This window comes from Streptomyces sp. NPDC096311, assembly GCF_044763085.1.
In the GTDB taxonomy this organism is placed as follows: domain Bacteria; phylum Actinomycetota; class Actinomycetes; order Streptomycetales; family Streptomycetaceae; genus Streptomyces.
In genome coordinates this window covers 1-114,256 of record NZ_JBIWFN010000005.1, presented here as the reverse complement: position 1 = coordinate 114,256, position 114,256 = coordinate 1, and the positions used below count along the sequence as shown (strand labels likewise).

The following is a 114,256-nucleotide window of genomic DNA, read 5'->3' as shown; positions in this document are numbered from 1 at the left end:
GTGCCGTTGCTGCTCGGAACGACCCGTGACGAGCACAATCTCTTCGCCGCGATGGGGTGGGGACACGGCACCGGGCAGGTGACGCCGTTGCGTGAACGACTTGAACAGGTGCTCATCGATCCGGAACCAGCAGTGGTCGAGGAACTCATCGCCGTCTACCAGGAGCTCGCGCGCTCCGACGGCCTGGACTGGAACCCCGATGACGCGGCCTGGAACATCCTCCGCACCGACCTCGACTGGCGCGGCCCGCAGCGAGACCTCGCAGCGTTCCACGCCGACATCGGAGCACCCGTGTACCGCTACGAGTTCGCCTTCCGCACACCCGTGGACGGCGGTGTGCTCGGCGCGGCCCACGCGTTGGACATCCCCTTCGTCTTCGGCAACCTCGACCAGCCCGGCATGGCAGCCCGCACGGGTGACGACGTGGCGAGCCCCGCGCGCCGAAAGGTCGCGGCGCAGTGCACCCAGGCATGGGGCTCGTTCGTCCGCGACGGCCGTCCGGAGTCGCAGCACCTGCCGCAGTGGCCGCGGTACGAACGGGATCGCCAGGAGATCATGGTGCTCGGATCGGAGCCGATGGTCGTCACCGACCCGCATGTCCAGCGGCTCGATGTCTGGAAAAAGCTCGCCACCATCCCTCCGCTGTCGTCGTGAGAGCAGAACAGCAAGAGACGTGAAGCAAGGTGACTGGCGCGAAGGTGGGCTCGTTCACCGGCGCCGGTCCTGGCCGGGCCTTCTCGTTCGAGAGCCGGCCGACGTCTGCTCAGGCCGCTGCGTCTGATGCGGGCTCGTGCGGGTCCGCGGCCCACGAGGCGAGGAAGCGCAGGCCCTCATGGGAAGTGCTGCCGGGCTCCGCAGTCCAGACCACGAGTTGCTGCTCGGGATCGGTGGTGCAAGTCAGGCTGTCCCAGTCGAGGGTGAGATCTCCGGCGAGCGGGTGACGCAGTGTCTTGGTGCCAACCCGCAGGGCGGCGACGTGGTGGGCGGCCCACCACTGCCGGAAGTGGTCGTCAACCACGGACAACTCGCCCACGAGTGCGGCCAGTCGTGGGTCGCCGGGGCATTTGGCGGCTTCCATGCGCAGTTGGGCGACGCAGGTACGGGCGATGGTCTCCCAATCCGGATACAGCGTGCGCATGGCGGGGTCGGTGAAAAGGAGCCGGACGTAGTTCCGCTTCTTTTCCGGAATCCCGGAGAAATCGGCGACCAGTGCGGCAGCCAGGGAATTCCACGCCAGGATGTCCATGTGGCGGCCGAGAACGATCGCCGGTGTGGCGGTGAGTTCGTCCAGGAGTCGCCGCAGCTGCGGCCGGACCTTCTGCGCCGCGCGCCGACGGGGCTGGGCGTCGTCCTTTCCGGCCAGCTCGAACAGGTAGTCATGCTGGTCGTCATCGAGATGCAGGACGCGGACCAACGTGGCGAGCACGGGCGCCGACGCCTGGATTCTGCCCTGCTCCAGGCGCGTGTAGTAGTCCGTGCTGATCGCTGCCAACTGGGCGACCTCGTCCCGCCGCAGACCGGGTACCCGCCGCGGCGCGCCGGTGTCCGGCAGTCCGACGGTACGGGGACTCAATTCGGCCCGGCGGGCTTTGAGGAACTCACCCAGCTCATCCAAATGTACTTTGCTGCTCATGACAGCCAGTGTCCCAGTAGATTTCCGCTTTGTGAGGGGGAGAATTCTCTCCCAGGATCCGTTCTTCCCGGGAAGGGGAATGCCCCGGTTGAAACTCAGCTGTATTGGATCTTTACCGGGGCGAGGGACGAAGATCGCGCCGACCGGCGAGGCGCCGCGAACAACGGACGCGGGCTCGTCAGTTGGCAGTGCCCGACGCCGACTCCCCGTCTTGGGCCGCGGCCCAAGAGGACAGGAAGCGCAGACTCTCATGGGTCGGTGTGCCAGGCTCTGCGGTCCAGATCACGAGTTCCTGGTCGACGTCGGTGCTGCACGCGAGAGTGTCCCAGTCGAGGACGAGTTCGCCGGCGATCGGGTGGTTGAACGCCTTGGTCCCCCTGCTGCGTCCTGCCACATGATGACCTCCCCACCACTTCCGGAAGTTCGCGTCCTGCACTGACAGCTCGCCGACAAGGGCGCTCAGCCGCGGATCGTCGGGGTATTTGGCGGCCTGCATGCGCAGATGAGCGACGCAGGTGCGGGCGACGCCCTCCCAGTCCGTATAGAGGGCCTTCATATGCGGATCGGTGAAAAGAATATGGATGTAGTTCCGCTTCTTTTCCGGAACCTGCGCGAAATCGGTGAGCAAGGCGGCGGCCTGTGGATTCCACGCGAGAATATCCATTCGGCGCCCCAGAACCACTCCGGGAGTCACTGTCAGGTCATCGAGCAGTCGACGCAACTGCGGTTGCACTTTCTGCGCGGCACGTCGGCGCGGTCGTCCGGCCTCGCGGCCGGCCAGCTCATACAGGTAGTCCCGCTGATCGTCGCCGAGGTGGAGGACGCGGGCGAGGGCGGCCAGCACCGACGCGGAAGGCTGGATGCGGCCCTGCTCCAAGCGGGTGTAGTAGTCGGTGCTGATGGCTGCGAGCAGAGCGACCTCCTCTCGGCGGAGTCCGGCCACGCGCCGCGGCCCGTCGGTGCCGGGCAGACCGACCGTACGGGGGCTCAGCTCGGCACGCCGCGCCTTGAGGAATTCTCCCAACTCGTTGAGATGCGCGTTGCTGGTCATGCTCGCCAGTCTGGCACCGTTCGCCGGACGGCTGGGGGGGAGAGTTTTCTCCCTGGATGAATCCTTCCCAGGATGGAATTCTCCCCTTTGCGGGCCCGCGCGATGGTGGCAAGGTCGGTGACGTGGCCGGCGAACAGGACCGGTCACCGGAAAGCATTATCCCGAATGCTGGCTGGACACCCCACCCTAACGGCAGGGATGTCATTCCGGAAGTCACCGATATTCCGTGTTCCGCACGGAGGAGGCGAGAAAGACGTGAGGACGGATGTCACGTTCCTCAGCAACGGCCTGACGCTGGCCGGTCACCTCTACACGGCCGACAGCCATAACGGCCGACCACTCCCCGCGATCGTGGTCCTGCACCCCTGGGGCGGGGTGAAAGAACAGACGGCCGGCCTCTACGCACGGCTGCTGGCCGAGCAGGGCTTCGCCGCTCTCGCCTTCGACGCAGCACATCAGGGCGAGAGCGAGGGCCAGCCCCGGTTCCTGGAGAACCCCTTCCAGCGCGCTGAGGACATCAAGAGCGCCGTCAGCTGGCTGACCACTCGTCAGGGCATCGTCGACCCGGATCGTATCGGTGCTCTCGGCATCTGCACCGGCGGAGGACACGTGCCGTACACCGCCGAGACCGACCACCGGATCAAGGCCATCGCCACTGTCAGCGCGGTCGACATCGGCAGCCTGCTGCGCGACGGACTGGGGCGCACCCAGGACCCCGCGCTCTTCCGGAACATGGTCGCCCAGTCGGGACGCCTGCGTACCGAAGAGGCCCAGGGCAAGCCCGCGCACCTCGTCCACATCCTGCCTGAGGAAGTCGAGGACACCACGCCCGTCCATGCCCGCGAAGGCCACGAGTACTACCGCACCCCGCGCGGTGCGCACCCCCGCTCGGAGAACGCCTGGGTCCTGCGCAGCGTCGACCAGATCGCCCAGTACGACTCCTTCGCCACGATCCAGAACCTCGCGCCGCGCCCGCTGCTGATGATCGCGGGCACCGAGGCGGCCACGGCCTACTTCAGCCGCGCCGCCGTCGAGCAGGCCGCCGAGCCGAAGGAGCTGTTCTGGATCGATGGCGCCACCCACTTCGACCTGTACGACAAGCCCGAGTACGTCACCCCCGCCCTCGCCAGGCTGACCTCGTTCTTCGTCGAACACTTGAACGCGCCCTTGAACGCGCGCCTGGCGGCCTGAAACCGAACACGCAAGGAGCACCACCCATGGCTGAAGACAAGGCCGCCGCCCCGCAGGAACTCGCCCAGTTCGCGCCCAAGCTCGTGGAGCTGACCGACAAGGTCCTGTTCGGCGACGTGTGGGAGCGCCCGGGCCTGTCCCCCCGCGACCGCAGCCTGGTCACCGTCACCACTCTGGCGGCCCTCTACCGCACCGAGCAGCTCGGCTTCCACCTCCGAAGGGCGCTGGAGAACGGGCTGACCCAGGACGAGCTGGTCGAGGCCATCACCCACCTGGCTTTCTACGCCGGCTGGCCCAACGCCATGACCGCGGTCAACCAGCTCAAGGCCATCGTCGAGGAGTCCGGCCAGACCGGCTGACGCCTTCCGAGAACGCCCGCAGAGCACTTCATGACCCACCTCGCCATGTGGGAGGCCCTCGGCGAGGGCGAAGGTCCCGAGACCGAATGGGGCGACCTCGTCACCGACGAGGAATACGGCAGCCGGTAGACCGTCGTCGCCCCGTACCGCTGCCGCAGGACCAACGCGGCAGCTCACCACGAGAAGAGAGAAACACCATGGAACTGCTGAAGCAGCCACCGACCATGAAGCTGCCCGCCGACTGGTTCACCGGCGACGCCTACGCCGACGTCATCTACCGCGGCGAGGAGCCCTCCCGGGCCCGGGCCAACATGGTCCGGTTCACGCCCGGCGCCCGCACCGCCTGGCACTCGCACGGCCTGGGCCAGACCCTCTACATCGTCGAGGGCATCGCCCTGATCCAGGCCCGCGGCGGGCAGATCCTCGAGGCCCACCCCGGCGACGTCGTCTACACCCCGCCGGGCGAGGAGCACTGGCACGGTGCCGCGCCCGACCAGTTCATGATCCACCTCGCGTTGTGGGAGACCGACGACGTCGAGTGGCTCGAACACGTCACAGACGCCGACTACACCGGCCCGCGCGTCAGCACCCGCACGCGCCCCTGACACCTGGTGAGCCGATGGCTCCGCGGGAAGTCGCAGGAGCCGCCGGACCTCCACCTTCCACCCTCACGAAACGATCTGAGAAAGCATCATGCGCGCAACAATGATCCACAAGCCCGGTGACATCCGGGTGGAGAACCTCCCCGACCCGAAGATCGTCAGCCCGACCGACGCGATCATCCGCACCGTCGCCACCTGTGTGTGCGGCTCGGACCTGTGGGACTACCGCGGCATCAACCCGGTCGACCAGCCCCACCCGATCGGCCACGAGTACGTCGGCGTCGTCGAAGAGGTCGGCAGCGAAGTCACCGGCGTCAAGACGGGGCAGTTCGTCATCGGCTCGTTCTTCGCGTCCGACAACACCTGCCCGCACTGCCAGGCCGGATACACGACGTCCTGCCAGCACCGTGAGTTCATCAACGGCTGCCAGGCCGAGTACGTCCGTATCCCGCTGGCCGACGGCACCCTGGTCGCCACCCCGGAGCAGCCGGCCGAGGAGTTCATCCCCAGCCTCCTGACCCTGTCCGACGTCATGGGCACCGGCTGGTACGCCGCCGCGGCCGCCGAGGTCAAGCCCGGCTCCACCGCTGTCGTCGTCGGCGACGGCGCGGTCGGCCTGTCCGGCGTCATCGCCGCCAAGGAGCTCGGCGCCGAGCGCATCATCGCGATGAGCCGGCACGAGTCGCGCCAGAAGCTCGCCCTCGAGTTCGGCGCGACCGACATCGTCACCGAGCGCGGCGAGGAAGGCATCGCCCGCGTGAAGGAACTGACCGGCGGCGTCGGCGCCGACTCGGTGCTCGAGTGCGTCGGCACCCAGGAGTCGATGACGCAGGCCCTGCGCTCCACCCGCCCCGGCGGCAACGTCGGCTTCGTCGGCGTCCCGCACGGCGTGGAGATCCCGGGCGAGGAGCTGTTCTTCTCGCACGTCGGTCTGCGTGGCGGCCCGGCTCCGGTGCGCTCCTACCTGCCCGACCTCATCGGCCGGGTCTTCGACGGCCGCATCAACCCGGGCAAGGTCTTCGACCTGACCCTTCCCCTCGACGAGGTCGCCGAGGGTTACCGCGCCATGGACGAACGCCGCGCCATCAAGACGCTACTGCGTCCGTGACCTAGTCCCGCCTCCCACGGGACCGGCCGCGGGCCTGACAGCCCGCGGCCGGCCTTCGGAGCCACAAGCAATGCCCACACCTCCCCATTCACCACCTCCGCCTCTGGAGACACCGTCCATGTCCGCCCCGCTCGCCGCGCCCAGACAGACCGCCGACTCGACCACCCAGCCGGGCGGCTCAGCCACCGCCGCTCTGGCTGCCGCCGTTCTCGGCTTCTTCGTCATCACTCTCGACGCCTCCGTAGTCAACGTCGCCCTGCCCGACATCAGAAGCGATCTCGGTGGCGGCATGACGGGCCTGCAGTGGGTAATGGACGGCTACACCCTCATATTCGCCGCGTCGCTGCTGTCCGCCGGATCCCTGAGCGACCGCATCGGCGCCCGCCGCGCCTTCGGGATGGGGCTGGCGGTGTTCGTAGCCTCCTCGGCGGCTTGTGGGCTCGCGCCGAACCTGGCCGCGCTTGTCGTGGCTCGCATGGTCCAGGGTGCCGGCGCGGCCATGATGATGCCTTCCTCCCTCACACTGATCCGCGAGGCGTATGCCGACCCGGTCAAGCGCGGCCGGGCGATCGCGATGTGGAGCATCGGAGGCGCGGTGGCCGCCGCGGCCGGACCAGTGGCGGGCGGAGCCCTGAACCTCCTCAGCTGGCGGATGATCTTCTTCATCAACCTGCCGGTCGGCCTGGCCGCACTGCTCCTGGTGGCCCGCGTGGCGCGCTCGCCGCGCCGTGAGGTGCCGTTCGACTGGACGGGACAGGTCGCGGCCGTGCTGACCATGGGTGCGCTCACCTTCGGGGTGATCGAGGCCGGAGCCGACGGCCTCGGCGCGCCCAAGGTGCTCATGTCTCTCGCCGTCACGGTGGGGGCGCTGGCCGTGTTCCTCGTGGCTCAGGCGCGGGGAAAGCACCCGATGGTTCCGCTGGACCTGTTCCGCTCCCGCAACGTGCTGATCTCTGCGGGAACCGGCTTCGCGTTCATCGGTGGGTTCCAGGGCATGGTCTTCGTCTTCAGCCTTTACTACCAGGAGCAGCGGGGCCTTTCCTCGTTCTCCACCGGCCTCGCCTTCGTACCGATGACCGTCCTGTCCGGCTTCGTGGGCGTGCTGGCCGCCCGGCTGGCGGAGAGGTTCGGGCCACGGGTGCCCGTCGTCGGCGGCATGTTCCTGATGGGCGCGGGCATGACGGTGCTCGCCGTCATCCCTGCGTCCACCCCCGTCTGGCTGCTGGCAATCCTGATGATCCCCGTCGGGATCACCGGCCCGCTCGCCATCGCCCCGACCACTGCTGTGCTGCTGGAGAGCGTTCCCGCCCACCAATCCGGCATAGCCAGCGGCGTGTTCAACACCAGCCGCCAGCTCGGCGGCGCCTTGGCCGTGGCCGTCTTCGGCGCCCTGCTCGCAGGCCACGCCCAGATCCTGCACGGCCTGCGCGAAAGCCTGGTCATCGCCGCGGTGGTGGCCTTCCTCAGCGCGGCCGCGAACCTGCGGCTCCAGCCGCCCAAGCGGCTGTGACGAGCCCCCGACTCTCTCCCCCCTCACTCGCGAAGGAGACACGGCGATGACGACATGGTCGAGCGACGAACTCAACAGGATTGAAGCGGCAGACGAGTTGGAGATGGCACCACGACGGAGCGACGGCACTCTCCGCAAGCCCGTGCCGATCTGGGTCGTGCGTGAAGGCGACGACCTCTACGTTCGCTCCTACCGCGGCCCCGACGGCTCCTGGTGGCGCACCGCCCGGTCAAGCCACGAGGGCCGTGTCCGCTCCGGCGGCGTCGACAAGGACGTGGCCTTCACCGAGGAGACCGACGCGAGCGTCAACGACCGGATCGACGCGGCATACCGTGCCAAGTACGGGCGATTCGGCGGGGCGTACGTCAATCCCATGGTGGCCGCTCGGCCGACGACGCTGAAGCTCGTACCCCGATGAACAAGGCCCACGTGTCAGCCGCCGACGACCACACCAACAACACCCCAGAGAGATCACGGCGCACATGAGAATCCGACTGACCGCCGGAGACACCGTCCTCAACGCAACTCTCGACGACAATGCGACGGCGCGCGACTTCGCCTCGCTGCTGCCGCTGAGGCTGCAGATGAACGACCTGTTCAAGCGTGAGAAGTACGGTCACCTGCCCCGGTCTCTCGCCGCGGGTGGAAAGCCGCAGTCCAGCTACGAGATCGGCAACATCGGCTACTGGTCACCCGGTCCCGACGTCGCCATCTTCTATGACCACGACGGCCAGTCCGTCCCCGCCCCCGGCATCGTCATCCTCGGCGAGATCGACTCGGGGACCGATGTCTTCAAGGAGTACGACGGCACGGTCGACGTCACCATTGAGGCCGTCGGCTGAGACCCAGCCGGAAACCACCGAGATCGTCAACCAGCGAGAGGAGGGGGACCATGTTCCGGGTCTTCGTCATCGGGGCGACCGGCGGCGTCGGCTCCCGCCTCGCCGCACAACTCATCGAACGGGGCGACCAGGTGGTGGGCCTTCACCGCCGTCCGGAGCAGGCGCATGCCCTGGAATCCGACGGAATGGAGCCGGTTCTCGGCGACTTGACGTCGCTCGGCGTCGACACTCTTGCCGCCTGTCTGGAAGGTGCCGACGCGGTTGTCTTCACCGCGGGCGCGAGCGGAGCCGGCCCGCGGCAGGCGGACGCCGTCGACGGGCAGGGCGTGGAAATCGCGGCAACCGCCGCAGCGACGGCGGGAGTCCGCCGGTTCCTCCTCGTGTCCGCCTTCCCGGACGCCTGGCGCGACCGGCGCATGCCGCCGAATTTCGAGCACTACATGAAGGTCAAGCGTCAGGCCGACGTCCTCCTCGCGGCCACCGACCTCGACTGGGTGATCGTCCGCCCCGGCACCCTCACCAACGACCCCGGCACGGGACACATCCGAATCGGCGTGGCAATCCCGTACGGCGATGTCCCCCGCGACGACGTCGCCGCCGTACTGACCGAACTGGTGCACCAGCCGCAGGTGAACCGCATCATCCTCGAACTCACGGAGGGCGAAGTCCCGATCCGCGAGGCGCTCGACACCCTGGAGAAGTCATGACCACCATCGCCATCATCGGAGCCGGCCCCGGCCTCGGCGCCGCTGTCGCACGACGCTTCGGCCGCGAGGGCTACGACGTCGCCCTGATAGCCCGCGACCAGGAACGCCTCGACGCCCTCGCCGCCGAACTCGCCGACGAGGGCCTGATCGCACGGGGCTTCGCCGCGGACGTACGCGACCCGAAGTCCCTCAGCGCCGCCCTGGACGCGGCGACCGCAACCTTGGGCCCGATCGAGGTCCTGCAGTACAGCCCCGTACCGCACAAGGACTTCATGCGGCCGGTCCTGGAGACCACCGCCGACGACCTTGCGGGTCCGCTGGAGTTCTCCGTCTACGGCCCCGTCACCGCCGTACAGCAGGTACTCCCCGGCATGCGCGAACTGGGCCGCGGCACCGTCCTGTTCATCAACGGTGGCTCCGCCGTGATGCCCCACCCCGATCGTGCGGGCACGTCGATCGCCTTCGCAGCGGAAAGCGCCTACGGCCACCTGCTGCACGACACGCTCGCCGACGAGGGCATCCACGTGTCGCAGCTGATCATCCCTGGCGCGATCATTCCGGGACACCACAAGAAGGACCCCGCCGTGCTCGCGGACACCCTGTGGGCCCTGCACCAGGACCGCCACGGCTACCGGCACTACGCCGACGACCTCGACTCCTGACCCGACCCCGCCCCACTACAGCGCCCTTGCCGTAGCCCTCAGTTCAGGAGAAACACCGTGCTCGGTCTCGAACTCGTCGTGGTCCTGGGCGTGGCCGTGCTGGTGGGCAACGTCCTTGGACAGCGCTTCGGTGTCGCCCCGCCCGTCGTGCTGCTCATCGTCGGCATCCTGCTGGGGTTCATCCCCTCGGTGCGCCAGGCACAACTGCCGCCGGAGGTGGTGCTGCTGCTCTTCCTGCCGGTGTTGTTGTACTGCGAGAGCCTGACCACTTCGCTGCGGGAGATCCGCAGCAACCTGCGCGGCATCGTGCTGCTGAGCACGGTGCTGGTCATCCTCACGGCCTGGGCCGTCGCGGTGGCGGGGCACGCCCTGGGACTGCCCTGGGGACCGGCCTGGGTGCTCGGCGCGGCCGTGGCCCCCACCGACGCGACCGCTGTCGGGGTCCTGGCCCGCATCCTGCCACGCCGCCAGGTCACCATCCTGCGCGCCGAGAGCCTCGTCAACGACGGCACGGCCCTGGTCGTCTACGGACTCGCCGTCGGCATCACGGTCGGCGAAGAGCACCTCACCCTTCCGCACGTCGGTGCACTGTTCCTGCTCGCGTACGGCGGTGGGGCCGCGGTCGGAGTAGCGGTCGCGTGGGTCAACATGAACCTGCGGCGGCGGCTGGAGGATCCGCTGCTGGGGAACCTCGTCATGATCCTGGCGCCCTTCACCGCTTATTTGATCGCCGAGTTGATCGAGGCCTCGGGCGTCCTCGCGGTTGTCGTGAGCGGCCTGATCATGACCCAGGTCGCCCCGCGCATCATCCGGGCCGAACACCGACGGCAGGCACTGGCGTTCTGGCCACTGGCCACGTTCATCATCAACGGCGCCCTGTTCGTCCTGGTGGGAGTGGAACTGCAGTACGCAGTCCGCGACTTGGGCCGCTCCGACCTCCAGGACGCGCTGGTTGCGGTCGGCGTCGTCTGCGCGGTGCTCGTCGCCGTGCGCTTCGCGTTCCTGTTCTGCTCCGCCTATCTGATTCGCGCCATCGACCAGCGTCCGCAGCAGCGACAGCTCCGGATCAGCCACCGGCTCCGGGTGGTCAGCGGTCTGGCCGGCTTCCGGGGCGCCGTGTCCCTCGCCGTGGCCCTCTCGGTGCCGCAGACCCTCGACTCCGGCGAGCCGTTCCCCGACCGCAACTTCATCGTCTTCGTCACCTCCGGCGTCATTCTCGTGACACTGGTCGTCCAGGGACTCCTGTTGCCGGGCGCGGTGCGTTGGGCCCGCCTGCCCCGCGACACATCGGTCGACGAGGAACAGTTCCTCGCCGAGACCGCTGCCACCGAAGAGGCGATCAAGGCCATGCCGCAGCTCGCCGCCGACCTCGACGCCGATCCCAAAGTCGTCGAGTGGCTGCGCCAGGAGTACGAGGCGCACCTGGCGACCGTACGAGCCAGGGGAGTGGGTGCCGACGACGACCCGGCCCTGCGCCACAACCAGCACTACACCGCGCTCCGCCTGGCCCTCATCGCCCACAAACGCGCCACCGTCGTCCGGCTCCGCGACGAACGCGACATCGACGACACCGTGCTGCGCCGACTGCAGGCCGCCCTCGACATCGAAGAAGTACGGCTGTCCGGGCGCGAGCAGGTCGAGTGAACTGCGATCAGGTTCGTGAGCCCCCCATGCACACCCGCGAGAAGGGACCCACCCCCATGACCTCTCCCAAGCCCCCGGGCTTCATCGACGTCCACGCCCACTTCGTCACCGATTCCTATGTCCGGCAGGCGACGGCAGCCGACCACAGCCACCCGGACGGCATGGCCACCTGGCCTTCCTGGTCAGTTGACGCACACCTGGACCTGATGGACCGTCACAACATCGAGATGACGATGCTGTCCATGTCATCCCCGGGTGTGCACTTCGGCGACGACGCGGCCGCCCGCCGCCTCGCCCGCGAGGTCAACGAATACGCCGCCCGGCTGGCCGACGAGCACGCGGGCCGCTTCGGCTCCTTCGCGTCTCTCCCCCTGCCGGACGTAGCGGCAAGCCTCGACGAGATCGCGTACGCATTCGACGAACTCGGCGCGGACGGCGTGGCGTTGATGACGCACACCCACGGCGTGTACCTGGGCGACAAGCGCCTCGAACCCGTCTTCGCGGAACTGGACCGCCGCCGGGCCGTCGTCTTCCTCCACCCCACATCACCAGTGTGCTGGGAACAGTCGGCGCTCGGCAGACCGCGCCCCATGGTGGAGTACATCTTCGACACGGCCCGCACCGTCACGGACCTGCTGATGTCAGGCGTCCTGGAACGTCATCCCGGCCTGGAGGTGATCGTCCCGCACTGCGGCGGCGTACTGCCCGTACTCGCCGACCGCATCAACGAGTTCATGCACCTGTTCCTGCCCGCTGAGGACTCCGACACTCCCGACGCAGTGGAACAACTGCGCCGCCTCCACTACGACATGGCCGGTACGGCCTTCCCGCGCCAGATCCCCGCCCTGCTCGGACTCGTCGAGCCCGACCGCCTTCTGTTCGGCAGCGACTACTGCTGGACGCCGCCCCCGGTCGCCGACGCGCATATCGCCGCGATCGACGCCGCGGAGACGCCTGCCGAGGGGGCCACCTGGCGGTCTCTGACCACGGCCAACGCGCAACGACTGTTCCCATGCCTCGCCCGCTGACCGACCGCCGGCCACGCAGGCGCGGATCACAAGAATACGTAAGGAGTGGACGAGTTCTTCACGGACTAGCCTCAGCGAGGCGGTCCGAACAACACCCTTCCGGTACACGTCACTTGAAAGCCTCCACATCCTGGGGGCTCGCGCTGCTGGTTGGGGCCGGCCCTGGCTTTCGACTTCCGTCTGCTGGGAATCGGTCGGCGCGTTCTGCCCGTGACCACCGCAGCGCGGCACCTGCTGCCGCTGTCGCGATTGGGGTTCGCTGTCGCGGCCCTGTCCGGTGCGGCGATGTTCGTTTCCGGCGCCACGTCGGTCGGCAACAGCGGTGCGGCGCCCTGGAAGCTCGGGCTGATCGTCGTGGCGGGTATCAGCATCGCCGTCTTCCACAAGGGCGTGTATAGAACCGTCGACCATTGGGACCTCGGTACCGGCGCACCAGTCCGGGCGCGGGCAGCCGCGACGGTCTCGGCGCTGACGTGGACCGGCGTGATCGTCTCTGGTCGCCTGCTCGCCTATACCTGACCTGCTCGAACGCGATCTCTCCCCGAGGTTTCGGCAGCGGCCGTGTGAACGCTCGGATGCCGTCGAGCCACGTCAGCCAACTGGCCGTCTCCAGCCGAGAGGCACACCGGCCCGCCCGCTTCGACGGGCATGCGGGGAACTCGCTCAGGATCATACGTCTGACCAGCTGATCTTCAGCGCGATAGCCGCTGGTCAGCGCATCTGGTGAGCGCATTCACATTCGAACCGAGTCGGCAGTCGTGCGTATCGATGTCTATAGTGACACTCAGTCTCACCTACGGGAGTGTGAATCATGAGTGATCTTGTGTTGCGAGGCCGCACGGTTGTCGTCACTGGGGCGAGTTCGGGGATCGGTGCCGCCGCGGCCCGCCGTTTCACGGAGCTGGGAGCTACCGTGGCTGTGATCGGCCGATCGCCGCAGAAGACTGCCGCTGTCGCCAAGACGATCGGTGCCGAGTCCCACGTCGTGGACTTCAGCCAGCTGGACGACGTCCGGCGACTCGCTGAAGAACTGCTCACCCGCTATCCGCGGATCGATGTACTGGCCAACAACGCAGGTGGCATCTTCGCCAGCCGCAAGGAGAGCACGGACGGTCACGAGATGACTTTCCAGGTCAACTACCTGGCTCCGTTTCTGCTGACGAACCTGCTGTTGGACCGACTCGCGCAGACCCCGGGTGGGGCCCGGGTGGTGAACACGGCCAGCATGGACTACCGCAAGGGAAACCTGGACCTGGACGACCTGGACACCACCCGAAACCGCTATCGCTGGCGGAGCGTGTACTCGACGTCCAAGCTCGCCACTGTGATCTTCACCAGGGAACTTGCCCGCCGCCAGCAGGGAACAGGGGTGACCGCGTCGGCCTTCCATCCCGGCGTCGTTGCCAGCGATGTCGGCCGGGACAGCGCCATCAACGGGGCGCTCATGCGATCTTGGCTGGGCAAGGCGCTGCTTTCCACTCCCGAGCAGGGCGCGGAGCCGCTGGTCCACCTGGCCACCACCCCGGACCCCGTCACGATCGACGGCGCGTACTTCCACCGCCTCGACCGCGAGGAACCCAAGAACACGCAGGCCACCGATCCCGCCCTGGCCCTCCGTCTGTGGGAACGCTCGGCTCTGCTGACTGGCCTGTCTGCCACAAACCGCGGCTGACCGCGCCGCTCACATATCCGTAGCACTCTCGTCAGCACCTGACGGCGCTACCCCTCATCGTCGACGACAGACAAGGACGCCGGCATGGCGATTCTGGGAACCCTGCTGAAGAACCGGCGCGCCGGCCAAGCCAACCTGGCCTGGAATCTCCCGGCCCTGGCCGGGCCCGACACGCTCGACCTTCACAGCCCCGATTTCGCACACGACAGCACCGTGCCAACTCGCCACGCCGGTCGCCGTGCCGGCGGCCAGAACATCTCCCCGGCTCTGACGTGGACCGGCGCCCCTCAGGGCACCGCTCAACTCCTGCTGGTGATCGAGGACGTCGACACCCCCACCCGGAGCCCCTTCGTACACTGCGTGGCCCTGCTCGAGCCCGAACTCGTCAGTCTGCCCGCCGGGGCATTGAACGCGGGCAGCACCGCACAGGGAGTGCGGTTGCTGCGCTCTGGAATGGGGCGTGGCTACATGGGTCCCGAGCCGATCAAGGGCCACGGTGTGCACCGGTACGTCTTCCAACTGTTTGCGCTACGTGCCGCCCTTGCCTCGGCTGAGGGCGGTGCCGCTCTTGACAAGGCCAAACCTCGGGCCGTGCTCTCTGCGGTGAGCGGCCCCCCTCTGTCCCGAGGTCGCCTCGACGGCCTCTACTCCCGCTGACACGGCAGGAAGAACGGCACTTTCAGACGGAGGAGGTGTCAGCCCGAGGTGATGACGGGCTCACCGCAGTAGGCCCGGGTGATGCCCAGCGAGTCCTCGAAGACGCGGTAGTCGGTGATCAGACCGTCGACGACGGTGAAGCGCAGGACGAGTTCGCTTTCAAGCACCTGCCCCGAGGGATGAAACCGGGAGGCGTAACGCCCCGGAACGAACACCCGCCCATCGGCCTCGGTCATCGTCTGCAGCTCGAACTCGAGCGGCTCGACGGCCTCGAAGAACGCCGCGAGGGACTGCCGGATCTCCTCCGGTCCAATGCGACGTCCGGCCCAGGGTGTCATGGCCTGATCTCCCGGAATGGTCCAGATGGCGCCTGGCGCGAAATAGGACAGAATCCGGTCCATGTCACGCGCACCGAATGCCTCGAAGTAGGCATTCACAGCGGCGATGTGGCCAGTGGCCATGACGGGTCCTTTCGTCGGCATTCCACTCAGCTTCGAGGAGGCATTAACTCCGGCGATCGACTACTTGAGGATCTCCATCGGATGCTATTTCCAGCCTGCCACCCCCTCGAGGGATCACGGGAATTCCCCCATGCCCGGCTGCCCCAGCCACTGTGGCACACACCACAAGGCCAGAAAATGGGAGTGATTCTTCCAGGGAAGGATCCTTCCCTGGAAGAATCACTCCCCGTCACAACGCGAGCTGCCGGTGCAATCCTGAGCGGTATGACCCCCCATCCCCTTTTCGAGGAGCACCACAGCATGCCCGCGTCGCCCGACCCCATCGTCGCCATTGCATTCCACTCCGGCTATGGCCATACCGCTGTCCTCGCCGAGGCCGTGGCACGTGGCGCCGCTGAGGCCGGCGCCGAGGTGGTGTCGATAGCCGTGGACACCATCACCGACGAGCAGTGGGCGCAGCTCGACGGCGCGGACGCGATCATCTTCGGCGCCCCCACCTACATGGGCACCGCTTCCGCTGCTTTCCACGCCTTCGCCGAGGAAAGCAGCAAGCGCTGGTTCCCTCAGGCCTGGGTCGACAAGCTCGCCGCCGGCTTCACCAACTCCGGTGCCAAGAACGGCGACAAGTCCTCCACGCTCGGCTACTTCGCCACCATGGCGGCACAGCATGGGATGCACTGGATCAGCCTCGGCCTGCAGCCGGGCTGGGCATCCACCACCGGCAGCGAGGACGACCTCAACCGCCTCGGCTACTTCGCCGGCGCCGGCGCCCAGACCCACACCGACGCCGGTCCCGAGGCAGTCCACAAGTCCGACATCGCCACCGCCGAGCACCTGGGCGCCCGCGTCGCCCGCCAGGCCGCGATCTTCGTCGCCGGCCGCAGCGCTCTCGCCGCCTGACCTGCGAATCTCCGCACTGTCAAGCATTTCCCACTTCCGACCAACCGGACGCACCTTCACCCGCCCCGATCTCTGAGGAGCACAACATGTCCGACTCTCCGAACATCGCTCTCGCCCGCAGGCTGTACGACTCCAAGGGCGACCCCGCCGTCTCCCAGGAGATCATGGCCCCCGACATCGTCTGGGACGTGACCCCCGGTTTCCCGAACGGCGGTGTCTACAACGGCCTCGACAGCGTGGGCGGCGACTTCTTCCGCCGGGTCTTCGAGGTGTTCGAGTCGTTCTACGCCGAGGGAGAGCAGTTCTTCGAGGACGCCGACAACCACGTGTTCGTACTCGGCCACTACCACGGTGTGTCGAAGAAGGGAAAGACCGCCAAGGTGCGGTTCATCCACCTCTGGACCGTCCGCGACGGCAAGCTCGCCCACATGCAGCAAGCCGCCGACAGCCACATCGCGCAGCTGGCCCTCGAGGACTGACAAGGACCGGCCGTCCCCGCTGCCGGCACACGTCGTCAGCGGGGGCGAGCCGGGCCCCAGGGTGACGGGGAGCGCAGCCCGGGTTCTGACGGCAGATGGGAAACAACCAGAATTCCATTCCGAGAAGACAACATCCAGGGAGAAAACTCTCCCCCTCTCAGGGAGGGCGTTCATGCAAAACTGGAAGTTATGACGCGCGACCCGCACCTGAACGAACTGGGGGAATTCCTCAAGGCCCGGCGAGGAGACCTCAGCCCCAGTGTCCTCGGCCTACCGGAGACGGGGCAGATTCGCAAGGTTCCGGGCCTCCGCCGCGAGGAAGTCGCCCTGCTGGCCTCGATCAGCACCGACTACTACATGCGGCTCGAGCAGGGCCGTCTCCAGCCGTCCACGCCTGTCCTCACCGCGATCGCCGACGCTCTCCGCCTGGACGACGATCAGCGCGCCTATCTCTTCGGACTCGCCGGCAAGGAAGTCCACCAGCGTGCCGGGCAGTCCGCCCCGCAGAGGGTCCAGCCGCAATTGCAGCGCCTGCTCGACAACCTCCTCACACCCGCATTCGTCATCGGGCGCCGTACCCAGGTTGTTGCGTGGAACGCGATGGGCGCCGCGCTGATCACCGACTTCGGGCAAATCCCCGAGGATCAGAGGACCTTCATCCGGCTGTTGATCAACGACCCGGCCATGCGCGTCCTCTACGCGGACTGGGAGGACGTGACCCGCCTGGCCATCGCCCAACTACGAATGGACAGTGCACGCAATCCGGGCGACCCGCTGCTCGCCGCGCTCGTCGGCGAACTGTCCGCCCAGGATGCCCAGTTCCGGCAGTGGTGGGCCGCGCATGACGTGGCCAGCCGGGGCATGGGGACCAAGCATCTGCGTCACCCCGTCGTTGGTGACCTCATCCTCGACTGGGACACCCTCGCCTACGCCACCGACCCCGAACAGCACATCATCGTTTGGACCGCCGAACCCGGCACGTCATCCGACGACGGCCTGCGCCTGTTGGCTTCTCTGGCCACCGGCACCAGCCGATCGGCGGCCGGCAGCATCAGCTGAAGAAACGACGCCGAGGGCGGCCCGCCGGCGTCAACTCACGGGCAACACCCCGGCACGGCCACCCACGGCCGGCCGGGTTCTCCGCATGCCGGCATGCTGCCCTTTGGGTAGGGGGTCTTTTCCCTAGGAAGGAACTTTCCCCTTTTACCCAGGTTGCCGGTCCAGCATCTTGGAACTTGACCATGTTGATGGTCAGCAATTCCCTGCGGTTCAGCCGCAGAAGGGGAAATCTGCACGCTGCGCCTCTGATTTCAAAAAGCGCGCGAGCTGTCTGCAGAACGCAAGTCCACAAGGAGATGTTCGATGGCGAAGATTCTGTTCATCGTGACCGCAGCCGACCGCTGGACGCTGGCCGACGGCACCGAGCAGCCGACCGGCTACTGGGCCGAGGAGGCGATCGGGCCCTATCAGGTGTTCAAGGAGGCCGACTACGAGATCGTGGCCGCGACGCCGGGCGGTGTGCCGCCGACCGTCGACGCTCTGAGCCTTACCGCCGACTTCAACGGCGGCCCCGAAGGCGCCCAGCAGATGCAAGACGCGGTGCGTGACGCGACCGAGCTGGCAAACCCGCTCCGGCTGGAGGAGGTTCGGCTGGACGACTATGACGCCGTCTTCGTCCCGGGCGGCTGGGGCCCGATGGAGGACCTGTCCGTCGACCGCGAGGCCGGGCGCCTGATGGCCGAGAGGCTGGCCTCGGGCAAGCCTCTGGCCCTGGTGTGTCACGGCCCCGCAGCGCTGCTCACCACCGCCGACGCAGACGGGAAGTCGCCGTTCGCGGGCTACACCTTGACCAGCCTCACGAACGCCGAGGAGATCGCCAACGGCCTGGCGGAGAAGGCCAAGTGGCTGCTCGAAGACCGCCTCCTCGAGCTCGGCGTGGACTACCGCGTCGGCGAGCCATGGGCCCCGCACGTCGAGGTCGACCGCAACCTCTACACCGGCCAGAACCCCAACTCTGCGGTTCCGCTCGCCCAGGAAGTCCTGAAGGCCCTGAGCTGAGTCTGCCGTTGGCGCGAGACCTCGGCGGTCCGGGGCACCGGACCCCAGACCGCCGAGGTCAGGAGCTGCAGGCGAGGCTTCGGCCGTCGCGTACCGCCCCAGGGGCGAGATCGTGGGAGAACTCCATGCCTTGGGCGGTTACGTTCAATGAGTACGGTGATGGCGAGTTTCGGCAGCTCGTCGACGTGGATCAGCCGGTTCCCGGCGCCGAGCTCGCCGGGATCGTCGCCGAAGCAGGCAAGAACGCCGCCGAGTTCGCGGTAGGCGACGAGGGCATCGGCTTCACCCGTTCGTCTACGCCATGAAGGCGCCGTTTCATCCCGAAACCGATGGACGAGACGGGCCGGACACGCCAGCCGCTTGCGGCGTGCGTTCAGGTACCCGTAGCCGCATTGGACTTCCGCCATGGAGCGGCAGGATCGGCAAGGTTGTCCAAGATCAGCTCACACCAGGTCACCGCCGCGTTGACGGTCAGCCGGGCATGACGAACCCCGAGTACATCGCGGACCTCGAACGCATCATGACCGACATGAGCTACGGCCTCGTCGGCAGGTTCTCCGTCGGGGCGATCGCCGTCACCGACATCCTTCCCGCCCTCGAACGCGTCGTCTTCCGCATGACCACCGACAACGCGCGCCCCGCTGCCGGCGCCCTCGCGCACCGTCGCGCCGCACCCGACCCGGACTGAACCCGGGATGGCCAGGCATCCCGGGCCGCGGTGCGGCCTGTCAGCTGTTTCGCTTGGGGCTGACGCCGGATGTCCAGTTGTCACCCATGTGCTCCCGCTCGCCGGTCACGGTGACGGCGTCGAGCCGCGCCATGTCGTCGGCGGTCAGTACCAGGTTGGCTGCCTGGGCGTTCTGTTCGAGGTAGGCGATGCGTCGAGTGCCGGGGATCGGGACGACGTCGGGCGCCTTGGCGAGCAGCCACGCCAGTGATACCTGTCCGGGCGTGATCTCGTGGGCTGCCGCGATGTCCCGTACGACGTCGAGGGTGGTGAGGTTCTTGTCCAGCGTGCCTTCGGCGTACTGGGGCATGGTGCGTCGCCAGTCATTTTCGGGAAGGTCGTCGCGGGAGGTGATGGTGCCGGTCAGCGCGCCGCGGCCGAGCGGGCTGTAGGGCACGATGCTGATGCCCAGCTCCTGGGCCAGCGGGAAAATCTCGGTTTCGATGTCACGCGCCCACAGCGACCATTCGGTCTCCAGTGCCGTGATGGGGTGCACGATGTGGGCCCGGCGGATCGTGTCGGGGGCTGCCTCGGACAGTCCAAGGCAGCGGACCTTGCCCTCGGAGACGAGTTCGGCCATGGCGCCGACGGTCTCCTCGATCGGCAGGCCGGGGTCGACACGGTGCAGGTAGTACAGGTCGATGTGGTCGGTCTTCAGGAGCGTGAGGGAGCGCTCGATGCGCTTGCGCATGTAGGCGGGAGTGCCGTTCATGACGGGGGGATTCCCGTCCATCGGCGGAACGACGATGCCGAACTTGGTGGCGAGGACAACCGATTCGCGGCGCCCGGTCAGCGCACGGCCAAGTATCTGCTCACTGTCTCCGTAGAGATCGGCGGTGTCGAGCAGGGTGACACCGAGATCCAGCGCCCGGCCGATCAGGGCCTCGGGTGAGTCGGTGTAGGCGGCCGCCTGGCGGTCGGCCGTCGCGTAGCCCATGGCGCCGAAGCCCACGGCTCCGACCGTGAGGCGGCCGCCGAGAGCGCGGCTGGGAATGCTCATTTCTGTGTCCTTCGTCGATGGTGGTACCGCCGGGGCGGCCGTACCGCCGGGCGGTTCTTCAGGTGATCTTCAAGACCGGCCCTGGGGTGATGCCGTTCTCGTTGAAGGAGTCGACGGCTACCCAGTAGTCGTGGCCCGCGTTGAGGCTGCGCAGATCGAGAGCGCTCTGCTCGTACAGCAGCCAGCTGTGGTAGAGCTTGTCGGCCGCGATGCCGTAGCGGACGTTGTAGCCGTGAGCGCTCTCGCTGGGGTCCCATTCGATGCGGGCGGTGAGGTCGTCGACGCGCGCCGCCCGCGGGGTGATGGCCGCCGGGGCCGCCCCGTGACCGGTGCCGAAGACGCGGAGTCCGCTGACCGAGAAGGGTCCGTCGAAGGGCATCCGGCCCGCGGTGACCCGCACGAAACGGGCTCGCCGTGCGGGCTTGAGTGTGACAAGAGCGTGCGGGGCGTCCTCGCCCGAACCCCGGTTGTCCGAGACCGTGTGCCATTCCTGGCCGTCCGCCGAGAACTCGATAAGGACCTCGGTGGGCTGCGGGTCCCGGTAGATGGCCCGCCATGCTCCGCCGGTGTCCTCGACGTCGTCGCGCTCGGGTGCGTGGCGCGCCACGTCATGGTCGGCGAGGTTGAGTTGGATCGCCGCTACGGTGCGTGCCTCGCCGAGATCGGTCTGCAGCCACTCTCCGGGCTGCGCGGCTCCCGCCGTCCACCAGGTGCGGATGTCCTCGTTCATCGCGAGTTCGGGTCCGTGGCCCTCGGCGGACGACGACGCGGTCGTCGCTGCACGGAAGGACTGCAGCATCCACCCGGTGGAGGTCTCCGTCCACGGGTCAACGCGGCGGTCGGGTACGCGCATCGGGTAGTCCCCGAAGTTCTGGTTGCAGAAGAGAACGCCGTCGGCGTCGATGCCGGCAGGGAAGAGGCCGACGCGCCGCTCGAACTCGTGGTGCACCGAAATACGCATGGTGGCCGTGTGCCACCAATTGCCGTGCTCGTCCTGGAAGGTGCTGCCGTGGCCCGCGCCGGTGGCGAAGCCGCCGGGTTTAGACGAGAACGGGCTGTTGGGCGCGTAGGTGAACGGCCCGAGTGGCGACGGTCCCGTGTAGTACCCGTTCGCGTAGGTGTTCCACTCCGTGCCCGGTGCGGCGTACTGCAAGTAGTACGTTCCGTCGTGCCGCGTCATCCAGGCGCCCTCGACGAACGGGGAGTCACCGAGGTACTGGGCGATGATCCTCGCCCGCTCTGTGGTGGGCTCGGCCTTGACGTGGTTCTCGCCGATCCGCTCCCAGCCGTGCCGGTCGGGGGCGCCACTGATGAGGGGCACCGGTTCACCGGCCTTCTCCAGGGTCGCCGGGTCGAGGCGGACGCCGGTGATGGGCTCCTTGTTCGAGCAGCCCCAATAGAGGTAGAGGGCACCGTCGTCGTCCTGGAAGAAGTTCGGGTCCCAGAACGGGAATCCCTCGCTCACTCTGGTGAAGTCGTCCACGAGGGGGTCCTCGCTGCGGAAGACCGGGCTGTCCGACAATCGCGACGCCGCGAAGTAGAGGGCGCCGTCGATCTCCCGCACATGCGGGGCGTAGTCGAGCACGGGCAGCGTCGGGGTTGCGTGGTACTCCCAGGTGAGCAGGTCGGTCGAGTGCCAGAAGCCGGCCGACATCGAGGCGAAGAGATAGAACCGGCCTTGGTACCGGACGATGGCGGGATCGGCCGCTTCGCGGTGCACGGTCCGCTCCGCGCCCATCGGGCGCACGTCCTGATAGCGGTAGGGGATGTCCAGGGGATTGCAGATGACTGTTGCTGTACGGGGGCTGGAGTCAGCGAGCATGAGTGTGTTCTCCGGCAACTCAGGCATCTCAGGTCAACGATCCGGGGCTGTCGACCAGCGACAGGAGCCAGTCGCCGTCGAGCGCGCCGCCACTCAGGTTGAGGATCTGGTTCATCGGCAGCGAGGCCACCATGCGCATCTCGTCGCTGTCGTCGTCGGGCTCCGGTCCGCCCTGCGCGACGAGCGGCAGCAGGCGCTCACGGAGCGGTGGTCCCGCTACGGGGTGTGCGAGCCATTCGCCGACATCCGACGCCAGGGAGAGCGGCGGCCGGATGCCGTCGCCGTCAAGGTGGACACACTGTTCACGGAGCACCGTGGAGGCGTTCTCCGCGATCTGAACGGTGTACGCGCCGCCCGGGACGACCCACCGCGCATGCGAGAGATCCCAGTACGCGAACGTCCGCCGGTCCAGGGCCAGTTGGACGGTCCTGGTCTGTGCGGGTTCGAGGTGGACCTTGGCGAACGCCGCGAGTGTGCGCTGCGGGCGCCGGACGGGGCCGGCGTCCGTGGAGACGTAGACCTGCACCACGTACTTTCCGGCCCGGGTGCCGGTGTTGGTGACCGTGACGGCCGCGGATGCCTCGGCCGGTCCGTCGACCTCGACACGGACCTTGGACACGTCGAAGCCGGTGTAGCTCAAGCCGTATCCGAACGGGTAGCGGACCGGGGCGCCGACCGTCTCGTAGTGGCGGTAGCCGACCATCACACCCTCGCCGTAGCGGACGTGCTCCTGCTCTCCGGGGAACGTCAGGTAGCTCGGATTGTCCTGGAGGCGGTGCGGGATGGTCTCCGCGAGCCGACCGGACGGATTGGCAACGCCGAACAGGAGATCAGCGATCGCCGCTCCACCGCCCTGGCCCAGGAGGAACCCTTCCAGGATCGCGTCGACGTCGTCGTGCCACTCTTCGAGCGAGACCACCCCTCCGTTGGCGAGTACGACCACGGTCCGTGGAGAGGCCGCAGCAACCTTCTGGATCAACTCAACCTGTGTGGGCGGGAGTTCGAGACGCGTTCGGTCGCGGCCCTCGGTCTCCTCCGCCTCCGGGTTGCCCGCGAAGACGACGACCACTTCAGCCTCGGTCGCAGCGCGCACTGCCGCCTCGCGTAGAGCTCTGGCATCCGCGCCGTGGGTATCGAAGCCCTGCAGATATGTGACCTTGACGCCGCGTGTGGCCGCGTGGCTCTCGATGCACTCCAGCGGGATGTCGATGTGGGCTGCGTTCACGTGAGAGCTGCCGCCGCCCTGATAGCGGGGCGCGGTCGCGAACTCCCCGACCACGAGGAGGGATGACGGCCGCTCCAGCGGGAGGGTGCCGTGCTCGTTCTTCAGCAGGACCGCGCATTCGGTCGCGAGCTCACGAGCCAACTCGTGGTGCGCGTCGAGGTCCACCGTGGTCGGCCGGCGGCCGGCTGCTGCATCGCCGAGCGCGAGCACGCGCTCGGCGGCACGGTCCACTGCGGACTCCTCGACACGACCGGCGCGGACGGCTTCGACAACCGACTGCGTCGCGTGATGTCCAGGTCCCGGCATGGACAGGTCCAGGCCCGCGTTCAGTGCCGCGGGACGCGTGCGCACGGCACCCCAGTCGGAGATCACGGCGCCGGTGTAGCCCCATTCGTCTCGCAGTACCTGGGTGAGCAACCAGTGGTTCTCGGATGCCTGAACACCGTTGACCTTGTTGTACGCGCACATGACGGTGGCCGGCTCGGCCTCGGTGACCACGTGTTCGAAGGCTGCCAGATAGATCTCCCGCAGTGTGCGTTCGTCGACGTCGGCGCTGATGACCATGCGCTCGGTCTCCTGGTCGTTGGCCGCGAAGTGCTTCAGCGACGCCCCGACACCACCGTCCTGGAGGGCCCGTACGTACGCGGTGGCCAGCACCCCGGAGAGCCACGGGTCCTCCGAGTAGTACTCGAAGTTCCGGCCGCCGAGCGGGGACCGCTTGATGTTCACGCCGGGCCCCAGCAGGACGTCCACTCCCAGTGCGCGGGCCTCCTGGGCGAGAGCGGCGCCGATCCTTGCGGCCACTTCCTCGCTCCAGCTCGAACCGACGGCGACCGCGGGTGGGAAGCACGTCGCCGGTTCGCTGTGGTGCAGTCCCAGGTGATCGGTGCCGTGCTTCTGGAGGCGCACCCCGTGTGGACCGTCGGCGAGCACGATCGCCTCAATTCCCGCATCGGGGACGGCGGCGGTGGACCAGAAGCCGCCGCCGGTCAGCAGGGACGCCTTCTGTTCGAGGGAGAGGGCGTCCAAGTCGGCTTTCGCCATGGGTATTCCTTCTGTACGGGACCGGGCGTGGCCCGGCGAGGGTGGTGACGTGTGGTGAGCTGGATGTCGCGGAGGGCATGCAGTGCTGCGCGCTTGTCCGGGGCGGCTTTGGGGGCTGACGTGCGGGACGCTGGAGGCCGCCGATGGAGCCGATCGGGATCGGCACGAGCACAGGGAGTGCATCGAGGACGGGGCCGGCCCACTCCTTTGCAGCCGGCCCACGCGGCACGGTCAGGAGGTCGCCGCTTGGCCCACCTCGGCTTCGTCGAGCCGCTTGACCTTGGGTATCAGCAGGATGAGGAGACCGCCCAGGACGACGCAGCCGGCCATCAGCCAGAACCCGTTCGCGAAGCCGCCGTCGCTGTAGAACTGGGTGCCCTTCATGACCATGCCGCCCTTGGCCATGACCACGAAGGTGACCTGGAGGACGATCGCCTGGACGACGCCCTGCACCATGCTCTGAGCCCCGTTGGCCAGCGCCTGCTCCTCGGGCGGAACCGCCGCGATGATCATGATCGGCACGATGGCGGCCGTCATGCCCGTGCCCACGCCTGCCACGAGCCCCATGACGATGATCTCAGACACCGAGTGGTGGAGATGGGAGCCGAGGGCGAAGCCGGCGGCGGCGAAGAACGCCGCAGCGCTCAGCAGGAGACGGGGCTCGATCCGGCGGGCCAGGATCCCGGTCACGACGGACACCACGATGATCAGGACGCTCATGGGGCTGGTGTAGATCGCGTTGTCCGTCGCCGACCAGCCCAGGCCCGCCGACATGCCGGGGATCTTCGGCATCAAAGCGAGCAGCTGCATGACCGTGCCCACCGAGTAGACCGCCGCCGCGACCACCGCCGTGGCGACCAGTACCGACCAGACCTTGCGCCGCTTGAGCATCGGGAGCGGGAACAGCGGGTTGGCGACACGGCTTTCGACGACCGCGAACGCGATCAGCGCGAGCACGCCCGCACCGATGTAGGTGAAGATCTTGCCGCTGGTCCAGCCCCACGCGGCGCCCTGCCCGATGGCGTACACGATGGCGGTGAGGCCACCCCCGAGCAGCACTCCGCCCAGCCAGTCCATGCGGACCCGCGCCTCGCGGACGGGGCTCTCGGGGACGACGGTGATCAGCAGGATCAGGCTGAGCACCGTGGCGATCGCCATGAACCACAGAGCGCCGCGGAAGCCGAAGTCGTCGATGACCCACCCGGTGAGGAACGGTCCACCGAGGCCCACCAGGCCGAGTCCGCCTCCCATGAGTCCGCTGGCAGGACCGACCAGGTGGCGGGGGAACACGTCGCGCGCGATCGAGTAGGAGAGCGCCGCGATCGGTACGTAGAGCCCAGCTATGCCCCGACCCACGAGCAGCGTCGCGTAGTTCGGTGCGAGGGCGGCGATGGCGTCGCCTGCGAGCCCGAGCACGGAGATGACGATCATCACGCGCCTCTTGCCGTACATGCCGGCGGCCTTCACCACGAAGGGCATGACGAACGTACCGATCAGGACGCCCATCAGGCCGAACCAGGCGATCTGCGTCGTATGGAAGTGGATCGCGATCGCGGACTGCGCGTTGCCGGCCAGCAGGCTCACGATCGGGAGGATCTGTGCGGTCCACACCAGGGCGAGGAGGGTGAACGTGTGCCGGACGCCGAACCGGATCTTGGCGTTCGGTTCTGGGGTACTCGCGGGGCTGGCCAGTTTCTGGGACATGTGCGGCCCTTCAAGTAGGTGGTGCCGGAAGGTGCGGGGTTCGCCGGAACGGGCATGCGCGGGGCTGCGCATGCCGTGACGGGCGTACGGGTTGGAGCTCTGTCGGCCTCGAGAAGCGCGATGAGGGGGCCGGGGTCCAGGCGGCCTCCGGACACGGGGACATGGCGGCCGATCAAAAGCAGCGCGGTCCGGGAGCCGGGCCGGTCGTGGTGGTGCGGATTTCCGCAGAGGCGCCGTTGATCCGGTTGTGGGCGGCCATCGCCGTCCGCACCCCGGCGGTGGTGACGTGCTTTCAGCAGCCGGGCGTTCGACGGCCCGCGTCTCCCCTGCTCTGTGCGTCGACCGCAGAGTGGTCTTCTCCGCCGAGGAGGGAGCCGTGACGGCTCGCTGCATGTCCAGCGCGTTGCCCGCGGCCGGGCGATGGACCGGTGTGGTGACTGAAAACAGCGATCGCCATGTTTGGCTCCCGACACATCGTTGTGGTTCAGGTATCGCGCGGCGGCAGGCTGGAGCTTGTTAACGCGCGTCAGGAGCAAAGCAGAGGCTGTTAACGCGCGTCAATAGCGATGTGAACTGTAGGTGTCACGCGTTAATGGGGCTACACTGACCGTGACATCGACGAAACGGAGGCAGCGGTGATCGCTACCAGTCAGGACGTCGCCGACAGGGCGGGCGTCTCGCGATCCACCGTCAGTCAGATCCTGAACGGCCGCGGGGACCAGTTCGCGGCGGAGACCCGGGAACGGGTGCGTCAAGCTGTCGCCGAGCTCGGATACGAGCCCTCCGCCGCAGGGCGCGCGCTGGCCAAGGGGTCGAGTGACATCGTGATCGCGCTCATTCCCGACACGACCTTCGGCGGGAATCTTCAGGACATCTACGGTTCACTGACCGACGAGTTGTCGAGGCGGGGGCTCACCCTGGTCCTGCGGCTCTCGACACAGTCCGAGGCGTCCCTGGACCGCCTGGTCGTCGGGATGAAGCCACGAGCGATCATGTCCCTCACCCGGTTTTCCGCAGCCGACCGAGGGCTGCTCGAGCGCCGAGGCGTCGAGGCGATCGATCCGCACAGCACGTCACACCCGGACTCCAACGCCGAGATCGGCAGGCTGCAGGCCCGCCACCTGCTCGACCGGGGCTATCGGCGTCTCGCCTACGCCCACCTGCACGATGAGCGCAGCGACACCTTCGGGGGCGCTCGCGAGCGGGAGTTCGTCGCCGAGTGCCACACGCACGGCGCCGACGCACCTCGGATCCTCACGCTGGGGATCAACGCCGAGGACGCCGTGTCCGCGCTGGACCAGCTCGGCGAGCCGGGCTTCGCCGTCGCCTGCTACAACGACGACGTGGCCACCGCCCTGCTGCACGCCGCATCACTCCGAGGATGGCGTGTGCCGCAGGACTTGGCGCTGATCGGCGTGGACCACACCCCCCTCTCCCGCCTGACCACGCCGCCGCTCACGACGTTGGAGTACGACACCTCCCTGGTGACCGAGGCGATCATCCAGTCGCTCCTCTCCCGCCTGGACAAGGAGGGATCCAGCACCGCGCGCACCGAGGTTCGTTTCCGGCTGATCGCAGGCGGAACCACCTGATCTCGCCCGGCTCGCCGCCGGCCGGCCCGTAGAGGCCGGTGGCGGTGCAGAGGCGAGACGGTGATCCGTGCCCGTCGCCTCGTGGCCGGGACACGGCAGGAGAGAAACGGCGCTCCATACGGGCGCCACGTTTGCAGAGGCGAAATTTCTACGCCGAAACCCCATGGCCACTCACCGTGCGGCCGCCCAGACGCGTCGCGTCCCGCGGGAGGGGACCGCGTGCACACCCCTGGGCGGCTGCGAGCCGACTACACATGGAGACCGTATGATCCGCACGTCCTTCGACGACGGCTGGCACGTCCGGCCGAAGGTCAACCCCTTCGCCGAACTGTCCGGCCACATGGTCCCCTTCCGTCCGGTGACCGTGCCCCATGACGCGCTGATCGAGCAACAGCGCGCTGCCCCGGACGGTGCGGCCACGATGGAGGGCGCCGCGGGCGCGTACCACCCCAGTGGCGTCTTCGAGTACCGCAAGACGTTTGCCGTGCCCGAGGAGTACCGGGGCAAGCGGATCTTCGTCGAGTTCGAGGGCGTGTACCGCGACGCGACCGTGCACATCAACGGCGCCTACGCGGGTCAACGCCCGTACGGCTACTCGCACTTCCGTATCGACGCCGACCGCTTCCTGCGCTTCGGCGAGGACAACGAGATCCGGGTCGAGGCCCGCGCGCACCGTGACTCGCGCTGGTACACAGGAGCGGGAATCTACCGTCCCGCCTGGCTGCTCGTCGGGGACGTGGCCCGTATCGCACCCGACGGCGTCCGCGTCACCACCTCCGACATCGACGGCTCGCGCGCCATCACCGAAGTGGTGACGGACGTGGTCAACGACTCGATCGAGGTACGTACGCTCGATGTCGTCACCGAGATACGGGACGCAGCCGGGACCGTCGTCGCGAGCGACCTGTCGAAGGTGACGGTGCTGCCCGGTGAGCCGGCGACCGTCCGCCAGCGCCTGTACATACCCTCGCCGACCCTGTGGAGCCCCGCATCCCCGAGCCTCTACGACTGCCACGTGGCCTTGAAGGACGTGGACGCGGAGCAGGTCACCTTCGGTATCCGTTCGCTCCAACTCGACCCGGAGCAGGGGCTGCGGCTCAACGGCGAGAGCGTGAAGCTGCGCGGCGCCTGCGTCCACCACGACAACGGAGTCCTCGGCGCCGCCACGTACGCGCGCGCCGAGGAGAGGCGGGTGGAAATCCTCAAGAAGGCCGGGTTCAATGCGATCCGGATCTCCCACCAGCCAATGAGCCGGGCGATGCTCGACGCCTGCGACCGCCTCGGCATGCTCGTCGTGGACGAGGCGTTCGACATGTGGACGTCCGGCAAGAGCGAGTTCGACTACAGCCTCAGTTTCCCCGAGTGGTGGGAGCGCGACGTCGAGGCGATGGTCGCCAAGGACGTCAACCACCCCAGCGTCATCATGTACTCGATCGGCAACGAGATACCCGAGACCGGCTCGCCCTTCGGCGCGGTGTGGGGACGCAGGCTCGCCGAGAAGGTCCGCTCCCTGGACCCCACGCGTTACGTCACCAACGCCGTCAACGGCATGCTCGCCGTCATGTCGGAGCTGGGCGCCCTTCAGGAACAGGCCGCTCGGGACGGCGCCGGCATCAACACCCTGATGGCGGACGCGGGCGACGCGATGAACGCGATCAGTACCTCCGAGCTGGTCAGCGAGCGCACCGCCGAGTCCTTCGCCGTACTCGACGTGGCCGGCATGAACTACGCCGAGGCCCGCTACGCGGCGGACCGCGAGCTGTTCCCGAACCGGATCATCCTCGGCACCGAGACCTTCCCCACCCGTATCGCCGGCAACTGGCGCCTGGTGCAAGAACACGGCCATGTCATCGGCGACTTCACCTGGACCGGCTGGGACTACCTGGGCGAGGTCGGCATCGGCCGGCCCCAGTACGTCACCGAAAGCGGGCCGGCGCAGGCACACAACGCGCCGTACCCGTACCTCGTTGCAGGCTGCGGCGACATCGACATCACCGGGCATCGCAGGCCCGCCTCCTACTACCGGGAGATCATCTTCGGCCTGCGGGCCGAGCCGTACATCGCGGTACGCCGACCCGAGCACCACGGTAGGACCTGGGCCGGATCGCCATGGGCCTGGAGCGACACCGTCGCCTCCTGGACCTGGCCCGGCTTCGAGGGCGAACCGGTCACGGTCGAGGTCTACGGCGATGCGGACGAGGTCGAGCTCATCGGGAACGGAAACTCCTTCGGGCGGCGGCCCGTTGGCGCAGAGCACCGTTTCCGCACCGAGTTCGAGATCGTGTACGTACCCGGGGACCTGGTCGCCGTCGCCTACCGGGACGGCGCCGAGACCGGCCGCACCACCCTGCGCTGCGCCACCGGGCCCGTGCAGCTCAGGGCAGAGACCGACCGCCAGACCATTCGGGCGGCAGGCGGCGACCTGGCCTACGTCACTCTGACCCTCACCGACGCGCAGGGCACCTGCCACACCGGCGCCGACCGGCCGGTCACCGTCGAGGTGTCCGGAGCCGGGGAACTGGTCGGCCTGGGCAGCGCCGCCCCGTCGACCGAGGAGCGGTTCGACAGTACGGAACGCCGTACGTACGAGGGGCGCGCGCTCGCCGTCCTGCGGCCCACCACCGTCGGAAAGATCCGGCTCACCGCCACCGCGCAGGGCTGCGATCCGGTGGACGTCGTCGTCACGGTCGAGCAGCAGCCGCACGACCACCGCCACCAGGAGCAGTGACCATGATCAACCGCGAATCCCTCGTCCGCCGCCACACCGTCGAGATCACCCGCCCCGACCCGGCCCACGTCCTGACCGTCGGTAACGGAGACTTCGCCTACAGCGCCGACATCACCGGCATGCAGACCTTCGTCTCCTACCACGACCAGGCCGCGGCCCTGACCGGGCAGCGCCTCACCATCCACAACGCGACGCTGTCGAACTGGGGTTGGCACTCGATGCCCAACCCCGACGGGTTCGTTCTCGACGACGCGATGTCGACGTATCAGACGGCACGTGGGCCGGTTCGATACCCGGACAAGTTCGACATCGCCTCGATGATGGGCGGCGAGGTGGCCGAAGACATGCGCGCCGGAGCCTGGCTGCACATGAACCCGCACCGGATCGACCTCGGCCGCGTCGGACTGAGGCTGCGCCCCGCCCTCGGTGCCGATCCGGAGACCGGCCCCGAGGCGCTCACCGACCCCCGCCAGCGACTCGACCTGTGGTCGGGCACGATCCACAGCAGCTTCGCCTACGCCGGTGCGGACGTGCGGGTCACCACGGTCGCCCACCCCCAGCACGCACGGGTCGCCTTCAGGATCGAATCGGAGCTGTTGGCGAGTGGCCTCGCGGATGTCGTCCTGCGGTTCCCCTACGCCAGCGACGGCTTCTGCCAGACCTCCGACTGGACCGCGCCGGACCGACACCACTCGACCCTGGAAGGGCTGGGAGAAGGAACTGCCCGGATACGGCGGGTGCTGGACGACACGAAGTACGACGTACGCCTCGACTGGACCGGCGACGGCTCACTGGACGTTGCGTCGGAGCCGCACGCATTCGAGCTGACCGGTTCGGGGACCGTGCTGGAACTCGTGGTCGCCTTCGCCCCGGACGAGGACCTGGCAGGCGGCACCTTCACGTTCGTGGCCGACGCGGCCGCGGCGTGGTGGCGCGACTTCTGGACCTCTGGGGCGGCCATCGACTTCACGGGCAGCACCGATCCACGGGCGGCAGAGCTGGAGCGCCGCATCGTGCTGTCGCAGTACCAGACCGCCGTGAACAACTCCGGCTCCGTCCCGCCCCAGGAGACGGGGCTCGTCGCCAACTCCTGGTACGGCAAGTTCCACCTGGAGATGCACTGGTGGCACGCGGCCCACTTCGCCGCCTGGGGCCGCCCCGAACTACTCATCCCCAGCCTGGAGTGGTACCTGTCCACTCTCGACACCGCGCGCGAGACCGCCCTGCGGCAGAGCTACGAGGGCGCCCGCTGGCCCAAGCAGGTCGGCCCGGACGGCCGGGAGAGCCCGTCGGACATCGGCTCCCTGCTGGTATGGCAGCAACCCCACCCCCTCTACCTCCTCGAACTGGCCCACCGGAGCCTGCCGAAGGAGCAGCGGCCCGAACTGGTCACCCGCTTCGCCGAACTCGTCGAGGAAACAGCACGGTTCATGGTCTCCTTCGTGGAGGAACGCTCCGGCACCTACCACCTGCCCGCACCCGTGATGCCCGCGCAGGAGTTCTACGACGCGAAGACCACCGAGGACCCCACCTTCGAACTCGCCTACTGGTGGTGGGGCCTGGAGATCGCCCAGTCCTGGCGCGAGCGCCTCGGCCTGGAGCGCGACAAGAAGTGGCAGCACGTCCAGGACAACCTGGCCACGCCGCACCAGGACCCGGACCGCGGTACGTACACGGCGATCGCGACCGAGCCCTACCTCCGCCGTGACGACCACCCCTCGATGCTCTGCGCCCTCGGTGTCGTCCCCGCGGGCCCGCTCGTCGACGCGGGAGTGATGGAGGCGACGCTGCTCGACGTCCTTGCCGACTGGGAGTGGGAGTCCGCCTGGGGCTGGGACTTCCCGGTCCTGGCGATGACCGCCACCCGCGTCGGACGTCCCGACCTCGCCGTGGACGCCCTGCTCATGGACACCGCAAAGAACACCTACTCGGCAGTCGGCCACAACCCGCAGCTCGGCAGCGCTCTACCCCTCTACAACCCGGCCAACGGCGGCCTGCTCGCCGCCGTGTCCCTCATGGCGGCCGGCTGGGACGCCACCGGCACCGGCAATCCGGACAGCCGGGACCTTCCCGGCTTCCCACACGACGGCAGCTGGCAGGTCCGCCACGAAGGCTTCACCCTCTGGCCCTGACAGAGCCGACCGCCCGCTGACGCACAAGACGACCTGCCCATGATCTTGGAGGAAACCCGATGAGCCGCGACCCCGACCTTCGCCACGACTTCCTGTGGGGTGCGTCCACCTCGCCGCACCAGATCGAGGGGAACAACCTCAACAGCGACTGGTGGCGCACCGAGCACATGGCCGTAGGCCGCCTGGAACGCAGCGGAGACGCGTGCGACAGCTACCACCGCTACGAGGAGGACATGCGACTCCTCGCCGAAGCCGGACTGAACGCCTACCGGTTCGGCATCGAGTGGGCGCGCATCGAGCCGGAGCCGGGCGAGTTCTCGCGTGCCGAGCTCGCCCACTACCGCCGCATGATCGACACCGCGCGCGGCCTCGGCCTCGAACCGGTCGTGACCCTCCATCACTTCTCCGGCCCCCGCTGGTTCGCCGACGAGGGCGGATGGACGAGCCCGACCGCGGTCGACAGGTTCACCCGGTACGTGGAGCACGCCTGCACGATCCTCCACGACGTCAACTGGATCTGCACCATCAACGAACCGAACATCCTGGCCATGATGAGCGGCATGGCCAGGGCGATGGCCGAGGGCGCCGAGCTCAACCTCGGCGCGGACATCCGCATGCCCGCCCCGGACCAGGGCATCGGCGAGACCCTCGTACGGGCGCACCGCGCCGCCGTGGGCGTCGTACGGGATCACACCTCGGCGAAGGTCGGCTGGACCGTGGCCCAGCAGTCCCTGGTGCCCGCGCCCGGCAGCGAGAAGATCTACGACGACCTGCGGTGGGCCTGGGAGGACCTCTACCACCACGGGGCGCGCGGCGACGACTTTCTGGGCGTGCAGTCGTACACCAGCCAGACGGTGAACGAGAACGGCATCATCCCCGTGCCCGAGAGCCCCGACAACACCCAGACCGGCTGGGCCTACCGGCCCGACGCCCTCGGCATCGCCCTGCGTCACGCCTGGGAAGCCACCGAAGGAATCCCACTGCTCGTCACCGAGAACGGCATCGCCACCGCCGACGACACCCGCCGGATCGCCTACACGACCGAGGCGCTGAGGCACCTGTACGGGGCCGTCGCCGAGGGCATCGACGTCCGCGGATACCTGCACTGGTCGGCACTGGACAACTTCGAATGGGGCAACTGGGCGCCGACGTTCGGACTGATAGCCGTCGACCGTGACACGTTCGCGCGCACGCCCAAGCCGAGTCTGGCCTGGCTGGGCGGCGTCGCCCGCAAGGGTGGTGCCCTGGAGGCGGGGGCCTGAGTCCGTTGTGGCCGACAACGCCAGCGGCCACCATGCCGACCATCCACCGACACGTGATCAGTCGGCGCCCAGGTTGCCCCGCTCAGACATGGACGGCGAAGAGAACCGCCGCGAACACGGCCGAGACGGTCCTGCGCATGCTGGCCTCCCCCCGGACGAGGCCCACGAGGTCGCCCGGCACCCGCTCCCCGAGCAAGGCCCGTTCGTCGGAGCTAAGTATTGAGGAGTGAGCGCCCGTAGCCCTCAGGGAGTTCGCAGGACCAGGTGTGGGTTCCTGGCGCGGACCGGGTCCGCGGTCCTCCCAGGGGCAGGTCCACCTCGGCGGGTACGGGCGTGACCCGGTCGACGGTCATCGTGCCGTCGGCAATGCGCCAGGCGAGGTAGATCTCGCCCTGCCCAGTGATGTGCCGTACGGCGGCGTGCGTGAGGTCGGGGGCGACGGCCGGGGCGACGCGGATGCGGCCGTAGCCGGGTGCCAGCATGCGCAGCCCCGCCACGTCGGTGTGCAGCCAGTGCGTCGCGGCGCCGAACGCGGAGTGGTTGAAGGACGTCATCGCGTCCGGGTGCATGGTGCCGTCGGCCCAGCGCGTCCCACCGTTCCCAGATCGTGGCGGCGCCCATGGTCACCGGATAGAGGAAGGACGGGCAGTCCGTCTGCAACAGCAGCCGGTACGCCTCCCCCACATGGCCCGGTCATGCTCAACGCGGGCAGCACGTACGGGGTGCCCGCGAAGCCCGTGGTGATGGTGAATCCGGCGTCGGTGAACAGAGCGACCAGGCGGTCGCCCGCGTGCTGCTCCTGCTCTTGGTCGAGCAGGCCGAAGCACAGGGCCAGTGCATAGGCGGTGGCGCTCTCGCAGGTGACCCGGCCGTTCGCAGTGACGAACTCGGCACGGAACGCGGCCCTGGTACGTGCCGCCAGCGCGGTGAAGTACCCCTCGTCGGCAGGACGTTCGAGGCGCGCGGTCTCGGCCATCTCCTGCGCGGTGCGCGCGAAGTACGCGGCACCGACCAGGTGCTTGTCGGTGCAGCCCGCGCTCGGATCGTCGCCGGGGGCCGGCGGGTCGAGCCAGTCGCCACGCTGGAGGCCGTCCCGCCACAGGCCCCGGGCGTCGAGGAGCTTCTCGATCTCGCGGACGTAAGCGGCCATTGAGGGGTAGGCGCGGCGCAGGATCTCAGGGTCGCCGTACTCCTGGTACACCGCCTAAGGCAGTCGGACCGCGACGTCCGTCCATACGCCGGCAGGCGGCGCGGCCGTACCCCTGACGTGCGGCACGGAGCGGCACGCGACCTGCTCGGCGGCAACGTCGTCGAGCCAGGAGCCGAGCACCCCGCGGACGTCGTAGAGGAAGGCAGCGGTGGGGCCGAACGCGTTGATGTCGCCGGTCCAGCCGAGGCGCTCGTCACGCTGGGGGCAGTCCGAAGGGTGCCCGACGAAGTTGCCGACCATGGAGCGCACCGTGTTGGCGTGCCATTGGTCGAGACGTGTGTCCGAGCAGGTGAACCAGCCCGTGCGGGGCATGTCGCTGTGCACCGTCACCGCTGTCACCTGGTCGAAGGGGCCGTCAATCTCGGCGTAGCGGAAGCCGTAAAAGGTGAACCGCGGTTCCCAGGTGGTCGTGCCCCCGGCGTGGAAGTAGCGGTCGGTGGCCTTCGCGGTGCGCAGGGAGCGGGTGTCCAGCTCGCCGTCGGTGAGGATCTCGGCGTGCCGCACGGTCACGCATGTCCCCGGCCCACCGGTGACCGAGAGGCGCACCCAGCCCGTGATGTTGTGGCCGAAGTCGACGACGGTCTTCCCCGTCGGGCTCGTGGTCGTCGCGACGGGTGTGAGTTCCTGGGTGCGGCGGACGGGTTCGGCGGTGCGGGGGACCAGGACGGCCGGGTCCCAGTCGAAGAGCTCGGCCGGCTGCCAGGAATCGGCCGCGGGGAACCCTGGCCGGGACCAGCCGCGCGGTTCGAGGCGGGCGTCGTAGGTCTCGCCGTCGTACAGGCTGTGGGCGAGGACGGCGCCGGTGGCACAGGTGAACGACTCGTCCGTGCCGATCACCTGGACGCGGTGTTCGTAGTGGAGGTCGAGCTGCAGGAAGAGGGCGGGCCGGTCGGTGCAGTGGAAGCGGTTGGCGTGCTCGCGGGTGGTGCCCGGCTGTACGTGCTCGATGCGGCCGGCCGCCCAGCCTTCGCCGAGGATCACGCCAAGAGCGTTGGCCCCCGGGGTGATCAGGTCGGTGACATCGTGCGTGCTGACCGGCAGCCGGTGCCGGTATGAGGTCCAGCCCGGGCAGAGCACCTCGTCGCCGACCCGGCGGCCGTTCAGGTATGGCTCGGCGATGCCGAGGGCGGTGACGTGGAGCAGCGCCCGCTCGGGGAGTTCGGCGACGGTGAAGTCGCGGCGCAGGTAGGAGGCGGCTGCGTCCGGCTGGGGGTGGTGTCCGGGAGTGACGAAACGGGCCTGGTACGGCATCGGGACTCCATGAGGCGGCGTGCGTGAGCGCGGATCGGAGCGGCGGGGCGGGCTGCCACACCGCCCCGCCGGTGTGGGAAGCCGCGCTCAGCGCTCCGGGGCGGTGATCGTGAGCCGCCACTGCCAGGTGTACTCCTGCGCGCTGGGACGGAATTCGCAGCGCGTGTCGGGGCCGAGGCGGCCGGTGCCGACTCCACGGTGGGCGATGTCAAGGTGGACCACCGTCCGCGTGCTCCGCGGCAGCTTCCACCAGTGGTCGACGGCCTCCAGCTCGGCGGTGGTGGGCCGGCCGACGACCATGTGGAGTGGGGCGTGGGAGGTGCGCACCGTGCCTGGCGGACCGGTCAGTTCCAGGGCCGAGACCTCCCCTCGGCCGCCGTTCTCCGACGGCACGATGTACCGCACCGGCAGGTAGTCGATGGAGCTGTCCCACACTCCCAGGAGAGCTGAGGCGCGGCGGTCGGGGTAGTTCTCCCAGGGGCCGAGCCCGGTGTAGCGAGCGTGCTCGAAGCCGGGCGCGAGGGTGAACTCCATGCCGACGCGGAGACCGTCCGTCGTGCCCTCGGGCAGTATGACGTGCTCGCTCAGCACCCAGTCGGCGTCGCCGATCGCATGGACGGTGCGCTCGTGTACGACGTCCTCGCCCCGGGCGGTGCGATACCGGATGCGGCCGTCGGCGACATCGACGGGGGCCTCATCGCCTCCGTGAAGCATGAGGGTCGACTCCGAAAGCTGGCAGGTCGATTGGATAGGGCATTGGGGTAGGCCGAACTGATTGCAGGGAGTCATGAGACGTCGCCTGTGATCGGCTGACTCGTTGGCCGGCGTGGGCAGATACGCCCCCACCGTCGGGGCTCCGTCTGACTGGCGGATCTCCGGGCTCTGCCTGCCCGAATCTCCCGCCACCGCGGGTCTCCCGGACATCGGCCCGGTCCCTGCGCTTCGGCGCAGCTGGGTCGTCGAACCTCTCGTCATGGATCTGGGAGCCCGTTCTTCGCGGACGTCGCCCACGGCGCCGAACAGGTCGCACGCGGGAGCGACCTGATGCTCCTGGTGTGGAACAGCGCACCGCAGCCCGCGGAGCCGATCGGCCATCTTGCCGTCCTGGCCTGGACGCGCGTCCGCGGCGTGCCGATGTTCCCTGCGGACGCACACCCTCATCGCCGGATGGACGGGATCGATGGGGGCGGATCGGACCCATCGGATGGGGTCCGTGCCGACCGGCGGCTCATCAGCGGAAGGCGAAGTGCTCGGCGTGTAGGTGGTGCCGGGGGACGCCCTTGCGGTGGAGGGCACGAGTGAGGTTTTCGACCATGGAAGCGGGGCCGCAGAGGAAGACGTGGGTGTCGGGAGTGATTGGTCCGGCCACGGCTTGGATCCTGTCCGCGGTCAGGCGGCCGTGGTTGCGGCTGAACGTCGGGTGGAGCCGGAGTTCAGGGCGGCGTTCTGCGGTTGCGGCGAGTTCTGGGAGGAACGGCGCGTCATCGGCCGTAGGGGCGCAGTAGAAGAGGTCGATACGGGGCAGCGTTTCGCAGGGGTGGGTGAGCCAGCCGAGGAAGGGTGCGATGCCGATGCCCGCAGCGATCCAGATCTGGCGGGGTCCGCCGAGGGTGTGGTCGAACATGCCGTAGGGGCCCTTGAGGGTTGCGGGGAGCCCTTCGCGTACGTCCGTGTAGAGCTTGCCTGTGCCGCGGCCCAGGGCACGGATGGTCAGGCGCACCGAGCCATCGGCCTGCGTTCCCGCGACGCTGAAGGGGTGTTCGTGCCAGCCACCGACCCGCAGGTAGACGAACTGACCACCCGTCACGGGGAGCGCCGTCCTGCTGGTGGGCGTGAGGGTGAGGTCGAGGATGCCGGGTGTGGGCCGCTCAACGCGGTGAATGGAGTAGTCGGCCCGGGGTTCCCTGTGCCGCAGCACCAGTTCGTCGTAGCCGTAGGCGATCATGCCGATGGTGGCCATCGTGACGTAGATCCCCAGGAGGGGTGTGGATCCGCCGATGATGAGATCGAGGAACCAGCCGTGGAAGAGCGCGGACAGGAGCAGCAAGCCTGTGAGGCGGTGCAGGAACAGCCAGCGCTCGTAGGGCAGCCGGAGGATGCGGCCGACCTGGCCGAGTGAGATGACGACGAGCAGGAGCAGGCCGATGGCGGAGACAGCGCCAAGGACGTGCCCCATCCCCACCGACGCCGTGTGGTCGTAGCCGTATTGGCTCCCGTCGAAGCCGGAGAAAAAGTGGAGGAGCAGATGGGGGATGAGCAGGAGCATGGACCATACGGCGTACTGCTTGTGCTGACGGTACATGCGGTCCAGGCCGCCGAACCACTGCTCCAGCCACATAAGGCGGGTGGCCAGCACCAGGGTGCAGGACATCAGGTACACGGACAGGACGCCGGCGAACTCGCCGACGAAATAGACAGTACTGAGACCCTCGGGCCTGAGCCAGTCCCAGGCCAGGTAGAGCACGACGGCACCGGCCGTGACCGTCAGAGGTCCGACGTGCCGTTTCTTCAGACGCGCGTCCAAGGGAGCACGCGCGATCCGGACAGCGTAGATCGCTATCACGATCAGAACGGGCATCGTCTACTCCTCGGGGGTCAGCAGCATGGCGCAAGGAGCACTGACGAAGGCCGGGCCTACCGTGCGCTCGCGGCCTGAGCGCCCTTGCGTACAGGTGGCTGGGGTTCCTGCCACCCCCAATATTGGCTACAACGTAGCCTTTTCTTTCGGTCACAGTCAAGCAAGGTGCACCCGGAAACCCGTCATCAACCTCGGGGTCCACCCCTTCCCTGCAGGACACACCCCTCACCAGCGAGCCCCCGAGGCCCACCACGGGAGCCGGGAACCGGGGCCACCGCCGCACTGATGCAACGACGGGCCACACGGTGCGCCGCCGAGCCACCACTGCCCGGCAGTCCAGAGACGAGAGCCCGACATCAAGCCTGGAGCGTGCCGCGCCAGGAAGCGCAAGGGGTGCCCCAGCACGCTCATGCGTCGCCAGGGGACACATGGCAACCTCCCCGCCATATGGCTACGATGTAGCCGATTAGATCACTGGGCAGACCGGGTCGAGCGGGCGGGTGCGCCACTCGTTCATCGAGTCCAGGGCCTGTCGGTGATGGTGGAGATGGTCTCCTTGGAGGTCACCCCCGCGCCGTCAGCGAGAGGACCATCTCGTCCAGCGCACCGGTCCACCGCGCATGCTTGGGCCGACCTCACTCATCACCTTCTTCGTGCGATAACCGTTGCGCCCGTTGCCGCCCGAGCGCGCACCACGGCCACCCACGCGCTCGGCCTCGGCGGCCAGACGCTCCTCCATCTCGGCCTCCAGAGCGGCCTGCACCAGGTACTGAGTGATCGCCGGCAACAGGCCGTCCTCCCCGACCAGCTGCAGCCGGCCCTCACGGACCTTGTCCTGCGCCAGCAGCGTCAACGCGTCCAGCAGGTCCAGACTCAGTCCATCCACGGTCTTCGACATCCTCTTCACGCCCGCACCGTCGGCGGCTGCCTCGCCGGGCACAAGCGACACGTCGCCAACCGTCTCGAGAGAGTGAGGCTTCTGGATTGTCATCAGGTGTCCCTTCTGGTGAAGTTCGCCCAATACGTGACACTCCCCGACCTCGACGGCGACGAGGCCGCCTCCGATCTGGCCGAGATGGTCCTGCGCACGCTCGACCCTCCCGCGGACGATGCGCACGAGGTCCCCCGGCGCCCGCTGCCCGGCCTCGACTGACCGTCAAGGCTCCTCTGACCCACGCAAAACGGCTCGGACCTGGAGCGCAGCGACCTGTGCTGGTACGCCGGCGGCGACGAGGAACACTGTCGCAGCTGCCTCACCGGTGGGATCCGCCCAGGTGTACCCCGTGTTCTCCTCGGCGAGGGCCAGCATCAGTGCTTCCAGCGCCTCGGCGAGGACAGGCGCGGGGACATGGCTCGCGAACACGCCTTCATACTGGCCACGTCGTAGGGCCGCGACGGCCTCTTCGCGGGCCGGTTCCAAAGTGGCGCGGATCGCCTCCTCCTCTCCCAGAGGGCGGCGCCCCAAGGAGATGAGCATGCGGTACTGGTCCCCCACCGCCCATGCCGCCAGAACCATCCGTGCCATGGCCTCCAGCGGATCAGCACCCGGGATACGGGCTGCGGCGAACGCCTGTTGAAGCGCTTGGCCTGCTTCCTGCGTCAGCTCGGCTATCAGCGCTTGCCGACTGGAGAAGTGTCCGTAGAGGGTGCGCCGCGCGACGCCGGCCGCCAGAGCGATGCTGTCGAGACTCGCGTCGGGGTCGTCCCGCAGTTTCTGCCGAGCGGTCGCGAGAATGCGTCGGTGGTTCGAACGAGCAATCCTGCGCTGCGGAGTGCGGCCCAGGGTATCGGTCCTCTGCATGGTTCCATCTCCACCAGTTCGGCTGCCGGAAAACCGTGGGCGCCGGTGCTCCCTCAAGCACCGGCGCCCACTCACCCCTGCCCGAGGTGGCTCGTTGTCCTGCTGACAGGTGTCAGGGGACGAGGATGAGGCGGATCGGGTCGCCGATCTTGTTCTCAAGACGGTTGACCGCGTCGGCGGCGTCGACAAGCGGGATGTGGTCCGTGATCGAGGGGGCAAGGTCGAGGCGGCCGGCCGCAGCCAGCTGGACCAGCTCCGAGACGGACTCGGGGAAGCCGCCGTAGTGGCCGCGCACCTGCTTCTGCAGGTAGTTGAAGGTCAGGCCCTCGGTGATGGTGAGCGGCCTGGGGCTGATGCCGACCAGGATCAGGGAGCCGCCCAGGCCGAGCACGGAGGCGGCCTGCTCGCGGACGGCGGGCACGCCGGCGCAGTCGAAGGCGAAGTCCAGGCCCTTCCCGGCGGTGGCCGCGCGGACCTGGTCGGCGAAGTCCGGGGCGGCTGGGTCCAAGGCGTAGTCCGCGCCGAAGGCCAGAGCACGCTCGCGGGCGCTGGGCAGCGGGTCGACGGCGATGATCGGCGCGGCGCCGACCAGGCGGGCGAGGCGCACGTTGTGCGCGCCGACTCCGCCCACGCCCCAGACGCCGACGGACTGGGCAGGACGGACGCCGGCAGTGGAGACGACGGCGGCGTAGGGGGTGGAAACCGCGTCGGGGATGATGGCGGCCTGGTCGAAGGGGAGGCTGTCGGGGATGGGGATGAGGGTGTCCTCGCGGGCGACGGTGTACTGAGCCCAGCCGCCGTCGTAGTCGATGCCGGCGGTCCGCATCTGGGTGCAAGGGCGGTGGCGTACGCAGCCGGCGCACTGACCGCAGGTCTTGCCGGCCTCCAGGGTGACGCGGGTGCCGACGGGCAGGCCGCGCTTGAGGTCGGGGCCGAGCGTATGGATCACCCCGGACATCTCGTGGCCGACGGTGATCACGTCGGAGGTGGCGAACAGCGGGACAAGTGAGCCGTCGATGAGGTGGACGTCGGAGAGGCAGACGCCGGCGGCCTTGACCTCGATGAGGACCTCGCCCGGGCCGGGCACGGGGACGGGGACCTCCTCCACGGCGAACTTCTTGCTGTCCAGGTGGAAGCGTCCGGCGAGCATTGTGTCCATGGGGATCCGCTTTCTGTGAGCGGCACTCGTGTCGGTTCGGGCCGATGGGTGCCGTGTGGTGTCTGGGGGGCTTGTGGTGGCCGAGAGGCGTGCGGAGTGAAGGGGGCAAGCGGCCGCACGCCTCCCGGCGTCGGGGGGCACACGCCTTCCGGCGTGCGACGGTCAGGCGAAGACGTCCTGCTGGTAGCGCTCGTCGGCTTCGAGGTGGGCGAGCCACTGCTGGGCGGTCTCGTCGTCGCTGCCGGTCCGCTCGCGGTAGATCGCGGCGAGGGCCTCGCGGACAGCGGGTGCCATGCGGCGGCCGTCACCGCAGACATAGATGTACGCGCCGTCTTCGATGGCCTGCCACACCGTGTCGGCAGCGCCCGCTATGGCGTTCTGCACGAACCGGGCCGGGTGGCCGGTCACCGCGGAGTAGGCGGTGTGGACCTGGGCGATCCCGGCCTGCTCCCAGTCCTGCATCTCCTGGCGGTAGAAGTAGTCGTGCTCCGGGTGGCGGCAGCCGACGAAGACCTGGGACAGGCCGACCTGCGTGCCGTTCTCGTGCTGCCAGGCCCGCTCCTCCAGGAAGCCGCGCAGCGGTGCGATGCCGGTGCCGGGACCGATGAGGATCAGCGGCGTGGCGGGGTCGGCCGGCGGGGCGAACGTCGGGGAGGGCACGCGGACGTAGCCGTACACGACGTCCCCGGGCTCGAGGCCCGCGATGTAGGAGGAGCAGGTGCCGCGGTACTGGCCGTCGCCGGACAGAGCCGGGCCCTCCAGCAGTCCGACGGTCAGGCGCACGTGGCGCGGGTTGCCCAGGGGGGCGGAGGAGATGGAGTAGAAGCGGGGACGGATCGGCCCCATCATCTCCAGGAACACCGCCAGCGGCAGCTCGACTGCCGGGAAGCGCTCCAGCAGGCCCAGGACCGAGATGCGCTTGCCGAGGACCTCCTTCTGGTAGCGCTCCTCGGCCTCCTCGGTGTCGGCCGTGTAGGCCTGGAGCTGTGGCCGGGTCCACGGGCACTGGGTGTACTCGGTGAGCGCCTGGATCTGGGAGCGGGTGGCCACGTCCTGCAGCTCCAGGAACTCGGTGAGCAGCAGGCCGGCGGTGACCGGGGTGCCTACCGGCAGGTGGGTGCGGCCACCGGCCGGCTGTTCCAGGCGCAGGGCCTGGTCGCGGTCGACGCCGAGGCGGGTGAGGGCGCGGTCGACCAGGTCCGACTCGTTCTTGGCGAAGACGGCCAGGTGGTTGCCGGTGTCGTAGGTGACACCCTCCGGGAGTTCGACGGTGATGGACTTCGCGGACGGGCGCGGCGGCTCGATGCTGAAGTCCCACAGGCCGGTCGCGTCGGCCACGAGCTCCTCGTTGGCCACCACCGTGAGGGGGTAGGCCTGCTCGGAGACGATGGCGGGGCGCACGTCCGCCTCGGTGAGCAGCTGGACCTGGTAGCGCGGGCCGCTCGCCTGGGAGGTGTCGGCGGCGTACTCCTCGGCCAGGGTGGTCCACAGGGTGTTCATCCAGCGGGTGGCCATGCCGTCGAAGTCACCGGCGGCGTCCGCGATGCCCCGCTCGATGACGGGGGTCGCGCCAGCGGCCAGCAGGCCTTCCTCGATCCGCTTCGGGAAGGCCTGGAAAGTGGCCACCCACTGCGTGTTGCCTGCGCCCAGCAGGGCGAACCGCACATTCGACAGTGAGCCCTCGGGCAGTCCGGCGGCGAGCAGGTCGTCGAAGCGCTGGGCGTTGTCGGGGGCCTTGCCGTTGTAGCTGGCGGCCACGACGGCGAGCAGGCCCTCGGTGGGCAGGTTGTCGCCCAGTTCGTCCAGGCTGATGAGGGTGGTGCCGAAGCCGGAGCGCTCACCGCGGTCGGCGATGGTGCGCGCCAGGTCCTCGCACGAGCCCAGGCTGGAGCCGTAGGCGACGGTGAGGTTCACCCCGACGCCGCTGACCGCGGCCTGCGCCTGCGTGTCGTCGCTCTGCAGGTCCGCGGTGCCGAAGACGGTCCGCTGGTGCTCCTGACGACGGCGGACGATCAGTTCGAAGTTGCCGGGCTTGCGCGTCAGCGCCTCCCGCACGTCCATCTTGTAGTCGGCCGTGTCGGCGAACCTGAACTTCTGCAGCACCAGCGCCAGGGCAAGGCGGGCCTCGGTGAGCGCGAACTGCCGGCCGATGCAGGCACGCAGGCCGTTGCCGAACGGCTTGTACGCGTGCGGGTGCTGCTTGGCTCGGTTCTCCGGCAGCCACCGGTCGATGTCGAACTCCTCCGGCCGTTCCCACGCCTTGGGGTGGGTGTGCAGCGGGCCCTCAAGGATGTTGACCCGCATTCCCTTCTTCAGCTCGTAGCGGCCGCCGATGACGGTGTCCTCCAGCGGGGCCTTGCCGAACGCCGGGATGGGAGCCCACAGACGCAGGGTCTCGTCCAGGATCCGCGGGATGACGTCCAGCTGCATGATCGTGTCGTAGTCCGGGACGGTGTCGCCGGGCAGCAGGCGGTCCACCTCGGCGTAGGCCTGGGCCAGCACGTGCGGGTTGCGCATCAGCGAGTACGTGGCGAACGACAGCAGGCCGCTGGTGGTCTCGTGACCGGCGATCAGGAACGTCAGCACTTGGTCGCGGACGTTGTCGTCGGCCAGCAGCTTGCCGGTGTCCGGGTCGATGGCCTCAAGCATCAGACCCAGCAGGTCTTCCTCACTGGTGCCGTTCCCCTCGCGGCGCTCCTTGATCACGCTCTCGACCAGGTTCTGCATCTGCCGGATGTTGGCGCGGTACTTCTTGTCGTCCGCCTTGCGCAGCTTGGTCATCATCGGCAGCTCCTGGGAGCGCCGAAGCGACTCGATCAGCGACTCCAGCAGCGCGTTGAGGAACGGGTGCAGCTCCTCCTTGTCGAAGGACCGGAACCGGTAGCCGAACCCCGACAAGGCGATGGTGTCCAGCGTCAGGCGGGTGTAGTCGTCGGTGATCTGGACCGGCTGACCCTCCCGGCGCTCCCACTTGCCCACCAGGTTCTGGGCGATCTCCAGCATCTGCCCGTAGTAAGCCTTCATGGCCCGCTGGCTGAACGCCGGCAGCAGGACACGGTGCGCCATGCCCCATTCCTCTTCGTGCTGGTGGGCCGTGAACAAGCCCGCGCCGGCGAAGTCCCGGACGTGGTGCAGCGGCGTCTTGTCGATCTGCTTGAAGAAGCGCGTCTCGTCGGAAACCTCGGCTACCAGGTCCGGGTCGTAGACGAAGACCTGCTCGATACCGGCGATGTCCATGCCGTAGATGCCCTCGGGGAACTGCTTGGACAGCTCGCCGAAGTACTCCACCGGGTTGGTGGCGGGGATCTGCGGCGTGTGGCCGAGGAGGGGGATCCCGCGCGGGGACCGGATGGGGCGAAGGTCGTTCGCGGAGTACGTGGTCATGGCTTGCTCCTTTGTGTGGAGAAGGGGAAGGGCAAGGGCGCCGGTCGATGCCGCGCTGCACGATAGAACCATACGTCGTATGGAATTGAAACCATACGCCGTACGAAAAGCAGATCGCAAGCCCGAGGGTGCGAGCGAGTGACGCGGTGAAGTTCGGTTTCATACGATGTACGGAACTGATACCGTACGGGGTATGGAAAAAGTGAGGCGTCCCCCGCGGGGAACAAGGAAGAGAGACGTGCCTCTGACCGAGGCCGGGATCTACGCTGCCGCGCTGCGACTCATTGACACGGAAGGGGTCGAGGCGCTCACCATGCGCAAACTCGCCACCGCGCTCGATGCGAACCCGATGTCGCTGTACCACCACGTGCCGAACAAGGAAGCCGTGCTGCGCGGCGTGACAAGAACGGTCGGCGCCCAGTTCCGCACCGTGACACTGGAGAACGCCCCCTGGCAGGAGCGCACCCGTCTGCTCGCCACGGATTTCCGGACGCTGGCGCATCGTCACCCCAAGCTGCTGACCTACTCGTTCAGCCACCAGCCGGACTTCATCCAGCCCGACGACCCGTTCTGGAGTGCGCTCACCGCGACCGTGGCGGCTGCCGGCGTGCCACAGTCAGAGGTCCCGGAGATCGCCGCGCTGATAGTCGCCGTCGTCATCGGTGTCCTCACCGCCGAACTCAACGGCTCGCTCCACCAGTGGTCGAACCTCAAGCCCCCCGGCCCTGATGCCGGCGAAGACCGGCCGACGGACGCAGGCCCTGACCCGACGGATGCAGGCACTGCAGGCCCTGATCAGGACCGCATGTTCCGCCTTGCGATGGACACCCTGATCACGGGCCTGGAAAGCCGGTTCACCGCCCGTGACAGCCAGGACGTCGGCCACCGATGAGTCCGTGGTCCTGAAGCGTTGCGGCCTGGGGGCTCGTCCGCGGCCGGGCGAGCGCAGGTTGCCGCGCCAGGGAGGAACCCCGTCTCGGGGAAGGCCGTTTCGATGCGGGCGCCGCCGGTCTCGGTGTGCTGCGGCTGGGGCGAGCGACCGATCTGTGGCCCAAGCCGGCGCCAGGCGTTCTCCACGCGATGGCCGTGCCCAGGCTGGTACTGCCGCCGCGGACCGAGTCGACTTGATGGTGTCACCGTCGGCGGATCCCCATGCGCGCCCCGCGGGCACAGGCTGCCCTTCGCTGACAGTGCCGCGTCCGCGCCCTGGCCGGCGCGGTGTTCGATACGGTTGTGAGCAATGGAGTGGGGCTGGCCACCGCGGCCGGCACCAAAAGCACCGCGGTCGCGGTGTATGTGACAGCCTTCTTGGCCGCTGCTCACAAACTCGCCTGCCAGGTCATCCGGATCAGCCCTCAGGGCAACGATGTCTTCACGTTCGTCGACGGCGGCTGCGCCTTCTTTCCGCAGCGCTTCGCCGACATCTCCGGCCACCTCGCGCTCACCCTTGCCGTAGGGCTCGCTCGCATTCCGGGCGACGACCCTGCCCACACCTCGGCTGGCCGAGCTGCGGACGCAGCTATCGCCGAGTCCTGGCGCACACTGTCGCTGTCGGCTGCGCGCCCGGACTGCTCGTCGCCAACGTGATCGCCGACCGTCGAACTGTGGACCGCGCCGAGAGCGCCCTGGCGGAGGTGGCCGCATTCCGAGCGGCCGCCGCGCTGTTGACGCACCGACTGTCCACCGCCGCCCTCACCGGCCTCGTCCGTGTCCGCTGCCGACTGGCGTGCGCCTTGGCGGAGTTGCGCCAAGCCGCCGAGGTGACATCCGGCAAACGGCGGCACCGCGCCCTGTCGAAAAGCGCATTGCCGCCGCCGCGCACGAGAGCCGGTGGATGCTGACCCTCAAGGCCGCATCATTGGTCGCGGGTCACCTGTCAGCGCAAGGGCGAGTCGGCGGTGGGCGTCAGCACGGTCTCGGCGACGCCCACGATCTGGCTGAGGTCGAAGCCCTCCATGTCGGCGCGGAATTCGGGGCTGGCCAGGTAAGCCTGAAGCCGCTCCTGCACGTCGTCGGCGTCCCCGTAGGAGACGAGGGCGTACAGCTGGGGCGCCTCACTGCCGGGAGCCGCAGGCACCGTCCAGACGCCGTGCGTGGTGATCTGGTGTTTCGCCATACCGGGAATGTGCTTGGCCCAGATGTTCTCGTAGGCGGCGAGCGCCTCAGGGCTGCACAGGGTGTAGACACGAAGCTGGTACTGGGACATGAACACTCGTTCCTTTTCTGTCTGAGCATGGATAGTTCGGTGGTCAGCTTTGCGAGAGCAGGCACGCCAGCTCGACGTCCCAGTCGATGTGTCCGGACTCGGTGCCCCGTGGCACCAGAGCCTCCGTGCTCTCCAGGAAGGTCCTGACGTCCTGCACGGGAACCTCGAGCAAGGCGGTGCCCGCGCGAGATGCGAGAACGATGTACATCGCTTGGTCACCGCGGCCGACGGCCGACCAGATCCGGACGTCCCCGTCGCCTGCGGAACCCTTCAGGCCATCAGCCAGAAGATCTCGCCCCAGGACCCATTCGACTGGCTCGTCACTGTGGGTGAAGAAGACGGCATGGACGACATAGGGATCAGCGGGCTCGTAGCGCAGACGCATACACAGGGGCAGCGAGTAGGCGCGCGAGACGACGAGCTGCGCGGTCACCCCCTGGGCCACGGTCCTCAAAGACTTCATGGGCATTCACTCCAAGGCACCCTGCCTTGGAGTCGCCCGTCGCGGGGCCGGCAGGGAAGGGACAGCGAAGGAAGAGGCGTTTCAGCGGGACCCGGGGCGCCGGAGGGCGGGACGGACCGCACGATTCGCGGCGTCGCGGCAGCTGGGCGGCGCACGGCTGCGGCGCACGGTGGGTGTCCGCCGGCAGATGTGAGAGAGACAGGCCCCACTCAATCCGCCGCCTGGTCGGCGGCCAGGGGGCCGTTGATGCTCGACCAGCGGTCGCATACCTGCCGCCGACAACCATCAGGGCGAGGGGCACAGCTGCGGCCCCTGGATAGGAGTGGCACCTCTCTCACCGGTCACCGTGATTCCGGTCGCGGTGTCCCGGCCGGGGACGGCCGACGCAAAGGACACAGCGACAGCAATCCGCTTCGTAAGTTCATGATCTTTCCTTCCGGTTGATGCGATCTGCAACCAACGGCTGTTGGCAGGCGATGTGATGCGCCTGGGGCTGCCCGATCTCACCTTTCCATACATCGTATGGAATCACCCGCTAGTAGTACCATACGACGTATGGAAATGTCGAGGCGGCGAAGGTAAGGCCATCGACCGTGAGCTGGACAGCGTCCTCGCCCTCTACACCGACGGCCTGATTGAGCGGGGCGTGGACGGCATCGACGATGGCTGCGACGCTGACCGATGCGATCGTCCCGTCCGCCGCCCGGGCCGCTCGCTGGACGAGACCGGTCGTGCGCTCCTCGTCGGTTCGGTGGACGAAGTCTCGCGTGACGACGCGACCTGCTGCCGGCACGCACCCGCGCCGTACTGGCCGAGGACACCGCTCGCCGGGAGATACCGGCCGATCCGGCAGCCGTCTCCCAGGCACGGGAATGGGCGACCCGCCAACTCGCCAGGTGGGGGGCTCGCCGCGACGGGCGTCGCGGCCCGCTCCGAGCCGGTCATGGCTCGATCAGCGCCGCGCTGAGCGCGTCGAGCATGGCGGTGCGAAAGGCGGTCATCGCGGGTGCCTTGCCGTCGAGCAGGGCGTCCGCGCCGTGGTACATGCCCGGTTCGACGCGCAGTTCGCACGCGGTCCCTGCCTCGCGCAGGCGACGCGCGTACTCGATGTCTTCGGGGCAGAACAGGTCGAGGTCACCGACGCCTATCCAGGCAGGAGGGAGTCCAGTGAGATCGGCACGCCGTGCGGCGGCGATGTAGGGGCGGTCGTCCCGTTCCTGCGGTGGCCGGCCGAGGTACGCGTTCCACGCGAACCGGTTGGATGCCGGTGTCCAGGTGTAGACGCTGCTTCCATGGGGATCGAGACGCAGGACGGTGCGGTCGTCGAGCATCGGGTACTCCAGCAGCTGGAAACGGACCGGCACTCCGGTGTCGTGGGCGCGCTGGACGACGGTGGCGGCCAGCCCGCCGCCGGCGCTCTCCCCTCCGACTACGATGAGTTCGGGATCGACCCCGAGATCGGTGGCGTTGTCGTGCAGCCAGCGCAGTGCGCGATAGCAGTCGTCGTGTGCGGCAGGGAAGGGGTTTTCCGGTGCGAGACGGTAGTCGACGCCGACCACGAGCACCCCGAGTTCTGCGGCGATACGGCTGCACCACGCGTTCTCCTGCCGTGCGGCGCCGAGCACTGTTCCTCCGCCATGGATCCACAGCAAAGCCCCGCCCGGCTTATGACGGCCGGCTGTCTGGTAGGTCAGCAGGTTCACGCCAGGGTTGGTAGCCGTGGCGGGGACGGTGCATCGCTCGACCCGCACGCCGGGCCTGATCGTGGCACCGGTCAGGGGTACCGCTTGGCGCGCGATGGCACGGACGGCGGCATTGCCGAAGTTCAGCGGGACGTAGAGCGCGGGATGACGCAGCTCGGACGGAACCACGGCCAGAGCACGGTGGCGTGCGGTGATCACCATGGCTCCTTTGAGAGCCACCACGGCACCCAGGACACCAAGGGCACGGCGGAGTGTCATGAGCTGACACCTTCCTTCCGAAAGGATGGACTCACTGCGGACGTGTGCAGTGGTCCGGTGGGCTGCCGGCCGGCCTGCGCGGTGGGGATGTCAGGCAGAGGGCGGCGGCAGATTTCGTGGGTCTCGTCGGCGGACAGGCCGAACATGCGCAGCAGTTCCTCGACGACGTGATCGGTTGCTTCGGCGTCGTCGCGCTCTGGGTGATCGTGCAGAAACTGACCAAGACAGAGCACGGCGCCGACCACGATGACAAGGGCAAGCTCGGTGTCGTGCGTGTTGAACCGACTTACGCGCACTGCGGCCTCGATGTCACGACGAACGCGGGTGGCGATGCCTCGGTCCGAGCCGAACATGTCCAGCCCGCTCCTGAGGAGAACCTTGCTCAGCTCAGCTCAGCTCAGGACAGCGCCGGTGCCGTCGTCCGATCATTCGGAGGTGCTGCGCGAACATGTGTGCCGGGTCGGGCAGTTCCGTCGTCAGTTCGTCGAGCAGGCCCCCGTACACGTCGAGTGCGCCTTCGATCGCGGCCTCGTAGAGCTGTTCTTTGGTCTGGAAGTGGTTGTAGAACGACCCCGTCCCCACATCAGCGGCCTGCGTGATTTGCAGGATCGCGACGTTTGTCCTCCCCGTCGCGACGAATGCCTGGGCAGCCCGGACGAGCGCGGTGCGGGTACGCATCTTGCGCAGCTCCTGGCGGTTCGGCGAATCCCCGGACTGATGGGCCATACCTGCCCCCCCTCCCTCGATCCGCAGTAACACGACATTCGAACGATCCGAGCGGACATACCGGCGGTTGCCGTCCAGGCGTGCTCGAATTCCGCGGGGTGGTTCAGCGACGCGCTTTGCCTGGTGCCTGATTGCCGCCCGGGTGGGTGGCCCACGGGGCGGCCAGTGCGGTGCGTGCGAAGCTCAGCAGGAACATCGCGTAGTCCGGGAGTTCCTCCCGGAACGCCCGCCGCACCGCGGCGTCGCTTGTCCCATGAGGTACCGGCAACTCCATGCCAGAAGAGGCAGGGCGATCGCGACGATCGCGTCACTGAAGAAGACCAGCCGCTCGTTGTCGGCCTTGGCGCCGCCGTTGGTGGTCTCGCCCGACTCGGTCATGTCTCTTTCCTGGTGTTGTCGTGTGGGTTCCTGGATCGCGCGTCGGAAAGGAGGCCTCTGCGGCGCCGGAGGACCGAGGCCGACCTGCCGATCGACGCTGCCTCCAGTCCCGCCATGACGTGTGCGAGTGAGTCAGTCGCGTTGTGTGCCGTAGGCGGACGGCAGCCCGTCCGCCTCGCCGCGCGGCATGACACCGGGGCGACTGCGCTGGGTCACATCGGCGTGAACGCATTTGCCGCAGCGACGAAGGAGGCCTCCCAGTCGGCCGTGATGATGCTGCCGATGTATCCGTCGGGCCGGATCAGGATCAGCGCGTCGCCCTCGACGCCGTAGATGCGGGTCAGTTGGCCGGTGTCGTCGGTGATGTAGTCATTGTCGATTCCGCGCCCACCGCGGACGGCGTAGCGGCGCAGTTCGGCACCCGCGGCCGGCCATGGCAGGTCGGACAGGGCGGCGGTGGCGGCGGGGCCGAAGGCCAGCAGGGTGAAGTGCGGTCCTTGGTAGATGTCGAAGAGGCGCTTGGTGCCGGGACCGGTGCACGGCGCGTCCGGTGCACGGTCGCCCACGTGCAGGGTCTTGGTCGCCGGAGCGGCGGCGGGGGCGAGCGGGCCGCCATGGTAGGTAAGGCCGAGCTGGCGCTCCTCGTCTCCGCGCTTCAGGCCTGCGACACGGTGCTTGCTCAGGCTCTTGTACAGCTCGCTGGACTTGCCGAGGACGCCTGCCGCGATCGGGAGCCGTTCGGCCTCGTAGCTGTCGAGCAGACTGTCCGGCGCGCCGGCGATGGCCTGGCCGAGCTTCCAGCCCAGGTTGTAGGCGTCCTGCACACCGGTGTTGAGGCCCTGCGCGCCGGCCGGGGTGTGCACATGGGCGGCGTCGCCCGCGAGGAAGACCCGACCCTGGCGATAGTGCTCAACGAGCCGGACGTTGGGCCGGAACACCGATGTCCAGGTGATGTCGCGGAGCTTGAGGCCGGTGAGCCCGTGGAACTTTTCGGCCAGGGCCCCGTGGTCGAGGCTCGGTATGTCGCCCGGCTTCAGCCGGATCATCACCTGGAACTGGTCGGAGTGCGGCAGCGGGCATGCTCCGGCGGACGCGCGGGGCCACATGTGCCACCGGTCGCGGGACAGGCCGTCGATCACGCCGTCGATGATGAGGGTCTTGTCGGAGTCGTCGGTCTCCCCGACGAAGCCGAGGCCCGTGGCCACGCGGACAGCGCTCGCACCGCCGTCGGCGCCGACGAGATACTTGCTGCGCACCCGCTCGCCGGTGGAGAGCGTAGACGTGACGCCGTCGGCGCCCTGTTCGAAGCCTTCCAGGGCGACCCCGTAATCGATGGCCAGTCCGAGGCGTTCGAGCAGGCGGTGCAGGATGGCGTCGGTGCGGTGCTGCGGCAGCAGCAGGATGTTCGGGTGGGGGACGTCCGGGGTCGGCTTGTTCCGCTGCTGCATCTTCCAGGGCGCGGTCACAGGCCCGAGGTGGAGTCCCGCCAGAGGGTAGGGGCCGCCCTCCGCCAGCGCCTCGCGCAGTACGCCGAAGTCCTCGAGGACTTCCTGGGTGCGGGGCTGGATGCCCTTGGCGCGGGAACCCTCGAAGGCGTGCGGCGCCTTGTTGACGATGCGGACGCGAAGGCCGCGCCGCAGCAGGTCGGCCGCAAGAGTGGAGCCGGTCGGGCCGGCGCCGGCGACGAGGACGTCGATGTCGTGGGGTGCTGTCATGGTGATCGACCTCAATCGATTCTCTAGAGGTGAACGTCAGGCGGCCGCACTGTGCTGTGGGGATGCTCGAACTGGACCATCTGTCCGTGCTTGGCGGCACGTGGCAGTCGACCGGATGGAGCAGTTCCCGACGACCACCTTCTATAGATATTGGCTACGACGTAGCCGATATTTTTTGGCTACATCGTAGCCATTTATAGGGGGTGAGGCAACCCAGGCGTGAGGCGTTGGCGGGCAGCCCGTTCCAGGCCGTCGAGGAGCAGGTTCAGGCCGAACCCGAATTCCTCGTGGGGTGGTACGGAAGTCAGCTCGTCAGCGACCGCTGTCGTAGCCGGATAGGTGGCCGGGTCGAGTGAGCGGTAGTAGTCCCGCAACCGCACCTGATCCTCCGGGCCTGGCGTTCCGGGGCTGTGCTGCTGGATGGCAAAGCCGATCACGTAGTGACCGATGGCTGTGAACGCACGGGCGGCAAGGGGGACCGGGAATCCGTGGCTCAGGAGCAACCCGCCGAGCCATTCCCTGGCGCGGAGACCGCCCGGGCCGACAGGGACCCGGGCCGCGAGGATGGGCAGGGCGTGGGGGTGCCGGCACAGGACGTCGTAGAAGGCATGCGCGGCAACAACCACGGCTTCCCGCCAGGACATGCCTTCCACCTCCTCGGGCAACGCGGACCTCGCTCATGACCCTCTCCGCCACCAGGGTGAGGAGTTCGTCCTTGCTGTGGAAGCGGCGATAGAGCGTCGCCGTGCTGGATCCGAGGGCCTCGGCGAGGGTGCGCAGGGTCAGCGCCTGGATCCCGATGTCGTCAACGAGCTTCAGAGCCGCGTCGACGATCCGGCCGACGTCCGCCTGCGGGCGCCCGCCTTGATCCGTAAAGGCGAGCGCCCGGCTCGCCCACCAGGCGGAACTGCCCGGAACGGGCCGGACCTCCGAGGTCACGCAGCAGCCCCCTTCAAGATGGGCTCCTGGACCTGAGCATCCAGGATCATGGTTGTGGCGGCGGTCAGGGTGCCGTGAGGAATCACGTGCAGAGGCGGCTTTGCGGGAGGGCGCCAGGGGCGTCGTTCACGAGCCCGCCGGCAGCCCGTCTCTGACGACTGTGCGCTGCCCGCCGAGGTCGATCGCGCCGTCGTCGGTAGCCACGGTGACTTCGACGATGTCACCGTGCTTGAGGTACTTCGGATTCCTGGCCTGGCCCGTGAGGAAGAGCCTCCACTTGATGCGCTGGGGCAGCAGGGAAGCAAGGAGGTGCACCGCCTTCGGCGGAGCACTGATGGCCGTGCCGACGGGTGTGCCGGTCAGAACGAGGTCGCCGGGGTCGAGGTGCTGGAACCGGGTCAGGCCCTGTAGTGCCTCGCCGGGCTGATAGATCATGTCGGCGGCGGTCATGTTCTGCCGCAGTTCGCCGTTGACCCACAGCTTGAGGCGCAGGTCGGTGAAGCGCCTGAACTCGTCGGCGTCAAGCAGCACCAGGGCGGGGCCGACGGGTGTGAAGGTCGGGTAGGACTTGGCCTCGTAGAACTGCGTCCGGGACAGCTGGATGTCGCGGGCCGAGACATCGTTGGTCACAACGAGGCCGACGGCGTAGTCGGAGAGGTTGTCCTCGGTGACCTTCGTGCCCACCGGCATCTCCCGGCCGATGACCAGACCGATCTCTGCCTCATAGTCGAGCAGCCGGACATGCTCGGGCCGGATCACGTCGTCGAATGGGCCGCTGATCGAACCCGATGCCTTCCGGAAGAACGTCAGCGGCACGGTGTCTGGGGTGCCGTTGGTGTCCCTGACGTGCGAGACGAAGTTCGTCATCTGGGCGATGACGCGGCCTGGCCCGGTGACCGGCGAGACCAGCGCCAGGTCTGCGGCGTCGATACTGCCGCTGCTGGAGGCGGCCGCCTCGACCGCCTTGCGGTCGGCAAGGAGCTCAGCGGTAGTGGCGGCATGCGTGTCCACTCTGGCGGCGCCCGTGGAGGTGAGCACCCACCAGGCATCGGCGGTACGAAGAACGGAGGTGCTCATGACGCGGCTGCTTTCAACAGACCACGAAGGCTGTGACGATCGAACTCGTTGCCCTCGCGCAGCCCGCTGACCATCGCGCGCAGTTCCCGCAGGGATTCCCGGCCGGGCTTGACGCCAAGAAAGTCCTTGCTGGGCGGCGGTCCCCACTGGGACAGGTTCGATACGGCGAAGACTCCCCACCCGGGTTCGAGTGTGCAGTCGAACAAGTCACCGTCGCTGAAGTGCTCGACGAGGAACCCGTCGGGGTCACGCCAGTAGTCGAAGATCTGGCTGCCGTCGATGTGCCGGCCGATTCCCCAGGAGCGCTGGTAGCCCTGTTCGAGCAGGTACTGGCCGCCGGCGGCCAGGGAGTCGAGGTCGGAGACCTGGTACGCGGAGTGCATGTACTTGTTCGTCGGACCCAGGTTCATCGCCACAGTGTGGTGGTCGGTGGGAGTGCTGCCACGCTCACAGCGCATGAAGGCCATGACCGGCCCGCGCTCGCGCTGCTCGGGGAAGTACTGGAAATCGCTGACGATCATGCCCAGGTGCTCCAGATACCAGTCGAGAGCCCCCCGGAACCTCGTCGACTGCAGGACGACGTGCCCGATCCGCTGCACCTTCACCGGTTCCTTCGCCGCTCGCTGGCCGGCATTCACCCGCGTGACGGCATGCCCGAAATTGAACTCCAGCGGCTTCTGACCGGGAAGTTCGGGCAGCTCGTGCGTACCCGACACGACCCGCACCCCGAAACCGCTCGGGTCCGTCAGATCGACGCTGATGCCACCCAGGCTCTCCGGCAGCTTCGTGACCTTCCGCCCGGTTGCCTCAGCGAGCCGCAGGACGTCCTTGTCGTCGGCGGCCCGGAAAGCCGATCCGACGAACCGTGACCGCGGTCCGCGGCGGATGACCACACATGGCGACCCCGGATCGGTACCCCGCAACAGCAGTTCGTCCGCCGTGCGCAGCGACACGGTGAAACCGAAGGAACGGGCGAACAACTCGGCGCGCTTGAGGTTGGGCTTCTCGAACTCGGCCCAGGCCACGTCGCGCACCTTGACGATCGGATCACTCGCCCGCCCGGGGTGCTCACCCCTCAGCGCGCCCTGCTCGCTGTGCAGATCCTGGTGCGGATCACGCTGATCGCTCATGGGAACTCCCTTCCACCTTCTTGATTCAAACATCAGATTCGATGACATTTCGGGAGGGCGTGAGGCCCCGACCGGACAGGCACCGGCAGGCGTTCACGCCAACCTCGCCAGAGCCTCAAGCCCGGACGAGCGGGGGGAAATCCACGCCCGGTCCGAGAGGCGATCGCCGCACGACAGCGCCAGGCGACCGCCTCGGTTTCCGTTGCGCCAGAGACGCCATTACGGATACAGTGTACTCGAAAGTATCGGCTGCTGGTCCGGGACGGGCCGCTTCCCGGCGCCGAGCTCTCTTCCCCACGGCGCCGGGTCCCGGCTCACGGTCAACCGGTGCGCCGACGGGGAGGCCCGCTTCGCGTTGCCGCAGCTCGCCGGACAGCCGCCTGGCGCACCCCCTTTGCGTCAGGCCGAGCAGGAGGAGCTTCAGGAATGCCCGCACAGCAAGAGGTCACCGAAGGGCGCTCGGCCCCGGTCGTGACCCTGGCGTTCGTCGGAAGCCGCGCGGAGACGGAGGAGGCCACGTCGAGACTCTCGGTCGAATCCCAGGCCGGGCTGCGTCAGTTCTCGTTGGAGCGCATGACCGGCTACGGCGTCGACTACGCCGATGCCGTCGAGCTGCGTGCCCGTGTGATCGAAGGGCAGGACTGGCACTCGGCCGCCACAGAACTCGCGGACGTGTGCGTGCGCCGCGCCGAGAGCGCCCCGGGTGACGCCGGGAGGCACACCCGGATCGGGTACCTGCGCCGTGCGTCCGCCCTGCTGCGCATGAGCCAGATGATGATGCTGTCCGACACCGCGGAGCGCCGGGCGATCTTCGCGCGGGCCGCAGAACTCTACGCGCAGGCCGCGGAAGCGAGTGGTGACCGCGAGCACGTCACGATCGAGACCGGCCACGGCCCGTTGGTGGGATGGCTGGTCCCCGCGGTCGACTCCGCGGTCGGCTCTGCCGTCGTCATCGGCGGCGTCGAAGGCTGGGCCATGGATTTCGACAGCCTCGGCGAGGCCCTCGCGGCACGGGGCATCGACGCACTGCTGCTCGACGGCCCAGGACAGGGTGAAACGCGGCTTGCGCACGAGCACTACCTCACAGCGCAGTGGCGCGACGCGTACGCCCGAGCCGTCGACTTCCTCGACGAGCGCTCTCCGGGCCGCCCGATCGGCTTCGTCGGCAACAGCATGGGCGGTAGCGTCGCCTTGGCCGTCGCGGCACAGGACACCCGGATCAGGGCGTGCGTCGACAACGGTGGCGTCCACGCCCCGTGGCTGGTGCCGCCGACCATGGGGACCTTCTTCTCGAAGATGGTCGCCGCCTGCGGAACCGGGGACGCGGACCGGGCGGTGGACGTCTGGAAGACCGTCACCCCGCTCGCCGACGGGCCCAACACCGGATATCCGTTGCTGGTCGTGCAGGGCGGCGAGGATCCCATGGTCTCGATGGACCTCGCGCAGGTCCTTCTGCACGGCGCACCCACCCACGACAAGCGGATGGTCGTCTTCACCGACGGCAACCACTGCGTCTACAACCACAAGCACGACCGTGACGCGCTCATCGCCGACTGGCTGACCGCGCGCCTGCGCGGCCTGCCGAACCCCGAGATCGCGAACTGAGAGGAAGACCCCGTGCAGATCATCGACGCACAGATCCACCTCTGGGCCGGCGAGAGCGCACCCCCGCACCACTGGCGCGCACCGTACACCGTTGACTCAGCCCTGCGTGACATGGACGAGGCCGGTGTGGACCGCGCTGTCAACTGCCCGGCGATCTGGGACGCCGACGCGAACGACTACGCCGTAGAGACGGCGAAACACCACCCCGATCGGTTCGCGACCCTCGGCTGGTTCCCCCTCGACGAGACTGCGGACGAGTCCCTCGTCGGCGCCTGGCTGGACAAACCCGGCATGCTGGGCCTGCGCTTCATGCTGGCGGCGCCGGAGATGGCCGACCACCTCGCATCGGGCGACCTCGACTGGCTGTGGGCGGCCGCCGACCAGCGAGGGATCCCCGTGGGGCTCATGGTGCTGCCCCCGTACCTGGCCGCCGTCGGAGACGTCGCCGCCCGATACCCGAACATGCGCTTGCTGGTCGACCACCTCGCGGTCAACCCCTTCGAGAAACTGCCCGACGCCGCCGCGCATCTCGATGCCCTGCTCTCTCTCGCCCGCCACCCCAACATCGGGATGAAGGCGACGGCCGTACCGAGCATGGCGACGGACGCATACCCGTTCACCAGTACGCACAGAGTGCTGCGTCAGGTCTTCGACGCGTACGGCGCCGAGCGGATGTTCTGGGGTACCGACATCACCCGCCTCCACTGCTCGTGGCGCGAGGCGGTGACGATGTTCACCGAGGAACTGCCCTGGCTGCGAGGCCGCGACCTGGAGCTGGTGATGGGCCGCGCCGTGGCCGACTGGATCGGCTGGCACTGATCAGCAGCGCGGTCTGCGACGGCGCCACATAGTCGTTGTTCCGGGGGGAATGTGGGGAACGGACGTCCCTCCGGGACAACTTTCGTTGGCGACGGAGCACACACCCTGCCCGATTCGGCGCCCCACGACGTCTTCAGGCCTCTGCCTGGAGTTGCCTCTGCCCTTCCAGCCCGTCGAGGAGCAGGTCCAGGCCGAATCGGAACTCCTCGTGCAGCGGTACGGACGTCAGCTCGTCGGCCGCCGCGGTGGTGGCCGGATAGGCAACAGGGTCAAGGGACTTGTAGTAGTCCCGAAGCTGCAACTGGTCCTCGGGGCGCGGTGTCCCGGGGCCGTACTGCTGGATGGCGAAGCCGATCACGTAGTGACCGATGGCCGTGAAGGCACGAGCGGCCAGGCCTATCGGGAACCCGTGCCCGGTGAAGAGTGTGACGAGCCGTTCCCTGCCCCGCAGGGCATTGGGGCCGACGGGGACCTGGGCCGCCAGCAAGGACAGCGCGTTGGGATGCCGACACAGCGTGCCGTAGAGCGCCTCCGCCGCGGCACTCACGGCTTCCCTCCAGGAGAGGCCGTCCAACTCCTCTGCCGGGATACGGACTTCGCCCAGGATTCTGTCGGCGACCAGAGCGAGGAGTTCGTCCTTGCCGTTGAAGTGCCGGTAGAGCGTCGCCGTGCCCGAATTCAGAGTGTCGGCGAGCATCCGCAGGGTCAGTGCCTGGATGCCGACCTCGTCGATGAGCTTCAGGGCCGTGTCCACGATCCGCCCGACATCCATGGGAGGACGTCCCCGCCGGTACGCGGGGGGCGGCGTCCGACTCGCCCACCAGGCAGGACTTCCCGGAACAGGCTGGACCTCCGAAGCCATGAATCGCTCACTCTTTCGGTCGGATTCTGCTGAGGACACGCGTCCCTGAAAGGGACTTTCGGTCTTATCGTATCCGTTTTCGGTGGTGGTGCGGGGCACCCCCGAACGGGGCACGGTCAGTCGGCGGCCCGAGGCGGCTGTACCAGGTCAGTCTGGTAGGCGATGACGACGAGCTGGGCGCGGTCGCGTGCATCGAGTTTGGCCATGGCGCATTGGATATGGGTGCGTACGGTCACCGGGCTGATCGCGAACAGGTCGGCGATCTCGTCGTTGGACATGCCATCGGCTGCGAGGGCCATGACCTCGCGCTCGCGGGTGGTGAGATGGGCCAGGCGCTGTGGCGTCACCGGGCGGTCGTGCGAGGTGCGGATGGTGAGGAAGCGGGTGATGAGGGAGCGGGTAGCCCCGCGTGAGAGGAGCGCCTGACCGGAGGCGACGGTGCGGATGCCGGTGAAGAGTTCGTCGACGGTGGCGTCCTTGCCGAGGAAGCCGTTCGCTCCGGCGTGCAGGGCCCGGGCGACGTATTCCTCGGTCTCATAGGTGGTGAGAACGAGGACCCGGGTGGCGGACAGCTCCGGGTCCTGGCAGATCGCGGCTATGGCGGTCAGGCCGTCCGCGCCTGGCATACGGATGTCCATGAGGACGACGTCGGGGTGGTGGGCGTGCGCGAGTTCCACCGCTTCCCTGCCGTCGGAGGCTTCGCCGACCACCTCCATGTCGTCGCAGGAGTCGATCAGAGTCCGGAAGGTGGCCCGCATCAGCGCCTGGTCGTCAGCGAGCAGGACACGGATCGTCATGGAGTTCGCTCCTTACGGGCGTGGGGATGCAGCGGCAGGACGGTGGTGACCTGGAAACCGCCTGCGGGCCGGGGGCCTGCCCGTAGTTCGCCGCCGACGGAGTGGGCGCGTTCCGTCATGCCGATGAGGCCGAACCCGCGGCCTTTGGCGGACTGGGGAGTTGCGGGGGTGAGGGCAGCTGTGTCGTTGGTGATCGTGATGGTCAGGCTGGCTTTGGAGTAGGCGAGTTGTATGTGCGCGGCCCAGGCTGTCGGGGAGCGGGCCGCCCCGTCGTCATACTTCGGATAGAAACATCACTACTGATGAGGCAGTGCAGAGTTGGCCTGCAGGCCCTCTCCGGTACGACAGCTCTCGCCCGTCCCGGTCGGCACCGGCCCGTCCCGCCCACCCCCGGAGGCGCCAGTAGGCCTCGCGTCAGCAGCGAGCGGGTTGATGCGCCGACAGAACGCGGGCCTGCGGCGGTGTACGCCGTTTCGAGTACTGCAGTAGCTGCCTACACGCGGACTCGACGACCGAAAGGCTTCTCGCCGAAGCCTCTTCCGCCGCCCACGGGGACAATTCTGACAACAATGTAACCATAACAATAGTGCGCTTCACCGGGGAGGAGAGCGCGGCAGCGGAGGGGCCGAGCGGCGGCCATCAGGAGTCACCTGTCCGGGGTGGCGGGATCGCCGGACCCGCCGACCCACCCGCCGCGCCTGAATCCGCACACGAGCTCCACGGAAGCCAACAAGACCCCTCTTGACGAGCATCCGCGATAACGGATACGTTGTAGCCGTTAAATCCGCCCGATCTGAAGCACACACTCCCGGTTCACAGGCACGACTTCGTGCACATGGCGACCGAGGCCCCGGCGCATATCACCACTCCGGCAAAGACCCCACTGGCAAGGAGCTTCGACATGTCCGCGAAGAGTCACCGTCTCCCCGGTGGGGAGGGTGCGGAATGAGCCGCACGTTACTGCGCGGGGCGCAGGTGATCACCATGGCGCCCGGCCGACCCGACGTGGAACGCATCGACATCCTCGTCGACAACGACCGCATCGCCGACATGGGCGATCGCCTGGACGGGCACGCCGCCGAAACCGTCGACTTCGCCGGGCGCATCATCATCCCCGGCCTGGTCAACGCGCACATGCACACCTGGCAGACCGGGCTGCGCGCTGTGGGCTCCGACTGGACCCTGCTGCAATACCTCACCCACCTGCACGGTGGTATCGCCCAGCACTACAGCCCCGACGACATGCTCATCGGCAATCTCGCCGGAGCCCTGAACCAGATCAACTGCGGCACCACCACGATCGGTGACTGGTGTCACAACAGCCTGACGCCCGAGCATGCCGACGTCGAGGGGATCAAGACCAGGCTGCTGGAATCGGGCGAACGGCTCCTCCGCGTGCTGGACGCGCCCGGTACCGCCCAGTCCTGAAACGGGTGCCAAGTGCTTGTTCACGATCTGCAATTCCAGCGTCGCAGGGTGAGAGCGCTCGCCCGGGGAGTGGACACATGAGCGTGCACGTTTCCCATACCCGCCGACCCGAGATACCTGCGAAGCCGCGGAGCCGCGGGCGCCAGCGCCGATGGTCGGTACCGCGCGCCGCCGCGTTCTGGCTGGTGGCCCTTGCCTTCGCCGTGACGATGCTGGGCACGACCCTGCCAACGCCGCTCTACACGTTCTACCAGCACCGGCTCGGCTTCTCGTCCCTGATGAGCACGGTGATCTTCGCCGCCTACGCGGTCGGAGTCCTGCTCGCGCTGGTCCTGTTCGGACGGGTGTCGGATGCCATCGGACGGCGGCTGACCCTGCTACCGGGGCTTGCCTTTGCGGCGCTCAGTGCGGGTGTGTTCCTGGTCGCCGACAATCTGACGCTCCTGCTCGTGGGACGGGTGCTCTCCGGCCTGTCCGCGGGCATCTTCACCGGCACGGCGACCGCCACCTTGGCCGACCTGGCAAAGGAGGGCGCAAGCGAGCGCGCCACCCTGGTGGCCACCGTGGCGAACATGGGCGGGCTGGGTGCGGGGCCACTGCTGGCCGGCCTCCTCGCGCAGCTGGCCCCGGCCCCTGTGAAGCTTCCGTTCATCGTTCACCTGGCAATGCTCGCCCTGGTCGCCGTCGGGGTTTGGCTGATGCCCGAACCCGTGGCGGTCATGGGGCGCCCGCGCCTGCGGATCGCGCGTCCAAGCGTGCCGGAGCCGATGCGAGGCACCTTCGTGCGGTCGGGGACCGCAGGATTCGCAGGGTTCGCGGTGATGGGCTTGTTCACCGCGGTCGCGCCGTCGTTCCTGGGCCGGTTGCTCGGGCTGCCCAGTCCGGCGTTGGCCGGCGCCGTGGTCTGCACCCTGTTCGTCGCCTCGGCGCTCGGGCAGATCACGCTCGTACCTCGGCTCGGCCGTGCCGCACTGCCCGCCGGGTGTGCCGTGCTCATCGTGGGCATGGCCCTGCTGGCGACGGGACTGGCCGCCCGGTCGCTGGTGCTGCTCCTCGCCGCCGCCGTGGTCGCCGGACTCGGACAGGGCGTGAGCTTTCGGGCGGGGCTGGCCGCGATCAACGCCGAAGCTCCCAGCGGACAGCGCGCCGAAGTGGCCTCGACCTTCTTCCTCGTGCTCTACGTGGCGATATCCCTGCCCGTCATCGGCGAGGGGCTGGCCGCGCAGGCGGTGGGACTACGGACAGCCGGAATCGGCTTCAGCCTGGCCGTCGCCCTGCTGGCCGCGAGCGCCTTGGTCGCCCTGCTTCGGGCCGGGCGGGACGGTGCCGCGTCCGCGGAGCTTCGAATACCGGCACGCCCCCGACGGATTCCACGGTAGAGCGGTCCCCCGCATCGACCCTGTCTCGGCGGGGACCGCCACCCGCCAAGGGCTCCCCCGGCATCACACCCCGCCGGGAATCACCCCGCGAGCTGCGCTCGATGGTCAACGCGCTGCTCGAGGACAACAAAAACGAACTCGTCCCGAACCGCCTTCCCGGCCTGTTGAAAGTAGCGAGAACATGAGCATCTCCGTCCTCCGTACCGCCGATGCCTGGTGGGTCCTCACCCCCACGGGCGCCGCCCAGGTGGACACCACTGCCACCACCACCGCGCAACTGCTCGCCGACCGGCAGGCAGTCGCCGCTGCCGCGAAGAGCGTCGGCACCGTCGCCGTCACCGACCTCGCACTGATCTCGCCCGTCACAGACTCCGCCCGAGTCGTCGCGCAGATGACGAACTCCATCTCGCACGTCAAGGACACCGGCGGAAATCCGGAAACCGCACCGATGGCGTTCTTCCGCAAGGCGTCGGGCTCGATCAGCGGCCCCTTCGACGACGTGATCCGGCCCAGCCACGTGCAATTCCTCGACTACGAGGTTGAGATCGGGCTCGTCATCGGCAGGGAGATACCGGTCGGCACACAGATCACCGAGGACAACCTCTCCGACTACATCGCCGGCCTGGTGGTCACCAACGACGTCTCGGCACGCGATGTCCAGCTGCGCCACGCTCAGTGCTACGAGGCCAAGTCCTACCCGACCTTCACGCCCGTCGGCCCCGCGCTGGTGCTGCTCGACGCGGACGAGCTCAAGCGGTTCCCCGACCTGCGGCTGAAGCTGTGGGTCAACGGCGAACTCCGGCAGAACGCGACGGTGGCCGCCGACATGATCTACCAGCCCCTCGACGCACTCCGAGGCCTGGCACGCTTCCAGCGGCTCGGCCCCGGTGACCTCGTGCTGACCGGGACACCCGTCGGAACGGCCATCAGCGCACCCCCGAAGCCGGTCCAGGCCATCGCCTCCCTGCTGCCGGAGGACACCAAGTTGAAGCTCTTCTTCCAAGGCCAGTCCCGGAATCCGAAGTACCTCAAGCACGGTGACGTCATCGAGGCCACGGTGGCCACAGACGACGGCGAGATCGACCTTGGCCGGCAGCGCATGGTCGTAAGGGACGCCCCCCGATGAGCCACGCCCCGGCCCTCGCCGCAGCACCCCGCCCTGGCCCACCCGGCGATCACCGTACCGCCGAGGCCGCGCAGTGGGGCGCAGTGGCATGAGCCGGTGAGCCGGACTCCCGGCCGGCATCCACCCGCCCACCCACCTGCCCGCGCGGCTCACCAGCATCGTGGCGCCCCTCCACGTCACCGTCCTGGTGGCGCCCTCGGCCAGCGAGGCCACCACCAGGACGGTTCTGAGCCGCTGCTATCGCAGAGAAAGGCAGGCCACCCAACATGAACGTCGTATCCATCGTCCTCGCCGTGCTGCTCGCGGTGTTCTTCCTCGCCCTGGGCGCGGCCAAGGTCCTGGCACTGCCGAAGACGCGCCAAATGGCCGCGGAGAGCGGGTTCTCCACCACGGCCTACAGGGCGCTCGGCGTACTCGAGGCCGCCGCGGCAGCCGGCCTGCTCCTTGGCCTGTCCGTGCCACTTCTGGGCAGTCTCGCCGACGCCGGGTTGCTGCTCTTGATGGCCGGTGCCCTCATCCTCCACCTGCGTAACGGTGACGGGCCGCAGAAGATCGCACCAGCGGCCATCACGACACTGCTCATCGCTGCGTACCTCGCCACCCACCTGGCAGCAACGTAAATCAGTTTCGTCCTCATCACAAACCCGATCAGACCATCCCGGAAGAGACCATGCGTACGGTCCGTCGCCCCGGGAATCCTGCCGCCGTCCGCGGGACGCTGGCACTCGACGTATCCTCCACCGTGCTGAGACTGCACGACTACTCCCACCGGCGGGACCTCGAAGAGGCCATGCGCTGCGGCCAGGGGGACATCAGGGTCGGCCCACGGCCCGACCCGTGGGAAGGGCCCCTCGTCTCCCTGGGATACGAGGAGATGATGACCGGCTCAGCCGAATACCCCGCGGGAACGGCGGCAGGTCCAGCCGAACTGGCCGCTGCCGACTGGGTGCTCTACGAGCAAGAACAGGGCATGAGCGAAGTGGTGGACCGCTTGGCGGGGCACGTCGGGTTCACCCCGCGTGCCGTCGCACGCACGGGCCAGGTGTCGGCGGCGCTCCTGTTCGCGGTCGAAGGGATCGGCGTGACGGTGGCGCCGGAGAACGCGGTGCCACTGCGCTGGTCGAGGCACGCCCGGCGGATCGGGCCCGGCTATTTCCGCGAGCTGGTGGTGTTCAGCAGGAAGCTCCCCTCCCAACTGGCCCAGCGTTACCGGGACATGCTCACCTCTTTGGAGTTGCCGCTCACCGCGGAGCAGGATCTGCCTCACGGAGCGCTCCGCTTCTAGGGTCCGTCTTCAAACGGATCTGGCCCAGAGCAGGATTGAGGCCAGGCAGACCGATGCTTCGTACGGCGGCATTCCTGAAGAACGATGTCCAGGGGCCGGTTCTGCCACTCGGCCAGCCTCTCGACGATCTTGTCTGTGCTGGTGGAACTGGTCTGCCGGGAGGCCGGCCCCGCGCATCTCCGCCGGACGGCCATGCCGGATCGTGCCTGTCATAGCCGAGGTGATCGATGATCCCGCCCTCCAGAGCGGACTCCAGCAGCCGCTTCGTCAACTGCCGAGTAGCCCACCTTCACCCATCAACCGCATCTCCTCGGCCGGGGCCCGGCTCGCCAACCTCGCTGAGCCGACTTGTGGATGGCGCCGGGCCCATAGCCGGCCAGCCGTTCCGCGGGCCCGTCCCAGCCGCTGTGGCCGTCTGAGTGATAGGCCGGCCCTCCTTCTCGGTGGCTCCCGCGACCGACCCCATCCGAACGTGCTGCGCCCATTAGTAAGAGGAGCCGCACGTGAGGTACGGAGGATCCCGGTCAGGCAGCGGAAGGACTCCGCTGGAGACGAGACTGAGCCCGAACCCCGTGGACAGCGGCCCGACCGGCCATGCGGCCAGGCGTTGCCGACACTGCCGGCAACGCCTGCCGAAGCGTCAGCCGGTCGGAGAGTCAGTACCGCTGAGCGATACCGTGGCCGTTCATTGCTGTCAGTCGGCGATCAGGACGGGGCGGGGGCCTGCGGGAGCCGTCCATGCTTCGCTGACCTGGGAGAGCGGGTGGGCCTGGGCGTCCACCTGCACCTTGCCGTCGGCGATGAGCTGTACGTAGGCGGCGACCTGGGTGAAGTAGCGGCGCATGTCGAACGAGCCGATGCCGCTGCCACTGAGGCGGAAGGGGCGGCTGCGCAGCAGCGAGGCGGGTACCGCGGCCTCTTCACCGGCCGCGCCGCCGATCTCCACGTAGCTGGTGGCGCCCGCGCCGGGAACGTTCGCCAGCGCCTGGAAGGCGGCCTCGGCCACGCTGCCCCACAGGAAGTCCAGAACGAGGTCAGGCGCCTTGCCACCGAGGGCCGCACCGATGGCCGCCGCGTCCCCACCCTTGTTGCCGACGATTTCGACGGTCTCGGCACCGAGCCCGGCCACGCGCTTGAGGTCGTCCACGCCGCGGCCCACGCCGATCACGCGCCGCACGCCGAGCGCTCGGGCGTTCTGTACAGCGAGGCCGCCGGCCGCCCCGGTCACCCCGAGGATCACCACCGTGTCCGGCGTGCCATGCTGCTCCGCGTGGGTGGTGAGCGGCATCCAGGACGACATGCCCGGGTTCACTCCCGCCGCCACGGCCACAGGATCGGCCCCCTCCGGGAGCGGCAGGGCCATGGTGACCGCCATCCGCTCGGCGAACGTACCCCAGGGCTCCTCGACGTCTCCGGTGTACACCAACGTGCCGTCGGCCCTGCGGGCCACCGCGTCCACGCCCGGAACCAGCGGGAACCGCCCGGTGCTGCTGTAATGCCCGCCAGACGCCTTGGAACGCACAACGGGGTGGATAGCTGTTGCGACCAAGTGGACGATCTGCTGGCCTTCGCCGGCCTCGGGATCGCGGAAATCCCGGTACTCGGGCACAGCACCACCCGCCGTCGCCACGACTGCTGCCTTCATCGCTGTTCTCCTTGACTCGGAAACCCACACCGTGTTCCCGCACGACTACGAACCGCGACCCGGACGCCAGGGGTCGGCAACGGCGGTCGAGGCGGGAGACTTTTGCGGATACATCGTATCCGTAAAAGTCGATGCCGACCACCCCGCCGACCCGCATCACCCAGCAGAACCCCTCGATCCCAGCCCTACATGCTCACGCCCTCCAAAAGCCCAGGGGGCAAGCCGTGGAACAACTCCAGGGACGCCCCCAGCACCGCCCTTCGAGGACAGTCATCGGCACAGCGGGGTTGGCCCCACGCCGCGTAAGTCTCACCGCGCCACGGTCGCGATGTCGGGCGGCCTTCGGCCGGGCATGAGCAAGCTTGAATGATTGAATCGTCAGAACTGCGAATGCCGTCCAGCCGGGCGGCTCCAGGTCGCATGACCAAGGGCCGGAGTGAACGGCGCCACGTGAGAAGGAGGCCCCGATCATGCTCGCCCCATGGGTCCGAGAACTCACTCCGCGCGACCGTCACGCGGTGACCCGTTCGGTCCTGCCACAGGCCAAGGTCGCGGAGTTCGCGACGCGCATAGGCGTCGGCCCGTGCGGCTGGGCCGTAGAGCTCGGCCGGGCCATGGCAGAGCACATCACCGACGAGGTGCCCTACCTGGCCATCGACGGAATTGTGCAGGAGCTGCACAAGGGATGCGAGGCCGTGGCGCTCGGCACGGTGGCGGCACTCCACGACGAACAGGACCTCGTCGTTGCCGACGTGCCCGAGGTGCTGCTGGGACCGGCCGAGGTGGTGAGTCGCGGCGTGGGCGTCTAGCACATGCTGCGCGCCATCCGCGTCGGCCACGCCTTCGCCACCCGTGAGCTGTGGGACGTCTGCGAACAGTTGCCGGACGACGAGCGACGATTCGCCGCAGTGCGGCGTGCATCGGAACTCACGCTCGGGACCGTCGCCGACCTGTCGGCCGCCATGGCCCGCGAATTCGGTCAGGTACAGCAGACATCGCTGGCCAGTGCCAACGCTGCCCGGATGGAGGTCGTACGGGGCATTCTCTACGGCGACGCCATTTCCGTGGAACACGCTTCGCGTGTCCTCGGATACGACCTGACGAGGCATCACGTGGCTTTCGTCGCCTGGGCCGACGACTTGGCGGAGGCGGGGGCGACCGAGTTGGAGGGTGCCGTCGTGGAGCTGCTGGGGGCGGCGGGCTGCACAGCGAGCTTGGTGTTGCCGGTTGGTGATCGAAGAGTCTGGGGGTGGCGGTCCGGCGTCCACCGGCCCTGCCTGCCACCGGCACACACCAGCCGTGCCCCGGGGTCCGGGTCGCCGCAGGGTTGGCCGCATCGTCGCTCGATGGGTTCAGGGAGAGCCACAACCAGGCGTTGGAGGCCGCCCGGGTCGGCATGATGTCCGCAGGCCGCCGCTGGCTGTTCGACTACGGTGAGCTCAACGTAGTGGCCCTGCTCAGCTACCGGATCGACCAGGCCCGCGAGTTCGTCCGGCGTGAACTCGGGGCACTGGCGGGGTCCGAGGAGTCCATCGTCACCGTCCGGACCACCCTCAAGTGCTACCTGGACGTGGAGCGCAGCCTCAACACCGCCGCCGAGCGCCTGCACGTCGCCCGCAACACGGTCGCCTACCGGGTTCAGCGGGCGGAGGAGCTGCGCGGGGAGGGCATCCACGTCCGGCGGATGCAGCTCCAGGCGGCCCTCACCCTGGTCGAGGAGCTGGGCGAGACGGTCCTGCCTGGAACGTACGCGACACGCTGAGACCGGCAGGACGGCCCCGCCTCACAGCCGGACTTGGGACTGGAGTACAAACCGCGCACGCGCACTTGCACCGCAGCCCAAGCCGCTTGCCCGTGCCGGGAGGCTTCATGGAGAGCGTTCGTTTCGCCGCCTCGACGCCGCTGCCGCGCCGCTCCGGGGCTTTCACCAGGAGCCTTGCATGCCGACCACCGCACCCCCGCCCCGCCTGCCGGCCGAGGTACTCGCCTCCCTCGAGCGGCGTGTTCTGTGGCTCTCGGTTGCGATGGTCGATCACGCCAACAACGTCCGCGGCAACCCTTCCGGCCTGAAGGTCGGAGGACATCAGGCGTCGAACGCGTCGATGGTCTCGATCATGGCCTCGCTGTGGTTCCAGCGCCTCCGGCCGCAGGACCGGGTATCGGTCAAGCCGCACGCGTCCCCGGTACTGCACGCGATCGAGTACCTCCTCGGCGAGCTCGGCACCAAGTACCTCACGACACTGCGCGAGTTCGGCGGCCTGCAGAGTTATCCCAGCCGCACGAAAGACCCCGACCCGGCCGACTACTCGACCGGCTCGGTCGGGATCGGTGCCACCGCGCCGGTCTGCGCCGCCTGTCCGCAGTACTCCACCACGACCTGCGCCAGGACGTGCGCCGCGCCTGCCAGACCATCATGCGGGCCCACAAGGCAATGCCGGACGACGGACCGACCCTCCCCTCGGCGATCCAGGTGGTCACGCCGCTCAACCTGCCGCCCGGTGTTTCTCCCATGCCGTTCCTGGGGTGACACTGCGCGTGGTGTCGCGGTAGGTCCGCAGTATCGCTAGCCAGTAGATCACCGGGGGCCCCGCTTCCGGACCTGGACGAGGACGCTGTACGCACCCTCACCACTCACGCTGTCGTCGGCGGCCTGTTCATCCAGCGGGAGATCCACGGCGACTCCGTGGATCTCGTGACGATGTTCGAGCTGTATACACAGCTGATCCACGACGCGGCCGCCCGCATGGCAGCGAGGAGCGCAGGCAGACCCTGACGTCATACGCCTCCCGAAACGCCCTCCACGTCCAGCAAGGCCGCTCCCGGGAAGAAGTCCGGTGCCTCCAGGGCACACTCGGCCCAAACCGTCTTGCCAGGTCGAGCATGGCGTGTTCCCCAGTTTGCGGCGAGTTGCGCGACGAGGAACAGACCTCGCCCGCCCTCGTCGAAGACACGGGCGCGGCGCAGATGCGGGGTCGTGCTGCCGGCATCCGTGACCTCGCACATGAGGGTGCGGTCGTGGATGAGACGCAGCTGGATGGGAGGCCGGCCGTAGCGGATGGCATTGGTGACCAGTTCGCTGACGACCAGTTCGGTGGTGAAGTCGAGGTACTCCAGCCCCCAGGCGGTCAGCTGCTCGGAGACGCTCGCTCGGGCCCGGGGCACCGCCGCCGGTTCGGCGTCCACGTCCCAGGTGGCGACCTGACCGTCTCCGAGGGTGTGGGCGCGGGCCAGCAGGAGTGCCACGTCGTCATGCGGTCGGTTGGCGGGGAGCAGCGCTGCGAGGACAGTGTCGCAGGTCGCCTCCAGTGAGGCAGCAGGCTGCGCGAGGGCGTCGCGCAGCCCGGTGAGGCCGACGTCCACGTCCCGGTCGAGAGCCTCGATCAGGCCGTCGGTGTAGAGGGCGATGAGACTGCCCTCGGGCAGGTCGACCTCCGCCGCCTCGAACGGCAGGCCGCCGAGGCCGAGGGGCGGACCGGCAGGCAGATCGAGGACATCGACGGCTCCGTCCCGCGTCACCACGACGGGCAACACGTGCCCCGCGCGGGCGAGAGTACAGCGGCCGACAACGGGGTCGTACACGGCGTACAGGCAGGTCGCACCGATGTCCCCCGCGGATTCGGTGTCCGCGTCGGCAGAGGCTGCGGAAGCGTCGGAGGAGGCTTCGGCACTCAGGCGGATGACGACATCGTCCAGGTGCGTGAGGAGTTCGTCCGGCGGCAGGTCGATGTCGGCGAGGGTACGAACAGCGGTCCGCAGCCGGCCCATGGTGGCGGCGGCGTGGATACCGTGGCCGACCACGTCCCCGACCACCAGGGCGACCCGGGCACCGGACAGCGGAATGACGTCGTACCAGTCGCCTCCCACACCGAGCTGGGTGGCAGCGGGCAGGTAGCGGCAGGCGACCTCTACGGCGGACTGCGCGGGCGTGCTCCGCGGGAGCAGGCTGCGCTGGAGGGTGAGGGCGGTGGCACGTGCGTGCGTGTAGCGGCGGGCGTTGTCGACGGCTACCGCAGCCCTGGCCGCGGTCTCCTGGGCGAGGAGCAGGTCCTCGTCGTCGTACGGGTCGGGGGCGCGGTGGCGGAAGAACTGAGCGACACCCAACGTGGTGCCACGGGCGCGTAGCGGCACCAGCAGCGCCGACGTGGACGGGGCGAGGTGGTGGCGTGACGGCCGACCGGTGGCCAGGGTACGGGACGGTGGTGATCCGTCCGGAAAGCTGTGAAGTTGCCGCGGCGGGATCGACGAAGCCCAGGATGCCCCAGCCGGACGGCTCGCCTCGGCGTGACCCACCGGCCGCTGGGCGATCCTGCGGACCTCGAGCGTGCCCTCCGACCGCTGGGCGATCCTGCGGACCTCGAGCGTGCCCTCCGACCGGGCGTCGTCGAGAACGGAGTCGAGGAGGTCGACGGTGACGGCGTCTGCCAGGTGCTCGATGGCCAGGTCGGCCAGCTCCTGGGCGGTGCGGGTGACGTCCAGGGTCGTGCCGACGCGCAGACTGGCCTCGTTCACTACCGACAGCCGCCACTGCACCCGCCGGTCGCGCTCCTCCTGGAAGGCCAGAATGCCCAGCTCCGACGCGCGGTCCACGTACTCGGTCACCAGCGCGATCAGCTTCCGCGATGCCGCGCTGACCAGCCTGGCATCGGTTGAGAGCAGGGACATCTCGTCGATCAGCCGGTCGAGAACCCGGCCCTGTGCGAGCCGGAAGGCCCGGAGTATCACAGTGACCGGCCTCCCACGCTGAGCCAGCCAACGTGCACGCTCCACGTCGGCGACGGGCGGTTCGATCCGGCTCGGCTCGATGCCGTGCTCGACGCCGAAGAGGATGGCGGCGATGTGCTCGGCGACGTTCTCCTCTGTCCTCCGTGCGATGTCCGGCTCGTCCCACAGCTCCGGCACCTCGCGCCGCAGGCAGCGCTCCACGTCGTGGATCAGCTCGTCCGCTCTCGGGCCGATCTCAAGCGCGGCACGGGACATGAGGCTGTCCGCGGTGAGGTCCACACCGTCGACGGTACGCCCTCCGGGCGGCCCGTGACGCTCTCGGCCGGCTGCGTCCGGCCAGAGCGTCTCGGTGTTCTGGGGCGGGCCGGTCTCAGGGCTGGTCGTGGTCGAGAAAAACGTGGCCGTCGAGTCGTCGGATTGGCGAGAGCCGTCTTCGTCGGCACCGCGGTGACCGGCCGGGTGGCTCCGAAGCTGGGCGTGGAGCTGGTGGTGGGGACTGGCATGGTGATCGGCACGGTGGGCGTCTTCCTGCTCACGCTGATCGAGTCGGGCTCGACGTGCAGCGGCTTCGTGGCGCCCCTGCTCCTGCTCCTCCTGCTCGGCTCCGCCATCGGCCTGAGCCTCTCCCCGGCCACCGACACCGTCATGGGCTCCTTCCCCGAGTCGGAGCTGGGCGTCGGTGGCGGCGCCAAAGAACCCGTCCGGCGGACCCCAGCAGGCCCAGGCCCTGGTCGACACGGTCCACGAGTCCTTCGCCCACGCCATCGCCTGCACCAGCCTCATCGGCGGCATCATCATGGCCGCCGGCGCGGCGATCGTCCTGCTGCTCCTGCCTGGCTGGAAAGCCGCCGGCAAAGCACCACAACGAGACGACGGAAGAAGTCGAGCGGGAGCACACGGAGGTCGTGTGACCCCGCAGACGGGCCGTGCCTGAGCGGCGCACGGTCCCGAGGCGCTGCCGGGAGGGGACTCCCGGCACCGGCCCCTCTCCGTGTCTGTGCGGATCAGGTTCTGTACTCGACAGGGCGGGACGCCGCCGGAGGGGAAGTTCCCAGCGCCGCCCCGCGTCGAAGGGGCCGTCAGTCCTCAGACGAACAAGGCCACGAGATACCCGACGACCAGCGCAGCGCACACCACTGCGGGCGCGATCCGGCCCACTGGATCACCCTTGCGCAGGTGCACCACAGCGGCTCCGACGAGCAGCAGTACCAGCCCGGCCCCGGCGAGACCGCCGAGCAGCGGCACCGCCGGGCCGAGGGCTACGCCGGCGGCGCCCGCCAGCTCCAGCACGCCGACGCGGCGATAGGCCGCGGTGGAGAACCCGGCTTCCGCGGCCAGTTCGCGCATCTTCGGCAGCGCCAGAACCTTGGCCAGTCCGAGTGCCGCGAAGATCAGGGCGATCAGGCAGGTGAGAGTGACAGTGATGATCATGAGGTGTTCCCTGGGTGTTCGGACGTCGTCGTCATCGCCGGACGGGCGTAGACGTGGATGCCCCCGGCCCGGTTGGCGGGCGTGCCGCCAACCGGGCCGGGACCTGGCTGAGTTACGCGTGCGAGGCGCTCCGTGCGGCCCGGCGCTCGGCGCCCAGGCGGACGAAGTAGTCGATCAGGTCGGGGGTGTCGACCGCTCCGGGGTTGACGACCTGCGCGAGTGGCGCACCCTGGAGCAGCCGTTTGACCGGGACTTCGAGCTTTTTGCCGGTGCGGGTGTGCGGAATGCCGGGTACGGCGAGGATCTCGTCGGGGACGTGGCGGGGTGAGACACCGGTGCGGACGGCGTCACGAATTCGCCCGCTCAGATCGTCGTCGAGCACGGCTCCCTCGGCGAGGACCACGAACAGGGGCATCCAGTACCCGCCGTCCGGCTCCTCCGCGCCGATGACCAGCGCCTCGGCGATCTCGGGAAGTTTCTCCACGACGTCGTGAATGTCGCCGCTTCCCAGCCGAACACCGTTGCGGTTCAGCGTGCTGTCGGAGCGGCCGTGCACGATCACCGAGCCGTAGGAGGTGAGCGTGATCCAGTCGCCGTGCCGCCACACGCCGGGGTACGTGGTGAAGTACGCGTCCCGGTAGCGGGTGCCGTCGGGATCGTTCCAGAAGTACAGCGGCATCGAGGGCATGGGACGGGTGACGACCAGCTCGCCGACCCGGTCGGTGACCGGCATGCCCTCGCTGTCGTACGCCGCGAGCGCCACGCCCAGGTTGGGTGCGGACAGTTCCCCTGCCCAGACCGGGGTCGTGGCGGCGCTGCCCGCGAAGCCGGAGGCGACGTCGGTTCCGCCGCTGGTGGAGGCGAGCTGGACGTGCGCGCCGACGTGGTCGCGCACCCAGGGGTAGGCGGAGGCGGGCAGGGCGGAGCCGGTGCAGCCCACGGCGCGGATGGCCGACAGGTCGTGCACGGACGGGTCGATGCCGAACTTGGCCATGCCGAGCAGGTATTGGGGACTGGTGCCGAAGACGGTGACGCGGTGGCGCGCGGCCAGCTCCCACACGATGTCGGGGCGGGCGGAGGGGGCCGGGCTGCCGTCGTAAGTGCAGGTCGTGGCGCCGGTGAGCAGGGTGGAGACGACCAGGTTCCACATCATCCAGTGGGTGGTGGTGTACCACAGCAGGCGGTCGCCGGGGCCGAGGTCGGAGTGCAGGCCCAGGATCTTCAGGTGCTCCAGCAGGATTCCGCCGTGGCCCTGGACGATGCCCTTGGGCAGGCCTGTGGTGCCGGAGGAGAAGAGGATCCACAGCGGGTGGTCGAACGGCACCGGGGTGCAGCGCAGTTCTTCGTCACGGGTCGCGGCGTCCTCCCACGGAACGACCAGCGACGGGTACGGCTGCGACGACCAGGGCAGGCCCACGTGTCCGACCAGCAGGGTGGCCTTCAGTGTGGGCAGGGCGCGGGCCAGTTCGAGGGCGGCGTCACGGCGGTCGTGCGTCGTGCCGTTGAAGAGGTAGCCGTCCGCCGTCACCAGCACCGTCGGCTCCAACTGGGCGAAGCGGTCGGCGGCGGCCCTCGGCGCATAGTCCTGACCGCACACCGACCACACCGCGCCGAGGCTCGCGGCGGCGAGGAACGCGACGATCGCGTGCGGGGTGTTGGGCAGGTAGCCGACGACCCGGTCCCCCTTGCCGATGCCCAGGTCGCGCAGGGTGGCGGCGACGGAGGCGACCTGGGCGCGCAGCCGGCCGCCGGTCACGTCGTAACCGCAGCCTGTCTCGTCCAGCGCGATGATCGCGGGCTCGTCGGCGCGCAGGCTCCGCAGAGCGTGGTGAGCGTAGTTGAGCGTGGCGCCGGTGAACCAGCGGGCGCCGGGCATCGTCTCCTCGGCGAGTACCTGCTCGTACGGGGTCTCCGCGTCGATGTCGAAGTACTCCCACGCCGCGCCCCAGAAGCCTTCGAGGTCGGTGACGGACCAGCGATGCAGGGCCGCGTAATCGGCGGGGTCGATGCCCGTGGCCGCGTCGTCGCGGTAGTGGACGAGCCAGCGGCCGAAGTCCGCGATGCGGCTGCCGGCTGCGGTGGCCGGGTCCGGGGTCCAGCAGGGCTGCGGGTGCGGTGCGGTCATCGCAGGGTGCTCCTCAGCGAGGGTGCGGGGGCGGGCTGTCGGGCAGGGAGGGGGCGGCGGGCCGTGTGCAGCAGCGGCGCCCAGGCGGACGTACCGGTGAACCCGCCCCCACCCGTGGGAACGGTGCTCATCACCACCCGGTCGGGACGCAGCAGAACGGCGTCCGCCCGGCCGGCGCGCAGCCAGGCGGCGAGGGTCCCGTCGTCGATGACCGCCATGTCCCCGTGAGCAGCGTCATCGAAGGAGGTCAGGTGGAGGACCCGGGCGCCCAGCGCCTGCGCGACGGCGCGCACGGCCGGAGCGGGCGGTACGACCGCCAGGACCGCGAAGGAGTCACCGAGCACATCGTCGAGACGGACGCTCCCGCTGCCCGTCGTCACCCGTGGCTGGGGGACGAGGGTGCCCGCCAGGCGGCGGCCGGTGAGGCGACGGCCGTGGTGCGCCAAGGGGCCCCGCGGCAGGGCCGGGCCAAGACCGTGTTCGGCGACGTACGAGGTGACCGCGGGGATGCGGCAGACAGCGCTGAGCGCGATGCGCCGTAGGGCGGCGGCCCGGTCCTGTCCGCCCGTCATCGCCCAGCCCATCGCAACCGCCAGGCGGATCATGTGCCGGGCGTGGGGCTTGCGTTCGTTCTCGTAGGAGTCGAGCAGGCGGTCGTCCGCGCCCTGTTCCAGCACCCGGGCCAGCTTCCAGGAGAGGTTGTGGGCGTCCCGCAGCCCCGAGCACAGGCCCTGCCCGATGAACGGCGGGGTCAGGTGCGCGGCGTCGCCGAGGAGGAAGACCCGGCCCCGGCGCCAGCGGTCGGCGATGCGGGCCCTGAAGGTGTACCGCGCCTGCCGTATCACCTCGAACCCGTCACCGCCGGCCGGGACGTCCACCCAGGGAGCCACCAGCTCAGGCAGGTCCTCTGAGCCCTCCCCGAGCCGGAACTCCCAGCGGTAGCGGTCCTCGCCTATCCGCATGAAGGTCCCCGGGCGGTCCGGGTCGCAGACCTGGTCGACTCCTTCCCAGGTGCGCACCGGCAGGCTGGTACGCACGTCGACGACCGTCCACTCCTCCTCAAAGTCCAGGTCCTCCCATGCGGCGCCGATCGCGTCCCGGGTAAGGCTGCCCGCACCGTCGCAGCCCAGGACGGCGTGCGCCCACAGGTGCTCCACCACGCCCGTGGCCTCGTCACGCAGCGCTACCCGCACCCGGCCCGGACCGTCGGCGATTTCCTCCTGCTCGACTGCGACGACCTCGACTCCACCCCGCAACTCGCACTCGGAACAGCGGTCCAGGGCGTCGCGCAGCAGCCGTTCCAGTTCAGGCTGGTCAAATAGGGTGGTCTGCGGAAAGCCGTGGTACCCGTTCGGATCGTCCCTGCGGAACTCGGCCATCACCCGGTGCCGGGCGTCCAGCAGCCTCAGGCCGTTGGCAGGGCGGGCCATGGCGGTGAACTCCTCATGGATGCCGACGGCCTGGAGGATCCGGCGGACCTCGTCGTCCATGGCCACGGCGCGCGGCAGCGGGTACACGTCCCGGTGCCGCTCCAGCAGGATGCTGCGCACCCCACGGCGGGCGAGCAGGATGGCGGCAGTGACACCGACCGGGCCCGCCCCGACGATGACCACCGGCACCGTCCTGGCAGCGCTGCCAGGGACGACTTGATTCGATTTCATGCGCGGCTCGCTCCTCGGGCTACTGGGCGTCCGCGACAGCGGTGCGCTGCCCGCCGAGGTCGATCCGCCCGTCCGGGGTGGCGATGGTCGCGGTGATCAGGTCGCCCGCGTGCAGGTAGTGCGGATTGCGGGCCTGGCTCCTGAAGAACGCCTTCCACTTCACGGCGGGCGGCAGCAGCGCGGCGATCTTCTCGACGGGCTTGGGCGGGGCCTTCAGCGCCGTACCGCCCGGGGTGCCGGTGAGGAGCAGGTCGCCTGGGTCGAGGGTCTGGAAGCGGGCCAGCAGGGTCAGGGCCTCGGCGGGGCGGACAATCATGTCGGCGAGGGTGCGGTCCTGGCGCAGGTCGCCGTTGACGCTCAGCTTCAGCCGCAGGTTCAGCAGGTGGGCGAAGTCCTCCGGCTCCAGCAGGGCGAGGAAAGGCCCGGTGGGCGTGAAGGTCGGGTACGACTTGCTCTCGTAGAACTGCGTCTTGGTCAACTGGACCTCGCGGGCGCTGACATCGTTGGTGAGGACCAGCCCGGCGACGTACGAGGACAGGTCCCGCTCGGTCACGACGGTGCCGACGGGCAGCGGCGCGCCCATGACCAGGCCGAGCTCGATCTCGTAGTCCAGGAACTTCACGTGCGAGGGCCGGACGATGCCGTCCTCCGGACCGCTGACGGAGCCGGATGCCTTGCGGAAGAACGCGGGCGGGATCTCGCCGGTGAAGCCCGAGTCACGGGCGTGGCTGCGGTAGTTGACCATCTGGGCGACCACGCGGCAGGGGGTGGTGACCGGGGACAGCGCCACGAGGCCGGCGGCGGGCGTGCCGGGCTCGCCGGAGGCGGCGGCCTCGCGGACCGCGGCCCGGTCGGCGATCAGTTCAGCGGTGGTCGTGGCTTTGGTGTCGACGGGGACGGCGCGGTCGCCGCGGACGACCCACCAGCCGTCGGCGGTGCGCAGGACGTTGGTGCTCATGTCAGTGCCTTTGTGAGGGGGTTGAGGGGTTTCCGGGACTGCGGGGGTCAGGAGTTGGCGGCCTTCAGCAGGCCCAGCAGCCGGGCCGGGTCGAGTTCGCTGTCGTCGCGCAGCGCCTCCATGACCTCGCGGAGTCGCCTGGGTGAAGGTCCGGCACCGAGGAAGTCGCGGGTGGCCGGCGGACCCCACTGCGCGAGGCCGCTGGTCGACATGGGCGCCCAGCCGGGTTCCACGTCGCAGGAGAACAGGTCGCCGTCGGCGAAGTGCTCCAGCATGAAGTGGTCCGGGTCGCGCCAGTAGTCGAAGAGCTGGCTGCCATGGATGTGCCGGCCGATACCCCAACTGCGCTGGTAGCCGCGCTCCTTCAGGTACTCGCCGCCTGCCGCGATCGAGTCCAGGTCGGTGACCTGGTAGGCGGAGTGGACGTAACCCGTCCCCGGCCCGAGATGCATGGCCAGCGTGTGATGGTCGACCGGCACGCTTCCCAGGTCGCAGCGGAGGAACGCCATCGCCGGACCCCGGCCGCGCTGCCCGTCCAGGAACAGGAAGTCGGACACGATCATGCCGAGGGTGTCCAGGTACCAGTCCAGCGCCCGTGCGAACACCCTTGTCTCCAGCACCAGATGCCCCAGTCGCTGGACGCGGGACGGCTCGCGGGGCGGGCGCTGGGTGACGTTCGTACGGCGGTGATCGGTGCCGAAGTTGAGCAGCAGCGGCCGCTGCTCCGGCAGGGCGGGCAGTTCCTCGCCGCAGTGCACGACCCGCACCGGGAAGCCCGAGGGGTCGAGCAGGTTCACGACCTTGCCGCCGCCCGGCACGTCCGCGTCCCGCACGTCCGTCCCGGTGGCCCGCGCGAGCCGGTCCAGGTCGGGTCCCTCGGCCGCGCGGAACGCCGGGCCGATGAAACGGGACGTACGACCGCGCCGGATCACCATGCAGGGCGAGCCGGCGAAGGTGCCGCGCAGCCACAGCGCCCGCTCGGTGCGCGCGGCGATACCGAAGCCGAAGTCGCGGGCGAAGACCTCGGCGCGGTCCAGGTCGGGCTTCTCGAACTCCAGCCAGGCCAGGTCGGCGACCTTGATCGCCGGGTTCCGGGACCGGCCGGCGTGCTCGCCGCGCAGGGCGCCCTGCTCGCTGTGCAGGTCCTGGTGGGCCGTCTTGACGTCATACATGGTGCTGTGAGGGTCGGGCATGGGTGCCTCCGTGGCTCGTACGGCAGGACCACCGATGGCATCGGGGCGGCCATGCCGGCTCCCCCGTCCCAGGGGGTTCGACCCGGTGATGGCCGGATCGCGGCCATGGCGCGCCGATCAGCAGCTCTGCTGTTTGAGGAAAGCATCATGTCTGAGCGATGCACCGTCAATGACTTCCGGGGTGATTTTTGAGGAATCCATCATCTCTGGTGAGTATTGCTAGAATCGCCCCATGCCGACGTCAGCCCCACCCAGCAACCGCTTCGAACGGCGCCGCGCCGCGACCCGGCAGGCGCTCATCGGCGCCGCCCGGCAGATCCTCGCCGAGACGGGCGACACCGACACGAGCATCCAGGCGATCGCCGACCGGGCCGACGTGGGCTTCGGCTCCTTCTACAACCACTTCGAATCCAAGACCGCCCTGTTCGACGCGGCAGTGCTTGACGCTCTCGACGAGTACGGCCGGGCCATCGACGAACGTCTGGAAGGCATCGACGACCCCGCCGAGCGGGTCGCGTTCGGCGTGCGACTCAGTGCCAGGATGGCCGAGACGCACCCCGAGATCATGCGGATCCTGCGCCACCGCGGCCTCGGGCACATCCACTCCGACCGCGGTCTGGCCCCCCGCGCCCTGAGCGACCTGCAGACCGGCGCAGCCTCCGGCCGCTTCACCTTCACCAGCCCCGAGATCGCCCTCTCCTCACTGGGCGGCAGCCTGCTGGCCCTCCTGGATCTACACCTCTCCAGGCCGGACGCCGACGGCGACGAAGCCGCCGCGGCCATGGCGGAGATGATGCTGCGCATGCTGGGCGTCCCCACGGACGAGGCCCGGGAGATCGCCGCGCACCCCCTCCCTGCCGGCGACTGACGCCTCGGCCGGGCGCAGCAGCCACGCCGGGGCGGGTCCGGCGAACCGGTCGCCGGGGCTGCTCCGGCCGGGCAATGCGGGCTCCGTGCGATACGAGGTCGCACAAGTGGAGTGGTCTCACCCATCGGAGGTTCAACTGATGTCGAAGGTGTAGATCCGGGCCAGTGCCCAAGGCCCGTCCCCGCTCCGACGCGCGTCACTGGCAACGGTGGAGTACAGACGCCGCCCAGACCCTGATGTACCTCCGCCAAGTACCGAGCCCGCAGGCGATTCGTCACGTCAACTGGACCGGGCGCAGCATGCCATGGCGGGAACGGCGGCCGGCGCGGCCCTGATGGGGCAGGTCGACGAACAGGGGGTTCGCGGTCGCCAAGGCGATCGCGACCGAAGGTGCCACCGCCATCGCGGCACCGGTCCGCGACGCGAACGGCACCATCGTCGCCGCACTCAGCGTCGTCGGCCCCTCATTCAGGACGCCGCCACGAGTGATCACACGTCATGGCGAACAAGTCCGCATGCGTTCCACGGAGCTCTCCGACTTGATCGCCGGCAAGAACTCGTAGCGCCTCAGCCGCCGGGCCCGGTGGAGTGACCTTCGCCGGCTCAGCCGCGCAAGGCGCGGGGGTGCCGGATACGCCTTGAGCAGGGGAGTTGCGGATCACGGAAGTCGCTGGGCACCGGCCCCGAGTGGGTCCCCTGACGAGCGTTCCCAGAGCAAGCGTGGCATGCCGTTTCACTACTCCTCCACGCGGCGACCGATCCGATGCGTGGGCTCGGCACCCTCCGAGCAGGCCACGGGCCCGACGATCTTCCGGGCCGACTTCGACCGGCTGGACAACCGTTCCTCGCACAGGGAGATCCCCCTTACGGTGCGGCCAAGCAGCAAGATCCGGACCATTCGCGGACCAGGGCGCCATTCCCTGTCCCCTTCGAGGGTGTTTTCGCAGGTCAGTAGCCGATCAAGCTTGTACCACCAAGAGACGAAGAACCTGCCGGTGACCGCCCCTCGGCCGTCGGATTCGGCAGCCGCTTACGCGACCCAGCACCATGACGTCCGATCATGGTGTTGACCTGCAACAACCCACCGGACGGGGCGAAAAGAAGGCCAGTTCGACCCGGATTCGACCCCAACCCCTCCCGTCACGGCAGCGACCAAACCTTGACCTGCAGTTAGGCGAATTCTGCCGCTGTACCAGCCATATCCAGCCGGGAAATCACTACAAAGAGACTAAAGCAGTCACTCGTTGCAAAGCGTCGATGCTGCAGCGACACGAGCTGCAGGCGAAGAACAGAAGGCACGGCTGCACATTCCACTGAGGTCGAGCACCGAGACACAACCAGATCAACCCCCTGACCAGGCCTTCTACATCGAACCTTCCGTGAAGCGGAAGCCGTATTGCGCCCCCGTGACGCCCTTCCGGACGATGTCGCCATCACCCAACGACGGGAGCCGCAGCCATGCCGCACATCACGAGTTTCGCCAGGAACCAGTGGTTCTCGGCAGGTGCGGTCAGCAAGACGCTCTCGCCAGAGATCACTTCCAGGGTCCGCTGCAGGGCGCACCATTGGTGATCGGGTTCTGCAGGAGCGGGTCGACAAAACACCCGCGGCCGCACGCACGGACTGGGTGTCGATGACCACCAGGGACGGGTCCTCCAATCGGCCAGCCTTCTCCCTCACCTGACAACGCAGGAGTTCCTGAATCCGCTGGTCGAGCCCGTCCTGCCGCCACAGCGTGAAGTAGTAGAACACCGCCGACCAGGCTGGCAGGTCATGGGGCAGATAGCCCCACTGACAGCCTGTCCGGTTCTGGTAGAAGATCGCGTTCACGACCTCCCGGAGATCACAGGCCCCAGCCGCTCCCGTCGCCGACCGGCTTACCCGTTCCTGCTTCCAGGCCGTAATCATCGGCTCGATCAACGCCCACTGCTCGTCCGACAAGTCGCTCGGATACGGTCTTCGCTCCATGCTTGCATCCCAGCATGTGCATGACTAGCCACCGGACTGTTCGACGGTCAGTCACACGATCGAGTGATCACGACCCGAGAGAGAAGGGACTCAACGCCCCCTCAGAATAGGTGGTGGGCTGCATCCAATAGCCCTTGGGTGATGGCGTCAGTAGCGCCCTGGGCGAGGACGTCACGGATTCGGATGCCGAGCTGGCGCATCCGGCCGGGATTTGGTGCGGAACTGGCCGACTCGTTCGCAAGTTGCTCGGCGTCGTCGATGAGCTGGCTGCGCTGTTCTTCCGAGAGGTCGGTGGTGTGAGCAGCACCCAAGACCCGTTGCGCGAAGTCGGCCAACTCCGCAGGCGACGCGCCGTGGTTAACGTGTTGGGTGTTGTGTTGGGTGTTGAGATTGCCGAATTGAACGATGCTTCCATTGACCGTGCCGATGCTGAAACCAGGTTGGTTTGCCATGAACTCCCTCACACTCAAGTCGTCTTCCACTGCGAGACCACATTCGATGCCCGCGCTCTCCAGGCGGAGCGCCTGGAGGCGCCCGTCGCGGCGGTCAAGCACGGCCAGCCCTTTCTCGCCGAGATACTCCGCTGCCTGCAAGGCTTCCTCCCGTGTCAGCCGGTCCCGGTACAGGCACAAAGCGTCTGAGGCGAGGAATTCCTCCATCACAAGTCGACACTGTGGGTAGGTGTCCATGGCGGCTTTCACCAGCGCGCTGGTGAGGTAGTCGAACCGGACCCGGCGGGTGTGGCGGGCACGCAGGAACTGCTCCACCGTCGCCATGCCGGTGATCGTCAGCCGCACGGTGCTGTGGCGGAGTGTCTGCAGTACTTCGATGGTTCCCTGCTGTTGGGCGTACGCCAGGACAGCTTGCAGTCGGGCGTCAGTGAGCTGCTGTTCCTGGGTGAACTGCTCTGGATTCTCGTAGCGCAGGATGTCCTCGTCGACCTTCTCCGATAGCCACAGCACTAGAAGCGCGGCATGTGCTGCCAGGCTCGGCTGGTCCAGATGCCACGGAGTAAACAGGTCACGTACCGGTGGTGGTGCCGGAGCGGGCACCAACCGGTCAGCTGCTGCGAGCTGTCGGCAGCGCCGGCTCCAGTAGTCCCCGATGTCTTCGAGACCGCGGTAGGCCCTGATTCGCCGGTCAACCCACAATTCCCATCCGAACAGGCCGACGTTGTTTTTCCAGTGAACCGTAGGTGTGATGTCTTCCGGACCGTCATCCCTGATGGCGAAGGTGCGAAGGGGGAAAGGGTCGGTCAGCGACTCCGAGTAGACGCACCATGGCTCTTCACGCGACAGGATGAAGCCCAGGCGCAACAGCTCCTTCAACTCCGGTCGGGAAAGCAATCCCGTTTCGGCTTGGGCGTTCTTACTGTGCAGCCGGACCGGCTGCTCACTGCGTGCGGGCCAATGTTCCTCGACATGAGCCAACGTTCGTACAAGCGTGACGAAGGTGTCGATCACATCGGTGGTTTCGGCACAGTGGGCGACGCCAGCGGCGGTCAGCTTCAACAAGGTATTCGGCGAAGGCACATGGTGCCGGGTATCGGGCCAGCCCACTAGGAGATGCGGTGGGATCTGCGCCAGCACCTCCACGGCGTCGATGCCCTGCTGGTACAGACTCAGGTCGATCATGCGGAAGGTAGGCCAGCCTTCCTTCGCTGCCTCCTGCCAGACCAGTTTGAGTAACAGGCGCTCGTCGTCGTTGCGCGGTGCTGGGATGCGGTCGATGCCAGCTTGCTGTCGCGGCACAACTCATTGTGACGACTCATACAGGCTTTGCACCAGAGACCGTTCGACTAGAAGCCACGGAGTCGTTCGTAGCATCCGGCTGGATCGGGCCGTGACGCCTCCGGCGATGATCGGGGACCCGTACTGCTGAGAGCCCAAGGCTCAGAGCCCGGCAGCAGGACAGGCCGAGTGCTGTACACCCCATCGCCGCCGGCACACTCCGGCCTGGAACTCCTAGGCATGCCCACCGACGCCCGGGCCATCCACGTCACCCGCAGCCGCCTCGTCCGCCAAGGCTTCCTCACCCAACCCGGCCGAGGCCGCTACCAGAAACGGACTTAACGACCTCTCAGACCTCCCGGGGATCTTGCCGGTCGAGCGCAGCCAGCACGCGAGTCGGATCGTCGATCAGACCGAACAGGCCGCTGGCCCGTCGCGCCCACTGCTCTGGATCCTCTCCCTCCGCGAACGCCGCGGCCGACGCGAACTGGCTCTGGAGGTTGACCGGCAGTCTGCCAGCCAGGAACGCACCGAGCTCTCGGCCCAGGACGGCTCGCGACGAAGACGGCCGCATGAAGCGGGCCAGCTTGCCGGTCGCCGGGACGACGGTGCCGCTCACGCCCTCGAGAGCCGCGACGGCATCGCGCACCCAGCCGCCATCCCGGGTGTCGGGGAGCGGAACCGCGATCCGCTGAACGCTGGCGATCGCGTTCCTCCCCAGTGCGAGCGAGAGCCCTCCCGGATCCTCGTGGTAGTTCAGGTAGCGGGCGACGTCGACGCCTGGCGGGCAGACCTCGTCGAGCACAACGTCGCCGACGGAGGTGCCGGGGTCGACGAGCCACCCCTCCCGCACCACGACGGATGGCTTCAGACGGACCCGATACAGATAGAACTGGCTGCGCTGGTCGGCCTGGTCACGGATCCGACGCAGCATGTTGTGGACAGCGGCCTCGTACGTACCGACGTGGAGGGCCTTCGCCCGCTGGCGCGCGGCCCACGCGGAAACCCCCTGCTCTCCGCCCATCCTCCTGCGGGTCTCGGGGGTCAAGACGGCTGCCGGGTCGAAGTGCCGCGTCGGCCAGTCCGGCTGCGTGCTCGTGTGGTACCAGGAGAACTGCGTGACCCTGTCGTCGTCGAGTGCCGGGTCGCCGGAGTCGAGCGTCACCCGAGGCGAGTCCTCGTGCTCGCAGGTCATGCCGCAGCCGGGGCAGGTCTCCTTCGCCTGCTCCCACCGATTGATCCAGTCAAGATCGACGGGCCACCGATGATCGCAGCGCCCACAGAGCATCTGCCGCTCGCGCGAGAAGTCGATTTGCCGTTCCACGGCACCATTCTCCGGAAGCGTCCGACGGAGAACCAGCCTCAGCCGAGGGTCTCGAAGCCGCCGGAACTCCGCTTCCGCGGCATCTGCTTCGTCGCGGAGCAGGTCGACGATCTGCTCCGCGGACCTGCTGGGGTCCTCGGAGCGCAGCTCAGCAGTGCGGCGGGCAGCGTATCGCTTGCCCGCGAAGGCCATCTCGGCGTTGAGCAGGGACTCGGACATGGCAGCGAGAGAACTGCTCATGCTTCAACCCTACGGGCGGATGCGCCTGATGCGACGAGACCCCGGCAGATTCGTCGGGGCCTCGTCGCGCTCAAATCCGGGAAGCCGACCATCCAATCCACGCCGGCCTCGGCACGGGCCACGGCCTTTCCGCTGTCTCCACGCACCACCATATGGATCACCCGTCGAGCCTATGGGCGCACTCCACGACCCGCGAAAGAAATTTCGACCATGACGTTTCTCCAGGCCCCGGCACCGCCCGCTCCACAGGTTGATGCGCCGCATGCGCCTGCCCTACCTACGTAAAGCCGCGCCCGACGTGCTGACCAGCGCACGCACACAATGCTGGAACCCCGCCGAGGTCCTGCGGTTTCTGATCACCGAGGAGGTCACCGACCAGGCGGACGTGGACCTCGGCCCAGATCAGTGGGGTGCCCTCGAAGGCTTGAACCACCCGCGGCCGGTCAGGAGCGGGAGCCAGTTATGGCAGCCGGTCCGCTCTCCGTGTCCAGGGATTTTCTGGTGGCTGTCGATCATGAGGAATCCGGGTTGGGCTGCGACTCGTGTCCTCCTCGCCGACACTGCTCAAGGAGATTTACGAACGACGTCCTGCCGCGATGCGGTTGTTTGAGCGTGCGGGCGTACGTTCAAGCAACGGCATCGGACCTAGAGGAGTTGCACGAGTTCGGCGAGCCAGAGTCCTGGCCCGTCGGAGTCCACGAGCCACGGCGTCACCAGCCCGGCCGGCAGCGCCAGGACACTGGCGGCCAGACCCGCGGCGGTGAATCGTTTACGCACCGAAGCCGCCTCCGCCCGGGCGGAGCGGACGGCCACCCGGACCGCTGCGAAGAGGATGAGCGAGCACACGATCGAGAACACCACGCCGTAGGCCACCAGCTTCGCCGCGCCCGGTCCGGGTGTGGCCCGAAAGGCCGCGGTGTAGGCGGTCGTCAGGCCGGTGACGGCCAGCGGGGCCATGCCGGCGATGATCCACTCCGTCGCCCTGAAGGGGACGAGTTCGGCCAGGTCGTCCACACCGTTGAACCATGTGGCGGAACGCTTGGCAGTGATCCGCTGGTAGGCCTGTCGAAACGCGGCGACTTCGTCGTCGGTGGCCTCCATGAGCCGTACCAGTTCCTCAAGTTGGGTCCAGGTGGCGGGCAGGTCGTCGCCGTCGATCCAGCGGCCGACGGCGGCGCGGAGCACGTCGTCCTTCATCTGATCGGGTAGCGCGGCGCTGAGTTCGCCGATCGATTGCACGCCGGTACGGCGCAGCAGTTGGGACAGCGACAACGACAGCGCGTCTTGGGTGTCCACTGCGTTCAGGCTTACCACCAGCTCGATGGACACGGCGTGCCGGCCGTCCATGGCCTGATTGAGTGGCGCCGCCGGTCCGATCTCTTTGGGCGTGGCCGGTCCGTCGTGGCCGGTCAGGGGTTTTCTGGGATTGTCCAGCGCGTGGGGTGGGACATCCGCCGCCTGGTGGCCGTCGGAGTCGACCACCTGGCCCCAAACAATCTGGGTGACCACAGATTCGTCGTAACCGTCCTTGCCCGGCTCCGCGCCCAACTGCTCGCCGAGGTCGTCCAGCTCGTCGTCCTGGGCATCCAGCTGTTCCTGGGCGGCGTCGAGGAGATCGCGGATGTGATGCAGGGGCGGCAGGTGCAGGCCGTTGATCGCCGAGTCCGGCGGGATGGGCGGCGCAAGGGTGTCCGCGACAGTGTCGCGGTCGAGGCGCATCAGCGCGGCACGCTCGACGGCCACCTGCTTCTCCGCCGCCAGCCGCAGCTGCCGTGCCCGGTCCTCCGCGCGGCGGGCGTGTGCCAGTTTCTCGTCGGCCTGGCGCCGGTATTCGAGCGACATCCGCAGCTCGCGCTGCAGTTCGGCCCGGGTCTCCTGTCTGGCCTGGTCACGCTCGCTCTCGATGATCGTGATGCGCTGCTCCAGAACCGAAACCATGGCCTCCAGCTCCTCGCGCCGTCGCTCGGAAGCAGCCAGCTTCTGCATCGCTTCGATCTGACGAAGCCGCGCGTCGTCCAGACGCAGCAGCGCCACGGTCATCGGGTCGACCCGGCGGTTGGCCGCCAGCAGCGCCGAAAGGTCCTGGCTACTCGGGGCAGTCCTGTCCTCCAGATCTTTCGCGGCCTGCTGAGCGGCCGTCAGCAGGCGCAGCCCCTGTTCTAACTGGCGTGTACGCATGACAGGTTCGCGCAGGTAGCGCTCAGCGACCTGCTTGACCAGATCCGGGGACGGGAGCCGGCTGCCGTCACGGAACCCGCTCCAGGAGGACTTGCCGTAGGGGAAGTCCTCCTCCAGGGACCGCACCGTCACGTTGGTGGTGATCCTGCGTAACCAGCGGGCGAACTCGTTGGCCTCTTCCGTCCGGCCTTTTAACGCCCCTAGCGGCCGCCCCATCCACTCCCCCGTCTCACGCTTGTCCAGGAACAACCCCCGGGTTGTCCCCGATATACCAGTGTTCACCTGCGGCAACCATCTTCGATTCGAGGGAACAACGCCATCATGAATGACCGTGGGTCTCCAGCAAAGCACCCGTCCCCCTGGAGAGCCCGTCATGTCAAAGCCCAACTCCCCGCAGCCGCACCGCCGTTCGTGGCCCTACGTGACCGCCGCCGCGATCACCCTCACCATCCAGCAGGGCTGGAGCGCCGAGCAGGTCATCACCCTCACCACCTGCCTCCTCGTCCTGATAGCGCTGATCAGCTCGACCGGCCACGGTGACTGACGCAAGGCAGAGGAAGCGGCCTTCCCCTGCGATCACCGCACCTGTCGGCAGTGAAGCCCTCTCGGTCCCGCTGTGCGCCGGTGCCGTTGGGACGAACGCTGGGCAGCGACTGCCGCCAACGTCGCCGTCGATGCCCCCGTGCGCCTGCACGGGGGCGCATCCTGGGCGGCCAGAGCCCGCCCTCCCGCAGAAGGAGCCGCCGACGAGCCCCGGCCCGTCGGCCGCGGCCGCAGCGTTCGGCCGACGAGGCTGCCGAGTGAGCCCGGACTGGCTTGCCCAATACAACGCGGAATCCGCAGTGGCCGAGTCGTGCTCTTCTCAGCTTGCCCTGGGCTGTCCAGACTTCACGACAGGGACGGTTGAGGGGGAGGCGGCGATGGTTGCTAGGCGTCAGCAGGGCTCGACTACACGTCGTTGGCGAACGTCAGCAGTGAAGCCGGTCGCGCTCGGTGGTGGCGGACTGGTGATCGCGTTAGCGGTCTTCTGGACAGCCGTGTGGCCCTATGCCACGGCACTCGCGGTCCTGGGCGGTGTGGGGTTCGTGGTCTGGTGGTTGTGGCGTACGGACAGGGGGCTGCGAGCCGGGGACGGTCGGTGGCGCCACGAAGACGCGGTGCAGGCCGGACGAAGGACCTTGGCAGAGGTGGATGCCATGAGCGGGACCGAGTTCGAGGAGTTGGTCGCCGCGCTGTGCCGGCGGGACGGGTGCACCGCGGTACGCCGAGTCGGTGGTTCGCACGACAACGGTGCCGACGTCGTCGGGCGTCTGCCGGATGGCCGCACGATGGTGGTCCAGTGCAAGCGGTACGCGCCCACCAGCGCCATCGCCAGTCGTGAGCTGCGTGACCTGCTGGGCGCCAAGGTGCACTTCCAGGCCGATGTGGCCGTGTTCGTGACGACAACCAGGTTCAGCGGGCCGTCGGAGAAGTTCGCAGTGGAGCATGGCATTCTCGCCGTGCACCGCGATCACCTTGGCCTGTGGAACAACGGCGCGTCCCTGCTCTCGCTGGGCAGTGTGAACGGTCGCGGCCAGGGGGACGCCCGTCACCGGGCACGCTGGAAGCAGGCCTACGGAAGGTAGCCCGTACTGCCGGAGCGCCTCTGGGTCAGCCGGTGCTGGTGTCGTAGAGCCTCCATGCCGGGTAGCGCCGGGCCTGGCCGCCTTGTTCACCGCTGTCCAGGAGTTCGCGGCGGCGCAGCATCAGGCGCAGGTGGCGTGCTTCGTCCGCGCCGTCGTCCGGGCCGGAATCGAGCAGGACCGCGTGGGGGCCGGCAGCATCCGGGGGCCGCACGAGTACATCGACCGCATGCCCGTTGATACTTTCGCCGAGAGCCGCTGTCGTTCCGGGCTGTGCTGACATGGCCTGGTAGAGGCGCCGGACCAGGTCGCCTGTCTCGCGGTCGTCGGTGCGGGGGCCGCTTGTGGTGGCGGCGTTGAGGAGCTCGGCGGCGACACCGCCCCGCTCGCGCCACAGGTTCATGTCCCCGACCACGATGAGGTGGCTGCGGGCGCGCGTGATGGCGACGTTCCACAAGTTGAGCTGGCGGTGCACCCAGCCGATGGCGCCTGCGTGCATGCCCTCGCCTGCGACGAGGGAGAAGACCATGACGTCGCGTTCCCCTCCCTGGAAGGTGTGTACGGTGCCGACGCGCACGCGCTGCTGGTCGTATTGCCGCAGCCGGTCCCGGAGTTCGTCGGCTTGCGGCTTGAACGGCGTGACCACACCTATGGTGGCGTGCTCAGGAAGCTGTTGGAGCAGGGTGCGTACGAAGCTGTCCACCTGTCTGATCTCGTCGTAGTTCACCCAGGAGCTGCCGTACGGGGGCCGGGTAGCTCGCCCGGCAACGTGTGACCAGAAGATGGATCGCCTCGGCAGGGACGGCCGGCCTCGGGTGTCGGTGAGGACCGTCAGGCCCTGTTCGTAGAAGAGTTCGTTGGACACGGCGGCGATGTCCGGGTGGCAGCGGAAGTGCTCGTCGAGGAGAAACGTGCCTCCGGCGGCCCGCTCGGCCGCGTGGAACGCGGAGTGGCGGCGGTAGGCGAGACGGTGTTTCTCCAGCCAGGCGGAGCGCAGACCGTTGTTGCGGCGGATCAGGACCTCGCGCTCCGGGCCGACATTGGCGATGTGCGGAAGCTGCATGGCGTCCCCGATGACCAGGGCACGTTTTGCCCGGTACAGCAGCGGGAGCACGTGCGGGATGGCGCACTGGCTGGCCTCGTCGATGACGACCAGGTCGAAGAGGGCGGGGCCGGGAGGGAAGCGGCGGGCGGACAGGCTGGTGACGGCCCAGCCGGGGGCCGCGGGGAGTACTTCGCGTATGGCGGGCCAGTCGGTGCGGTCGCTGTCTCGGGCGCTGAGAAGGTTGAGGATGCGCTGGCGGCCGGCGCGGGCGTTGGTCCGCACCGCGCTTTCGAGGAGGGCATGCGAGGTGTTCTGTACGTCGGCCTCGGCGGTGTCGAGTGTCGTGGCCAGTGCCGCGTCGTCGACCTCGGCAACCTGTGCGTATCCGTTGTGCCAGGAGGCGTGCGCGGCCGCGAAGCCGGCGAATGAGAGGCAGCCTTCCACGGGGTCACCGTCGAAGGTTGCCAGTCCGATCTTGTGGAGGAAGCGGGTGCGGCGCCAAGAGCCGAGGAACCGTGCGTGAGCCAGGCGTCGTGCACGGGCTTCCAGCTGGTCCAGACGCTCTGTCTGCGGGAGCTTTTCGGTGAGTTCGGACACGGACAGGGCAAGTTGCTCGGCGTGCTGCTCGCGCAGTCCGCCGGCCTGCGACTGGTTCTTCTCGCTCTTCGCGATGTGGGCGAGGCCTTGGCGGACCTGGTTCAGGTGGCTGAGGACGATGTCGACGTCCATGGCGGCCGTGGTCACGTTGGGCACGGGTTCCGGCGCTGTGCGCAGGGCGTCCAGGCCTTTCGCCTCGGTCTCGACGTAGTTCCCGGACTTGGCGCGGGCCGAGCCGGTGCGTATGACGCTTCCGGGTACGAGGTTTTCGCAGCGGCGCCAGACTTCGTCCACGGCCTCGTTGTTGTTGGAGGCCACAAGGACACTCTGGCCGCTGGTGATCGCTGTGGCGACGAGATTGGCCACGAGCTGGCTTTTTCCAGTGCCGGGCGGTCCGGTGGCGACGGTCAGGCGCCGGGTCATCGCGGAGCGCAGTACGGCGGCCTGGGCCTCGTTGCAGGGCAGCGGCGTCACCAGACGTGGCGGCTCTGGTTCCGGCGCTGCCAGTGCGCGGGTGCGTTCCGCCGCGTCGGGTGAGAGGGCGGCGAGTGCGGTCGCCTGGATGCGTTCCGGTTTTCCCGCGATGTCGGCGAAGTCGTCGAGGAGCTTCTTCGTGTAGGCGGTGTCGGGGAGTGCCGCGAACAGGACGGCAGTATTGCGGGCGCCGTGACTGGGCGTGTGGGTGTCGATCCGGTCGGCGAGCTGATCGGGGTGTAGTTCCTGAACGCACGGCAGCTCGAACTCCTCCATGAGGAGTTTGCCCGCTTCGACGGCCATACGATCGTGCTGGCCGCGATGCCAGGTGGGCTGGAAGGTGTCGGCGAGTTGTGCAGCCTCCTCCTCACCGAGCCAGTCCCGGGCCAGCTGCGGGTGCGGCTGGACAGGACCGTAGGGCTTGAGCCGCACCTGGCCGCCTTCCGAGACGATCTCCACACGCCGGATCAGCAACGGAGCGAACTTCGGGTGCCGCCACGGTCGGCCGCCACGCGGTCCGGTCACGACCACGGCCGGGTAGCCGGCCCAAAGTTCGGCCTCCTGTTCGGTGGCGGACTCGATCAGAGGGCTGGCCTCTGCCGGGACGGAGATACAGCCGTCGTCGTCGACATCACCGGACAGAAGGCGCTCCGAGCCGGAGAAGCAGACATAGGAGGAGTCCCGATCGCCTACGGACATCAGCGGTGTATCGGTCTCATCGGACAGCACGCACTCACGGTAGTAGTCGAACAGACGGGGCCAACTTGGCTGAGACTGCGCGGACTTGCGAGTGCTTGTCTGCTCTGCCTGCCCAGGCGACGAGACAGGCCGACGGGTCAGCGGCACAAGCAACGGGGCTGCGCCGAGCGGGCAGTCGGCGAGAACGATGCGGTCATCGACGCCGAACGCGGACTTCACCGGTACCTGGCGGGCTCCCTGGGCCCGCATGCGCCGGTTGACGTGGTGAAAGAGGTCCTCTACGGACACATCGCCCTTGCCGTCCTTGCTCACCTTGCCCGTGCGCAGGGCTTCGATGACCTCGGCGGTGAAGTCGGACGGCCGCACCTCGGCGGTGCTCGCCACATCGGCGTACGAGTCCTCACCGGCCCGTGAGGATGACAGCACGTACGTGCCACGGCTGGTCAGCAGGGGCTGCTCAGCCGATTTCGCCACCGATGCGGACTGCCGGTCGGAGGTGCGCAGGCCCACGGCGAAGCCGCCGCTGCGACAGCAGTCGATCATCATGACCTTCTGCGAGGCCCAGCACTGTTCGAGCTGCTCGTTGACGAAGCCGGCGCTCACCGCTGTCTCGGCGATCCGGTCGAAGTCGGTGTCCGTGGCGATGAAGTAGAACTCACCGCCGTCCCGCACGAGTCGAGCGCCGTGCCCGGACACGTACACGAGGGCCAGTTCGTCCTGCTCGCAGGCCTCCAGGAACTCGCTGATGACCTCCCGCATGTCATCGGCGGCCAGGTTGTCCCGGGAGGTGACGGAGACGAACCCGCCGATGTTGCGGTGCTGCAGCACCTGTTCCATGCCCCAGGTGTCGGCCTGTGTGGACGGCAGGGGCGGGAAGCGGCCGTCGTCGTAGTGCTCATTGCCGATCAACAGGGCACGGCGTCTGACCAGTCGGGTCACTCCCCGCCGCCCTCCGGCCCGCCGGAGGGGGCGTCACCCACCTTGTCCAGGAAATCGCAGACCACGCGCTCCTGAGCGGCGTCCGGCCGACCCGTGATCGCGACGGAATGCCCGTCGTAGGTGACCTCGACCTTGCGGTGCCGGTCCCTGGCGCACCATTCGTTGATCGCGGTGATCAGGACCTGTGAGGCGGGTCGCGCAATGGCGCTAGCCGTGGCGGCCCACAGCGCGACCTCGCCGACTCCGGTGCCCTTGTGACCAGGCTCCGAGGGCTGGCCGGCATCGGCGAACCCGACGGCCACGCCCTCCGCCTCGTGCAGTGCCGCGTACAGATCACGCGTGAGCCGTTCCTGCCGCAGCGCATCCCCGCCGGCCGGCACCACGAGCCGCCACTGGCGCCCCCCGTCCTGCATTCACCACTCCTTGCTATCGGGCCGTCACGTGGGATGACTTTGGCATGAAGGTGCCGCTGGCACAGCTCGACGACCAGCGGGCAGGGCGGCATTCGGCCATCGGCGAGGGGCGGACGGGGTTGAAATCGCCGCGGCTTCCCGCCTGATCGGCATGACCACTGTTGCGAGGGAAGACCGGCCCGAGTTCAGTTGCCTGTCTTCTTCACGTTCACCCTGCGAAGGGCGACGACTGTGCCGTCCTCGCGGATGGAGACCGGCCCACCCCACTCATCGTCCCAGTCTGTGCGGGGCCAGGCTTTCCTCCGCTCATGAAGGGTGCTGCGCCATGCCGACACCTGTGCTCGCTCCGCCTTGTCGTCACCGGCTCGTGTGCCCCTGGCCAGATGGTGAAAAAGATCTGCCTGGACTCCGGAGAAGGCCTCCACGTGGTCGCCGTTGAGGCGAAAGACGTGATCGGTACCGGCGAATTCGTCACCCAGCAGCGAGCAGGTGATGTCCTGGACGCTGCCTGCTGCCGGATGCTCGAAAGCCTCGAAGAACTCTCGGCCCTGCCGCTTCGTCAGAAGCCTTGCGGTGGCCCGGCCCGCTCCGGCGAATGCCATCAGCCCCGCGGCGTCGGTGTGGGCGAAGGTCTGCTGAAACCACGCGAACTGATCAGGCTTCACCTGGCAGCCAGGCTCGAAAGGCAAATGACGCCCCGCTTCGGCAGGGCGCTCGATCCCCGGGAACTGTTCCAGCTGGCGCGGGGATTGGTCCAAGTCCACCTCACGGCCGCCTTCATCCCCGCTCAGGCTGAGGTCAGATCCGTGTCCTGGCGCATGCAGGGCATGGACGGTGACCGGCCCGTCGAGGGGAAGCTCGGTGCTGAAAACCAAACCAGGCGTCTCGTTCCAGGCCCCGATGTGAACGCCGTCCACGTACGCCGCACAAGCAGCAAGCTGCGTGTGTGAGACGGACGCCCCGCTGTGGTTGCCCTTGCACGCGATCGGGAAGATCATCGACGGCTGGTCCGGACTCCACACCTCGGCCAGGTACTGCGGACGGTAACGGTAACCGACACTCACACTCTTGTTGTCCTTGTTCTCTCTTTCCGCGCTGGTCAGAGCCCATCCTGCGCGCAGGACCGTGTCCGAGTGGACGATGGAGACGTGGTGATGCGGATAGCGGCTGCGCAGGATGCGTTCAGCGAGCGTGAGAGCGAACGCCTGGCCCAGCTCCTCCGACTGAAGCGTCTTGTAGTGCTTGGCGATGCGTTTGCCCTCCCCAGAGAGCCACAGGAACGAGCCCTTTCCCGCCTGCAACGCCTGTATGTACTTCAAGCTGCCCCAGTGCTCCGCGAGCCCGCGAGCCGCGCCGCGCTGGGTGAGCGACAGACCTCGCGCGAGGTGGTGCAGCAGCGCGATGTACGGCAGCTGCACGGACGCACCCAGCTCGGAGCCGGGCAGGGCACGCAACCCTTGTTTGCGGCGTAGTTCCGGCGGCGCCTCCTTGCGAGGCCGGCCCTCCCGCTCCGCTTCCTCGGCCTGTTTCTGCTGATTCCGCTGCCGTTTCTTGTCCTCGGCGCGAGCCGCTGTTTCCACGCTGCCGATCAGTGCGTTCTTGGAATCCGCAGCGACCACAACCGAATCCAAGAGGCGTTCCAGTATCTGCGCAGCACTCAGAGCGTCTTTCACGGCAGTCCCTCCCCCTGAACACGCGGACGTACCTCTTCAGACATGAGACTGACGTCGGCCATTCGGCAACGCCAGACCGCATTCAGAGATTGGCTAGAATCATCCGGCCGTTGCGGTAGGGAATCGGCCGTGCTTCTCCCCTGGGACGCCCACGTCACATCTCGGCGGCCTCCGCCCATGGGCCATCGCCTGCGGTGCTTCTGACGTACGAGACAGAGGCCTTGTCATGGGGCTGAGGGCCGAGAGGCACCACGGCAACCCGGGGAGGGTCCTTCCGGCAGGCTCCGTAGCTCGGAATCCCATGCGGCGTCAGCTCGTCATGCTGAATGCGCTACTGAAAACGTTGGCCCTCAGCTCTGCGGCAGTCCGCGGGGGTTGCGCATACGTGTCCCAGGTTTCGGAGAATCGGGCGTGGCGGGACAGCAGCTGCACAGTCTTGGAGTCGTGCTCTCCTGACATGGCGAGCGTGGAAGTGTAAAAGCGCTTCAGTTGATGGAAGCGCGTTCGCGGAGGGAGGCCTGCCCTTTCCAGAGCCTGATGCCAGCGACGGTAAAAGTGAGACGGCTCAGTTCCTGAAGGCCGCGCTGACACAGGGCCACGACGGCGTCGAAGTCGGTCTCGGGGGGCAGGTCACCCACGGCGAGGATATCGATCTCGTCGATGCCGCTGAGGATGGCCTGCTGAACATCAAGGAGGTCTCTGCGGCGGCCGTGCGCACCACGCAGCAGACGCTGCGGATGCGCGCCGCAGCGCGGGCCGCCGAGTGGCAGAAGCTCGCGCTGTCCCTGGGGGCACGGTACGAAGCCGGAGCCACGGTCCCGGACCTCGCCGAAGAACGCAGCCACTCCGTCGCCACGGTCTACCCTCCTGCACCAAGCCTGCACCCGCATGCGGCCCCAGCACAACCACGGCCCGGCCCATGACGCGAGGAAGCGCCCATGAGTACCGCCGTCCTCGTAGGCATCTCCCGCGGTGCCGCTCGGCTCAACAACCCACCCATGCACCCTCCCCACCTCGGTTGCGCCCGAGAGCTTCCCCACTCGTGTGCCGGCAGTCAGGCCCACAAGCAAGCGTCGACGCCGTCGACGACCGTCAAGTCAACACGCTTTTAGCGTCTCAGGAGATCAAGCACACGTGAACGAGAACGCCAGTCACAAGATCCTGGCGGCGGCCACAGTCCACGCCTGGGACGCCTTCGTGATCGTTGACGGCATGCTCAAGGGCGGCACCGAAGACTGCAACAGGGCGCCGTCCCGGAGCGCTGCCACCCTGGCGTGACGAAGGCCCCGCCGGTAGACGGGGCCTCGGGTGTCGGTGGTGCCTACTGCTGCACGGTGCCGTCCAGCGCCTTGGCGACCTTCGGGGCCAGACGCTTGCTGTCTTCGCGGGCGCCTTCTGCGCTGGTGGGCAAGCTGACTGCCCAGGTGTCGCCGGTGACCGCCACGCCGCCGAAGCTCTTGGAGAGCGGGATCCACGCGGCGAGGGCCTCGGCGTTGGGGAACATGTTGATGCCCGCGGTGCCGTGCGTCGCCTTGCCGGCCTGGTCGGTGACGGTGAAGTTGTAGGCGGTCCCGCCCACTTCGCTGATGTAGTTCTTCTCGCTCTCCTTCTCCGGCTTGGAGACGGTGAGGCCCGCGGCGGCCAGCGCGTCGCCGATGTCCTGCGCGCTGCCGTAGTGGCCGGCCTTCGCGGCGCTGGCACTGGCCGAGGTGCTGGCGGCTGGTGTGCTGGCGGTGCTGGTCTTCGCGTCGTCAGCCTGGTCGCTGTTGCCGTCGCTGCTGCACGCGGTGAGCGAGAGAGCGAGCGTGGCGATCAGGTTGACGGTGATGGTGCGGGTGCGCATGGTCCCCCCCCCGGACGTGCCTGTCGAGATGGGCATCATGCGCTGTTTGTCGACGTCGGGTTGGCTCTGTGGCCCGGTTGTGACCGTACGGGTGATGGGTACCTGCTGCGTCGCCCCGAAGCGGTGCCTCCACTCGTCAGTTGGCGGTGACGCCGTTGACCGTCTCGCCAGGGGCACGGGGAGGGATGGGCTGCATCCCAGGCAGCTTGGCGGCCCGGGCGTTCCAGCCAGCCCTGAACATGTCGTCCCGCAGGACAGTGACATCGTCGGCGAATGCCTCCATCTCCTCCGCGGAGACTGCGGAGACTCGATAGCCCACGCTCTTCCGCACCGGGTTCATCGCCTCGAAATCGGCGCCTGACTCGGCCGGCGCGTAGATGGCGTGCACGATGGCGTTCCGGCGGTCACGGCACTTGTCTGCTCGGGCGAGGCACGTCGAGATCTCGGCGACGGCCTCTGGCTCCAGGTGCCCGACGCCTAGGGCGATCTTGCAGAGGTCAATGAGTTTGCTGGTGTTCTGTGTGTTGGCGTACATGAGCAGTGTTGGCTCATGAGCGATCGCTCCAAGAAGCCCCTTCAGGCTGACATCGAGTTCTGCACCGGCGAGGGTCACGCGCCCCACGGCTTCGAGGAAGGGATTCCGCTCGCGAGGGGCGGCGTCGTTGGTCATGGCGTGCATGCTACGGCTGCCGATCAGGGCAACGCAGGTGATTTTGGACAGGCCGCCTCGCTACCCCCGAACCGCATAAGGGATGCGGTGTGTTGCTTCTGACCTGCTGGTTTACCCGGCGGCTGGCACGTTCCTGGCACACGTCTCGCCGTCACGAGGCGGAGCCTGATGCCTGCGACCGCATCGCTCTCGGTGCCCTACTCGACGTCGGGGTCTGGGACGAGTTCGTCCGGCTCCAGCGAGAAGAACACGACACGGGCGCCCTGGGGAGCGCCGTACTCCTTGACCGTCTTGTTGAAGAGGTGGTTGTAGAGCTGCTGGCGGCTGGCACCGGGGAGTGGCCCGCAGTCACCGTCGGCGGTTTCCATGTGCCAGACGCGGCTCCCCCGCCAGGCGATGGTGATGATCCAGTGCCAGCGCTTCCGTACGAACGCCTGCGGTGTCATGCCCGGGTGGGGCCTTTCGTGCCTGATGCCGACCCGGGCTTGGGGCTCTCGCCCCCGGGATTCGCGAAGATCCGGCGGAGCGCCTCGACGAGCTCGTCACTCGGCTCCGGGGCTTCCTTCACCCGGGCGTGGATCTCGGCGACCACGTCGGGGCCGAGGATCGCAAGTCGCTCCTCGCGGGTCACGCGGCACGGTGCCGGGTACGAGACGACCGGCTCCGGCGAGCGGCCCGAGACCCGGCACCGGCTCGACGCGGCGTCCGTCGCGTTCGCCTCATGCCAGGCCTGGCACTTCGCGAGGTCGTAGCGGCGCCCCTGGCCGGCGAATGGCTCGTCGGGCATTCCGGCCTTGCGCCACCGGTCGATCTGCCCGGTGGAGACGCCGTAGTACGTCTCGATCTCGCGCTGGGTGAGCAGAGGGACGAGGTTCGCCGGGAGGGGGACGCGGCGTTCAGTCTTCGTGCGTCGGACGGGATCGCTCATGCCTCATAGCTGTCCGGACACTGGCCATGCTGCCCCGCCTGATGGTGTTGTTTGCTCGCGCGGATGGCTCACCGCGTGGCCGCTCGCAGGTAGCAACTTCGTTGTCACGGCTCGATCATGAACAGGATGGCCAATGACACCCCAGCCCCCACGAGAAGGGCTGTTCCAGTCGGGAGCCAGACCCAGGCGATCGCTGCGCCAACAGCGAAGATCACGGAGTGCAGGATGGTCGTCGGCAACGGTTCTTGGCGGAACTTTTCCACCGCGTTCGTGGACCATCCAACGACTGCTCCGATGACCAGGGCCGCGACGCACCCAAGTACCACGAGCACCAATATGACGCCGAGGACATCGGATAAGGTGTCTCGTCCGCTTGGACTGAGCGTTGCGAGAAAAGCTGTCCCCATGCCGACAGGGTAGGAGCCAGAGCAGGGGCCTGTTGGGTGTTGCCCGAACCGTTGCTGCCAGGCACGAGCGACGTGTATGCACACCACCCAGGAACCCCTCAAGATGCGCCGTCGGCTATCTCGAAGCCTTCCTCATCAGGCGGGAGTTCGAGCAGGTAGCCGCGGTTCTCCGCCTGAGGCAGGCGGCGCAAGGGGAACTCCAGACAACCGCCGAAGCCGAGCGGACCCCGCTGGGTGCTCATCGCCCAGACACTGCACACGTTCGTCGGCAGACTCACCGAAGACAACGCGCAGGACTTCCTGAAAATCCTGCGCAGCGCGATGAGCACGCTCGGGCACCGGCAGCTGGCCGAGGAGATCGCCGCCACCGAGGAAGCGGAGTGAGCCTCAGCGTGCTGCGCTGGCTGCTGGCCCCGCGCACGAGCCAGTTCGCCCGCCGCATCCGCAAGAATGGGAACCACGAAATGTCCTCGGATACCGCCTGGCGGGTGGCCCGGTTACGGCTGCACCCTGACGAGGTGCCCTACCGCAATCATGGGCACAGCCCGCCGTCTTGACCATCGCCGGTTGCCGGTTATATGACTCCTGAACCGGACGCCGCGGCACGCTTTGGGGGTTCAGGCTGGCAGCCAGGGGTCCGTGACGTGGTGGATGCTTAACCCCTTCGCGGCCAAGGCCTTGGTGTAGGGCTCGGCCCGCTCCCGCAGGGCGGCCAGGGCAAGAAGGTGAGTGGGGCGAGTGGCTCCGACGAAGATGAGTTGTGCCGCGCGGCGGATGGTGGGGGAAGCGCGAGTGATGTCACCGGCACCGGCCAGCAGTGCCAGTGCTTCGGTGACGTCGTGCTTCTTTCCCGTTCTGTCCAGGCACTCAAGGACCAAGGTGGCGGCGTGTGTTTCGCCCTTGGCGCTTTGAATGGTGCCGACCACGGAGGTCACGGTGCCGGACTCGCTGATGAGGTGACGTACCGCCGGGTTCTCGGCGGGCAGGTAGGCCATCGGTTCTTGCAGTGCGGCGTGGTCTTCCCACGGTGCTTGAGTGAGTTCGGGCAGTACCTCAAGCAGTTGCCGGGTCAGCCGTTGCCATCGGGGCTCGTCGTCCAGCGCATCGGTCAGCAGCGAGTTCAGCAACGCTCGGGTCCGTCCGCCCGCTGTGCTGGGGTCACGGTCGAGACGGGCAAGTGGGGGGAGACCTTCTGGGGCGCAAGGCCGGACGGCGCCTCGCACCGTGTTCCAGAGCTGCTGGACGGCCGCATGGCTGTCACCCTGCCGCCGCTGCTCCTGTGCGGTGCGGGCCGACGTGATGAGGAGGCCGCGAGTCTCGCCGCGGCCGGGGAGCTGAAAGCCGGGGATGTAACAGGCAAGGGATTGGGGAAACTTGGCGGAGCTGCCCGGGTGTCGTCGGGCGCCCAGCACCCTGCAGGGATTGTGCTGGAGCACGTTCTGCGGGACCAGAGAGCTGACCAGGCGCTCGAAGACGGGCACCACCTGGTCGACGGAGTCTTCGTCGAAGAGCAACAGGGCGATGCTGCCCTCGGGCCCCGTGCCTTCGATGCGCTGTGGACGGTGGACGGTGAGGTCGCTGGCCAGTGCGGCGATCTTGCTTCCAAATCTCCGGCTGACGGGGAGTTCGGCTGACATGGGCAGGGGGAAGGCGGAGGGGCTGGTCTGGGTGTCTCCGCGGTCGTCGAAGATGCGCTGGTTGATGTCTCCGACGCGCTGGACGACGGTGTGTCCGTCGGTGAAGATCTTGTCCAGCAGGCGTTGCTGCATGGCGCTGGTGTCCTGCATCTCGTCCAGCAGGACGAAGGGAAAGCGCATGGCCGTGGCTTCGGCCAGGGTCGGGGTCCGCAGTAGGTGGCGCTCCGCGACCGCGAACATGTCGTCGTAGCGGAAGACGCCGGCTCGGGCGAGTCGGCGTTTGAGGTGGTCGAATTGTTTCCCGCTGTTGGTGTCGGCGGAGAAGGGAAGCGGCCGTGTGGTGACCACGGCCAGTTGGCTGCCTTCGCAGACGAAGCGGGCCTCGCAGATGAGTTGGTGGCCGTCTCGCTGGCGCTCCAATGTGCCCTTGAGGACTCGGTAGCGGGGGCGTTCCAGCAGCCGGAGTGCTGCTGCCGCGTAGGCCTCGTCGTCCACCGTCTGGATCTCGACGTTCATGGAGCGCAGGGCGGGCAGCGCGAGGAAGGTGTTGACGAAGGACTGGATTGTGCCGATGAAGTGCGGGTAGTGCAGCAGACTACGGTCGGCCGGTACCGCGTCCAGGCGGGCGGTGATCTCGTCCTTGGCCGTGTTGGTGTGGGAGATGACGCACACGCCGCGCGTCGCTGACCTCCATCCCTGGGCCAGGAGCGCCAGTTTGAGGCCCACGAGGCTGGTCTTCCCCGAGCCGGGTGCGGCCTGGAGGTCCAGGGAGATCATCTGCTGGATGAAGTCCCATTGTTCGTGGTGCGGGAGGTCGAGTCCAAGGAGCGCGGCGGCTGCCTCGATCCGGTCCTTCGCGAAGGAGGCGGGGTCGTACGGAATTGTCATGTCACGCCCCGCTGCAGAGGTGGCTGAAGGCATCGCGCAGGTAGAGCGGCAGATCGTCGTCCGTCAGCGTGCCGTTCTTCAGCAGGCGGGCCGCGTGCTGGGCGGCGATGGCCTTGCTCGCGTTTTTCATGCGCAGGGGCCGGTAGACGCGCAAGCCGACCTCGGGCAGCAGAACGCCTTCCGCTTTCCAGGCCTTGACCTCGTCTTTTGCTCGTCGCTCGGTCTCGTCCAGCTTGTCTGCGGAGGGCCATGACCGCTCGGAGATGCGGGCGCACTGGATCGCCTGGTGCATGACGGTGGCCAGTGGCCAGGATGCGGCCGCCAGGTCGTACTCCAAGGTCCAGTGGTCGGAGACATAGGTCTGCACGTTGCCGCCGTCCCCCGCCTTCAAGAGCGTGAGGTGCGCTGCGATCTCCACTGGGGTCAACTCGGCCGAGCTGCGCAGCTCGCCGCGCATGTCCTTCGGGGTGTCCTTCGGGACCAGATCCCGGTCACGGATGCGGGCGACGGCGACCGGGATCTGTTCGCCGCTGCGCTGGAAGATGCGGCTGTAGCGGAACAGACCCGTATGTCCGACGTTGACCACGCTGACGCCGGCTCGGCTGAAGGATCGGCCGGTTGCCTGGGCGAGAGCCGGCAGCAGCAGAGCTTCCGCATCCCCCTCCACGATGGCGACGGCGCGGGCGAAGAACAGGTTCGCCTTGGTCACGTCGAGGAAGCGGGAGAGGAAGGCGTAGTCCCCGGCCTCCAGCTGGGTGCAGTCGGGAGCCAGACTGAAGGATTTTCCGCGCGCCACGAGGGTGAGGTGCTGGACCGGTACGGCACAGGCGAGATGGGGGCTGTGGGTGCTGAGGATGACCTGTACCCGCGGGCTGGATTCCTCAGCGCGTTCTTGCAAGAGTTCCATCACCCGGCTTTGGAGCTGGGGATGGAGATGGGCCTCGGGTTCTTCGATCAGCAGCAGGGGCGCGGTCTCGCTGTTGCCGAGCAGCAGCAGCTCGGCCGCCATGAACAGGGCGTTGTTGTATCCGAGTCCTCGCTTGGTCCACTCCTCCGCTCCGCCCGCTCCTGTGGACAGTTTCAGTTCCAGCCGCTCCAGGGCCCGGGGGAGGGTGGCATCGCCAGCAACTCCGATCTCGCCGCGCAGCATGTCGGAGCCGATCGAAAACTTCTCCAGGTAGTCGGTGTTGATGGCGTCGCGCGCCTCCGCCACGGCGGTGTTGGCGCTGATGTGGTGTTCGGCCCTGCTGAGGATGCCCACCAGCGTCGTCGCGGTGTCGTTGTCCGCGTCGAAGTCGTTTTCGGTCTGCTTGGCGATGGCGGGATAGCTGGCGAGGATGTGCGACAGCCGTGATCCGCGACCGGATCGCAGCTCGGCCTCGGCGTCGCGGAGGGGTCTGAGATAGGTGGCCTTGAGCAGTTCCCGGGCCGCGCCGTCGAGCGCAGGCCCCTTGCCGTCGGGACCGGTCCGCGTGGTGACCGATACTCGGCTCGGCCGCAGCGGATCCATCAACTGCGCCTTCAGGGTGACGTAGAGCGCCGTCTCCCCACTTTCCTCGGTGGTGACCAACTCCAGGAACGTTCCCTGCTCCTGCACAGTGAGACCCCGGAACGCGCACGTGATGGAGAACGTGTCCGCCCGTCCGTTGCCTGCCGCGTGGAAATCGTCCTTGGTGATGCGGTAGAAGTCAGCCGCCGTCGTCAGCAGGCACAGCCGGATCGCGTCGACGATCGCGGTCTTCCCGCTGTCGTTCTCCCCCACCAGCACGCTGATGCCCGGGCCGAAGTCGATCCGCAGCGACTCGTCGTCGTCTCCCCGCCGCTGCGGCGCCGAGCCGAAGATCCGAAAATTCTCGGCCCGCACATGCGCCAGGTACACCGAAGCCCTCCCCCGGACAAGCCCGTACCCCTGCACAGCACAGGCGACAACAGCCGCCTCAAGTGCCCCACCCATTGCGGCTCGTGGCGTAAGCATACGAGAGTCACGTACACCCCAAAGAGGAAAACGCGCTTGCTGACGCGCGAGGGCGCCCGCGCGATCACGGGCGGGCGTCTGCGAGGGCCCAAGGGAGAGGTCCGGAAGGGTGGCCTGGTCAGATGCCGGGTCCCGCGTAGGCGTCACATGTGGCGGGAGTGCCGAGCGTGTTGAGGGTGGACTCGACGCGGATCTTCCCGGACGGGGGTACGAGGTCGGGGTATTCGGAGGATCCGCCGGTGACGTTGCGCTTCGCGTCGTAGCAGATGATCCCCACGCGTGCGTCTTTCAGCGGCGTCGTGGTCGGGTTGCTGACCTCGAAGGTGCCGGTCGTATTGCCGTACTCGCCCTTGCTGACGTGGACGGCGCTGGTCGGGATCTTGGGGAACGGCTTGGTGGAGAAGGTTCCCTCGTCTTCGACGAGGAGCGTGGCCTTGACCTTCGCAGCCTTCTCATTCGGCTTGACGTCGACCTGGGTCCCGACGACGAGCAACTGGTCAGGCCGACTGAAGTTTTCAACCTGGCTTTCACTGCCGATGATCTTGTTGTTCGCGTCGAGGATGTTGAACTGTACGGTGACGGTCTGACCGACATGTGGGGAGGTGTTGCGGACGAGGGAAGTAACCCACACGTACTCGTCTTGCTGACCGAAGCCGCTGGCGACGAGCTGACCGGACGGCTTGGCCGAAGGCGAGCTTGTCGTCTTTGCGGGGCCGCCCGTGGCCTGCTCGACCACGTCGGGGTCTTTACCGCTGGCGCAGCCAGTCAGGGCCAGGGCGCTCATCGCGGTAGCCAGGATCGCTGCGGTTCGGAAGTTCATGGGGCGCCTCAATTGTCGGGAAGGCTGCTGTGCGCTGGCCGTTGGTGATGGGCGTTTCCATTGTCGGAGCCGCCCAGGCGGCGCCTTTGGGGACTCCCCCTCGCCTTGCGACGGCAGAGTAAAGGTTGCCCGTCCTGTCAGGTCGTGCCATTCGCTGCCAGCAGCGAACAGCACGGGACCCAGTGAGCGCGCGCGGTCTGGATGTACCTGTCACCCATCTGTGGAGCATATCCTGCGACTTGTCGGTGATTTTCGGGGCGTCCGCATCGGCGCGGTCTCACTGCCGCTCGCGTCGTAGTCGACGGTGAGGGCGGTGCCGCCGGGCAGTACCTCCTGAACGAGCTACCCGCCGCCGTCGATATACCGGTGAAGCTCAGCCACGTCGGCCAGAAAATGGACCTCTGGGTGAAGATCGCCGGCGTCAAGATCGCCTTCCTCGTCAAGGTGAAGAGCATCACCTCCAACGGCTGGAGATTCGAAACCCGTTGGGGTCACCCGGACTACCCCGGCGACGCAGAGCGTAGGGGCGGCTGGAGACGATGGCGGCGACGTTACGGCTGCGGACGAAGTTCTCCAGGAGTGTCAGAGCCGGACGGGCGCTGCCCTCGTCGGTCCACTCGTCCAGACCGTCGACGACGAGCAGCAGTCGGTCATCGGCCAGGACCCGCACCACCAGATGGTGCAGGTGCTGCGCAGAGTAGCGGGTGAGCCAGGCCCGGAGAGCGGAATCCACCGACCGCTCGGTATCCCCCTTGAGGTATTCGCACAAAAACGAGAACGGCAACCACACCGGCAGATGCGAGCCGAACTTCGCGGCCAGCGCTGCCGAACGGGGCCCGTCGTCCAGAAGGTCGGACACCACGAAGCGCAGCAGACTCGACTTTCCCGCCCTCGGCTCGCCGACAACGATGGAAAGATCACCGTCGGACAGCCACTCGTCGCAGGCGCTGCGGGTCACCTCCAGGCCGCCCAGTTCGTCCTCTGCCCGACCGCGCGCCAGCAGGCGGTCCACGGCGGGAACGGCGTCACGGTGGGACCAGTGAGCGTGCACGCCGACGACCTGTTCCATCCCCGCCGTTCCTGCCGCACCTGGGCCGGTCGCGCTGGGCAAACCATGCCCGTCTCGGCGCTCGTCCGCCAGGGCCCGCTCACCCGCAGTGCCCGGCTGGCCGCCGAGGAACTCACCGCCGCTGTCGGTGATGTCCAGCAGCACGTATTCAAGCGGCTTGAGCGGGTGTGGACACGGGCGGAGCCAGCAGGACCGCCCCTGCGATCCCGAATCAGGGTTCTGACCGACGAGCCCAAGAACGGGGTTTTAGCGTGTACGGGGCGATGTGGGCGGCGGCGCTCGTCTCGGCCGCGTTCACCGCGCCCACGGTCCGCCATGCACTGGACACGGCATTGACCGTCGTTCCCGCGAGCAGCCGCCTCGCCCGCACCGTACGCCGGGTGCTCACGCTGCACGAGACCCGGATGACCTGGGAGGACACGCTCACCACGGTGTCCGAGGAAACCGCGGGGCTCGGCTGGATCCACACGATCCCGAACGCCGCCGTCCTCACGGCCGGGCTGCTCTACGGCGACGGCGACTTCACCCGGACCATCACGCTGACCGTCCGCGGCGGTCTGGACACCGATTCGAACGGCGCGACGGCGGGCTCGGTGGCCGGGGTCCTGTGCGGGGCCGGGGCCATTCCCGCGCAGTGGAAGGACCCGCTGGAGGACACCGTACGCAGCGCGGTGTTCGGCTTCGACGGCGTACGGATCAGTGAGCTCGCCGCGCGGACGCTCGCGCTGACGGAGACGGAGGGCGAGGCCCAGGGCGCGTCCGGTACCGGTCCCGACGCCCAGGACCTGTCCTAGGACCTGTCCGGCCGGACAGGTCCCAGCCGACGGATGTCGGGGCCGCGGAGGTCCGAAACGCCCATGGCGCCGTCGGCGACCTCGAAGTCTCGTACGTACGCTTCAGGGATGACCACTCCAGACTTCGCCACGTACATCGCGGGCCTCCCCCGTGTCCTCGCCGGTGCCGCCGCGCTCTTCCGCGACGGTGACGGCCGGGTCCTGCTCGTCGAGCCGAACTACCGTGAGGGCTGGGCCCTTCCGGGTGGCACCGTCGAGTCGGACGACGGGGAGACCCCGCGCCAGGGCGCGCGCCGCGAGACCGCCGAGGAGATCGGACTCGACGTCGCACTCGGCCCGCTCCTCGCGGTCGACTGGGTGCACGGGACCGCGCGGCCCCCGCTGGTCGCCTACCTGTACGACGGCGGAGTCCTCGGCGAGCGGGAACTCAAGGCGATCCGGTTGCAGGAGGAGGAACTGCTGTCGTGGCGGCTGGTGCCACGGGAGGAGCTGGCCGAGTATCTGCCGGGCGCACTCGGCCGCCGGGTCCTCGTCGCGCTGGACGTCGTGACGGAGGGCGGCGGAACCGCGGAGCTGGAGAACGGCCACCGGGTGGAGTAGCCGCCCATCGGCTACGGCGAATTCGTCAACTTCACTACCTTCTCGGGGCATTGATCGGCACAATGCCCGTGTGCCGCACTACGACTACATGGAGTTCGCCCTCGACGACGGGGCCCACGTCCGGCTCGAACTCGCGGCCGCGGGGGAGGCGTCGGCGGCCCCGGCCGTCGACACCGATCTGCCGGGCGGCATTTCCGGGGTGGTCCCGGTCGGGCGAGGCGCGCGGGTCGCGTCGCTGGCGACGGACGGTCTGCGCAGTGTGCTGAGCCCGCTGGGGCCCGTACTGCAGCAGGTGCACGACGCGATCCGCGGGATACCCGACCCGCCGCACGAGATCTCCGTCGACTTCGGCATCCAGATCGGACAGGACCTGAAGATCGGCATCGTCGGGGCCAACGGCCAGGCCAGCATGACCATTTCGGCCACCTGGCAGCTGCCCCGCCGGACGGAGCCGTGACCTGGTTCGGATCGCCGCACGATCCGTCGTCCGGCGACGCCCGCGGCGCGCTGGTGCGCGTCCTGTCCAGCGATCGCGGCAAAACCGCGGGAGCGGGTGTCTACCTCTCCGGCCGCAGGCTGCTGACCTGCGCGCATGTCATCAACCTGGCGCTCGGGCTGCGGGGCCTCAGCCCGCACCACCCGGGGGAGGTCACCCTCGACGTGTCCTTCCCCGTGCTGTCCGCCGCGGATCTGCACCAGGCCCGGCTGGTCGCCTGGATACCACCGCGGTCTCCGCAGTACGGGCCGGTCGCCGACGGCTCACTGGAGTGGGACGGCGATCTGGCCGTCCTCGAACTCGACGAGGCACCGCCCCCGCCCGTGAGCCCGGTGCGCTGGCTGGAGATGGAGCACGGCCAGCAGGTGCGGGCCTGGTACGGCGGCGGGCAGCCGTTCTCGTACGCCGACGTACGGGTGGGGGCGTACGACGGCCGGATCTGCTATCTCGACGGACAGCTGTCGGGCGCGGCGGTCGACGAGGGCTACAGCGGCGGGCCCCTCTGGTCGGTGACCGACCGGGCGGCCGTCGGTCTGGTCATGGGGCGGATCACCGCACCCGACGGGGCACTCGCGGCCCAGCACACGCTGCGGCGCAGCTGGGGGCTCGGCTGGCAGTCGGTCCTGCGGGAGCTGGCCCGGGTCGGGGCGGCACCCGAGCATGTCAACGGCAGCCGGGAGCGGTCGGCGGCGATCCTCGCCGAGGCCGAGTCGGTGCGCGACATGATGGTCGGCCCGCTGCACAGCCTGCTGGGCGACCCGCGGGCGCGCGCCGACCACGCCGGCGTGCTCGCCGCCCAGCTCGCGCTGCGGGCCCCGGGCGACGGGAGCGCGCCGACCGTGGAGGAGCTCGCCCATCTGCTCAGCGGCACGGAGCGGGCGCTGCCCACGCTCGCCGAGTCGCTCGCGCCCAAGGTGGCGGACGATCCGCGCGGCCGGGCCGAGCTCGACCGGCTGCTCGCCCTGGGCCGCCTGACGGAGGCCGCGCGGCTGCTGTCGGTGGCCGAACACCGGGCGCTGGTGGTCAAGTTGGAGCATCTCACCGAGCACGATCCGGGCCTGCTGCCGCGGGCCGCGACCGCCGCACTGCCCTACGTGGACCTGCCGCGTTCGCTGCAGGCGGCCCGCCTGGCACCGTCCGCCGTGCCCGCGGTCGTCCACGAACTGGAGGGCTGGTACGGGGACGGGTCGCCCGTGCCCGACGAGTCGCCCCGGCTGCCCGCGCTGCTGCGGGTGGTCGAGTACGTGGCGGCGGAGACGTCCGGCGAGCTGGCCCGGCAGGCGCTGCGGGAGTGGAGCGCCCGGGTCGCCGCCCGCCTGGGCATTCACTCCTCGGCGCTGCAGGAGCGACGCGGGGATGCGGACCGCTGGTCCCGGCGGTCCGTGCCGGCCGGTGTAAGGGTCCTGGTGGAACTGGACCGGTACGCCAAGGATCCGGCCGACCACTACCGCTGCTCGGTGTGGCGGCTGCGCCCCGACGGCACCCCGGCGCGCGCCGCCTCGGAGTCCGACCGGCCGCGCACCGGACGGGAGATCGCCCGGCTGATCCGGGAGGTGGCCGGGGGCGCGGAGGGTGCCGGGGACGGGGTCGTGCTGGTCGCCGTGTCGGTGCCGCCGGACGCGCTGGAGCTCGCGCTCGACGAGTGGGACGGGGCGGGCGCCGAGGAGTACATCTCCGCGCGGCTCGGTGAGGACTTCCACCTCGTGCTGCGCTGCCCGAAGATCCGGCGGCGCTCACGCACCGGACCCGCCGATCTCAAGCGGCGCTGGAACGCCCGTCACCAGAGCGACACCCTTCTCGCGGACCACAGGATCGGCGGCCGGGCGGGACTCATCGGGCTGCTGAAGACAACCCATCGGGACACCGCGCGCGTCCTTGTACACGGAAGCACCGAGCACCGCGGCGAGTTGCTGCCCGTGTGCCTGGTGATGGGGGTGCCGGTCGTGCTCTGGGACCGGGCCGCCCCCGGTCCGGACGACTGCGCCCCGCTCGACGCCCTGGCACCGCACGGTCCCATGGACGGACTCCCGGAGCGCGTACGGCACTTCAGGGTCCGCGCCTACGCGGACCGTGCGGTGCCCGCGCGTCCCGCCCTGGTGTGGGAGGACATCGAGCTGCCGCTGCCCGACGAACTCCAGCTCGCCGACCCTTCGGAAGGAACGGAGCGGACAGGATGACCCAACAGACGCAGGACGGGTGGCGGCTGTTCCGCGGGGACCGCGTGGCCCGTGAGGTGGAGTTCCCCGAGGCGCCGCCCTGGCGGCAGTTCGGCGACGGATCGGGCGGCCGCACACGGCACCGTCCGTATCTGATCGGGCGCACGGAGGCGGACGTGGTCAGCGCCGCCCTCCATCTGCGCCGGCCGCTGCTCGTCACCGGGCACCCGGGCACCGGCAAGTCATCGCTGGCGCACGCCATCGCGCACGAGCTGTCCCTCGGACCGGTGCTCCAATGGCCCGTCAACAGCCGCTCCGTCCTCAAGGACGCCCTGTACGGCTACGACGCGATCGGCAGGCTGCGCGAGACGCATCTGCGCCAGGAACGCGGGGACCCCGAGCCCGACATCGGCACCTATGTGCGGCTCGGACCGCTCGGTACCGCCCTGGTGCCACGCGACCGGCCGCGGCTGCTGCTCGTGGACGAGCTCGACAAGGGCGACGTCGACCTCCCGAACGATCTGCTGACCGTGTTCGAGGAGGGCGAGTTCGAGATACCCGAGCTGTCCCGGCTGCCGGAGACCCAGTCCGAGGTGCCGGTGCTGACCCATGGCTCGGGCGGCGAGCGGGTCACCGTGACGCGCGGGGTGGTGCGCTGCCGGGAGTTCCCCGTCGTGGTGATCACCAGCAACGGCGAACGGGACTTCCCGCCGGCCTTCATGCGCCGCTGCGTACGGCTCGATCTGCCGGACCCGGACGAGGCCCGGCTGCGGGACATCGTCGCCGCGCACCTCGGTGAGGACGCGCTGTCCGACGTGGACGACCTGCTGCACACCTTCCTCAACCGCCGGGCCCCGGGCGAACTCGCCACCGACCAGCTGCTCAACGCCGTGTTCCTGCGCAAGGGCGGAGTCGATCTGGACGCCGAAGGGCTGCTGGACGCCGTACTCCACCGCCTGGGCGGGATGGTCTAGCGTGCGCGGGGGCGACGGGAGCGACGGGAGCGACCCGCGTGACACCGGCGGCGGCCCGGACGTTCCGGGTGCCCCGCCGATCCTGCCCCCGTTGAGCAAACTCGGCCGGCTGGCCGGGCACGAGCTGTCGATCCATGAACTGCTCGACACCCTGTGGCTGGCGACGCGGCTTCCCCCGGGAGCCGCGGCGCCGCTCGCGAGCGCGCTGGCCGCGGACGCCGTACCGCCTCCGGGCGCCGGCGCGGGCGACGCCGAGCGCTCCGCGGCCGGCCCCGCCCCGGCCGGGCTCGACTCCCCCGCGCCCGCCACGCCGTCCCCACCACCACCTCCCGCCCAGCTGCTGGGCGCACTGCACGCGGCTGCGGCGGCGCGCAGCGCACCCGAGTTCGCGGACCTCACCGCGCCGGGGCTGCGCGGCGCGCCCGGCGAGGGCGCACTGCCCGTACGGGTCCCCGAGGAGAAGGCGCTCGGGTCGGACGAGCTGCGCCTCAGTCGTGCGCTCCGACTGCTGAAACAGCCTCAGCCCGGGCCGTTGAAGCGGGAGTTCGACGAGGAGGCCACCGCTGCCGCCATGGCCGAGACGGGGCTGCCCGATGTGGTGACCCGCCCCGCCCGGCAGCGCTGGCTCGACCTCACCCTCCTCATCGACGACGGCATCTCGATGCTGCTGTGGCGGCGGCTGGCGATGGAACTGCGCGCCCTGCTGGAACGCCTGGGCGCCTTTCGCGACATCCGCGTGCACGGCCTGGACACCCGGTCGGCGGGGGCGCCGCTGCTGCGCTCCCGCCCCTTCGACCCGCATGCCCCGCTGCTCTCCCCCGCATCGGTCGCCGACCCCTCGGGCGGCACGCTGGTGCTGGTGATCAGCGACGGCGTCGGCGCCTGCTGGCGGGACGGGCGACTGCACGCGGCGCTGGAACGCTGGGCGCACCAGGGGCCGACGGCGATCATGCACGCACTGCCCTCCCACATGTGGGACGGGTCGGGCATCCGCTCGGAACCGTGGCTGGTGACGACTCGGCGGCGCGGCGCTGCGAACGACACCTGGGAGGTGGCCGACCCGCTGCTGCCACCGGGGCTCGGTGACGAGTTCCCCGGGGTCCCCGTCCCCGTTCTGGAGCCGTATCCCCCGGCGGTCGCGGCGTGGGCGCGGCTGGTGGCCTCGCCGGGCGGCAGCGCGGAGCTGCCCCTGCTGGCGCCGCTGCAGGCGAAGGCGCCACGGGCCGGGGCCGACACCCGGGGCGGTGGCGCGGCGGACGCCGTGCTCAGGTTCCGGGACGCCGCGTCGCCGGGGGCCTACCGGCTGGCCGCTCATCTCGCGGCGGTGTCCCCGCTGACGGTACCCGTGATGCGGCTGGTGCAGGCGGCCGTGCCGTGGCGGGCCGACACCGCGCATCTGGCCGAGGTGTTCCTCGGCGGTCTGATGCGCCAGGTGGAGCCGGTCGACGAGCGGCTGCCGGCCCAGCACCGCCGGTTCGGTTTCGCCGGCGAGGCCCAGGAGATCCTGCTCGACACCGCGTCCCCGATCGATCTGCTGCGCACCACCCGGGCGGTCACCGCGCGGCTGCGCACCCTGGTGGGCCGCTCCCCCGACTTCCCCGCATGGCTCGCCCACCCCTCCGGGACGGGTGAACTCCTGCCCGGGACCCGGCCGTTCGCCTGGCTGGAGGACCGTCTCCTCACCCACCTGGGTGCCAAACCGATGATGCCGACGCCACCGCGCACCACCGAGTACGAGGAGGTGCGGCTGCCGTCCGGCCTGGACGCGGCCCCGTCGTGGCTGCCGCTGCGGCTGCAGGACCTGCACACCCTGGGCCCGTACTCGCTGCTGCAACGCGACAGCACAGGCGGCAAGCCCACCGCGTACATCGGGGAGGACGAGGACGGGCAGCGGGTGCTGCTGCGGGTGTCGTACTCCTTCGACTCGCCCGTGGCGCAGGAGTTGCTCGACGTGGAACGCCGGGCGCTGCGCCGCATGGACGGGATGTACGCGCCCGCCGTGGTCCGCAGCGACCTGGAGGGCCCCACGCCGTGGCTGGCGCTGCGTCTGGACACGCTGAGCAGTGGACTGCCCGCGCCCACCCTGCGTGCCGTGCTCGACGCGGCCGGGGCGCTGCCCGGGACCCCGCTGTTCACCTGGCTGGGCTGGAACCTGGCGCGGGCGCTGACCCGCTGCCACCACAAGGGCATCGTGCACGGCGCGCTGACCCCGGGCACCGTGCTGGTCACGGAGTCGACGCTGCACCTCATCGGCTGGACGTCGGCGCGCATCGACGGCGCGTGGAGCGCGTCGACACCGTCCACCCCGGCCAACTCCCCCTACCGGGCGCCCGAGGTGACGTATTGGGGCGAGTCCCGGATCACGGCGGGCGACGTGTACGCCCTCGGTTCCATCCTGTTGCAGGCCGCGACCGGCCGGCCGTGGCGCTGGTACGAGAACGACGCGCTGCGCAGGAGTCCGCAGCTCGCGCAACTCGACGAGACGATCCCGGAGTTGCTGCTGCGCTGTGTCGAGCCCGAGCCCGCGGGGCGGCCGACCGCCCGCGAGGTGGCGGACGCCTTCGGAGCGCTGCTGCCGGGCGGGGTGGAGTGGGAGGACGTGGAGGGCGGCTCGGGCGGGGACGACGACAGCCCCGCCGTCGAGCCGGAGACGGCGGCCGACGAGCAGGACGACCACGAGGAGTGGATGCGCACCATCCGGACCCCTTTGCCGGAGCCCCTGCGGATCGCGCTCGTGGGAGTCAAGGACGGGGTCGGCTGCACCACGACCACGATGGTGCTGGGGGCCGTACTCGCCGACCAGCGGCAGGAGCGGGTGCTCGCCATCGACGCCGACCGCCACACGGGCAGCCAGGTCCGGATCGGCGGTCGGGTCTTCCGCAACACCCTGGCCAGCCTGTCCGACCTGGCCGAGTCGCTACGCGACGTGCGGCACTTCGAGGATCTCCAGCTGTTCCTGTCCCCGCACCGGTCGGGGCTCCAGGTGCTCGCCAACGACTCCGTCTCTCGCATCGCGTCGGTCGGCCAGTTCACGGACTACGACTTCCACCGGGTGGCCCGCACCACCCAGGAGTACTTCGACCTCACCCTGGTCGACTCCGACAAGTTCATGCCCACGGTGCTCAGGACGGCCGACCGCGTGGTCATCGTCTCGCGGGCCGACCCCGCCGGTCTGACCCAGGCGCAGCAGGCCATGGACCGTCTTGTCACCCTCGACCTGCCGGACCTGGTCCGCGAGGCCGTCGTCGTCCTCAACCACAGCCGCCCCGCGGCCGGCTGGACGCTCGACGCCGCCAGTATCCGCGGCCTGAGCTCCCGCTGCCGGGGCGTCGTCATGGTCCCCCGGGACGGCCACCTCACCATGGGCAGCACCGTCGAACTCTCCTGGCTGACCCCCGAGGCCTACAAGGCGTACCTGCGCCTCGCCGCCCTCCTGTTGGGCCCCCGCCCGATCTTCCCCTGACCCCGGCCGGCACCCCCGCGTACACCCGCACGAATTCCGTTCGCCGTCGCGCGTCGCGCGACCTACCCTCGGCACCATGACCAAGCCCCTCGTTGCCCTGCTCAGTGGCGCCGGTATCTCCACGGATTCCGGGATCCCCGACTACCGGGGTCCGAACGGGCTGTGGCGGCGGGATCCGGAGGCCGAGAAGCTCGTGACGTACGACTTCTACATGGGTGATCCGGAGATCCGGCGGCGGTCGTGGCAGATGCGGCGCAAGAACCGGACGCTGAAGGCGGAGCCGAACGCGGCGCACCGGGCGGTGGCCGAGCTGGAGCGGTCAGGGGTGCCGGTGCGGGTGATCACGCAGAACGTGGACGGGTTGCACCAGCTCGCCGGGATGCCGGCCCGCAAGGTGATCGAGCTGCACGGCACCGCGCGTGCCGTGGTGTGCACCACGTGTCACGCCAAGGGGCCGATGGAGGACGCACTCGCGCGGGTCGAGGCGGGCGAGGAAGACCCGCCGTGCCTGGAGTGCGGCGGGATCCTGAAGTCGGCGACGGTGATGTTCGGGCAGCGGCTCGACCCGGTGGTGCTCGGCGAGGCGATGGCGATCACCAAGGCGTGCCAGGTGTTCATCGCGGTCGGCAGCAGCCTTCAGGTGCAGCCCGCCGCCGGGCTCGCGGGCCTCGCCGCCGACCACGGGGCGCGGCTGATCATCGTCAACGCCGAGCCCACGCCGTACGACGACCGGGCCGACGAGGTCGTACGGGAGCCGATCGGAACCGCCCTGCCGAAGCTGCTGCGCACCCTGGGCGAAGAGAGCTAGGGGCACGGAGAGCCGGCGGCGCAGAGAGCGAAGAGAGCCGGCGAAGTGGGCTAGTAGGACTCCGTTAGGTTGCTCTGGCTCTGAGGTTCTGGCTGGTGGGGGATGTTCTGGGCAGGGGGCGGTGGCAGGTGGTGCAGGTGCCGG

100 protein-coding genes and 8 pseudogenes (1 of these 108 cut by a window edge) are annotated in these 114,256 nt (G+C 68.7%); 53 read left to right on the top strand and 55 right to left on the bottom strand.

The annotated features are described in order from the left end of the window. A protein-coding gene (locus ACIRA5_RS14770; RefSeq protein ID WP_403690869.1) for a carboxylesterase/lipase family protein crosses the window boundary here: on the top strand, positions 1–654 show its final stretch. The gene continues 891 nt to the left of window position 1, outside the view; the window shows 654 of its 1,545 coding nt (coding positions 892–1,545); its start codon lies off the left edge, out of view; it ends in the stop codon at positions 652–654. A 109-nt stretch (positions 655–763) separates the two neighbouring features. Here ACIRA5_RS14770 and ACIRA5_RS14765 read toward each other — a convergent pair whose 3' ends face one another. Both ACIRA5_RS14765 and ACIRA5_RS14760 read right to left on the bottom strand, forming a co-directional pair. Next, positions 764–1,633 carry a helix-turn-helix domain-containing protein gene (locus ACIRA5_RS14765; protein WP_403690867.1) on the bottom strand — a complete coding sequence of 290 codons (870 nt, stop codon included), beginning with the start codon at positions 1,631–1,633 and terminating at the stop codon, positions 764–766. A 178-nt stretch (positions 1,634–1,811) separates the two neighbouring features. After that, positions 1,812–2,684, bottom strand: coding sequence for a helix-turn-helix domain-containing protein (locus tag ACIRA5_RS14760; protein ID WP_403690866.1), 873 nt, complete (start codon positions 2,682–2,684; stop codon positions 1,812–1,814). Positions 2,685–2,939: 255 nt separating this feature from the next. Between ACIRA5_RS14760 and ACIRA5_RS14755 the strand changes: the two genes are divergently transcribed. The 14 genes from ACIRA5_RS14755 to ACIRA5_RS14690 all read left to right on the top strand — a co-directional run bounded on the left by ACIRA5_RS14755 (position 2,940) and on the right by ACIRA5_RS14690 (position 14,666). Further along, on the top strand, positions 2,940–3,875 hold the full coding sequence (locus ACIRA5_RS14755) for an alpha/beta hydrolase (protein ID WP_403690864.1): 936 nt from the start codon (positions 2,940–2,942) through the stop codon (positions 3,873–3,875). 26 nt (positions 3,876–3,901) lie between these two features. Then, positions 3,902–4,234, top strand: coding sequence for a carboxymuconolactone decarboxylase family protein (locus tag ACIRA5_RS14750; RefSeq protein ID WP_403690862.1), 333 nt, complete (start codon positions 3,902–3,904; stop codon positions 4,232–4,234). A 197-nt stretch (positions 4,235–4,431) separates the two neighbouring features. After that, positions 4,432–4,839, top strand: a complete 408-nt coding sequence (locus ACIRA5_RS14745) for a cupin domain-containing protein (protein WP_403690861.1) — start codon at positions 4,432–4,434, stop codon at positions 4,837–4,839. Between the two features lie 88 nt (positions 4,840–4,927). Next, positions 4,928–5,944, top strand: coding sequence for a zinc-dependent alcohol dehydrogenase family protein (locus tag ACIRA5_RS14740; RefSeq protein ID WP_403690860.1), 1,017 nt, complete (start codon positions 4,928–4,930; stop codon positions 5,942–5,944). Between the two features lie 118 nt (positions 5,945–6,062). Then, positions 6,063–7,454 (top strand): MFS transporter, encoded by a 1,392-nt coding sequence (locus tag ACIRA5_RS14735; protein WP_403690858.1) that lies wholly within the window; start codon positions 6,063–6,065, stop codon positions 7,452–7,454. Positions 7,455–7,500: 46 nt separating this feature from the next. Continuing rightward, a complete protein-coding gene (locus ACIRA5_RS14730) occupies positions 7,501–7,872 on the top strand; it encodes a DUF2255 family protein (protein ID WP_403690857.1) in 372 nt (123 codons plus the stop codon). A gap of 64 nt (positions 7,873–7,936) precedes the next feature. Further along, a complete protein-coding gene (locus tag ACIRA5_RS14725; RefSeq protein ID WP_403690856.1) occupies positions 7,937–8,296 on the top strand; it encodes a cyclophilin-like fold protein in 360 nt (119 codons plus the stop codon). 50 nt (positions 8,297–8,346) lie between these two features. Further along, positions 8,347–9,003 (top strand): SDR family oxidoreductase, encoded by a 657-nt coding sequence (locus tag ACIRA5_RS14720; RefSeq protein ID WP_403690854.1) that lies wholly within the window; start codon positions 8,347–8,349, stop codon positions 9,001–9,003. Beyond that, the gene (locus ACIRA5_RS14715; RefSeq protein ID WP_403690853.1) at positions 9,000–9,665 is read left to right on the top strand and encodes an SDR family NAD(P)-dependent oxidoreductase; all 666 of its coding nucleotides are present in this window, start codon (positions 9,000–9,002) and stop codon (positions 9,663–9,665) included. Before ACIRA5_RS14720 ends, ACIRA5_RS14715 begins: the two co-directional genes overlap by 4 nt. A gap of 57 nt (positions 9,666–9,722) precedes the next feature. Beyond that, on the top strand, positions 9,723–11,309 hold the full coding sequence (locus tag ACIRA5_RS14710; protein WP_403690851.1) for a Na+/H+ antiporter: 1,587 nt from the start codon (positions 9,723–9,725) through the stop codon (positions 11,307–11,309). 56 nt (positions 11,310–11,365) lie between these two features. Next, on the top strand, positions 11,366–12,337 hold the full coding sequence (locus ACIRA5_RS14705) for an amidohydrolase family protein (protein ID WP_403690850.1): 972 nt from the start codon (positions 11,366–11,368) through the stop codon (positions 12,335–12,337). A 210-nt stretch (positions 12,338–12,547) separates the two neighbouring features. Continuing rightward, positions 12,548–12,856, top strand: a complete 309-nt coding sequence (locus ACIRA5_RS14700) for a hypothetical protein (protein ID WP_403690848.1) — start codon at positions 12,548–12,550, stop codon at positions 12,854–12,856. 292 nt (positions 12,857–13,148) lie between these two features. After that, on the top strand, positions 13,149–14,009 hold the full coding sequence (locus tag ACIRA5_RS14695) for an SDR family NAD(P)-dependent oxidoreductase (RefSeq protein WP_403690846.1): 861 nt from the start codon (positions 13,149–13,151) through the stop codon (positions 14,007–14,009). An 84-nt stretch (positions 14,010–14,093) separates the two neighbouring features. Further along, positions 14,094–14,666, top strand: a complete 573-nt coding sequence (locus ACIRA5_RS14690; RefSeq protein WP_403690845.1) for a YbhB/YbcL family Raf kinase inhibitor-like protein — start codon at positions 14,094–14,096, stop codon at positions 14,664–14,666. 38 nt (positions 14,667–14,704) lie between these two features. Here ACIRA5_RS14690 and ACIRA5_RS14685 read toward each other — a convergent pair whose 3' ends face one another. Then, on the bottom strand, positions 14,705–15,127 hold the full coding sequence (locus ACIRA5_RS14685; RefSeq protein ID WP_403690843.1) for a nuclear transport factor 2 family protein: 423 nt from the start codon (positions 15,125–15,127) through the stop codon (positions 14,705–14,707). A 264-nt stretch (positions 15,128–15,391) separates the two neighbouring features. On the opposite strand from ACIRA5_RS14685, the gene ACIRA5_RS14680 reads away from it, so the two are divergent. The 6 genes from ACIRA5_RS14680 (at position 15,392) to ACIRA5_RS14655 (ending at position 19,252) form a co-directional block, all read left to right on the top strand. Next, positions 15,392–16,027, top strand: coding sequence for a flavodoxin family protein (locus ACIRA5_RS14680; RefSeq protein ID WP_403690841.1), 636 nt, complete (start codon positions 15,392–15,394; stop codon positions 16,025–16,027). 86 nt (positions 16,028–16,113) lie between these two features. Further along, positions 16,114–16,506: a nuclear transport factor 2 family protein gene (locus ACIRA5_RS14675; RefSeq protein WP_403690840.1), complete on the top strand. Its 393-nt coding sequence runs from the start codon at positions 16,114–16,116 to the stop codon at positions 16,504–16,506. A 189-nt stretch (positions 16,507–16,695) separates the two neighbouring features. Then, positions 16,696–17,565 carry a helix-turn-helix domain-containing protein gene (locus ACIRA5_RS14670; protein WP_403690838.1) on the top strand — a complete coding sequence of 290 codons (870 nt, stop codon included), beginning with the start codon at positions 16,696–16,698 and terminating at the stop codon, positions 17,563–17,565. Between the two features lie 303 nt (positions 17,566–17,868). Continuing rightward, entirely contained in the window at positions 17,869–18,564 is a 696-nt protein-coding gene (locus tag ACIRA5_RS14665; RefSeq protein ID WP_403690837.1) for a type 1 glutamine amidotransferase domain-containing protein, read from the top strand. Positions 18,565–18,689: 125 nt separating this feature from the next. Further along, positions 18,690–18,869, top strand: coding sequence for a hypothetical protein (locus tag ACIRA5_RS14660; protein WP_403690836.1), 180 nt, complete (start codon positions 18,690–18,692; stop codon positions 18,867–18,869). A gap of 176 nt (positions 18,870–19,045) precedes the next feature. Next, positions 19,046–19,252, top strand: a complete 207-nt coding sequence (locus ACIRA5_RS14655) for a hypothetical protein (protein WP_403690834.1) — start codon at positions 19,046–19,048, stop codon at positions 19,250–19,252. Positions 19,253–19,292: 40 nt separating this feature from the next. On the opposite strand, the gene ACIRA5_RS14650 is transcribed toward ACIRA5_RS14655, so the two are convergent. The 4 genes from ACIRA5_RS14650 to ACIRA5_RS14635 form a co-directional block, all read right to left on the bottom strand. Then, positions 19,293–20,291, bottom strand: a complete 999-nt coding sequence (locus tag ACIRA5_RS14650) for an aldo/keto reductase (RefSeq protein ID WP_403690833.1) — start codon at positions 20,289–20,291, stop codon at positions 19,293–19,295. A 58-nt stretch (positions 20,292–20,349) separates the two neighbouring features. After that, positions 20,350–22,113, bottom strand: coding sequence for a family 43 glycosylhydrolase (locus ACIRA5_RS14645; RefSeq protein ID WP_403690832.1), 1,764 nt, complete (start codon positions 22,111–22,113; stop codon positions 20,350–20,352). Positions 22,114–22,141: 28 nt separating this feature from the next. Next, positions 22,142–24,382 carry a beta-glucosidase gene (locus ACIRA5_RS14640; RefSeq protein WP_403690831.1) on the bottom strand — a complete coding sequence of 747 codons (2,241 nt, stop codon included), beginning with the start codon at positions 24,380–24,382 and terminating at the stop codon, positions 22,142–22,144. 231 nt (positions 24,383–24,613) lie between these two features. After that, positions 24,614–26,086: an MFS transporter gene (locus ACIRA5_RS14635; protein WP_403690829.1), complete on the bottom strand. Its 1,473-nt coding sequence runs from the start codon at positions 26,084–26,086 to the stop codon at positions 24,614–24,616. A 635-nt stretch (positions 26,087–26,721) separates the two neighbouring features. On the opposite strand from ACIRA5_RS14635, the gene ACIRA5_RS14630 reads away from it, so the two are divergent. The 4 genes from ACIRA5_RS14630 to ACIRA5_RS14615 all read left to right on the top strand — a co-directional run bounded on the left by ACIRA5_RS14630 (position 26,722) and on the right by ACIRA5_RS14615 (position 33,800). Continuing rightward, entirely contained in the window at positions 26,722–27,678 is a 957-nt protein-coding gene (locus tag ACIRA5_RS14630; protein WP_403690827.1) for a LacI family DNA-binding transcriptional regulator, read from the top strand. A gap of 265 nt (positions 27,679–27,943) precedes the next feature. Continuing rightward, positions 27,944–30,406, top strand: a complete 2,463-nt coding sequence (locus tag ACIRA5_RS14625; RefSeq protein ID WP_403690825.1) for a glycoside hydrolase family 2 TIM barrel-domain containing protein — start codon at positions 27,944–27,946, stop codon at positions 30,404–30,406. Between the two features lie 2 nt (positions 30,407–30,408). Further along, positions 30,409–32,538: a hypothetical protein gene (locus ACIRA5_RS14620; RefSeq protein ID WP_403690824.1), complete on the top strand. Its 2,130-nt coding sequence runs from the start codon at positions 30,409–30,411 to the stop codon at positions 32,536–32,538. 59 nt (positions 32,539–32,597) lie between these two features. Further along, positions 32,598–33,800, top strand: a complete 1,203-nt coding sequence (locus ACIRA5_RS14615) for a glycoside hydrolase family 1 protein (RefSeq protein ID WP_403690823.1) — start codon at positions 32,598–32,600, stop codon at positions 33,798–33,800. Between the two features lie 212 nt (positions 33,801–34,012). Here ACIRA5_RS14615 and ACIRA5_RS14610 read toward each other — a convergent pair whose 3' ends face one another. The 6 genes and pseudogenes from ACIRA5_RS14610 to ACIRA5_RS14585 all read right to left on the bottom strand — a co-directional run bounded on the left by ACIRA5_RS14610 (position 34,013) and on the right by ACIRA5_RS14585 (position 39,830). Beyond that, entirely contained in the window at positions 34,013–34,354 is a 342-nt protein-coding gene (locus ACIRA5_RS14610) for an alpha-L-rhamnosidase C-terminal domain-containing protein (RefSeq protein WP_403690821.1), read from the bottom strand. Between the two features lie 79 nt (positions 34,355–34,433). Beyond that, positions 34,434–34,484: pseudogene (locus ACIRA5_RS14605) on the bottom strand (hypothetical protein); the annotation flags it as partial. A 19-nt stretch (positions 34,485–34,503) separates the two neighbouring features. Beyond that, a pseudogene (locus ACIRA5_RS14600) lies at positions 34,504–36,261 on the bottom strand (family 78 glycoside hydrolase catalytic domain); the annotation flags it as partial. 87 nt (positions 36,262–36,348) lie between these two features. Next, entirely contained in the window at positions 36,349–36,975 is a 627-nt protein-coding gene (locus tag ACIRA5_RS14595; protein ID WP_403690820.1) for a hypothetical protein, read from the bottom strand. 517 nt (positions 36,976–37,492) lie between these two features. Beyond that, positions 37,493–38,839, bottom strand: coding sequence for a ferric reductase-like transmembrane domain-containing protein (locus tag ACIRA5_RS14590; RefSeq protein WP_403690818.1), 1,347 nt, complete (start codon positions 38,837–38,839; stop codon positions 37,493–37,495). A gap of 577 nt (positions 38,840–39,416) precedes the next feature. Next, entirely contained in the window at positions 39,417–39,830 is a 414-nt protein-coding gene (locus ACIRA5_RS14585; protein WP_403690817.1) for a transposase, read from the bottom strand. Positions 39,831–39,872: 42 nt separating this feature from the next. On the opposite strand from ACIRA5_RS14585, the pseudogene ACIRA5_RS14580 reads away from it, so the two are divergent. Beyond that, positions 39,873–39,992, top strand: a pseudogene (locus ACIRA5_RS14580) (TetR/AcrR family transcriptional regulator); the annotation flags it as partial. A gap of 3 nt (positions 39,993–39,995) precedes the next feature. Here the strand turns inward: ACIRA5_RS14580 and ACIRA5_RS14575 are convergent. The 3 genes from ACIRA5_RS14575 to ACIRA5_RS14565 all read right to left on the bottom strand — a co-directional run bounded on the left by ACIRA5_RS14575 (position 39,996) and on the right by ACIRA5_RS14565 (position 45,183). Beyond that, positions 39,996–40,640, bottom strand: coding sequence for a TetR/AcrR family transcriptional regulator (locus ACIRA5_RS14575; protein ID WP_403690816.1), 645 nt, complete (start codon positions 40,638–40,640; stop codon positions 39,996–39,998). Positions 40,641–40,752: 112 nt separating this feature from the next. Continuing rightward, the gene (locus ACIRA5_RS14570; protein ID WP_403690815.1) at positions 40,753–41,799 is read right to left on the bottom strand and encodes a zinc-binding dehydrogenase; all 1,047 of its coding nucleotides are present in this window, start codon (positions 41,797–41,799) and stop codon (positions 40,753–40,755) included. A gap of 162 nt (positions 41,800–41,961) precedes the next feature. Beyond that, a complete protein-coding gene (locus tag ACIRA5_RS14565) occupies positions 41,962–45,183 on the bottom strand; it encodes a cytochrome P450 (protein ID WP_403690813.1) in 3,222 nt (1,073 codons plus the stop codon). Between the two features lie 238 nt (positions 45,184–45,421). Here ACIRA5_RS14565 and ACIRA5_RS14560 point away from each other — a divergent pair, with 238 nt between their 5' ends. Further along, entirely contained in the window at positions 45,422–46,075 is a 654-nt protein-coding gene (locus tag ACIRA5_RS14560) for a TetR/AcrR family transcriptional regulator (RefSeq protein ID WP_403690812.1), read from the top strand. Positions 46,076–46,416: 341 nt separating this feature from the next. Beyond that, positions 46,417–46,770, top strand: a complete 354-nt coding sequence (locus ACIRA5_RS14555) for a hypothetical protein (protein ID WP_403690811.1) — start codon at positions 46,417–46,419, stop codon at positions 46,768–46,770. 289 nt (positions 46,771–47,059) lie between these two features. Here ACIRA5_RS14555 and ACIRA5_RS14550 read toward each other — a convergent pair whose 3' ends face one another. The 11 genes and pseudogenes from ACIRA5_RS14550 to ACIRA5_RS14500 all read right to left on the bottom strand — a co-directional run bounded on the left by ACIRA5_RS14550 (position 47,060) and on the right by ACIRA5_RS14500 (position 55,778). Beyond that, positions 47,060–47,389, bottom strand: a complete 330-nt coding sequence (locus tag ACIRA5_RS14550; protein WP_403690809.1) for an NIPSNAP family protein — start codon at positions 47,387–47,389, stop codon at positions 47,060–47,062. A gap of 43 nt (positions 47,390–47,432) precedes the next feature. Continuing rightward, positions 47,433–47,852, bottom strand: a complete 420-nt coding sequence (locus tag ACIRA5_RS14545; protein ID WP_403690808.1) for an SsgA family sporulation/cell division regulator — start codon at positions 47,850–47,852, stop codon at positions 47,433–47,435. Positions 47,853–48,387: 535 nt separating this feature from the next. Further along, complete coding sequence (locus ACIRA5_RS14540; RefSeq protein ID WP_403690807.1) at positions 48,388–48,645, bottom strand: hypothetical protein; 258 nt, start codon at positions 48,643–48,645, stop codon at positions 48,388–48,390. 148 nt (positions 48,646–48,793) lie between these two features. Further along, positions 48,794–49,813: an alpha/beta hydrolase gene (locus ACIRA5_RS14535; protein ID WP_403690806.1), complete on the bottom strand. Its 1,020-nt coding sequence runs from the start codon at positions 49,811–49,813 to the stop codon at positions 48,794–48,796. Continuing rightward, positions 49,810–50,199, bottom strand: a complete 390-nt coding sequence (locus tag ACIRA5_RS14530) for a hypothetical protein (RefSeq protein WP_403691321.1) — start codon at positions 50,197–50,199, stop codon at positions 49,810–49,812. The genes ACIRA5_RS14535 and ACIRA5_RS14530 overlap by 4 nt, the downstream gene beginning before the upstream one ends. Before the next feature lies 1 nt (position 50,200). Further along, positions 50,201–50,539: a TetR/AcrR family transcriptional regulator gene (locus tag ACIRA5_RS14525; protein ID WP_403690804.1), complete on the bottom strand. Its 339-nt coding sequence runs from the start codon at positions 50,537–50,539 to the stop codon at positions 50,201–50,203. Positions 50,540–51,129: 590 nt separating this feature from the next. Further along, complete coding sequence (locus ACIRA5_RS14520; protein ID WP_403690802.1) at positions 51,130–52,632, bottom strand: FAD-dependent monooxygenase; 1,503 nt, start codon at positions 52,630–52,632, stop codon at positions 51,130–51,132. Positions 52,633–52,826: 194 nt separating this feature from the next. Further along, complete coding sequence (locus ACIRA5_RS14515; RefSeq protein WP_403690801.1) at positions 52,827–53,276, bottom strand: TetR/AcrR family transcriptional regulator C-terminal domain-containing protein; 450 nt, start codon at positions 53,274–53,276, stop codon at positions 52,827–52,829. Between the two features lie 70 nt (positions 53,277–53,346). Beyond that, positions 53,347–53,571 (bottom strand): annotated as a pseudogene (locus ACIRA5_RS14510) (TetR/AcrR family transcriptional regulator); the annotation flags it as partial. A gap of 126 nt (positions 53,572–53,697) precedes the next feature. Beyond that, the gene (locus ACIRA5_RS14505) at positions 53,698–54,648 is read right to left on the bottom strand and encodes a fumarylacetoacetate hydrolase family protein (protein ID WP_403690800.1); all 951 of its coding nucleotides are present in this window, start codon (positions 54,646–54,648) and stop codon (positions 53,698–53,700) included. Then, positions 54,645–55,778 carry a VOC family protein gene (locus ACIRA5_RS14500; protein WP_403690798.1) on the bottom strand — a complete coding sequence of 378 codons (1,134 nt, stop codon included), beginning with the start codon at positions 55,776–55,778 and terminating at the stop codon, positions 54,645–54,647. The genes ACIRA5_RS14505 and ACIRA5_RS14500 overlap by 4 nt, the downstream gene beginning before the upstream one ends. Positions 55,779–56,204: 426 nt before the next feature. On the opposite strand from ACIRA5_RS14500, the gene ACIRA5_RS14495 reads away from it, so the two are divergent. Together ACIRA5_RS14495 and ACIRA5_RS14490 are read left to right on the top strand one after the other, a co-directional pair. Further along, positions 56,205–57,383, top strand: coding sequence for an alpha/beta hydrolase (locus ACIRA5_RS14495; protein WP_403690796.1), 1,179 nt, complete (start codon positions 56,205–56,207; stop codon positions 57,381–57,383). A 12-nt stretch (positions 57,384–57,395) separates the two neighbouring features. Beyond that, on the top strand, positions 57,396–58,202 hold the full coding sequence (locus tag ACIRA5_RS14490; RefSeq protein ID WP_403690795.1) for an amidohydrolase family protein: 807 nt from the start codon (positions 57,396–57,398) through the stop codon (positions 58,200–58,202). 133 nt (positions 58,203–58,335) lie between these two features. Here ACIRA5_RS14490 and ACIRA5_RS14485 read toward each other — a convergent pair whose 3' ends face one another. Both ACIRA5_RS14485 and ACIRA5_RS14480 read right to left on the bottom strand, forming a co-directional pair. After that, positions 58,336–58,974 carry a TetR/AcrR family transcriptional regulator gene (locus tag ACIRA5_RS14485; RefSeq protein ID WP_403690793.1) on the bottom strand — a complete coding sequence of 213 codons (639 nt, stop codon included), beginning with the start codon at positions 58,972–58,974 and terminating at the stop codon, positions 58,336–58,338. A gap of 206 nt (positions 58,975–59,180) precedes the next feature. Next, a complete protein-coding gene (locus ACIRA5_RS14480) occupies positions 59,181–59,861 on the bottom strand; it encodes a response regulator (protein WP_403690791.1) in 681 nt (226 codons plus the stop codon). Positions 59,862–60,806: 945 nt separating this feature from the next. On the opposite strand from ACIRA5_RS14480, the gene ACIRA5_RS14475 reads away from it, so the two are divergent. The 5 genes from ACIRA5_RS14475 to ACIRA5_RS14455 all read left to right on the top strand — a co-directional run bounded on the left by ACIRA5_RS14475 (position 60,807) and on the right by ACIRA5_RS14455 (position 65,079). After that, on the top strand, positions 60,807–61,289 hold the full coding sequence (locus ACIRA5_RS14475; RefSeq protein WP_403690789.1) for a hypothetical protein: 483 nt from the start codon (positions 60,807–60,809) through the stop codon (positions 61,287–61,289). A gap of 77 nt (positions 61,290–61,366) precedes the next feature. After that, entirely contained in the window at positions 61,367–62,668 is a 1,302-nt protein-coding gene (locus tag ACIRA5_RS14470) for an MFS transporter (protein WP_403690788.1), read from the top strand. Between the two features lie 181 nt (positions 62,669–62,849). Beyond that, on the top strand, positions 62,850–63,794 hold the full coding sequence (locus ACIRA5_RS14465) for a fumarylacetoacetate hydrolase family protein (RefSeq protein WP_403690786.1): 945 nt from the start codon (positions 62,850–62,852) through the stop codon (positions 63,792–63,794). A 266-nt stretch (positions 63,795–64,060) separates the two neighbouring features. Then, complete coding sequence (locus ACIRA5_RS14460) at positions 64,061–64,414, top strand: DoxX family protein (protein WP_403690784.1); 354 nt, start codon at positions 64,061–64,063, stop codon at positions 64,412–64,414. A 50-nt stretch (positions 64,415–64,464) separates the two neighbouring features. Next, positions 64,465–65,079, top strand: coding sequence for a LysR family transcriptional regulator substrate-binding protein (locus ACIRA5_RS14455; protein WP_403690783.1), 615 nt, complete (start codon positions 64,465–64,467; stop codon positions 65,077–65,079). A gap of 694 nt (positions 65,080–65,773) precedes the next feature. Here ACIRA5_RS14455 and ACIRA5_RS14450 read toward each other — a convergent pair. After that, the gene (locus ACIRA5_RS14450) at positions 65,774–66,724 is read right to left on the bottom strand and encodes a zinc-binding alcohol dehydrogenase family protein (RefSeq protein ID WP_403690781.1); all 951 of its coding nucleotides are present in this window, start codon (positions 66,722–66,724) and stop codon (positions 65,774–65,776) included. 470 nt (positions 66,725–67,194) lie between these two features. On the opposite strand from ACIRA5_RS14450, the gene ACIRA5_RS14445 reads away from it, so the two are divergent. The 4 genes and pseudogenes from ACIRA5_RS14445 to ACIRA5_RS14430 all read left to right on the top strand — a co-directional run. Then, the gene (locus tag ACIRA5_RS14445) at positions 67,195–67,533 is read left to right on the top strand and encodes a hypothetical protein (protein ID WP_403690779.1); all 339 of its coding nucleotides are present in this window, start codon (positions 67,195–67,197) and stop codon (positions 67,531–67,533) included. Between the two features lie 3 nt (positions 67,534–67,536). Next, positions 67,537–68,124 (top strand): hypothetical protein, encoded by a 588-nt coding sequence (locus ACIRA5_RS14440; protein WP_403690778.1) that lies wholly within the window; start codon positions 67,537–67,539, stop codon positions 68,122–68,124. Continuing rightward, positions 68,052–68,486: a PucR family transcriptional regulator gene (locus ACIRA5_RS14435; protein WP_403690776.1), complete on the top strand. Its 435-nt coding sequence runs from the start codon at positions 68,052–68,054 to the stop codon at positions 68,484–68,486. The genes ACIRA5_RS14440 and ACIRA5_RS14435 overlap by 73 nt, the downstream gene beginning before the upstream one ends. 178 nt (positions 68,487–68,664) lie before the next feature. Further along, positions 68,665–69,078: pseudogene (locus ACIRA5_RS14430) on the top strand (pyruvate dehydrogenase); the annotation flags it as partial. Here the strand turns inward: ACIRA5_RS14430 and ACIRA5_RS14425 are convergent. Beyond that, positions 69,027–69,149: a hypothetical protein gene (locus ACIRA5_RS14425; protein ID WP_403691347.1), complete on the bottom strand. Its 123-nt coding sequence runs from the start codon at positions 69,147–69,149 to the stop codon at positions 69,027–69,029. The pseudogene ACIRA5_RS14430 and the gene ACIRA5_RS14425 sit on opposite strands and share 52 nt — an antisense overlap. A gap of 350 nt (positions 69,150–69,499) precedes the next feature. After that, the gene (locus tag ACIRA5_RS14420; RefSeq protein ID WP_403691320.1) at positions 69,500–71,701 is read right to left on the bottom strand and encodes a SpoIIE family protein phosphatase; all 2,202 of its coding nucleotides are present in this window, start codon (positions 71,699–71,701) and stop codon (positions 69,500–69,502) included. Between the two features lie 123 nt (positions 71,702–71,824). Between ACIRA5_RS14420 and ACIRA5_RS14415 the strand changes: the two are divergent. Next, positions 71,825–72,380: pseudogene (locus ACIRA5_RS14415) on the top strand (MFS transporter); the annotation flags it as partial. 152 nt (positions 72,381–72,532) lie between these two features. Here ACIRA5_RS14415 and ACIRA5_RS14410 read toward each other — a convergent pair. The 5 genes from ACIRA5_RS14410 to ACIRA5_RS14390 all read right to left on the bottom strand — a co-directional run bounded on the left by ACIRA5_RS14410 (position 72,533) and on the right by ACIRA5_RS14390 (position 78,793). Next, complete coding sequence (locus ACIRA5_RS14410) at positions 72,533–72,877, bottom strand: DoxX family protein (protein ID WP_403690774.1); 345 nt, start codon at positions 72,875–72,877, stop codon at positions 72,533–72,535. Between the two features lie 112 nt (positions 72,878–72,989). Continuing rightward, positions 72,990–75,002 carry an acetoacetate--CoA ligase gene (locus ACIRA5_RS14405; RefSeq protein WP_403690773.1) on the bottom strand — a complete coding sequence of 671 codons (2,013 nt, stop codon included), beginning with the start codon at positions 75,000–75,002 and terminating at the stop codon, positions 72,990–72,992. Further along, the gene (locus ACIRA5_RS14400) at positions 74,999–76,663 is read right to left on the bottom strand and encodes a bifunctional 3-(3-hydroxy-phenyl)propionate/3-hydroxycinnamic acid hydroxylase (RefSeq protein ID WP_403690771.1); all 1,665 of its coding nucleotides are present in this window, start codon (positions 76,661–76,663) and stop codon (positions 74,999–75,001) included. Before ACIRA5_RS14400 ends, ACIRA5_RS14405 begins: the two co-directional genes overlap by 4 nt. 19 nt (positions 76,664–76,682) lie before the next feature. Beyond that, entirely contained in the window at positions 76,683–77,621 is a 939-nt protein-coding gene (locus ACIRA5_RS14395) for a fumarylacetoacetate hydrolase family protein (RefSeq protein WP_403690770.1), read from the bottom strand. Positions 77,622–77,668: 47 nt separating this feature from the next. Then, the gene (locus ACIRA5_RS14390) at positions 77,669–78,793 is read right to left on the bottom strand and encodes a VOC family protein (protein ID WP_403691318.1); all 1,125 of its coding nucleotides are present in this window, start codon (positions 78,791–78,793) and stop codon (positions 77,669–77,671) included. 253 nt (positions 78,794–79,046) lie between these two features. On the opposite strand from ACIRA5_RS14390, the gene ACIRA5_RS14385 reads away from it, so the two are divergent. Then, positions 79,047–79,682, top strand: a complete 636-nt coding sequence (locus ACIRA5_RS14385) for a TetR/AcrR family transcriptional regulator (protein WP_403690768.1) — start codon at positions 79,047–79,049, stop codon at positions 79,680–79,682. Positions 79,683–80,059: 377 nt separating this feature from the next. Further along, positions 80,060–80,245 (top strand): IclR family transcriptional regulator C-terminal domain-containing protein, encoded by a 186-nt coding sequence (locus tag ACIRA5_RS14380; protein ID WP_403691316.1) that lies wholly within the window; start codon positions 80,060–80,062, stop codon positions 80,243–80,245. A 1,036-nt stretch (positions 80,246–81,281) separates the two neighbouring features. Here the strand turns inward: ACIRA5_RS14380 and ACIRA5_RS14375 are convergent. The 4 genes and pseudogenes from ACIRA5_RS14375 to ACIRA5_RS14360 all read right to left on the bottom strand — a co-directional run. After that, positions 81,282–81,650, bottom strand: a pseudogene (locus ACIRA5_RS14375) (transposase); the annotation flags it as partial. A 101-nt stretch (positions 81,651–81,751) separates the two neighbouring features. Continuing rightward, positions 81,752–83,401, bottom strand: a complete 1,650-nt coding sequence (locus ACIRA5_RS14370; RefSeq protein WP_403690766.1) for a hypothetical protein — start codon at positions 83,399–83,401, stop codon at positions 81,752–81,754. A gap of 328 nt (positions 83,402–83,729) precedes the next feature. Beyond that, positions 83,730–84,944: a hypothetical protein gene (locus ACIRA5_RS14365; protein WP_403690764.1), complete on the bottom strand. Its 1,215-nt coding sequence runs from the start codon at positions 84,942–84,944 to the stop codon at positions 83,730–83,732. Between the two features lie 645 nt (positions 84,945–85,589). Further along, on the bottom strand, positions 85,590–87,371 hold the full coding sequence (locus ACIRA5_RS14360; RefSeq protein WP_403690762.1) for a hypothetical protein: 1,782 nt from the start codon (positions 87,369–87,371) through the stop codon (positions 85,590–85,592). A gap of 124 nt (positions 87,372–87,495) precedes the next feature. Between ACIRA5_RS14360 and ACIRA5_RS14355 the strand changes: the two genes are divergently transcribed. Both ACIRA5_RS14355 and ACIRA5_RS14350 read left to right on the top strand, forming a co-directional pair. After that, positions 87,496–87,666 carry a hypothetical protein gene (locus ACIRA5_RS14355; RefSeq protein ID WP_403690761.1) on the top strand — a complete coding sequence of 57 codons (171 nt, stop codon included), beginning with the start codon at positions 87,496–87,498 and terminating at the stop codon, positions 87,664–87,666. 652 nt (positions 87,667–88,318) lie between these two features. Next, complete coding sequence (locus ACIRA5_RS14350; RefSeq protein ID WP_403690759.1) at positions 88,319–88,747, top strand: restriction endonuclease; 429 nt, start codon at positions 88,319–88,321, stop codon at positions 88,745–88,747. Positions 88,748–88,772: 25 nt separating this feature from the next. Here ACIRA5_RS14350 and ACIRA5_RS14345 read toward each other — a convergent pair whose 3' ends face one another. The 4 genes from ACIRA5_RS14345 to ACIRA5_RS14330 form a co-directional block, all read right to left on the bottom strand. Beyond that, positions 88,773–92,498 (bottom strand): AAA domain-containing protein, encoded by a 3,726-nt coding sequence (locus tag ACIRA5_RS14345; protein WP_403690757.1) that lies wholly within the window; start codon positions 92,496–92,498, stop codon positions 88,773–88,775. Next, positions 92,495–92,911, bottom strand: a complete 417-nt coding sequence (locus ACIRA5_RS14340; protein WP_403690755.1) for a hypothetical protein — start codon at positions 92,909–92,911, stop codon at positions 92,495–92,497. The genes ACIRA5_RS14345 and ACIRA5_RS14340 overlap by 4 nt, the downstream gene beginning before the upstream one ends. 185 nt (positions 92,912–93,096) lie before the next feature. Next, complete coding sequence (locus tag ACIRA5_RS14335; protein ID WP_403690753.1) at positions 93,097–94,584, bottom strand: hypothetical protein; 1,488 nt, start codon at positions 94,582–94,584, stop codon at positions 93,097–93,099. Positions 94,585–95,069: 485 nt separating this feature from the next. Then, the gene (locus ACIRA5_RS14330; RefSeq protein ID WP_403690752.1) at positions 95,070–95,429 is read right to left on the bottom strand and encodes a hypothetical protein; all 360 of its coding nucleotides are present in this window, start codon (positions 95,427–95,429) and stop codon (positions 95,070–95,072) included. A 289-nt stretch (positions 95,430–95,718) separates the two neighbouring features. Between ACIRA5_RS14330 and ACIRA5_RS14325 the strand changes: the two genes are divergently transcribed. After that, positions 95,719–95,862: a hypothetical protein gene (locus ACIRA5_RS14325; RefSeq protein WP_403690751.1), complete on the top strand. Its 144-nt coding sequence runs from the start codon at positions 95,719–95,721 to the stop codon at positions 95,860–95,862. A 43-nt stretch (positions 95,863–95,905) separates the two neighbouring features. Here ACIRA5_RS14325 and ACIRA5_RS14320 read toward each other — a convergent pair whose 3' ends face one another. From ACIRA5_RS14320 to ACIRA5_RS14295, 6 genes are all read right to left on the bottom strand, one after another. Next, entirely contained in the window at positions 95,906–96,427 is a 522-nt protein-coding gene (locus tag ACIRA5_RS14320) for a hypothetical protein (protein WP_403690749.1), read from the bottom strand. A gap of 136 nt (positions 96,428–96,563) precedes the next feature. Continuing rightward, complete coding sequence (locus ACIRA5_RS14315; RefSeq protein ID WP_403690748.1) at positions 96,564–97,097, bottom strand: hypothetical protein; 534 nt, start codon at positions 97,095–97,097, stop codon at positions 96,564–96,566. Between the two features lie 197 nt (positions 97,098–97,294). Continuing rightward, on the bottom strand, positions 97,295–97,543 hold the full coding sequence (locus ACIRA5_RS14310; RefSeq protein WP_403690747.1) for a hypothetical protein: 249 nt from the start codon (positions 97,541–97,543) through the stop codon (positions 97,295–97,297). Next, positions 97,540–98,025, bottom strand: a complete 486-nt coding sequence (locus ACIRA5_RS14305; protein WP_403690746.1) for a hypothetical protein — start codon at positions 98,023–98,025, stop codon at positions 97,540–97,542. Before ACIRA5_RS14305 ends, ACIRA5_RS14310 begins: the two co-directional genes overlap by 4 nt. A gap of 104 nt (positions 98,026–98,129) precedes the next feature. Then, entirely contained in the window at positions 98,130–98,432 is a 303-nt protein-coding gene (locus ACIRA5_RS14300) for a hypothetical protein (RefSeq protein ID WP_403690745.1), read from the bottom strand. 98 nt (positions 98,433–98,530) lie between these two features. Beyond that, the gene (locus tag ACIRA5_RS14295) at positions 98,531–98,674 is read right to left on the bottom strand and encodes a hypothetical protein (RefSeq protein ID WP_403690744.1); all 144 of its coding nucleotides are present in this window, start codon (positions 98,672–98,674) and stop codon (positions 98,531–98,533) included. On the opposite strand from ACIRA5_RS14295, the gene ACIRA5_RS14290 reads away from it, so the two are divergent. Further along, positions 98,667–98,816: a hypothetical protein gene (locus ACIRA5_RS14290; protein WP_403690742.1), complete on the top strand. Its 150-nt coding sequence runs from the start codon at positions 98,667–98,669 to the stop codon at positions 98,814–98,816. The genes ACIRA5_RS14295 and ACIRA5_RS14290 overlap by 8 nt on opposite strands. Before the next feature lie 233 nt (positions 98,817–99,049). On the opposite strand, the gene ACIRA5_RS14285 is transcribed toward ACIRA5_RS14290, so the two are convergent. From ACIRA5_RS14285 to ACIRA5_RS14270, 4 genes are all read right to left on the bottom strand, one after another. Continuing rightward, positions 99,050–100,957 (bottom strand): UvrD-helicase domain-containing protein, encoded by a 1,908-nt coding sequence (locus tag ACIRA5_RS14285; protein WP_403690741.1) that lies wholly within the window; start codon positions 100,955–100,957, stop codon positions 99,050–99,052. Between the two features lies 1 nt (position 100,958). Next, positions 100,959–102,836, bottom strand: a complete 1,878-nt coding sequence (locus ACIRA5_RS14280; RefSeq protein WP_403690740.1) for an ATP-dependent nuclease — start codon at positions 102,834–102,836, stop codon at positions 100,959–100,961. Positions 102,837–103,050: 214 nt separating this feature from the next. Then, positions 103,051–103,716, bottom strand: coding sequence for a hypothetical protein (locus ACIRA5_RS14275; RefSeq protein WP_403690739.1), 666 nt, complete (start codon positions 103,714–103,716; stop codon positions 103,051–103,053). 490 nt (positions 103,717–104,206) lie between these two features. Beyond that, entirely contained in the window at positions 104,207–104,965 is a 759-nt protein-coding gene (locus ACIRA5_RS14270) for an NACHT domain-containing protein (protein ID WP_403690738.1), read from the bottom strand. A 98-nt stretch (positions 104,966–105,063) separates the two neighbouring features. Here ACIRA5_RS14270 and ACIRA5_RS14265 point away from each other — a divergent pair. The 7 genes and pseudogenes from ACIRA5_RS14265 to ACIRA5_RS14235 all read left to right on the top strand — a co-directional run. Beyond that, positions 105,064–105,615, top strand: a pseudogene (locus ACIRA5_RS14265) (ADP-ribosylglycohydrolase family protein); the annotation flags it as partial. A 108-nt stretch (positions 105,616–105,723) separates the two neighbouring features. Further along, the gene (locus ACIRA5_RS14260) at positions 105,724–106,215 is read left to right on the top strand and encodes an NUDIX domain-containing protein (protein WP_403690737.1); all 492 of its coding nucleotides are present in this window, start codon (positions 105,724–105,726) and stop codon (positions 106,213–106,215) included. Between the two features lie 70 nt (positions 106,216–106,285). Continuing rightward, positions 106,286–106,672 carry a CU044_2847 family protein gene (locus ACIRA5_RS14255; protein WP_403690736.1) on the top strand — a complete coding sequence of 129 codons (387 nt, stop codon included), beginning with the start codon at positions 106,286–106,288 and terminating at the stop codon, positions 106,670–106,672. After that, on the top strand, positions 106,669–108,888 hold the full coding sequence (locus ACIRA5_RS14250; protein ID WP_403690734.1) for a trypsin-like peptidase domain-containing protein: 2,220 nt from the start codon (positions 106,669–106,671) through the stop codon (positions 108,886–108,888). Before ACIRA5_RS14255 ends, ACIRA5_RS14250 begins: the two co-directional genes overlap by 4 nt. Next, a complete protein-coding gene (locus tag ACIRA5_RS14245; protein WP_403690733.1) occupies positions 108,885–109,841 on the top strand; it encodes an AAA family ATPase in 957 nt (318 codons plus the stop codon). The genes ACIRA5_RS14250 and ACIRA5_RS14245 overlap by 4 nt, the downstream gene beginning before the upstream one ends. A 91-nt stretch (positions 109,842–109,932) precedes the next feature. Next, positions 109,933–113,304 (top strand): SAV_2336 N-terminal domain-related protein, encoded by a 3,372-nt coding sequence (locus ACIRA5_RS14240; RefSeq protein ID WP_403690731.1) that lies wholly within the window; start codon positions 109,933–109,935, stop codon positions 113,302–113,304. Between the two features lie 76 nt (positions 113,305–113,380). Next, positions 113,381–114,112 (top strand): SIR2 family NAD-dependent protein deacylase, encoded by a 732-nt coding sequence (locus ACIRA5_RS14235; protein ID WP_403690729.1) that lies wholly within the window; start codon positions 113,381–113,383, stop codon positions 114,110–114,112. Positions 114,113–114,256: the final 144 nt, after the last annotated feature.

Bases quoted from the DNA above. Each gene is read 5' to 3' on its own strand.
- ACIRA5_RS14730 (WP_403690857.1), top strand. From the start codon at position 7,501: ATGACGACATGGTCGAGCGACGAACTCAACAGGATTGAAGCGGCAGAC.
- ACIRA5_RS14665 (WP_403690837.1), top strand. From the start codon at position 17,869: ATGGCGAAGATTCTGTTCATCGTGACCGCAGCCGACCGCTGGACGCTG.
- ACIRA5_RS14590 (WP_403690818.1), bottom strand. From the start codon at position 38,839: ATGCCCGTTCTGATCGTGATAGCGATCTACGCTGTCCGGATCGCGCGT.
- ACIRA5_RS14245 (WP_403690733.1), top strand. From the start codon at position 108,885: ATGACCCAACAGACGCAGGACGGGTGGCGGCTGTTCCGCGGGGACCGC.
- ACIRA5_RS14660 (WP_403690836.1), top strand. From the start codon at position 18,690: ATGCCTTGGGCGGTTACGTTCAATGAGTACGGTGATGGCGAGTTTCGG.
- ACIRA5_RS14420 (WP_403691320.1), bottom strand. From the start codon at position 71,701: ATGTCCCGTGCCGCGCTTGAGATCGGCCCGAGAGCGGACGAGCTGATC.
- ACIRA5_RS14385 (WP_403690768.1), top strand. From the start codon at position 79,047: ATGCCGACGTCAGCCCCACCCAGCAACCGCTTCGAACGGCGCCGCGCC.
- ACIRA5_RS14315 (WP_403690748.1), bottom strand. From the start codon at position 97,097: ATGACCAACGACGCCGCCCCTCGCGAGCGGAATCCCTTCCTCGAAGCC.
- ACIRA5_RS14545 (WP_403690808.1), bottom strand. From the start codon at position 47,852: ATGAAGTCTTTGAGGACCGTGGCCCAGGGGGTGACCGCGCAGCTCGTC.
- ACIRA5_RS14465 (WP_403690786.1), top strand. From the start codon at position 62,850: ATGAGCATCTCCGTCCTCCGTACCGCCGATGCCTGGTGGGTCCTCACC.
- ACIRA5_RS14690 (WP_403690845.1), top strand. From the start codon at position 14,094: ATGGCGATTCTGGGAACCCTGCTGAAGAACCGGCGCGCCGGCCAAGCC.
- ACIRA5_RS14310 (WP_403690747.1), bottom strand. From the start codon at position 97,543: ATGACACCGCAGGCGTTCGTACGGAAGCGCTGGCACTGGATCATCACC.
- ACIRA5_RS14675 (WP_403690840.1), top strand. From the start codon at position 16,114: ATGTCCGACTCTCCGAACATCGCTCTCGCCCGCAGGCTGTACGACTCC.
- ACIRA5_RS14670 (WP_403690838.1), top strand. From the start codon at position 16,696: ATGACGCGCGACCCGCACCTGAACGAACTGGGGGAATTCCTCAAGGCC.
- ACIRA5_RS14295 (WP_403690744.1), bottom strand. From the start codon at position 98,674: ATGAGCACCCAGCGGGGTCCGCTCGGCTTCGGCGGTTGTCTGGAGTTC.
- ACIRA5_RS14300 (WP_403690745.1), bottom strand. From the start codon at position 98,432: ATGGGGACAGCTTTTCTCGCAACGCTCAGTCCAAGCGGACGAGACACC.
- ACIRA5_RS14565 (WP_403690813.1), bottom strand. From the start codon at position 45,183: ATGACCACGTACTCCGCGAACGACCTTCGCCCCATCCGGTCCCCGCGC.
- ACIRA5_RS14275 (WP_403690739.1), bottom strand. From the start codon at position 103,716: ATGAGCGCCCTGGCCCTGACTGGCTGCGCCAGCGGTAAAGACCCCGAC.
- ACIRA5_RS14735 (WP_403690858.1), top strand. From the start codon at position 6,063: ATGTCCGCCCCGCTCGCCGCGCCCAGACAGACCGCCGACTCGACCACC.
- ACIRA5_RS14365 (WP_403690764.1), bottom strand. From the start codon at position 84,944: ATGAGCAGTTCTCTCGCTGCCATGTCCGAGTCCCTGCTCAACGCCGAG.
- ACIRA5_RS14485 (WP_403690793.1), bottom strand. From the start codon at position 58,974: ATGGATGTCGGGCGGATCGTGGACACGGCCCTGAAGCTCATCGACGAG.
- ACIRA5_RS14355 (WP_403690761.1), top strand. From the start codon at position 87,496: ATGTCAAAGCCCAACTCCCCGCAGCCGCACCGCCGTTCGTGGCCCTAC.
- ACIRA5_RS14495 (WP_403690796.1), top strand. From the start codon at position 56,205: ATGCCCGCACAGCAAGAGGTCACCGAAGGGCGCTCGGCCCCGGTCGTG.
- ACIRA5_RS14625 (WP_403690825.1), top strand. From the start codon at position 27,944: ATGATCCGCACGTCCTTCGACGACGGCTGGCACGTCCGGCCGAAGGTC.
- ACIRA5_RS14570 (WP_403690815.1), bottom strand. From the start codon at position 41,799: ATGGACACAATGCTCGCCGGACGCTTCCACCTGGACAGCAAGAAGTTC.
- ACIRA5_RS14475 (WP_403690789.1), top strand. From the start codon at position 60,807: ATGAGCCGCACGTTACTGCGCGGGGCGCAGGTGATCACCATGGCGCCC.
- ACIRA5_RS14640 (WP_403690831.1), bottom strand. From the start codon at position 24,382: ATGGCGAAAGCCGACTTGGACGCCCTCTCCCTCGAACAGAAGGCGTCC.
- ACIRA5_RS14695 (WP_403690846.1), top strand. From the start codon at position 13,149: ATGAGTGATCTTGTGTTGCGAGGCCGCACGGTTGTCGTCACTGGGGCG.
- ACIRA5_RS14680 (WP_403690841.1), top strand. From the start codon at position 15,392: ATGACCCCCCATCCCCTTTTCGAGGAGCACCACAGCATGCCCGCGTCG.
- ACIRA5_RS14450 (WP_403690781.1), bottom strand. From the start codon at position 66,724: ATGAAGGCAGCAGTCGTGGCGACGGCGGGTGGTGCTGTGCCCGAGTAC.
- ACIRA5_RS14350 (WP_403690759.1), top strand. From the start codon at position 88,319: ATGAGCGGGACCGAGTTCGAGGAGTTGGTCGCCGCGCTGTGCCGGCGG.
- ACIRA5_RS14390 (WP_403691318.1), bottom strand. From the start codon at position 78,793: ATGTATGACGTCAAGACGGCCCACCAGGACCTGCACAGCGAGCAGGGC.
- ACIRA5_RS14405 (WP_403690773.1), bottom strand. From the start codon at position 75,002: ATGACCGCACCGCACCCGCAGCCCTGCTGGACCCCGGACCCGGCCACC.
- ACIRA5_RS14525 (WP_403690804.1), bottom strand. From the start codon at position 50,539: ATGGCCCATCAGTCCGGGGATTCGCCGAACCGCCAGGAGCTGCGCAAG.
- ACIRA5_RS14285 (WP_403690741.1), bottom strand. From the start codon at position 100,957: ATGACAATTCCGTACGACCCCGCCTCCTTCGCGAAGGACCGGATCGAG.
- ACIRA5_RS14340 (WP_403690755.1), bottom strand. From the start codon at position 92,911: ATGCAGGACGGGGGGCGCCAGTGGCGGCTCGTGGTGCCGGCCGGCGGG.
- ACIRA5_RS14550 (WP_403690809.1), bottom strand. From the start codon at position 47,389: ATGTCCCAGTACCAGCTTCGTGTCTACACCCTGTGCAGCCCTGAGGCG.
- ACIRA5_RS14505 (WP_403690800.1), bottom strand. From the start codon at position 54,648: ATGAGCACCTCCGTTCTTCGTACCGCCGATGCCTGGTGGGTGCTCACC.
- ACIRA5_RS14585 (WP_403690817.1), bottom strand. From the start codon at position 39,830: ATGACAATCCAGAAGCCTCACTCTCTCGAGACGGTTGGCGACGTGTCG.
- ACIRA5_RS14575 (WP_403690816.1), bottom strand. From the start codon at position 40,640: ATGCAGAGGACCGATACCCTGGGCCGCACTCCGCAGCGCAGGATTGCT.
- ACIRA5_RS14645 (WP_403690832.1), bottom strand. From the start codon at position 22,113: ATGCTCGCTGACTCCAGCCCCCGTACAGCAACAGTCATCTGCAATCCC.
- ACIRA5_RS14460 (WP_403690784.1), top strand. From the start codon at position 64,061: ATGAACGTCGTATCCATCGTCCTCGCCGTGCTGCTCGCGGTGTTCTTC.
- ACIRA5_RS14760 (WP_403690866.1), bottom strand. From the start codon at position 2,684: ATGACCAGCAACGCGCATCTCAACGAGTTGGGAGAATTCCTCAAGGCG.
- ACIRA5_RS14440 (WP_403690778.1), top strand. From the start codon at position 67,537: ATGCTGCGCGCCATCCGCGTCGGCCACGCCTTCGCCACCCGTGAGCTG.
- ACIRA5_RS14400 (WP_403690771.1), bottom strand. From the start codon at position 76,663: ATGAAATCGAATCAAGTCGTCCCTGGCAGCGCTGCCAGGACGGTGCCG.
- ACIRA5_RS14740 (WP_403690860.1), top strand. From the start codon at position 4,928: ATGCGCGCAACAATGATCCACAAGCCCGGTGACATCCGGGTGGAGAAC.
- ACIRA5_RS14320 (WP_403690749.1), bottom strand. From the start codon at position 96,427: ATGCGCACCCGCACCATCACCGTCAACCTGATCGCCACGCTCGCTCTC.
- ACIRA5_RS14715 (WP_403690853.1), top strand. From the start codon at position 9,000: ATGACCACCATCGCCATCATCGGAGCCGGCCCCGGCCTCGGCGCCGCT.
- ACIRA5_RS14480 (WP_403690791.1), bottom strand. From the start codon at position 59,861: ATGACGATCCGTGTCCTGCTCGCTGACGACCAGGCGCTGATGCGGGCC.
- ACIRA5_RS14395 (WP_403690770.1), bottom strand. From the start codon at position 77,621: ATGAGCACCAACGTCCTGCGCACCGCCGACGGCTGGTGGGTCGTCCGC.
- ACIRA5_RS14720 (WP_403690854.1), top strand. From the start codon at position 8,347: ATGTTCCGGGTCTTCGTCATCGGGGCGACCGGCGGCGTCGGCTCCCGC.
- ACIRA5_RS14705 (WP_403690850.1), top strand. From the start codon at position 11,366: ATGACCTCTCCCAAGCCCCCGGGCTTCATCGACGTCCACGCCCACTTC.
- ACIRA5_RS14515 (WP_403690801.1), bottom strand. From the start codon at position 53,276: ATGTCCTGGCGGGAAGCCGTGGTTGTTGCCGCGCATGCCTTCTACGAC.
- ACIRA5_RS14260 (WP_403690737.1), top strand. From the start codon at position 105,724: ATGACCACTCCAGACTTCGCCACGTACATCGCGGGCCTCCCCCGTGTC.
- ACIRA5_RS14610 (WP_403690821.1), bottom strand. From the start codon at position 34,354: ATGACGTCCTTCAACCACTCCGCGTTCGGCGCCGCGACGCACTGGCTG.
- ACIRA5_RS14535 (WP_403690806.1), bottom strand. From the start codon at position 49,813: ATGACACTCCGCCGTGCCCTTGGTGTCCTGGGTGCCGTGGTGGCTCTC.
- ACIRA5_RS14615 (WP_403690823.1), top strand. From the start codon at position 32,598: ATGAGCCGCGACCCCGACCTTCGCCACGACTTCCTGTGGGGTGCGTCC.
- ACIRA5_RS14750 (WP_403690862.1), top strand. From the start codon at position 3,902: ATGGCTGAAGACAAGGCCGCCGCCCCGCAGGAACTCGCCCAGTTCGCG.
- ACIRA5_RS14685 (WP_403690843.1), bottom strand. From the start codon at position 15,127: ATGGCCACTGGCCACATCGCCGCTGTGAATGCCTACTTCGAGGCATTC.
- ACIRA5_RS14445 (WP_403690779.1), top strand. From the start codon at position 67,195: ATGCTCGCCCCATGGGTCCGAGAACTCACTCCGCGCGACCGTCACGCG.
- ACIRA5_RS14520 (WP_403690802.1), bottom strand. From the start codon at position 52,632: ATGACAGCACCCCACGACATCGACGTCCTCGTCGCCGGCGCCGGCCCG.
- ACIRA5_RS14595 (WP_403690820.1), bottom strand. From the start codon at position 36,975: ATGCTTCACGGAGGCGATGAGGCCCCCGTCGATGTCGCCGACGGCCGC.
- ACIRA5_RS14500 (WP_403690798.1), bottom strand. From the start codon at position 55,778: ATGAGCGATCAGCGTGATCCGCACCAGGATCTGCACAGCGAGCAGGGC.
- ACIRA5_RS14455 (WP_403690783.1), top strand. From the start codon at position 64,465: ATGCGTACGGTCCGTCGCCCCGGGAATCCTGCCGCCGTCCGCGGGACG.
- ACIRA5_RS14725 (WP_403690856.1), top strand. From the start codon at position 7,937: ATGAGAATCCGACTGACCGCCGGAGACACCGTCCTCAACGCAACTCTC.
- ACIRA5_RS14765 (WP_403690867.1), bottom strand. From the start codon at position 1,633: ATGAGCAGCAAAGTACATTTGGATGAGCTGGGTGAGTTCCTCAAAGCC.
- ACIRA5_RS14410 (WP_403690774.1), bottom strand. From the start codon at position 72,877: ATGATCATCACTGTCACTCTCACCTGCCTGATCGCCCTGATCTTCGCG.
- ACIRA5_RS14470 (WP_403690788.1), top strand. From the start codon at position 61,367: ATGAGCGTGCACGTTTCCCATACCCGCCGACCCGAGATACCTGCGAAG.
- ACIRA5_RS14620 (WP_403690824.1), top strand. From the start codon at position 30,409: ATGATCAACCGCGAATCCCTCGTCCGCCGCCACACCGTCGAGATCACC.
- ACIRA5_RS14305 (WP_403690746.1), bottom strand. From the start codon at position 98,025: ATGAGCGATCCCGTCCGACGCACGAAGACTGAACGCCGCGTCCCCCTC.
- ACIRA5_RS14650 (WP_403690833.1), bottom strand. From the start codon at position 20,291: ATGAGCATTCCCAGCCGCGCTCTCGGCGGCCGCCTCACGGTCGGAGCC.
- ACIRA5_RS14235 (WP_403690729.1), top strand. From the start codon at position 113,381: ATGACCAAGCCCCTCGTTGCCCTGCTCAGTGGCGCCGGTATCTCCACG.
- ACIRA5_RS14635 (WP_403690829.1), bottom strand. From the start codon at position 26,086: ATGTCCCAGAAACTGGCCAGCCCCGCGAGTACCCCAGAACCGAACGCC.
- ACIRA5_RS14745 (WP_403690861.1), top strand. From the start codon at position 4,432: ATGGAACTGCTGAAGCAGCCACCGACCATGAAGCTGCCCGCCGACTGG.
- ACIRA5_RS14655 (WP_403690834.1), top strand. From the start codon at position 19,046: ATGACGAACCCCGAGTACATCGCGGACCTCGAACGCATCATGACCGAC.